We start from the raw sequence: 115,343 nt of genomic DNA, 5'->3' as shown, positions 1-115,343 counted from the left end.
GTAGAGTTTGATTATCCCATGTATTATCAAGATGCTCCTATGGCAAATATAGGATATACAGGTGGAGGCGCTCTTGTGTATGCTGCAAGCAGTAAGCCGGTTAAGGATTTCTATCTTGCAATCAAAAACTATTCCACCTATCAGATCGAAACGCCGTGGGCAAGTCAAGTCGATGCGAATAATCCTTTGCCGGATTATCCAAGACCACAGATGGTTCGAGAGCAGTGGCTAAACCTGAATGGAAAGTGGGAATTCCAAGCAGCCAAACAAGGGGATGCGCTGCCAACTGGACAAAAGCTTAAAGAGAACATCACAGTGCCGTTTGCCGTAGAGTCCAGGCTTTCAGGTATTCAGCGCCAAGAGCAGCTTATGTGGTATAAGCGGAGTTTCACGGTGCCCCAAAATTGGAATGGCCAACATGTGAAATTGAATTTTGGAGCAGTGGATTACGAAACGGACGTGTATGTGAACGGAACAAAGGTGGGAAGCCATAAAGGTGGATACACGTCCTTCAGCTTCGATATAACGGACCAATTGAAGCCCGGCGAAAATGAGTTGATCGTGCACGTCCTCGATTATACGGATACCCAAGGGGAGCAAATCAAAGGGAAGCAAACGGTTGTTCAACCGGGAGGTATTTGGTATACGTCGGTATCTGGTATCTGGCAAACCGTTTGGCTGGAGCCTGTCGATAATGCAAGCATTGACCGGATGAACATGGTGCCAGATATCTGGAATGGCCAGTTGAAGCTAACCGTTGATACAGTCAATGGAACTGGTAAAACGGTAGAGGCTGTGGCTCTGAAAAATGGCGTTGAAGTAGGTCGCATTAGCGGAAATGCCGATACTGAATTGCTGCTTCCAGTACCAGATGCGAGATGGTGGACACCGGACGACCCGTTCCTCTACGATCTAAAAGTATCCTTGAAAGATGGCGGAACGATCGTCGATAAAATAGACAGCTACTTCGGTATGAGAGAAGTGAAACTGGGAAAAGTCGATGGTATCCAGCGTCCTATGCTGAACGGGAAATTCGTCTTTCAGATGGGAACTTTGGATCAAGGATACTGGCCGGATGGCCTTTATACAGCGCCAACAGACGACGCATTGAAATTTGATATTGAAGCTGAGAAGCGGATGGATATGAATATGATCCGCAAACATATTAAGATTGAACCAGCTCGCTGGTATTACTGGGCAGATAAATTGGGACTTCTCGTTTGGCAGGACATGCCAAGCGGAACGAGCAGAGATGTATCGGCTCAACCGCAATACTATAAAGAATTTGATGAAATGATCAAGCAATTGCAGAACTCGCCTTCCATTATTGTCTATATTGTCTTTAATGAAGGCTGGGGTCAATTCGACAACGGTGGAAATTATACCAGAGAGGCCATCGCGCATGCGCTGAAGGCAGATCCGACTCGTCTCATCAATGGAGTTACTGGGTGGTATGATGCCGGAGGCGGGGAAAATGAGTCCAAGGCAGGCCATTTCCTGGATTGGCACAAGTATCCTGCACCCGAGTCGCCGACTCCTTCGGATTATCGGGCAGCAACGCTCGGTGAATACGGAGGTGTAGGCCTTCGCGTACCAGGGCATGAATTCAGTCCTTTGACCGTGTATGCGGGACTAGCCATGAATACGAAGGAAGAGTTAACGGATCAGTATATTAGTTATATCAATACGATCAAAAAACTGAAAGATAAGCCTGGACTTAGTGCGGCCGTATATACCCAAATCTCGGATGTTGAATACGAGATCAATGGATTAGTAAGTTATGACCGCAAAGTGGAGAAGGTTGATTTTGCTCGCGTTGCCGCAGCACATAGGGAATTAATCGGCAATAGCAATAAGTCCGATCTAATGACTAGTATCCAAGAAGCTAAGCAAATTCGTGATAACGCTGCTGTAGGAGATGGACCAGGACAGTACAAGCAGCAAGTCGTGAATATTTTCTCAGCAGCCATTGCAAGTGCTCAGGCAGTGTATGACAACGAACAAACCACCGCGGATGGCATTAAAGCAGCAATTGCTGCGCTAGATGCAGCCGTTAAGCAATTCCGCGATAAAGCGAACAATCCTCTGCCTTTTGTTGATACATTTGATGATCTGAATGCAGAAGGCTTCACGACATACGGTGGTGAGTGGAGCGCAGCTAGCGGTAAATACACCGTCATTAACGGTGAAGGTTACAAAGCTGTGGCTAAGGATACGAAATTCCAAGACTTCACTTACGAAACGGATATCTCCATGAGTACTAGTCCCAGTTTAGCGAACGCTGGCGTCATATTCAGAGTGAATAATCCTACTGTTGGTACGGATAACTTGCAAGGATATTATGCGGGTATTACAATCGCTGGTCGCGTTCAAGTGGGCAAGCTAAATAACAATTGGACAGAACTGGCGAATAAAGCTGCTCCTCCGATCAGCGTAGATACGGTTTATCGCTTAAAGGTTGTGGCCAATGGGCCCAATATTGACGTCTATGTTAACGACACGCTTGTGGCTAGTGTGGTTGACAGCACCTTTACCGAAGGGGCTATCGGACTTCGCACATACAAAGCTAATGCAACGTTTGATAACATTCGTGTAACGGAAATGGAAGATGCGGTACAGCCGAACATGACATTGGACGGAGCTAGTCTTGTCAATGAAGGTTCGACTTTTGCAGTAAATCTGGGTGTATCAAGTGTAACAAACACGGTGTACGGGTCTGATGTTACGCTACACTATCAAGCAGATTTGTTTGAGTTGCAGGATGTAGACTCAGCAGCAGACGGAATTGCCGTTGTTCACTATGTCGACGACCATAATGGCAGCGTTCGCATGGTGCTCGCAAACATTGGGGGAGATGATCAAAGCAAGCATGAAACACCGCTTGTTACACTCCAATTTAAAGCGAAGGGAACTCCTAATTCCTCTGGTAAAATCACGGTGCTCAAAGCAGTCTTGGCCGATGAGAAAGGCACAGAGACAGAAGCTGTACCGGCTGAACTTACGGTGCGGATTGAGGGCTACGTCCCTGACGGTGACTTGAACCATGACAGTAAGTACTCGATTGGCGATTTAGCGATTCTTGCCACCCATTATGGAAAAAATAGCAGCAGTCCGGATTGGAATGTGGCTAGAGCAGCAGACTTAACTGGCGATGGTAAAGTAGATATTGAAGATCTAGCGAAAATGGCACAGAAGGTTTTGAATCAATAAGAAGAATGGAATCATGGCTTTTACAGCATGATTCCTTTTCTTTTGCCCTAACTTTCTTTTGTTTAAGCCTACATCCAATAAATGGCAAGGGAACAATCAAAAAATTTGCTATAATGAATGTTATTTGAATGTTCATTGAACAGGATATTTTCGGATGGGAAGTGAAGCTTGATCATGGTGGTGCGATTTAAGGCCTATTGCCATGCTATTTTGAACAAATATCTGTCGGGGGAATCTATCGATTATCGTCAGGTCATCTCGTTGTTTCTCCCGATTCTCATCGACCAGGCCTTTCTTGTCGGCTTAAGCTTGGTGAACACCGCGATGATTAGTTCATCGGGCGTGGCGGCGATCAGTGCCGTAAGCATGGTCGATTCGCTCAACATGTTCTTGGTTAACGTATTTGTCGCCTTGGCGACCGGTGGTACAGTCGTGGTTGCGCAGTATAAGGGAAGCGGTAATGATAAAATGGTTTCCAAAGCGGCGGCAAGCTCGCTATCCGCGGTTACACTGGTTGCGGTAGCACTCAGCCTGCTGGTCCTGCTATTTTATCATCCAATCCTGAAGGTGTTATTCGGAACGGCGGAGCCGGAGGTGTTCTCCCATGCGGGTACCTATTTGGTGGGAAGCGTCATATCCTACACTGGGATCGCGATTAAGGAAGCGGTCAACGGAGCGCTTAGAGGGATTGGCAGGACGAGAGTAACTTTGGTGCTGTCTTTGATCATGAACCTCACCTACGTGCTGCTCAATGTTATATTTGTCCATTATCTGGACATGGGTGTTGTAGGGTTGAGCGTGGCCGTGAATATTTCCCGTTATTTGGCGGCGGGCTGCGCATTGTTCTACCTGCTGCGAATGGATGCCAGCCTGCGAATTCGGCTTAAGGATGTGCTCGACTGGAATTTCTCCATGTTTAAGAAAATCATGTTCATTGGGCTGCCGTTCGCAGCGGAGCAGTTATTTTTTAACGGGGGAAAAATGTTAACCCAAATCTATATTGTGAGCCTGGGCACCTATGCGATTGCGACTAACGCGATCAGCTCGGTAATCGCTATGCTGCTGCAAATCCCCTCGATCGCATTGTCTACTGCGTTAATCACGGTAGTAGGGCAATGTATCGGGAGGCGCAATATTCAGGATGCCCGCAAATTTACGAGGTCGTTTCTGTGGCTGTCGTCTGGCTCTCTCTTGTTGATGGGGCTGCTTTTGCTCCCGTTCTTCAATCCGCTAGTAGGACTGTTCAGCCCTCCGGCAGAAATTATGGACGATCTGTATCTCATTATGCTGGTCAATCTGTTAGCTCAAATCCCTCTATGGTCGATCAGTTTTCTGCTGCCTGGGGCATTGCGAGCTGCGGGGGATTCGCGCTTCACCTCGATCTCTTCGATGCTGACCATGTGGTTGTTCCGGGTCGTGCTCGGCTATGTGTTTGGGATCACCTTAGGCTTCGGAGTTATCGGGGTTTGGGCGGCTATGCAATTGGAATGGGGCGTCCGCGGAGCTGTTTTCCTCTGGCGGTACTATGGAGAAAAGTGGTATAAACACCGCTTGATTGAGCCTGTGGGCGGAAAGTAAGCCCCATTCATTTAGGTAAGTCATGTTTTCATTTTGAAGTGGACAGGCTCATTTGAGCACTTGCTTGTTTGCTTGTATAATACTTGGGCAGCACGCCTACCTTTTTCTTAAACATGCGCAGGAAACCTGTATAATCATTAAAACCTGAGCCCATGCAGGCCTCAGTAACGTTGTAACCATCTGTGAGCAATTTCTTGGCAAGCGCAATCCGTTTGTAGATGATGTATTCATGGATCGTGCTGCCCGTATGTTTTTTGAAAAGTCTGCTTAGATGATATTTGCTAATAAAAAACATTTTCTCTAGCCGTTCGAGTGTCAAATCTTCCGTAAGATGCTGATCGAGATAGGCTAGGATAGGACTCAATCTTTTCGGCAAATCCATGCCGCTTTCCTTTTCTTTGTTGGTATAAAAGAAGCGATGAACCAGAACAAGAATCTCGACCAAACACCCCAGTTTAATGAGGGAATCACCTGGGAATGGATGGTGGATGATGTCATTATATTTCGTAAACAAATCAAGCAAAGCGGATGATTGTTGTTCGCTGAGCTTGATTTTATTTTTTTCTCCAGCGGGCCGGTCGTAGAAGCATTGAAGCGGTTTCAAGTCGTCGGTTTGAAAGAGAGCAATCAGAGCCGGGTTAAATTCAATCGTAACACGCTCATATAAGTCATCGGTCGTGAGCGCAGGCTTATGAATTTCATGCTCATTGGTTATGATGAGATCACCCAATTCCAGTGGATACACGGTTTTGTCAACGAAATAGTTCACATCACCTCTGATTAAGAAGAAGATCTCACAGCCTTGATGCAAATGAAAATGAACATTAAAGGGAGCCGTTCGAATGGCATGGCGAAATTTCACATGTTCATCAAACTGTTCTAAGTAATCAGCAAGCAAGAAAATTCCTCCTCGCGATATGAGCAAGTTTATCCACTTTTGAGGCAATTTCGTCAAGGAAGTGGTAATTGTAATGATATAGGATGATAGTGTGATATTCAATAGATTTGGGAGGGAACAACAAATGAGTAAACAAAAAATCAAATTTGGTCTTGTCGGAATTGGAAATATTGGCAACACGCATTTGAAATATTTGAGTGCGATGGAGAATGTAACGATTGTTGGCGTTTGTGATGTAGATAAAGAAAAAGCCGATTTGAATGCTAAGACTTATGGGACTACAGCTTATTACAATGCCGTAGATTTATTGGATCAGTCTGGGCTGGATGTCGTCATTATCGCGGTTCCACATTATGATCATCCAATCATTGCGATAGAAGCCTTCCAGCGGGGCATTCATGTCATGTGCGAGAAACCGATAGCCGTTCATGTGAATGATGCCAAACGCATGATTGATGCCTATGAAACTTCCAAAAAGACATATCCTGGACTCCAGTTTGCTATCATGTTTCAAGAAAGAACGCTGCCTTTTTATGCAAAACTCAAAGAAATCGTGGACAGCGGAGAGCTGGGTCAATTAACTCGTGCTACCTGGATTCATACCAAATGGTTTCGTTCGCAGTCCTACTATAATAGTGGTGGATGGCGCGCGACATGGGCTGGTGAGGGTGGCGGCATCTTGACCAATCAGTGTCCGCATACACTGGATATGTACCAATGGTTGTTCGGACTGCCTTCGCTGATCTCTGGTCATGCGCATATTGGCAAATATCATGATATTGAAGTTGAGGATGAGGTAACCGCTTACTTTGAACATGCGAATGGGATGATCGGGCATCTGATCGTGACAACAGCCGAGCTGCCGGGAACGAATCGCCTAGAAATCGTGGGGGATACTGGCAAGCTCGTACTGGAGAACGGTAAGCTGCTTCACTATAAATATCCGCAGTCTATGCTTACGTTCACGAAAGAGACCGAGCAAAAATTTGCGACTTGGGAGATTGAGCCGGAGGAAGTTGAGGTGGACGTCGATGCTCCTAATGGCCATCATGTCGTAACTGGCCGCTTGGTCGACCGCCTCTTAGGCAAGGAAACAAACTTGATTGCTGAAGGTCCAGAGGGGCTTGGCTCTTTGACGCTGGCTAACGGCATTATGCTGTCTTCCTTCCAGAAGCGCCCTGTCCAGGTGCCGATTGACGGCGATGCTTTTCAAGCTCATTTGGACGAACTTATTCAATCGTCCACGTTTGTGAAACAAGTCGTTACGAATTCAACGGCTCACGAGGATATGTCAGCTTCTTTCGGCAGCAGTAAATAATAAAGGAGAGTTGGCCATGCTTAAAGCTAAAATCACTTGTTTCGCCGATGAAATCTCGCAGGATTTGGAAGAGCAGTTAGATGTGCTGCAGCAAGAGGGGATCTCGTTTATTGAACTTCGGAATGTATGGGGCAAAAATGTGCTGGCGCTGGATGATGAGGAGCTCGCTGCCATCCGTCAAACACTGAATCAACGTGGTTTCCAAGTGTCTTCCATTGCTTCACCAATCGGCAAATATCCGGTTGCGGATGACTTCGGTCCTCAATTGCAATCCATCCAGCGGGCGATTCAGGCTGCTCATGTGTTAGGAACCCCGTATATTCGTATATTTTCCTATCATCCGCCGGAGAATGCGAACCTGGATACATGCAGAGATGAAGTTCTGCGTAGAATGAAGCAATTGACGGAGATTGCTGAACAGAATAACGTCGTTCTCATTCTTGAGAATGATAATGATTTGTACGGAACTACGGATGAACGTTGTTTGGAAATTCTGCAGCATTGTGCATCCGATTCTCTGCGTCTGGCTTTCGACCCTGGTAATTTTGTTAAGAACGATATTAAACCGATGAAGGATGCCTATCCTAGATTAAAATCCTACACCGATTACATTCACATTAAGGATGCCACGTTCGAACCGAAACAATTTGTTCCTGCCGGAGCAGGAGACGGAGAAATTGATGCCTTACTGCTCATTTTAAAAGAAAGAGCGTATAACGGATTTCTGTCTGTAGAGCCGCATCTGCAGCATTACATGCCGCACGCCAGCAATCCTAAACGTGTTGTCACTGCGGTACGTGCGCTTAAGCAGTTGCTTGAACGAGCGGATTACCAGTGGGAGTAACGAATTAATAAGAGTGCTACAAATTAGAGCTTAATCCATTTGGATTGGCTCTTTTTTACGTATAATTTATAAGCGAAGCTTACCCCTTATTTAGATTTTGGTGTCTCTAAGATATTAAAACGAAGTTTTTTTGACAGCTTCGGGGAACTACACGCCGCTATTTCGATAAAAACCCAGATATTCCATGTTTAAGGGGAACTACGTTCCGCTATTTCGCCACCTGAAAAACGTGTCATGGAGGAGAAATAAGAGCCTGTAGTTCCGCTTAGAGAGGAAATCGCTTATTATTTTTCAAATAGAGGACTGTAGTTCCTCGCTTAAATCCTATGCGGGATTTCCGTTAGGTTATTGGGAGTTCTCATATGAAAATTGCGGTGGATGATAAGGACGTCAGGTAGTAGATATGGACTGTTTATAAATCCAGTGGAATAAAGTGAGATAGGTAACTGAAATCGAGAGGAGGCGAAAGCAGTGACTTATTTCATGTACCCCTACATGGGTTGGAAGCAGCAATGTACGAATGTTCCTGTCGTTTTTCCACCGCAGCATCAGAATAGGCAGCCAGGGTTCGAGTATTTGATGACCCCTCGCCCCTTATCACACAATCCTGCTTATGTGGGGAGCGGGAAGCTGAAGGATAAGGTGGCGATTATCACAGGCGGAGATAGTGGAATCGGCAGGGCCGTCGCGATCGCTTTTGCCAAGGAAGGCGCAGATCTGGCCATCGCCTATCTAGATGAACATCAAGATGCCGCCGAAGCGAAGCAAATGATTACCCAGTTGGGGCGCCGCTGCGTGTTAATACCTGGAGATCTAAGAGAAGAGGAAAACTGTCTTAACGTTGTGGATACAACGATTAAAACCTATGGAAAATTGGATATTCTAGTCAACAATCATGGCGTTCAGTACCATCAGAAGAGCATTTTGGATATTACCAAAGAGCAGCTCATGCATACCTTCCAAACCAATATCATCTCATTCTTTGATATGACGAAAGCCGCTTTGCCGCATCTGCGCGCGGGAAGCGCCATCATTAATACGACTTCAGATACCGCCTTCTCAGGGATGGGCTTCATGATTGACTATACAGCCGCCAAAGGGGCTATTGTCTCCTTTACCCGCTCGTTATCCCTCTCGCTTGCCGATCAAGGCATTCGCGTTAACGCGGTAGCGCCTGGTCCGACTTGGACACCGCTCATTCCATCTGCGTTTACGGCTGAAGAAGTAACGACATTCGGTACAGAGGTTCCGCTGAAACGTCCTGGGCAGCCTTATGAGTTGGCTCCTGCTTATGTCCTGTTAGCCTCAGATGATGCCTCCTATATATCGGGCCAAGTTATGTTCGTTAATGGGGGTTCGATTGTTACATGATTCAAGGCGAGAAAAAACGCCTTCTCGGTCATGCTGAAGAAGGCGTTTCTACACATTTATTTTTTGCCAAGGAATCCATCCTTGAAAATAGTCAATAAATATTCGAGGGTTATTGGATCGCTATATGTGGAAGCCTCCGTATCAATCTCGATGACGTGCTTGTTCTTGACTGCCGGAATGTTGTTCCATGTATCGGTTTTCATGAAGGAATTATTGGCTGCCGTGCTTCTGCTGAGGACAAGGTAGTCGCCGGCATAATTCGGGATAACCTCTTGTGAGAGTGCGTAGTAGCCTGGGCCAAGAGCATCCTTTTTGACTTTCTCAGGCATGTTTAAACCCATTGCTTGGTAAAGGACCTCTGTACCGCGAGCCCAGTTATTGCCGAAAACATAGAAGTCTTTCGAGTCTGTTTCGATGACGGATACCGTCGCTTGCTCACCGATTTTGGCTTTGACTTCTTTGCCTAGGTCTGCCGCACGCTTCTTGAAATCATCGTTCCATTTTTGCGCATCTTGTTCTTTGTTCAGCAATTTACCGATTTCTAGCTGTTGGGCTAGGTAATCCAGTTTACCCCACGTATAGACGACAGTAGGCGCAATTTGTTTTAATTTTTCAATGTTTTTGGACTCGGAACCAGCGATAATTAGATCCGGTTTCTGCTCAATGATTTTCTCAAGTTCATTCTCTGAAACAACGGGGACGCCTTTAAGTTTATCTTTGAAAAGAGGGTTCTTATTTGTCCATTCGTCTACTCCGACCAGTGTGCCGCCTAGCGATAACACGTTCGGCGCATTCGTCAGGGCAACGATACGTTTAGGATTCGCGGGCACCTGAACAGGTCCTGTCTCTGATGCATAGTTGATTGTGCCAGAAGCCTCTGTGGTAGCGGCTGGCGCACTCGAGCTTTGTGGGGATGCTGCAGGGCTATTGTTCGTCGCTTTGTTACCGCAAGCAGAGATAGCGAACATTAACGAAAGAATAAGGGGGATAAAAAGTTTGTTCTTCATCTTGGAGTCTCCTTATAGGTGGATCTAGACCACACTTTTATTGATAATGATAATCGATATCACCTAAACTAATATAGAATCTAGTTTCACGTTTGTCAACGAGAATCTCATCTTTTGTGATCTCTACGCGGATAATAAGGTATCCACGTATCGAGCAGCGGTTGCATATCTTCGACTATTTGCCGAAGAAAATGTTGCTTTTTGATAAACGAACGGAACCTTTGTCGAAAGCTAATTTAATAGCAGGGAATGTCGTGTTTTTGGTGAAATTGTTGCTAGGAGCTTACACGTTGTGTTCCTTTTGCGCGAAATAGAGAGATGGGGGTAGTTCGATGTATAGACTATTAATTGTTGATGATGAGCCAAGACATAGGGATGGGTTAGCAAATCTGATCGGGAAACTAAGGCCGGATTACCATGTGTTCAAGGCGAAAAATGGGAATGAAGCGCTTGGCATTATAGCTGACAATCCCATTGATATTGTTTTTAGCGATATCCGTATGCCACAGATGGATGGTTTGCAGCTGCTAGAACACTTGGATTCCTACGATAAACCGCCTATTCTTGTCGTATTAAGCGGTTATCGACAATTCGAATATGCACAAAAAGCAATCAGCTTAGGGGTATGTGAATATTTACTTAAACCAGTTGATGCAGCGACGATGAAACATACCTTAGAGAAAATTGAAAGAGAAATAACAGCCAATCATACGCAGCTGCAAGAAAATGAAAATGCGCTCATTAAACTCAATCAAACTCTCCCTATTTACAATGATCATTTGATGAATCAATGGATTGCGGGGCATATAGAGGGGAAAAGTCTATCTGAATTGCGCAAATTACTTCCGCCTATCGAGGCAGGCACGGTTCTGCTCACAGAGATCAATGCGTTTAGATCGGCTGATTTCATGGATGATTTCCAAGTCAAACAATTTCTAAAAGAACAAATAGAACAAACTTTGGGGCCTACAGCAGGCTCTGTTTCATTTTTCTTAGAGGACAGAAGAAGTATTCTCGTTACCGTCATCTCGACAAGTTCATTCGAAATTCGTTCGACAGAAACGCAGGATAAGCTGCGCGCGTGCATTCGAAAAATGAAGGAAGACGGTTTGGAGATCACAATAGCAATGGGTAGTAAAAGCGAGGATATCATCAGGCTAGCCAAACAATCTTTCGAAGATGCCAAGCGTGCTTTATCCTATCAATTTTTTCTTGGTAGCGCTATCATCCTCTCGTTAGAAGAGATTATGCCAGCAGCAAACGGGCAACTTCTTGCCAAATATCGCGAAGAAGAGGAGCTGCTTGATGCCGTTCGCGAGTCGGATAAAGAGAAAGCCGTTCGACTCATTCATGCCATTTTCGAAAAACAAATTAACCAGGGACTTCCTCTGCCGGAAGCCTTTAAAGAGTTTATTCTTCGTATTGTGCTGCACCTGATCCATCATTTTAAAGATGTCATGTTAGAAGATTATTACAAAGATTTATTACGAAGAACCGAGGAGTCTTTAAAACATAGCCCCTTTTATTCGATGCTGAAAAATTCAGTTATCGACATGTTGAGCGAGATGATCGACACGATTCTGAAGACAAGAAATTGGAAAAAGGAAATGATTATCAAAACCTGTTTGCAATATATCGAAGAGCATTATGCAGAGGATTTATTTCTGGAGTCAGTGGCCAGTAAATTTTATTTCAACACGAGCTATTTTAGTCACTATTTCAAAGTAAACACGGGCATTTCGTTCAGCCAATACTTACTTCGAACACGGCTCAGGAAAGGGAAAGAGCTTCTGGAAGAAACGGACTCCAAAATTTATGAGATATCTAAGTTGATCGGCTTTAAGGATACGAAATATTTCAATCGCGTATTTAAAAAGGAATTCGGTGTAACACCGGAAGAGTATAGAAGAATTACGGTGAACATATACAACGCGAATAAATAAGAAGTGAGTTGATGCGGCAGTGAAGAAATACCTGAAATTGCTAGGTCAAAAACTGAGTGAGCTGAGGTTCAGAGACAAATTAACGATTTCTTATATTCTCCTTATTACTGTCCCAGCTATCGTGATCGGAATTAAATACTACAACACTAGCTCTCAAATTATTCTGGAAAATGCCAGTAAACATATCTATGAAATCGTCAAAAAAGACAATCAAATTATTGACAACAGGCTTAATAAATTACAAGAAAGCACGTTATCAACGATTTCCAATGTCGAGTTATATACACTGTTAAATGCGATGAGGAACGATGATGAGATGCAATTAATTCAAATGGACAAGCGAATAAAAGAAATACTAAATCAGTATTTTATTGAAAATGGTGATATATTCTCCGCTAATCTGCTAACAAGTTATTACGCTTTTGGAAGCAACAATGTATCTATTTCTCAGGAAAAAGTGCTGGATTCAAGCGTATATAAGGATGCCAAGCAAGCGCAAGGAGGGCTTGTCTGGATTCCTAATTACGAAGTATCCGAAATTGTGAAGAGCGGAGAGATTCTGAATAACAATGTAAATAATTTCTTTGCGGCCGCCCGTACGATTAACAGCACCTATTTCCAAAACGGATCCATTCATTACATGAGTGAAGGGATCGAACGACCTGTTCTGTTAATTAATGTAAAAGTCGATATGTTTAATAGCGTGTTTGCAGATAGCCTGCCTGTTACGGGTGCCTATACATTTGTCCTATCCCAGGACGGAAGAGTGATTTCTCCCACGCAGTCCAATCATATCAAATCTTATGCGGATTCAAACTGGTTTCAGGATGCCCTGCTGCAGAAAAGCGGATCGTCGATCACCACGATTGCTGGTAAAAAATTGCTGGTCTGTTTTGACAGAATGCAAACCACGGGCTGGATCACGGCAGCATTCGTGCCGTATGATCAACTGATTGTCAACTTGTCGAACCTCCGAACGTATACACTCTATCTAAGCATATTTCTAATGATTCTGTCGGTTATTATTGCTTACCTCCTCTCTGGTTGGTTAACGAATCCAATTAAGAAATTGTTAGTTGCGACTCACTTAATTGGCATTGGTAAATTCACAACGAAAATCCCGGTCGTATCCGATAAGGAATTCAGCTTTCTTTTCACCAAATTTAACCAAATGAACGAAAAAATCCAACAATTAATTACCGAGAATTATGAGGTGAAATTAAGGGAGAAAGAAGCGGAGATTATGGCTTTAAATCTGCAGCTGAACCCTCATTTTCTCTATAATACGTTAAATATTATTAACTGGATGGCTATGGACAAAAATCAGGATGACATTAGTCGAATGATTATGAGCTTATCCACGATGCTCGAATATACCGTACATAATAAAAAAGAAGTTGTTCCTCTACGAGAAGATATGAAGTGGCTGAAGGGCTATCTGCATATCATGAGCACTCGTTATGAAGGCATTTTTGGTGTTCAAATCGAGATTGATCCCTCACTAGACAACTGTACGGTACCTAAACTATTCCTTCAGCCAATCATCGAAAACGCCATTATTCACGGATTTGAGTTGCTAGAGAATGGTGGGATGATTCAAATTGTTGGATGGAATAATGAATCGACGGTACATTTTACCGTACAGGATAACGGCAAGGGAATGGATGACATCCAACTGAAGAACATCATGAATAATGATTCGGAGCATGTTGGGATTAGCAATATAGATAAACGGATTAAACTGCTGTTCGGTCAGGAGTACGGAATCTCGATCGAATCCCAGGTCGGCGTTGGAACGAGTGTACATATCGTGTTTCCATTTCGCAAGTTCGAGAGTAGTGTGGACAATTTTTAGCACGGAGTCAATTTTATTGAAAATATAAGAATAGTCCACTAAACCAAAATCTTTCGAATATCAAGATGTAAGCGCATTCGTTATAGTGTAATTACATAAGTCAAACCTTATGAAGAACCTAGAGCGATAAGGGAGGAAAGCAAATTGTTACAGAAAAAAAGTATGATGAAACGATCTCTCGTTGTTTTGTTTGCATCCATGATAACTCTCACCGGGTGTACGTCTAGTCCCAAAGAGGCGGCGGTATCACCAGCGGGAACGACCGCACCTCAAGCAAGCAAAGAAGCCACTGCAGCTACTGCAGCACCAGAGGCCAAGAAAGAACCCGTCAAATTAAAGTATACCTATTGGGGCAGCCCTCAGGAAAAAACAGCGATAGAGAACGCAACGAAAAAATTCACCGAGAAATTTCCTTGGATTACCGTAGATCCCGTGTTCATTCCGGAATCGGATTATGATGCTAAAATTACAGCGATGGTGGCTGGTAATGAATCGCCGGATGCCGGCTATATGCACTCAGAGCTAGGCGAAGCATGGCAGAATGAAGAGAAATTCGTTAATATCAATGATTTGTTCGCAAACGATAAGGAAGTTAAAAAATCGGATTTCCTAGACTATATTTGGTTCAATGGTACAAAACCAAATTATACCTATGCGATAAGTTCAGCCGCAGAATCATTCGCCATTTTCTATAATAAAGATTTGTTTGCAGAGGCAAAAGTCGAAGCTCCCCCTGCGAAGGCTGAAAATGCATGGACGTGGGATCAATTCGTAGCCGCAGCGCAGAAATTAACACTTGATAAAAATGGTAAAAATGCGGCTGACCCGAATTTCGACCCTAATAACATCAAACAGTTCGGTGTATCGTTTGAAAGCTGGTGGGGGCCAATTATGGCTCAAGTCGTTAATAACGGCGGCGATATCATCTCAAAAGATGGGAAAACGTTTGCGCTTGACCAACCGGAAGCCATCGAAGCGATTCAAAGACTTGCTGATCTTATCAATAAATATCATGTAGCCCCATCTCCGACTCAAATGAAGTCGATTCCTTCTCAAGCTGTTGCGCTGCAATCCAAAATTGTAGCGATGAGTATGCATGGACAATGGATCAATCTTGATCTTGGAGCGGCAAAAGTAAACTATGGCATTGGTGCATTGCCGAAGATGAAGCAGAGTATCGCCATGGGCATTAGTGGTGCAAGCGTTATTTACAAGTCAACTAAGCATTTGGAAGAAACATGGATGCTGACCAAATTTCTAGCTGATCCTGCAGGTGCCATTGATTTGTACAAAGGCGGACTGTGGATGCCAACGATGAAAAAATGGTACACCGATCCTGCACTGGTTGCACAATGGGCAGAAAATAATCCTGCGCATCCGGAAGGCTTCAAAGATGCCTTTATGAATAACCTTTTGAATAATGGGGTGGCAAGTGCCGGTTACTATTTGATGAATTTCGGTAAAGTGACGGATATGACTTTCTCAGCACTTGATCCCGTTTGGCTCGGTAAATCAACAGCAGAAAAAGCCTTAAAAGAACTAGCTCCGAAAGTTCAACCGGAGATTAAAGGCAGATTTAGTACTAACTAATGACTGAAGAAGGACATCAGCAGTGGACATATCGATTAGTCGGCCTTCGTGCCGGCTAATCGAACAAATGATAGCAGGAGAGATAGCGATGGAGATTAGTACTGAGAATAAACTAGTTGTATCGACATCTAAGAAGATGCTGAAAAAAAGAGTCACTCGCGAGCTGTTAAATGGACTATTATTTGCTTCTCCTGTGCTTTTGGGGTTTCTCATTTTTGTCATTGGCCCTGTACTCTATACCGTATTTCTAAGTTTTACGAAATATAATATTGTCTCATCTCCTAAGTTTGTTGGACTTGATAATTATGTACACCTGCTTGCAGGCAAGGATGCTTTCTATTATCCAGCCGTCAGGGCTACCTTTTATTATGTGATGATCAGTGTGCCTGCAGGAATCATTTTCTCGTTTTTCATTGCCATATTATTGAATATGAAAATAAGAGGAAGAACCATCTTTCGTGCCATATTTTACTTGCCCGTTATCATTCCGCTGGCAGCGTCCTCCATGATCTGGCTTTGGTTGCTGCAGCCGAATTTCGGCGTCGTTAACTTCGTACTTGAAACGTTTCATTTGCCAACCTCCTTGTGGTTGTCATCCGACGTAACCGTTATCCCGACCTTAATTCTAATCAGTTTGTGGACGACTGGGAACATGATCGTGATCTTTCTGGCAGGGCTCCAGAATATACCTTCTCACTTGTATGAAGCACTTGAAGTCGATGGTGGGAACAGCTTTCAAAAGTTGGTTTATATTACGGTTCCGATGAGCTCTTCCATTATATTTTTCAATACGGTTATCGGCTTTATCAACGCTTTTCAAACGTTTGTTCAGCCTTATGTCATGACGCAAGGCGGTCCTAATAAAGCGAGTTACTTATATGTTCTCTATCTATTCAGAGAAGGTTTTCAATTCTCCAACTTTGGTACTTCAAGCGCGAGTGCCGTTCTGCTATTCTTGATTATTTTATTGTTCACATGGGTATTCTTTAAATTCTCAAAATCTCTTGTGTACTACGAAGGGCAGGAAGACCGCAAATGACAAATAGGAGTTCATTCAAGCTGCTGCTTGTGTATGTCATTTTAGTTATCGGCAGCATCATTTGCTTATTCCCTTTCTACTGGATGGTTCGGACAGCGATTGTAGATATGGGTGAAATTTTCAAAAGTCCTCCCGTATTCCTTCCAACGACCATTTATTGGGATAACTTTAAGACCGCACTTAGCAGCCATCCATTCCATAGATATTTTCTTAACAGCACGATCGTGACAGGGCTTTCCATTGTAGGCGTTTTATTAAGCAGCTCCCTGTGTGCTTATAGCTTTTCCAGGATTAACTGGGTGGGTAGAGACCGTGTGTTTGGCGTTATTCTGACCGGACTCATGCTCCCGTTTTTCGTTGTGATGATCCCTCATTTTATCGGTTGGAAGTTATTAAATCTGACAGATTCTTTCGTTCCGTTAATTGCTCCAGCATGGTTTGGCGGTGGTGTGTTTAACATTTTCTTGCTTCGCCAATTCTTTATGTCGATTCCCAAAGAGATGGACGAAGCAGCCAAAATCGATGGCGCAAATCATTTCCAGACGTATTGGAAAATCATTCTGCCAATCGGCAAGCAATCGATGATTGTTGTTGGGTTACTGACGTTTCTCGCCAGCTGGAACGATTATTTGGGGCCACTCGTGTTCATCACAAGTGAAAAGAACTATACGTTAATGCTTGGATTGACCTTGTTCCAAGGCACGTACTCCGCACAGTGGAATTACATGATGGCCGCAACAAGCGTTGTTGTACTGCCGTCCTTGGTCTTATTCCTCCTAGCGCAAAAGCACTTGGTAGAAGGTATCGCGATGACTGGTGTCAAGGGGTAGAGTCGTTACGACCGTATCGCAGAATCAGCTTATTTAACTACCTTAAGGGGGTGGTCATCATGAACGGAATGATCAGCATCTTAGATAAGCAAATGTTGGGCAGCAGGCTGTTCATTCCGCTAAGTCATTGTTTAGAAGGCAGACAGTAGCTACTAAGGGGCATGTCATGGCTAAAATTCAATAGGAGGTAACAAATGAGAAAGTTTAAAAAATCAATTGGCAGAAAAATTTTGACGACATCGCTAGTGTTCTCTTTAGCGTCAATTTTCAGCGCATCCGTTTTCGCTGCAGATCCTAATTTTGTGAATAATAATGATCCTGGAATGCCTGTGTTTACGAATGCGGCTGGCAATGTTGTCGTACCAGCTGAGCCTGCTCCATTCAATGCGAGCAGCAGCAGGATGATGGATATGTATCAAGCGGACATTGCCGCAGGAGGTACGTCCTACTGGATGGATCGCATTCTCACCAGGAAGGGAAATGATCCTACAGGAACCTATTTGATGTCACGGGGCAAGGCTTTGTACATGTACACGAACAGTGCCACCGTCATAGGTTTTGGCAACAATATCGCTTATTTTGATTTGCTGAATCAGAAAGGGTACTCTATTCAAATCCCTGGCGTAACCTTCACGCAGGATTCAAGCAAACGCGTACAGACGCCGAGTTATTGGTCTGCCTTTTATAATGCAACGGGATATACGCTGGAAGAAACTAAGTTCATCACGGATAATAACGTGGCTATCGACAATGTTACGATTACGAACACGGGTACGGCCTCCAAAACATTTGATCTTACGGCAGATTCCCCTTTTGCCAAAACCGTATCCAGTGATGGCACAGAGCTTTCTGGTACCTTTGATGTCAGGAATAATTTGACCAAAGTATACCCGAAATTCAGCGGCACAGGCATGACGGCAAGCAATGGTATTTTAACCAGATCCATAACTTTGGCACCTAATGAGAAAATAACACTTAAATTTCAGATGGGTTTCATCACGAATGAAATACCGGAATCGCTTGCCGATTACAATAGATTTAAAGACTATGATGCCAATACTGCTTATCTAACTCAACTTCGTGAATATAACAAATGGTGGGCAGACAACGTTCCTTATATGGATGTTGCGGATGATAATATTAAAAAGATTATTTATTACAGATGGTGGCTAAGCAGATTTAACTTCCTTGATGCCAACATCCCAGGGAATGACTATCAGTTCCCGATCTCTGTTGAAGGAGCTTTAGGCTACAATAACGCCATCGTATTAACTCAGCCGATGCATATGCAGGATCTTAAATATTTAAGAAATCCGATCTATTCCTATGGTGATTGGGTGTCAGCCGGCGAAACGTCCAGGGACAGTCTGTTTACAGATAATCCAGGAAAACCATCCAACTGGAATAACAGCTATTCCCAATACATTGGGGATTCCGCTTTCCAAACGTATGAAGTCCATGGCGGTCAACCGGAAATCTTAAATAATTTGGCCCGATATTCGGAAAAGGATGCGAAAGGTCAGCTAGATCGCTTCGACACGAACAAAGACGGCGTTATTAACTATGATTGGGGCTCACTAACAGGGAACGATGCCGATGGCAATGCTTTTCACTTTTTTGAAAAAAGAGGAAATATCGATCAAAACCGAACTGAGAGCGCTTTCGTATATGGAAATGCCATGGCTTCGGCCAAAGCTTACCAACTAGCCGGCAATTCGGCAAAGGCAACTGAAATGTTCGCTTTTGCAGATAAACTAAAGAACTCTTTCTTGTCGATCATGTGGGACGATGATTCAAAAATGTTTCTACAGAAGGATTTATTGACGAATACATTCATCCCTTGGAAAGAAGCAAACAATTACTACGCGTTCCAAATGGATGGACTCGTTCCTAAAGATGATCCTAAGTACTTGGAATCACTAAGATATTGGGGAGATAGCGCTGAATTCCCTGTATTCCCATTCTATACAGCAAACCAGAAGGACAAAGCCTTATCAGTTGCAGCCGGTGTTGGTGGCTCTAATAACTTTGCCAACCTGAATGCGTCAGGAAATATTAGACTCTTCACAGAAGTGCTTCGCAAATATCCGAACCAGCCTTACATAACAGCCGATATGTACAAGAAACTGATGTACTGGGTTGGATGGTCAACCGCTTATCAAGGGAATATCAATTATTTGGACAACAATGAATATTGGTATAACTGGAACCCAACAACGAAACAAATCGGCGGAAGATCCGGCATTCACCACAATATTCTTGGTAATTACAACTATTCAGTGATTGAAGATATTATGGGCCTTGTGCCACGTACCGACGCAACGGTTGAGTTATGGCCAATTGATATCGGTTGGGATCACTTTACGGTGAATAACCTGCGTTATCATGGCAGCGACGTTACGATTGTCTGGGATAAACCAGGAGATGGCACCTCCTATTATCCGAATGTTCAAGAAGGATATTCGATGTATGTGAATGGCACGCTAGCCATGAGAACAGATAAACTTGCTCATTTGGAATGGAATTCGGCGACAGGTGTCGTATTCATCTTAGACGGCAGCGGGGCGGTAGCAGCCGTACAGAACAGCAATGCACAAATGAAGAGCGCTACGCAAGTTGATTTGAATAGCTATGACAGGGCGGCTGATTTATTCCAGAAGGCCGGTGTGGATTTGACGCCGGAAACAGGAAATGCTGCAAACCTAGCCCTAGATTCAACAATGACAGCTTCTTACACGCATCCATTAACATCGGCAGCAAATGCCAAAACAGGATTTACGATCAGCGGTAACTTCTTTACCTCCGGTGCTTTTACGGCTAATCCGCCAATTTGGGGGTCAAGAGGATCGACCAACGCGCAAGATTGGTTAGAGTCTGATTTTGGTTCACCTAAGACTTTTGATGATATCAAAATCTACTACTATAACGATAAACCGCAAAACTTTTACAGAGAGCCATCCATGTATACCGTCCAATACTATGACGAAGCCACTTCTGCATGGGTTGCTGTTCCTAAACAGTACAAATCACCAACACTGGCAAACTATAATCACATTCAATTCCCAGAAATTACGGCACAAAAGGTAAGAGTTCTGATGACTCCTAAGCCAGGGTCAAATGTTGGTGTCAAAGAACTCCAAGTCTTCCGTACAGGAGTAAAAGCTCCGGAAGCTGTGAATACACCGCCAGTCGTCATTGTCCAACAAGACACGACTGCGAAAATTCCTTTAAAAGCGAAGATACTGGTTAATATGACAGATGACGGCTTACCTAGCGGTACGTTGGAGACCAGCTGGTCGCTGAAAAGCGGAGTCCCAGGCGGTCAGGCTATATTCACCAAAGATGCGGCTGGTAATACGATTGCTACTTTTAACAGACCAGGCGACTACGTAATAACCCTAACGGCTACAGATGGTGAATTGTCTACAAAAGTAGATGTTGCCGTTACAGTAGATCCTCTTCCGAATGCGGTGAACGTGGCATTAACAGCGACAGCTTCGACATCATTTATTTCAACATGGGAGAATCTGCTCGCGATCAATGACGGACGTGATCCAACTAGCTCAACGGATAAAACAGGTGGAGCGTACGGAAACTGGAACAATAGCGCGAGAACACAATGGGTGGAATACACGTGGGGAACACCAGTGAATATTTCCAAATCGGATGTTTATTGGTGGACGGATAACGGTGGAATTCTAGCACCTACAGACAGTAAGCTTCAATACTGGAATGGCACGCAATATGTGGATGTGCCGAATGCAGTGGGGAATGGCGTTGCACTCAACAAATATAATACAACGACGTTTTCTCCGATTACGACGACCAAATTGCGCATGACGGTCACGAGAGGCACGCAATGGACGGGAATTTTGGAATGGAAGGTTTACACGACGCCAACAGCAAGTGTTAAACCTGTTAAAGTAAGCACTCTTCATGATGTGCTGCCTGATCTTCCACCGACGGTCACGAAAGTTTTCGAGGATGGATCGACGGCTGCTGCAAGCGTAATCTGGGATGCTGTAACGTTAAGCCAAGTTGCAACACCAGGAAGTTTTACAGTAAAAGGTACGGTTGAAGGTACAAATATTGAAGCGGAAGCTACTGTCTATGTAAGGGTAACGAATGAAGTAACGATTAATAGCATACCGGATGAGAATATTTCCATTACGGCTGGAGAACCTCTGGTATTGCCAACGGTTATCGAAGCGTTCTATAACGATGGCTCGATTGATAATATCAACATCAAAGTAACATGGGATGCGTATGATCCGAATTTATTGAATGTACCTGGGACATTCACCATTCTTGGTACTGTACCAGGCACTACGGTACCGGCCAAAGCCAATGTGACCGTGTATCCGAGAGCGATTGCATCTCTTACAACGGCAACTGCTACAACGGCAGTTGGCATAGCACCGGTATTACCGCAAACGGTAACAGCGGTATTCGATAATGGCACAACTGGACCTGTCAATGTCGTCTGGACTATCGCTCCAGAACAATACGCAGCTCCGGGAACAGTTACGCTTAACGGTGCAGTCGATGGCACAACGATTGTAGCCCACCTGACGCTAACGGTAACTACGAAAGCCATTACGAGCATAGCTCCGGTAAATGTAACGACAACTCCGGGAACAGCTCCTGTATTGCCTACTGTTGTAACAGCGACGTATAGCGATGCAACAACGGCTACAGTGAACGTAGTTTGGTCTGCTATTGACCCTGCGCAATATGCTGCGGCTGGAACGTTTAGTGTCAACGGAACGATTGCTGGAACATCGATTAAGGCAGTCGCCAATGTGACGGTGCTTGCACCTAGTGTAACCTCGTCTACATTGATCGGTCCTGAAGCGGTGAATCAAGCGCAATTGTTTGACTTGACCGTGGGAGTAAGCAGCTTGAAATCAAGCTTTACGACGATGGATGTCATTGTGAAATACGACCCAGCTAAGCTGGAATTTGATACGGTTACTAGTGGTAATGCCGTCTCCTTGGCAGACAGTGCGATTAGTAACCTGAAAGACAAATTTAAAGTGCTGGGTACAGCCGTCAAAGCCCAAAAAGGTGAAATTCGAATTATCATGGCTAGTGAAGGCGCCAACAATGCGATTAGTAGTCCGGGTAATTTATTGACCCTTCATGCCAAAACAAAAGCAGCTGTTGAACCGGGTATTACGACGGTGTCGCTCTCTGACTTCAAAGTTTCTAATGAAGGTTCAGAAGTACAAGTGCCTGGTGCTTCCCTGCAAATTCAAATTAACGTTGTGGATAAAGCAGATTTGATTACGGCAATTGCTGCTGCGCAAAGTAAATATGACAGCGCAGTTGAAGGTACTCAGGTCGGTCAATATCCAAGCGGTTCCAAAGCAGCATTGCTGACAGCCATTAGTCAGGCATCAGCAGTCAGCGGTAACCCTTCATCCACGCAAGCTGAAGTAGCTGCTGCGCTGAATGAGCTGAACACAGCTGTGACTACATTTAATAACTCTGTGATTACTGAAACAGATCCAGAACCAGGTACAGTTGATAAATCTGTGTTAGCTGAAGCCATTACTACTGCGCAAAGCAAGTTCGATGCAGCTGTAGAAGGCGACAAACTCGGCAAATACGAAACTGGCTCGAAAGCGGTTCTGCAAGCAGCGATTACAAGCGCTCAAGCTGTTCTTGATAAGTCATCCTCGAGACAGCCGCAAGTGGACGCAGCAACTGCTGCATTGAATGAGGCCGTAGCAACATTCGCGACTAAGTTCATTACACTTGTCCCTGGTGCAACGAAAATTACGATTAATGACTTGTCCATCATTGCTAAGTACTACGGAACGATGTCTTCTGATACAAATTGGAACGAAATTGAAAAAGCAGATATTTACAACACAGGTAAAATCGACATTCAAGTCCTAGCAACCGTTGCCAGAATGATTATCGACGATTGGATGCTGGAAAACTAATCACTAGAATCGGGGAGGGAGGCGGCTTATAGCCCCTCCCCGATCCTTATAGAAAGGAAGAATCGGCTTAATGACACGTAAACTGTTTTCATTTAGCTTAGCTCTTCTGCTATTCACTACCTGGTTGCTGCCACAAACGCTGTTGGCGGCAGATTCTCCTTCTTTTTTCCTTGAGATGAGCGACAAAACGAACGCTGGCAAAGAGGTACAGGTTACCGTTAAGGGCAAAAATCTGACGGATGTATTTGCTTACGAATTCATCTTGCAGTTTGATTCCAAGCGACTGTTATTTAAGGACGGCAAGAGTGCGATATCTGGCTTTACCGTCAGTCCCATTGTAAAGGGTGATCAGCTAACTTTTGCACATACGAAGGTTGGTCTTTCACCAGGACAGAGTGGAGATATCACGTTCTTCACGCTTAATTTTGAGGCTATTGAAGAGGGAGATGCCCTTATTCAGATAAAAGACGTGAAATTAATCGACTCTGATTTGAAGATGACTTCGCAAAAAGCAGAAACGCTGGCAACCATACAGATCGGCCAGGTACTTCTGACTGACATTGACGGGCACTGGGCAGAAGCTTCCATTCGGAGAGCCGTCAGTCTTGGCATCGTCAAAGGGTATGATGACGGAACGTTCCGTCCGGAGCGTCCAGTAACTCGGAATGAGTTTGTCACGATGTTAATGCGTGCGCTCAAAGCACCTGCAAGTGATAGTAAAGAGCTGACTTTTGCCGATCTTGATAGGATCCCGCTGTGGGCATTAGATTCCTTATCAGCAGCCGTTAAACAGAATGTCATTAACGGTTATGAGGATAACACGTTCCGTGGTGATAACCAGATTACCCGTACGGAAATGGTAACGGCTATAATTCGTGTGCTCGGCTTGAAGACAGATCTAGAGGAGAATACGTCTTTTGCAGATTACGAGTCGATTCCAGCATATGCCAAAGGATTTGTTGCAACAGCAGCTAAGACTGGTTTAGTACAAGGGAAAGAAAACAATGCCTTCGCTCCTAACGATCCTACAACGCGGGCAGAAGCGGTAACTTTAATCCTTAGAATGCTGGATACGAAATGATCATTGTCAAATAGAAAGGTGATGTATCGTGAAACTTTTTACTAAAGTATGTTCGGCATTCATGTCTTTCGTGATTGCGGCTCCTTTACTTGCATCCACCGGAACCGTTCTAGCAGCCGATCCTGTCGATTACCAACTGGATGTGAACACGGCACAGCGTGGAGCTACCATAAGCCCAAACTTAAATGGGATTTTCCTGGAGGATATTAACTACGCTGGTGATGGAGGGCTATATGCCGAGCTTGTTGAGAACCGTTCGTTTGAATTTCTTTCCGCAACGGGAAGTACAGCCAATTCGACACCTGCGCCACTTTTTGCCTGGAAATTGATACAAACTGGAGCGGGTGCTGGCACGATTACTGCACAGAAAACAGCTCCATTAAATGCGAAGAATCCAACTTACCTGCAACTGACTGTCACTGCACCTGGTGATGGCGTTGGATTTTCGAATGATGGTTATGATGGCATGTCCATTAAAAGTGGCGACAATTACGATTTCTCCATGTACTTGCGCAGCAGTGATGCGTTAACTGAACCGCTGACAGTTAGTGTCATGGATCAGGCAGGGACACAATCCTATGGCGAAGCGCAGATTGCAGCTTCTGGGATCAAGGGCACATGGAATAAGGTCACGGCAACGATTCAGGCGACTGGATCTTCTGCGAATGCAAAGCTGTTCATAAAGACCAAAAATATCGGTCGAATCGATATCGATATGGTTTCTCTATTCCCTCAGAAAACATGGAAGAATCGTCCAGGCGGGCTGAGAGAAGATCTTGTGCAGATGCTTGCCGATATGAATCCCAAATTTCTAAGATTTCCAGGTGGAGCTATTGTTGGCGGTAAAAATATGGCCAATGCGTACAATTGGAAAAACACAATTGGGGATATAGCGGAGCGTCCTAATAACATCAATTTCTGGTCAACGGCAAACCGTGGCGAGAAAGGGGCTGCGCTAACTCAAAATCAATCGGGCGGCTTAGGTTTCTATGAATACTTCCAGTTGGCTGAGGATCTCGGTTCGGAGCCGCTGCCGGTTGTCAATGTCGGCATGGTAGAGCAATTCCTGGTGGGTGGTCCTAACACACCACTGAATCAAATTCAACCTTACATTCAGGATGCGCTTGATCTCATCGAGTATGCCAACGGAGATATTTCTACGGAATGGGGCGCTAAGCGCGCAGCTGCCGGACATCCAGCACCGTTCAATCTGAAGTATATGAGCCTTGGGAACGAACATTGGGGACAGGATTATTATGATCGATATCCCTTGTTCTACGATGCGATTAAAGCCAAATATCCGTATATGAATCTCATTTTTTCAACTGGCGGCAGTGCGGATGTAGCCGCAGGCTGGAATTGGATGAACGACCCAAGTAAAGGGAAGGGCAGAGCCGAAGTCATCGATGAGCATTATTACACGAATGCTTCCTTTATGCTGAACAACACCAACAGGTACGATAGTTACGACCGTAATTCCAAGCAGGTATTTGTAGGTGAATACGCGGTTAAAAATGATGCTGGCTCAGCCAATAATGGCGATGGCAATACAGGCAACTCCATGAAAGGCGCACTTGCTGAAGCGGCTTACATGACTGGTTTAGAGCGCAATGGGGACATTGTGAAGTTTGCTTCTTACGCGCCAACTTTTGCTAAGCTCGGAAGCGCAGGAGGAAATACGTACACACAATGGTGGCCAGATCTCATTTTCTTTAATAATTCACAAGTCTATGGAACGACGTCCTATCAAGTTCAGAAGTTATTCAGCAGTAACACGAGCAAAAGCTCTTATGTACTGCCAAGCACATTATCCAAACCTAACACGAGTGCCTTAGCGGGTGTTTACTCGGCAGTCAGCAAGGACCTTACTAACGGTGATATTGTTGTGAAGCTGGTAAACAATTCTAGTGCTGCGCAAAACACTCGTATTCATCTGGATGGGATCAGCGCAGCCAACCTATCAATGGAAGGAACGGCAACGGTACTTGCCGCTAACGCTTTGACGGACGAAAACTCGTTAGCAAATCCAACAAAAGTTGCCCCGCAAACAAAAGCTATCTCATCTGTAAGTCCATTATTCGACTATAGCTTGCCGAAATATTCGGTGACAGTTTTGCGTTTACACACAACAGGTGAGAATCCACTCGACATTCTTAGTATTCCGTGCATCACACTAGATGCTGTAGTAAACAAATCACCGAAATTACCGACTTCCGTAACAGCCATTCTCAAAAATGGCACGACGACAAAAGTAGCTGTTACCTGGGATCCTGTAGATGTTTCCAAGTTTGCTAAGGTAGGCAATGTATTTATCGTAAATGGTGTAGTTCCTAGTACATCTGAGAAAGCGATGGCGATCGTAACGGTTATTGGAACTCCGACGTTAACGAGCATAGATTCGGTTGCTGTCTCTACCAGAGCGGGGGTAGCACCGTTCTTACCAAGTACTGTGAAGGCTAACTATTCCGATCAGAGCAATGATTATGTTGCGGTCATATGGGAACAGCCGGATGCAACGAAGTATGCGCAAGCAGGAACTTTCACGGTGGAAGGAACGGTTGCGGGTACGACGCTGAAAGCCGTAGCGAACGTGACAGTAACACCAGGCCCGGCGGCAGGAACAGACTTAATGCTCTGGTACAAATTTGACGAGGGCAGCGGAACGACGCTAACGGATTCGTCAAATAAAGGGAATACCGGAACGTTGAAGACGACTACGGGAGGATCAGCTGCTTGGGTAGCAGGAGGCCATGACGGCGCAGGATTGAACCTGAACGGCGGCAAAATTGACGCCGGTACCAGCCGAGATTTGCAGCCAGCGGATATTACCGTTTCCTTCTGGTTCAAGCGCACAGCCAGCATTAGCGGCGAACAAGTTGTCGCATGGTTCAAGCCAAGTGGCAATTATGCAGGTCAAGGCTTTTTCATCACACTCAATGGCGCAATTGTCATGATGATTGACGGAACGAACTTATTCAAGGTCGCTCAAACACCGAATACCTTTTTCCCATTAAATGAATGGACGCATGTCGCGTTTACCTTTAACTCCGTTACCAAGCAAAGCGCTGTTTACAAAAATGGTGTGGCCCAGCAAGTTGTGGTTGAGGGAGCTCTGAATAGTATTACGCCAACTAACGACCCTAAACTACTTGGCGTTAGCGGTTATGCAGATGGTGCACCGTTAAAAGGCGGCGTTATGGATGATTTCCAAATTTATAATTTGGATAAGAGTCCACAAGAAGTTCAGACCATCTATCAAGGGAAACAAATTGCTAGCCTGAACGAGATCAACGTAACGACGGAAGCGGGAACAGCTCCAGTATTACCGTCAGTTGTTACAGCAGTGTATAGTGACTCCTCAACATCGCTTGTAAATGTCACATGGGATGCGGTTGATCCATCCAAGTATGCACAAGAGGGTTCATTTGTTGTCAATGGTGCAGTTCAAGGAACAGCTGTTAAAGCAAAAGCGAATGTGACTGTCGTTTCAGCAGGTATCACGGCAGCTTCGTTAACAGGCCCATCTTCCGTTGGCAGCTCTCAGAGTTTTGATTTAAGCATTGGGGTTAATAAACTACGTACCAGCTTCACTACGTTGAATTTGGTGCTGAATTACGACCCAAGCAAAGTACAATTTGAAACAAAAACGAATAGCAACGGCACGCTTTCCTTGGCAGACAATGTGCTCAGCGCTGTAAGATCTAATTTCCGAGTGCTGGATACGGGTGTAAAAGCGGATAAAGGCCAAATTATGATCCTTATGGCCGGTGAGGGATCCAATAACGAAGTCAGCGAGTCTGGTCCGCTGTTAACCGTTCACTCTCGTGCTCAAGCAGTTAGTGAGACGGTAACTACTAGTGTGTACATCTCCGACTTCGAAATATCGAAAGACGGTGTAGGTAGAACAGTAGAAGGCGCCACTCATGCCTTCCAAATAACAGTAGACACTCAAAACGTGGATACAGCGGCACTGAACGCTGCAATCACGCAAGCACAAGGCAAACTTGACACTACGAAGGAAGGTACAACAATCGGATCGTACCCGGTTGCAGCGAGAACCGCCTTGCAGGCAGCTATCAGCAGTGCTCAAGCGATTTCTAACAGCTCATCTTCTTCGCAAGGTCAAGTGGATGCAGCGGTAGTCAGCTTGCAAGCTGCCGTACAAACTTACATCTCCACATTCATTACATTAATACCGGGTGCAACAAGTATTACAATAAATGATTTGTCCTTAATTTCTAAGTATTACGGAACGAAGTCCACGGATGCCAATTGGCCTCTAATTGAGAAAGCAGACATCTATCATAGAGGTGTTATTGACGTTCAGGTACTGGCGGCAGTGGCAAAAATGATTTTGGATGACTGGTTAACTCAGGAATAATTTATTACAGCAGGGCAGACCTGTCATCCTAGGATGACGGGTCTACCTGTGATTTCTATTGATTCTATTATGAAACAAAGGGGAACCCATACATGACTTTGTCCACTGCAAGACCTGTTCCATTGAAACATATTCAGATTACAGATGATTTCTGGTCTGAGTATATCCGTTTGGTTCGTGAAGTTGTTGTTCCCTATCAGTGGGAAGCGTTGAATGACCGAATTGAAGGTGCAGAGCCAAGCCATGCGATGAAAAATTTTAAAATTGCAGCAGGATTGGAATCTGGCGAGTTCTATGGCATGGTATTTCAAGACAGCGATGTTTCGAAGTGGCTGGAAGCCGTAAGTTATTTATTGGAGACAAGTAAAGACGCAGAGTTGGAACAATTGACGGATGAGGTCATCGATATTATTGCCAGGGCGCAGCAGAAGGATGGTTACTTGAACACCTACTTTACGCTCAAAGAACCTGAGAACAGGTGGACGAATCTTGCCGAGTGCCATGAGTTGTACTGTGCAGGTCATTTTATTGAAGCAGCCGTTGCTTACTACAAGTCGACAGGGAAGGGAAAAGTTCTGGATGTGGCTTGCCGTCTAGCCGACTGCATTGACCAGGTATTCGGTATAGGGCCGGATAAATTGAATGGGTATGACGGGCATCAAGAAATTGAGTTAGCACTTGTAAAGCTGTACAATGTCACACAGAATGAGAGATATTTGCGATTAAGTCAGTTTTTTCTGGACGAAAGAGGAAAAGAGCCGAGCTTTTATGAAATGGAGTATCATCGCCGGAATGGAAAGGTCCATTTTCCAGCGTTAGATATTGTTCACGATCGTGCTTACAGTCAAGCCCATAAACCGATTCGAGATCAAGACACGGCAGAGGGGCATGCGGTTCGCGCCGTTTATATGTGTACGGGGATGGCCGATGTAGCGGCGGCAACAGGGGATGCAGAGCTTCTTGATGCTTGCCGTCGATTATGGAGGAATATTGTCAGCAAACGTATGTATATTACTGGCGCAATTGGTTCGATGGAATATGGTGAGGCATTCTCACTTGACTATGATCTGCCTAACAATACAGCTTATGCGGAGACTTGCGCTTCGATCGGCTTGATTTTTTTCGCTCAGCGCATGCTGCAAATTGAGGCAAGAAGCGAGTACGCGGATGTCATGGAGCAAGCCCTCTACAATACCGTTATCAGTGGAATGTCACGGGATGGGAAGCGATTTTTCTATGTGAACCCGTTAGAAGTATGGCCGGATGCCATCGGTAAGAATCACACGGTGAACCATGTGAAGGCAGAGCGGCAAGGATGGTTCGGATGTGCTTGCTGTCCACCGAATATTGCACGTTTGCTAGCTTCGTTAGGTCATTATGTATATAACATTCAAGGAAGAACGATCTATGCGAACTTGTATATTGGCAATCAAGCGACCGTGGATATCGAAGATCAGCAAGTCAAGATTAAGCAGCAGTCGCAATTTCCTTGGGACGGGCTTGTACGTTTTCATATTGATGTTGAGCAGGAGACCGAGTTCACCTTAGCGCTGCGCATACCGAAATGGTGCCGGGAGGCGAAGCTAATTGTTCAAAATGAATTGGTTTCACTTTCTGATGTTTGTGAGAATGGTTATGCCTACATCCAGAGGAAATGGCAGCCAGGCGATCATGTAGAACTAGATCTGTCGATGTCAGTTAACCGGATGACGGGCCATCCTCAGGTGCGTGAAACCATTGGCAAAGTAGCGCTTCAACGCGGACCATTGGTGTATTGCATGGAAGAAGCCGACAATGGCCCGAACCTGCATCAAGTTCTATTGCAGCGGCAACCGGACTATCGGATTCAATTTGAGTCAGAGGTTTTAGGTGGCATGCAGACCATCTCCGCACCTGCCAATCGGTTGGAATCAAGTGAGTGGGGAGACCAGTTGTACATGGCCAGCGCGGAAACCCAGCTGAAAGAGGTTGTTGTGAAGTTTATTCCGTATTATGCATGGGCCAACAGAGGGCGCGGCGAGATGTCCGTCTGGGTAAAAGAGAAGTGATTGCTCGCTAATCCGTCTGTTTTCCTGTGCAGCTCCCAACATGTTATAATGAACCCGATTAACAGCAGGAGATGATAGTCTGATGGGGTTCATGAAAATTTATCTAGCCTACCTGAAAAATAACTTGTTCATGAGACTGCTGCTCCTGTTCTCTCTGATTACGATTATTACGATTATTTCCTTTTCCTTTTTCATGTATCGCTCCATGTCGCAAGCCGCGATCAATCGTGAGCTGGATGTACAGAAGAAGGCCATGATGAATGTTAACAATTATTTAGGGCAGAAGTATGACTCGGCGCAGTCCATTCTATTTGGGTTATATCGGGATAGTTCGCTGGCTGCGGGCGTGTCCTTCATGCTGCAGCATCCCTTTCAAGAATATGTGCAGCATAGCCTTGAACAGAATAATTTAGGCGGAAACAGCACATGGAATGATGGTTTGGAGTATTTCAAAAACCACGTGGAAGATGACGAGGATATTCGCAATTTGATGTTGTACAGTGTGGACCAGCAGGTCTTATACGTTCTAAGTCACAATCGGCCGATGCGGATGATCACCACGAACGCAGCGCACTCCTATATTCCGGAAGTCATGGCGCTTGATAGCAAAAGTGTCTCACTTCCGAATATTTGGGTGCGCGAAGCCGCGGATCAGTGGGACAACCATCTATATGCCGTACGATCACCGATTAATGATAAGCAAACATTGAAAAACATCGGTCAGCAGCTCGTGTATTTCAGCTCTGACAGCATTTGGAAAGTGTTATCCGATGAGCAAAAAGATTTGAAGGGGGCGATTCTCGTCCTGTCGTCAGATGGAGGCGTGTTGTTCGACTCCTCTGATCAGTATTATGGACAGCCCTACCCGTATATGGATCAAGTAAATGCGATGTACGAGCGCAGCGATATGAATAAAACGAATTATGTGACGAAGCTTACGCAAGCCAAAGGGGATTTCATCGTCGTCGGCCTGATGCCCAGAGAAGAGCTTTCAGCTTCTTCGTGGCGAATTGGGAGCACGATTTTTTCAATTAGTGCCGTTTGTATTTTCTTCGCTATTTTGCTGCCATCGCTCGTCGTGCTGAATGTCGCGAAGCGAACTAACCTGATTATCCGCTTCACACGGAAGGTCAAACAAGGCGATTTGACCGCACGAATTCAGGACACTCGAGAGGACGAGCTAGGTCAGATTTCTCGCAGTTTCAACGAAATGATTGACGAATTGAACCAATATATCGACCGGGTATATAAAGCGGATATCAAGCAGAAACATACGGAATTAACGGCCCTGCAAGCCCGTGTTAATCCTCACTTTTTATACAACACGCTGGAAGTGATCCGCATGCGGGCGATTTCTCAAGGCGCGCATGACGTTGGCGAAATGATCTACAGCTTATCGGCGTTATTCCGAAGTTTTGTCCAGCAGAAGAAAATGTACACACTAAAGGACGAATTGGAAGCCTGCCGCTTATATTTAGAGCTGTTTCAGATTCGATATAAAGATAAATTTACGTATGCAATCGAGTGGGATCGGAAGCTGGCTCCCATTCGTATCATGAAAATGTCGCTGCAGCCTATTATTGAAAATTATATCGTGCATGGGCTGCGCAACGAGAGCACTGACAATGAGCTGCACATTCGTGTGAATCAAATAGAGGAATTCCTACACGTTCAAGTGGCAGACAACGGAAATGGGGTAAGTCCCGACCGTTTGAAAGAGATTGAGCAATTCCTCCGAGCGGAGGAGTCGGAAGAGGAATCTTTTGGTCTGCGAAGCATTAATCAACGACTGAAGCTTCTTTACGGAAGTAAATATGGCTTAGAGCTGCGAAGCACACCAGGGCATGGAACGACCGTAGATGTATGGTTGCCTGTAGACGGCGGAAAGGAGGATTACGATGTTTAGAGTTTTCATTGTTGATGACGAACCATTTATTGTTGAAGGCTTGTATGACATCATCGATTGGGCGGAAGCTGGGCTGGAAATCGTCGGCCATGCCAGCAACGGGCAGAAGGCATTGGAAGCTTTACAGGAAACGTCTGTGGACATCTTATTGACGGATATCTCCATGCCTGTGATGAATGGGCTTGATTTGATTCGTCATGCCAGGGTGCACCACCCGGATTTGAAAGTAATCGTGCTCAGCGGATTTGATGAATTTTCTTATTTAAAAGAAGGCATGATGCTCGGCATCGAAAATTATTTGCTGAAGCCTATTAATATCAAAGAACTCCAAGCAACCCTTCTCAATACCGTTGAGAAGCTGAACTCTTTTAAAGAGACATCTCTGGTTCAAGCCTATAGTAAGCAAATTTTGAAGGATAATACCTTACAGCGGTGGTTGACGCATCAGATTGCTCCGACGGAATTCTACGAACGAGCGGATCTACTGGGCATTAATCTGGATTGCACGTATATGACAGTCTCCGTATTACGGATAGAATCCGATGCCGCGGAGGTTTTTGAGACCCTCTCACAGCGAGTAGAAGCTTATGACTGGTTGACGTCCTTCTATGATATGGATGGAGATATCGTGCTGCTTGCTGCTATGAATGATGTTGATCGCGGCAGAATGGAGTTAAAAGATATACTGCGGCTTTTTCAAGTCGATCTACATGAACATTTGCTTCGGATTACGGTAGGCAGCGTAGAGGAGCTTCTTGACCAAACAGGAGAAAGTTACGCAAGCGCGAAGAAAGCACAGGAGTATTTCTGGGTTTACCCAGAGCTCTACATGATCGATGTTAGCGAATTAGAGTTCCACGAAGGTCATCCAAAGGTGGATTTCTCGATCATTGACTGGTCCTCCTATGCCAAACTTGTCGTGGGCAAAGATCAAGAAAACTTAAGGCTGCAAATTCAAAGTGATTTCAAGCGGATTCAGGCGCTGCCAGGAATTACGCCACAAGATTTTCAGGATATTGCTTTTGAGATGGTGATTCATTTTAAAATGGAACTGAAAGCGATCCGCCATACCGAAGATCAGGACGTGTACAATCAAGCCTTTCAACAAATCAGGAGCTCTGTGACGCTTGACGATCTGGAAAAAGCGATCCAAGACGTGGCGGAAATGACGGTTGGCTTATTAATATCCGACGTTCGAAGCCCGATTGTGCAGCAAGTATTGAAATATATCCACGAATCGTATGCGGATGAGCTTTCTCTCAAAATGTTAGGTGCGCACTATCATATTCACCCCGTCTATTTAGGACAGCTATTTCACAAAGAAATTAATGAGTCGTTTACGGAATATATCAATCGGTACCGAATCGAGAAAGCGAAGGAACTGCTCAAAACCACCCATTTGAAGGTTCATGTCATTGCCAAAGATGTGGGCTATTGGGAAGTCGGTTATTTCTATAAACAGTTCAAAAAGTATGTGGGGATATCCCCAACCGATTATAGAGGACTGCTCTAGGGAAAACTGGAGTGCAGTCCTTTTTTTGTTTTTTCTTTGATTTGTACATGCTTACATTTAATTTATCGTCTATTTGTAAATGCTTTCATGAGGTACTGTAAATATAGCCCCTCGGGCGTATACAATAGAGCACGAAATAGGGAGGATACACAAATGAGCAAGATCAAGAAACGATTGGTTGCGACACTTGGACTTACGCTTGCAGCTTCAATGGTGCTTAGTGCCTGTGGAAGCAAAGATGCTGGCGATACGAAAGGGGCAGGCACTCCAGATAAGCCAGTAGAGTTAATTTGGTACACAATTGGAACGCCGCAAAAAGACGTTGACCGCGTTATGGCTGAAGTTAGTAAATACACGGCAGAGAAAATTGGCGTAACCGTAAAAATGAACATGATTGATTGGGGCGATTATCCGCAAAAGATGCAGGTAATGACGGCTTCCGGTACACCTATGGACATTATGTTCACGTCTTCATGGGCATTCGATTATGTGCAAAACGCGCGTAAAGGCGCTTTCAAGTCGATTGATGAGCTTCTCCAAAAAAATGGACAAGGCATCGTCAAAGCATTGGACCCAGCTTTCTTGAACGGCTCTAAAGTAGATGGCCACAACTATGGTGTGCCTGCGAATAAAGAGCTTCCCGCACAAGATGTATGGCGTTTTAACAAAAACCTGGTTGATAAATACAACTTAAATATCGATAACGTAAACTCAATCGAAAGCTTGGAGCCACTCCTGAAAGCGATTAAAGAAAAAGAACCGAATGTTTATGGCTTAGCTGTGGACAAAACGTTCATGCCTTATGTGCCATACGACTATGTGATTGAAAAAATGCCTATGGCTGTGAAAGTAAACAACCCGGATTATAAAGTCATCAACATTTTGGATACACCAGAAATGAAACAGGCGCTTCAAGCGATGAACAAATACTACAAAGCAGGTTACATTCCAACAGAAGCTGCAACGCTTAGCTCTTTAAATGATGTTCAAGTGACTGGCAAATGGTTCGCGGACAAAGCGACAAATCAGCCTTTCGCAGACAACCTATGGTCAGCAAGCTATGGTTATCCTGTTGTTTCCAAGCAAGCAAGCCCAGCTTTGATCTACAACTGGTCCGTCATGGGTTCCATGCAAGCGATCTCAGCAAACTCCAAGTATCCTGAGAAAGCAATGGAATTCCTAAACTTGCTGAACACAGATCCAACTCTTCGCAATATGGTTGATTCCGGTATCGAAGGCGTTCATTACAAAAAACTTGATAACGATAAAATGGAAAACTTAGCCGATTCCAAAAACTATGATATGCCAACCTTCGCGCTTGGTAACGTTTTACTGACGTACAAAGACAAGAAAGATCCTGAGAACAAATGGGAAGAGTTCAAAAAGTTTAATGACACTGGCGTACCAGCACCGCTTCTTGGTTTCAACTTCGATCCTTCAAAAGTGACGGCTGAAATCGCTGCCGTTCAAAACGTAAAAGAAGAGTTCTGGGCAACATTGATGACAGGTACCGTTGATCCTGATAAATTCATTCCTCAAGCTAACGAGAAGTTCAAAGCGGCTGGTCTGGACAAAATCATCGCGGAAGCACAAAGTCAGATCGATGCTTGGAAAGCAGCAAACAAAAAATAGGATAGGATTCGGATTAGGCGAATGTCACGCATTCGCCTGATCTTTTTAATCTTATCGTGAGGGGTGATTTTATGAATAGAATAGGAGCATTTCTAAAAGATGTTAAACAGAGTAGAGTGCTGCTGCTGATGGCATTGCCAGCGACGCTTTGGTTCCTGTTCTTCTCTTATTTACCAATGGCCGGTATGGTGATTGCGTTTAAGCAATATCGCTATAGCAGAGACGGCTTTTGGGCAAGCATTGTAGAAAGCAAATGGGTAGGACTGCAAAATTTCAAATTTCTTTTCAGTACAAATGACGCTTATATTATTACGCGCAATACGCTGCTTTATAATATTGTTTTCATCGTTGCAGGGCTCGTGCTTTCGGTGGCGTTAGCCATTGTCTTATCGGAAATTGTCAACAAGAAGATGGCGAAACTGTACCAAACCGGGATGTTCTTGCCGTACTTTTTATCCTGGGTCATTGTAGGGTACTTCGTGTTTAGCTTTCTTAGCTTTGATAAAGGGATGCTCAATCATATTCTCTCGGCGTTCGGAGTCGATCCGATCCGGTGGTATAACGATAAAACGTACTGGCCTCTTATTATTATCTTCGTATATCTATGGAAGTCTGTAGGTTATAGCAGCGTTGTTTATTTGGCAGCCATTATGGGAATTGATAAGTCTCTTTATGAGGCTGCCATGATTGACGGTGCAAGCAAATGGCAGCAAATTAAGCACATCACTTTCCCTATGTTGAAGCCGCTGATGACTATTCTTACGCTGCTCGCGATCGGACGTATCTTCTATGCAGATTTCGGATTATTTCTACAAGTACCAAGAGATTCAGGAACACTGTACTCCGTAACGAATGTTATTGACACTTATGTCTACCGCGGCCTCAAATCGACCGGTGAAATTGGAATGAGCACAGCAGCAGGTCTCTATCAATCTGTTATTGGCTTCATTCTCGTTATGACTTCCAACTATATTGTTCGAAAATTTGATAAAGATAATGCATTGTTCTAACGAATGGCAAGGAAAGGAGGAACTTTAAAATGATGGCTAAACCGATGAAAAATCGTGATTTTCATAAATTACCGCCGGCGTTGAATATCCTATTTAACCTCGTTGCAGGAATCTTTGCTTTGGCGTGTGTGTTTCCATTTCTATTTGTGACGATTATTTCGTTCACGGATGAGAAGTCGCTAAGCAGCAATGGCTATCGGCTCATTCCTGAGAAGTGGAGTCTGGAAGCCTATCGTTATTTGTTCAAAGCAGGAGACCAATTGCTTATGTCTTATGGGGTCACGATTCTAGTGACGGTCGTTGGTACGCTTGTCAGCTTGATATTGACGGCTACATTTGCTTATGCAATTTCAAGAAAAAGCTTTAAATTCCGCAATTTTTTCGGTTTCTTCGCCTTTTTTACGATGTTGTTCAATGGTGGCCTCGTGCCAACCTATATTGTTGTTACGCAATTAATGGGACTTAAGGATTCCTTGTGGGCACTCGTCTTGCCGCTTGCCGGAAATGCCTTCTACATCATGATTATGCGAACTTTCTTCGTCACGTCCGTGCCTGATGCGATCATTGAATCCGGGAAAATCGACGGCGCCGGTGAGTTTGGTATTTTCGTCAAATTGGTGCTGCCGCTTTCGCTTCCGGGACTGGCTACGATCGGCTTGTTCAGTACATTAGGGTACTGGAATGATTGGTTTAATGCACTGCTCTATATCGATTCACCCAATCTTGTGCCTTTGCAATCAATGCTTATGCGGATCGAGAACAGTATGCAGTTCTTGCTGCAAAATACGAGCAATCCATCCATTGGTGTGGGCTTGCTGCAATCGCTGCCGCAGGACACTTCGCGAATGGCGATGGTTGTGCTTGCAACGGGACCGATTATCTTCGCGTATCCGTTTTTCCAACGATACTTTATTCAAGGTTTGACTATCGGAGCAGTGAAAGAGTAAGACAGACGAAATCATACAACATTTGTTAATCATAACTATTTTGGAGGACTTACCATGGAACAATTCAGACTGCCGAAAATTCCAATGCCAAAGCTGGAATTGCCACAGGCGATTCAAGAGGTATTAGCGGAAGCCGAAGAGAAGCTGGCGCATCGTCCTAAGCTTCTGCAATTATTTAAAAACTGTTTCCCTAACACGCTGGAGACGACAACGAAGCTGATGGAGGACGGAACGACTTTCGTCATTACGGGGGATATCCCTGCCTCATGGTTGCGCGATTCCGTTGAACAGGTGATGCACTATGTACCGTTTGCCAAAAACGACCCGGATCTTCAACGCATTCTTAGCGGCTTAATTAAAAGGCATATGCAATATATTCATATTGACCCTTACGCGAATGCTTTTAACGAATCGGCAAACGATTGGCATTGGAACAAAGCAGATAAGACTGAGATGTCGCCATGGGTGTGGGAACGGAAATTTGAACTCGATTCCCTGTGTTTCTCGATGCGTCTGGCCTATGCCTATTGGAAGGAAACAGAGCTAACGGATATCTTCGATGCTGGCTTTAAAGCTGCGATGATTAAAATTTATGAGCTTTTCAAGACGGAACAGCATCACTTCGAGCAATCACCTTATCGTTTTACGCGGAATAACGGAATTCCGACCGATTCGCTGCGCAATAACGGGCTGGGGATGCCTGTAAATTATACCGGTATGGTTTGGTCAGGTTTCCGGTCGAGTGATGATGCCTGCGATTTCCATTACAACGTACCTGCAAATATGTTCGCGGTTGTTGCTTTGCGTCATATGCAAGAATTCGCGGAGTGGGTGTTCCGAGATATCGACTTCCTGAATGAGTTGAAAGCGCTGGAAGCGGATATTGATCACGGGATTAAACTCTATGGCATCTATCGTCATCCGGAGTTTGGGCCCATCTATGCTTACGAGACCGACGGCTTCGGCAATTACTGTTTGATGGATGACGCAGGTACACCTGGACTCATGTCGATTCCATACCTGGGTTATGTATCTGCTGACGATCCGATCTATCAGAATACAAGACGATTCGCGCTTAGTAAGGAAAATCCGTTCTATTTCGAAGGTAAAGTGGCGAAAGGGATCGGCAGTCCGCATACACCGGATAATTATATTTGGCATATGGCTTTGTCCATGCAAGGAATTACGGCCTCCACAGCAGAAGAGAAGATAGCGATGATCGCTATGCTCGAAGCGACGGACGCAGACACTGGCTATATGCATGAAGGCTTTCATGTCGATGATCCAACCATTTTTACGCGCAAATGGTTCGCTTGGTCGAACAGTCTGTTCTCCCAGCTCGTGTATAAAGCGATGAAGGAAGGCTTGCTATGAGCCCAAGTCGCCCTATCGTCATTTTCTATGATTCGGATTTCCCGATCCGTGCATCACTTGAAGTTCCGACGTCAAAGCTGACAGCGCAAGGCGCAATTCTTGCAAATGCTGACTCACTTGCTGAAGTGCTTCGGCAAGCGGAGGGAGGATGCTTCGTTAATCTGCACGCTCCGTATTTCCCTAAATCCGCTTGGCAGGACATTCTAGCGTTCTTGAAGCGCGGCGGAGGATTACTCAGCGTCGGCGGAGCAGCCTTCAAGCGGCCAGTTCGCCGCGAGGGTGACGGCTGGCAGGTGGAAACGGAACAAACTGCTTATCATCAGCAGTTATTCATCCATGAGATGCTTCGGGTCGAGTCGAGTCCGATTCTCAGCTATGCGGCTTTAGATACTTTGCCGCTGCTGAAGGAGCAAGAATCGTTGTTCGCAGTCGCAGACACATGGAATATGGTGCCGCATACGACGCGCAACAGTGATTTACCTCATCAAATGGGTGCAGCTGGAACGATGAGCACGCAGATTTTTCCTCTCCTAAAGGGCATCTCCAAGGAAGGCCGCGAAGTTGCAGCACCTGTTGTTCTATGGGAGAACTCCCGCGGCGATTTTGTGGGTTCGCGTTGGTTATTTGTCAATGTTCCGCTCAGCGCTGGGTTCTGGCATGATGGCGGAGCTCAGGCCTTGATCGCGTGGGCTGCATTTTGCGCAAAAGGGGTAACGGAGCTGTCGATCAAGCCGAATTATGCCAGCTATGAGCCTGGCGAGCATGCGGTGCTGACGCTTCAAACGCAGCTTATGGGAAGGAACGGAACAGAAGTCAAAGCGCCTTCTCAAACATGGAAGTTTGATTTAACTGTAGAACGCGAAGATGGCGATAGGGCGACCTGGACGCATCATGTGACAGCTGCAGTGAACAAGGAATTCAATATTGTGCGAATTCCAGTGCTATTAACGATTGAGCGCGGCTTGTATCGTGTAACGTGTGTGGCCGTGGCTGAGGATGGAGAGAGACGTGAGCTTCGCCAGGGCTTTTGGGGCAACGACCCCATTCTCCTAGCCGAAGGCACTCCGATCACCTGTGATCGCGATTACTTCATCAAAGATGGGCGTCCGCTGCCTGTAGTCGGCATGACGTATATGACCTCCGACGTCGCTCGCAAATTTCTCTTCCTGCCGAACGCGGACGTATGGGACCGAGATATGGCTCAGATGGCGAAAGCGGGCATTAACTGGATTCGTACAGGTATTTGGACGGCGTACCGTAATGTTATGCAAGTAGACGGCCATGCTTCCGAGGAAGTGCTGAGAGCAATCGATGCCTTCTTCTTAACGGCGAAAAAGCATAATCTGCAGGTGACGTTTACCTTCTTCTCCTTTACACCGGAGACCTGGGAAGGCGTCAATCCGTACTTGGATCCGCAAAGCGTAGAAGCGCAGAAGCGGTTTATCCGCTCGATTGTATCGCGTCACCGTGAGTCTACGCACGTGGATTGGGACCTGATCAATGAGCCTTCCATGTTCGATCCGGCGCAAATTTTTGCGAATGGACCTCGTTCCAGTCGGGACGCTTTCGAGCAGGCAGCGTTCACAGCTTGGCTCAAGCAGCGTCATGAAAGCATTACGCTCCTTCAAGAGCGGTGGAATATGTCGCCGCAGCAGCTTCCGACATTCGAAGCGGCTGTTGTTCCTGAGGCGGATGAAATCAACTTTGACGTGCAGGATATGCACCGGGCCAAAAAGGGAACCCGCTGGCTCGATTACTGCTTATTCTCGATGGATATGCATAATCGTTGGGCGAAGGAGCTTTACGATACAATCAAGGAAATTTGTCCGAATCACCTTGTCGTGGTCGGTCAGGACGAGGCGCTTGGTGCGCAGCGGCCGTCGCCGTTCTTTTACCAGGAAGCCGTCGACTATACGACTGTTCATTCGTGGTGGTTGAACGACAACCTCGTTTGGGACGGAATTTTTGCCAAAACACATAACAAGCCTAATGTCATTCAAGAAACAGGCATCATGTACGTGGAGACGCCTGATGGACGCGCCAAACGTTCGGAGAACGAACTGCGGAGTATGCTGGAACGCAAGTATGCCTACGCATTCGCTACCGGCGGCGCTGGCGCCATTCACTGGATTTGGAATACGAACTTCTATATGGATAATGCGAACGAATCGCATATCGGTGCGCTTCGCGCGGACGGCACGGAGAAGCCGGAAGCCGATGTTTCCTATGATTTCGGACGTTTTATGGCCGAAATCAGAGACTTATTCAAGGATCGGCAACTAGAAGACATTGCGGCGATTTTCCCTTATTCGAACGATTTCTCGAATCGGAAATTGGCCTTCGATGCGACCACGCGAATGATTCGTGTGTTAACGTACCAGATGAATATGCCGCTGCGAGCAGCTTCGGAGTATCATCTGGATGTGCTCATGGACCAACCGCCGAAGCTGATTGTGCTTCCGAGCGCGCATAACATCGATGAGCAGGCTTGGCATAAGCTGCTAGATATCGTCAAGACTACGGGGGCGACGCTGCTTGCAACGGGTCCGATAAGCCTTGATGCCTACTGGAAGCAAACGTCGCGCTTAACGGATGTACTGGGAGAAGCGGAGCTTCAGAATGTGCGCCGGGAAGAAATGCTGCTGCTGCAAGGCGCTAAGCTGCCGGTATCCTTTGGCCAGCGCCGCATTGCCGAGGTGGCGAAGGAAGTACGCACATCGAGCGCGGGTTCACCCGCTGGGGACGGCCGGGGAGATGCGGTCGTCGAGATTCCGCTTGGAGAAGGCAAGCTGATCTGGAGTCCGCTGCCCGTTGAGCTGAACGAACGGACGGACACCGTGCTTGAGCTCTATCGCTACGCGATTCAAGCAGCAGGCTGCGACAGCGGCTTGCATTGGAAGCAAGGCGGCGAAATCGCTGGCGTATACGGAAGGAAGCTGCGTTATCAGGAAGGATTCCTGTACGTATTTGTATCCGAATTTGCCTGGGACGCGGACATTGAAGTGACAGATACAGATAGCGGGGCCACCTATACTTTTACCTTGGAGAAAGAGCGCTCGGTGCTCTTTGCAGCAAATTCCGAGGGCGAAATTATTTCCGTATATCGGCCTGATGAAGTTCAAATTGAGAGGAGCTAAGCCATGAGCACCAAAAGAACAGCTCATATCATTTCCCATACACACTGGGATCGGGAATGGTATTTACCTTACGAGAAACATCATGTTCGCCTTGTTAAATTGGTGGACACTTTGCTGGATAAATTAGATAACGATCCGAACTATCGCAGTTTTTATTTGGATGGTCAAACGATTATTATAGAGGATTACTTGCAAGTCAGACCCGATCAGAAGGGGAAACTGGAAAAATATGTCCAAGACGGCCGGATTATCATCGGTCCTTGGTATATTCTGCAGGATGCTTTCCTCACTAGCGGTGAAGCTAATGTACGCAACATGCAGATTGGACATCAAGATGCGAGAAAATACGGCTCTGTTGCCAAAATCGGCTACTTTCCGGATACGTTCGGACTTGTCGGTCAAACGCCGCAATTGATGCAGCAATCCGGGATTACAAACGCGCTATTCGGCCGTGGGGTCAAGCCTACAGGCTTTAACAACACCGTCTCTGATGGCGATTATGAATCATCGTTCTCTGAACTGATGTGGGAAGGACCGGATGGTTCCAAGGTCCTTGGCATTCTATTTGCCAACTGGTACTCGAACGGTAATGAAGTTCCTGTGGATCTCGAAGACGCGAAGGCATATTGGGAGCGGAAGCTGTCTGATGCTGAGAAATACGCTTCGACAAGTGACCTGCTCTTCATGAATGGCTGCGATCATCAACCGATCCAGCTTGACTTGCCGGAGGCGATTCAAACCGCACGTGAGCTGTATCCGGACACGGTATTTATTCATTCGAATTTTAACGATTATTTGCAGTCTGTTCAGCGTTCTTTGAACCACGAGCTTTCTACAGTAAAAGGGGAGCTTCGCAGCCAACGCACGGACGGCTGGTCGACGCTGGTGAACACCGCTTCAGCGCGTGTTTATTTGAAGCAGATGAATCAGCTAGGGCAAGCGATGTTGGAGAAAGTTGCCGAACCACTGGCTGCTTTCGCACATACCCTTGGTGTTGGGGAGAAATACCCGCATCATCTATTCACTTATGCTTGGAAAACGCTTATGCAGAACCATCCGCATGACAGTATTTGTGGGTGCAGTGTAGATGAAGTGCATCGTGAAATGGTCACTCGCTTCGAGAAAAGCCGGCACGTGGCTGAAGCGATTGTGGCAGATAGCACCCGCGCACTTGCTGACGCGGTTGATACTACGAACTTTGCGGATACAGACGCGGACGCATTACCAGTGGTTGTTTTCAATACGACAGGTTGGGAACGTACGGGCGTTGTCACAATCGAGATTGACGCGCTTCGTCTATATTTCCGTGATGGCTATAAGCTTGAAGAAGCAAGCCGAATTGCTAAGGAAGCGGATATGACTGGGCGAGTACTCGTGGACGAGCAGGGAACTGAGCTTTCCTGCACCGTGGAAGATCTCGGATTGCAGTTCGGCTACGATTTGCCGGATGACAAATTCCGTCAGCCGTATATGAGCCGCAAGGTGAAGCTGACTTTTGAGGCGGAGAAGGTTCCTGCCTTAGGTCTGAAAACGTATGCTTGGGTGAAAAGGGAGTCGACGGTTGAGGGGGCTTCGCTACTAACTGGAGAGCGTGTATTAGAAAATGCCGCGCTGAAAATCGCAATTGCGGATGACGGATCGTTCACACTTGTGGATAAAAAGAGTGGCCGTACGTATCGCGATTTGGGTGTATACGAGAATACCGGGGATATTGGTAACGAGTATATGTACAAACAACCCGACGGCGAAATGCCGCTTACGACGAAGGGGACTGCCGCGCAAATTCGCGTATTGCAAGATACGGCTTATCGGGCTGCTATCGAAATCATTCACGAATGGGCCATCCCTGCGTCAGCCGATGAGAAGCTGGATGAAGAGCAGCGCGATCTGGTCTACTTCCCGCATCGTAAAGCACAGCGTTCCACGCGTATGGTGCCTATGACGATCCGTACGGTTGTTTCTTTGAGCCGTGGCGGCAAAGGCGTAGAGATCGAAGCGACATTCAATAATCAGGCAAAAGACCATCGTCTGCGGATGCTTTTCCCTACGGACTTGAACACGAGTGTTCACCAGGTGGACTCTATGTTTGAAATCCCGCAGCGGGGCAATAAACCGGCAACGGAATGGGAAAATCCGAGCAATACCCAGCATCAACAGGCTTTTGTTGATGTCAGTGAAGCGGGAGATGGCCTTGTTGTTGCGAACCTTGGTCTGAATGAATACGAAGTTCTGCAGGATGGACGCAATACGATTGCTGTGACATTGCTTCGTGCGGTTGGCGAGCTTGGCGATTGGGGCCTGTTCCCAACACCGGAGGCGCAGTGTTTAGGAGAGCACACGGTTCGCATGGAGATCATTCCGTACAGTGGTGATCCAAACATGCAGTCTGCTGCTTATGCGGAGGCTTACCAGTTCCAAATCCCGTGGATGTTGAGTCAGACGGGTATTCACACGGGAAGCATTGCTCCAACGTATTCACCATTCGCGTGGGAAAGCGGAGATATGGCTTTCTCCTCGCTGAAGATGAATGAAGGCACAGGCGATCTGCTGCTGCGTTGGTACAACATGAGATCTCACCCCGCTGAATTGAAGCTTAATTCTAATACGCCGTATTACTATTTCTATAAAAGCACGATCTTGGAGGAGCACGGTGAGCGTCTGGATACGGATGCTGCAGGACGTTTGACTCTGCCGGTTGGCCCTAGTGAAATTGTGACGATTGGGGTTTCCAGCTGAGTAAAATAATGGACTGAAAAGGAGCTAAGCGGCTTTATGCGCTTAGCTCCTTTTTTAACGTTGCTGTGCGAGGGAGAAGTGGTCGATTAGGCGCTTTCACTTATTCATGCGCATATTTGTCACACGCTTCCTGGTCAGCAGGTGAGAAACTCGCATTGCTGGCCATCCGTTCTCCAGCAGTTGTCGACCAGTCGGCCGCCACTCAGTTCCCCAGTGGCAGTCATCCCTGCTCTGGACAAAAAAGCCGCTTTTTCTCATCGGAAGCATCATAAGCAGAAAGAATAGATGTAAGCAAGCCTGGGAATCGTATTTCTAAATCCTCGGTTCGCAGCGATACAAGCCGCTGAGTGCCTTGGACGCGAATATTCACAACACCGGCCTCTCTTAAAGTCCGAGCATGGTGAGACATGGTTGATTTAACAACAGGTACTTGGAAGTCGCCGCAAGCTTGCTCGTTCAAAGTGCTGAGTTCAGAGACAACATATAAACGTATTGGATCACTCAAAGCATATAAGACGGTGGACAAATGAATGTCTGCGATATCTGGATGATGTAAATGTTTCATTCTAGAGCCCCCTTATTTATTTCGGGTTAACGATTGTATTATAGCATAACTCATGTTATTATTCTATTGTTCGATAATTATCGAATTATAATATTGGATGGGGAGGCGAATTAACGCCATGCAAAAGATACAGGAGAGAAACAATGAACAAGAGAGCAGTGGCATCAAAAAAGAAGGAGTCGTTCTCTTTCTACTCGGCTTAACGATAGTACTCGTCATCATGAACACGATGATGTTTAACTTAGCATTACCAGATGTGGCCAAAGCGTTCCAACTCACAGCTGCATCCACTTCATGGATCGTAACGGGTTATTCCATCGTATTCGCGATCTCATCTATTACTTATAGTCGGTTGGCCGATTTCGTTCCTATACGACGACTTTTCGTTATCGGAATCTTGTCGCTAAGTATCGGGGCCATCATGGGATTGTTCAGTAACAGCTTTGCTGTTCTGCTCATTGTCCGCATTCTTCAAGCCTCCGGAGCGGGTTCAATTCCAGCCTTGTCATTAGTATTATTATCCCGTTACATTCCTTTGGAACGTCGAGGTAAGGCGATGGCCTTGATCATGTCTTCGGTCGCGTTTGGACTCGGCTTCGGACCTGTTGTAGGCGGATTTATCGTTGAATTTTTAGGCTGGCATCTCTTGTTTGTCGTGACGGCGGTAACTTTGGTGCTCGTGCCTTTTTATATGAAGTTGATTCCAAAAGAAGAACCACGCAAAGGTTCCTTCGATGCACTAGGCGCGTTATTTATTGGTATAGGTACGACTGGACTTCTTTTATTCTTAACGAACCATTCAATCATAGCGCTCTTAGCCGGGCTTGTATCGATAGTTCTCTTTATTATTCGCATTCGATCCGCAAAAGATCCTTTCGTACTTCCGTCGTTATTTGCGAATCGTTCGTTTCTTATTTTAGGAGCAGTAGGGGTGGCCGCGTATTTGTGCAGCTTCGCAACCTTGTTCCTCATGCCCCAAATTCTTGTTAAACAGTATCACTTAAGTGCGATTCAAGCAGGTTTGGTGATTTTCCCTGGATCAGCTCTTGCGATGATCATTTCCCGTAAAGTCGGTCGTATCATTGATTCACGCGGCAACAGCTCAATCATTCGTTATACGCCGCTGCTTCTTCTGGCCTCTGTGATCCTTTTCGCCTTGTTCGAGGGCATATCGTTCTATTCCATTATGATCATCTACATGTTAATGAGCGTAAGTTATACGATCTTAACGAGCAGCATCTCCAATGAAATGTCGAGATTGCTTCTTCCTTCCCAGATCGCATCTGGACTTGGGTTATTTCAGCTCCTGCAATTTTTTAGCGGCGCATTTGGAGTTGCAGCAACGGCTAGTGCCCTTGTTTGGCAGAAGGATCTTCCATTAGCGCATGCTTACAGCAATATTTACTGGGGCCTTACGCTGATTGTGATTCTCGCCATCGTGTGTGCGATTGCGTACCTTCGGTCTACTTGGAGAAAAGCAGCACAGCCTGCCTAACATTCTTTAGAAAAATAAGGTTGGTCCATTGGTCTACTAAGACTAAGGATCAACCTTATTTCTATGTAAATTGTATTTTCTAATCCCACTATTTGTTATAATGGCTGAGTCGTATAGATCAGTCATACTTGGAGGTCATCAAATGCTGCATGAAAAGGTTAAAAAGGTTCTTATAAGTACAATTGTTTTGGTCATTTGTATCGTTACAGGATGTTCGCAAGAAACAGCGATTCGTACCACAACCTCGCCATCACCTAGTCCTGCACCAGCGGTTACACCAGTATCAACGGTTACACCGGTACCAACGGGCAGTAAGATGATACCAGCGAAGATCGTGCGCGTAGTTGATGGGGATACTATGAAGGTGTCATTTAATGAATCGGGAAAAGTAAAAGAAGAGACAATCCGATTATTGCTGGTGGATACGCCTGAGAGTGTAGACCCGGAGAAACCTGTTCAACCGTTTGCTCTGGAAGCATCCAAGTTCGCCAAGGATACGTTAACGGATCAAGAGGTGCGTTTGGAATTAGACGTATCCGAGCGGGATAAGTACGGTAGGTTACTTTGTTATTTATACATAGGGGATAAAATGTTCAATGAAATGCTGCTCGAAAATGGGTACGCCAGAGTAGCCTATATCTACCCGCCGAATGTTAAATATGTCGATAAGTTTCGTGACATCCAGAAGGCAGCACAACTTAAAGGAGTCAACATTTGGAGTGTTGAGAATTACGCCCAAGAGGACGGGTATCACGAAAATGTTGTGAAAGCTAAAGAAAGTCCATCAGCAGCCCCAACCGCTGCAGCTACAGTTGCGCCTTCATCAACAGTGAAGCCAACAGCCACGACAGAATCGAACGTTTATTATAACAATTGCACGGAAGCCAAAGCCGCCGGCGCGTTTAATATCAAGAGAGGTCAACCAGGATATAGTTCTAAACTTGATAAAGATAACGATGGCGTTGCTTGTGAGAAGTGATGCGGTCAAGTGTCAGAACGGAAGAGGGGAGCAGCATGATGCTGCTCTTTTTTATTTCTATTAAATGTTGTAAACGAACATTTCGTGTTATAAAATAACAATAAAAGGAGTGAGTCATGAGGATGTCTTTTCTAAAACCAAGACTGAACCGTATGTTCAGCGAGCAGGGAAAATGTTTTGACGTTGCTATTGATCACGGATTTTTCAATGAAATTACGTTTTTATCCGGTATTGAAAATGTGAAGAAGGCTATTGAGACAATCGTAGAAGCAGGTCCGAATTGTATTCAGCTCAGCATCGGTCAGGCGCGGCATCTCCAATCAATACCAGGAAGCCAGAAACCTGGGCTCGTTTTGCGTGCTGATGCTGCTAATGTTTATGGAAACGTGCTACCTCATTTCTTATTCAGCGAACTCATACATAATGCGATTGAACAAGCCGTTCGGATGGATGCCGTATCCGTTTGTGTCAACTTACTGCTTTTACCCAATCAACCAGAACTTCATTACCAATGTGTGAAAAACATCTCCCTCCTCAAAACGGCGTGTGAGAAGTATGCGATGCCTTTGATGGTGGAACCGCTCGTCATGATGGCAAATGCGGAAAAGGGGGGTTATCTGGTAGATGGAGATATCAACAAAATTGTTCCTCTCGTCAGGCAGGCCGTTGAGCTGGGGGCGGATGTCATCAAAGCTGATCCATGTGACCATGTGGAGGAATACGCGCGGGTGATCGAGATTGCTTCCGGGATTCCTGTGCTTGTACGCGGAGGAGGCCGGGCAAGCGATGAAGAGATTATGACACGAACGGTTGAGCTGATGAAACAAGGAGCTTCAGGCATCGTATATGGCCGCAACGTCGTCCAACATCCGAATCCTGCAGGCATGACCCAAGCTTTGATGTCCATTGTTCACCATGGAGCAACCGCCGAACAAGCACTAGATCAGTTAAAACGCTAGATATTGTTGTCAAAGGAGAATGTCGGCATGGCCAAAACAATCATTCGTTTCGGTGTGATCGGCTGCGGACTTATGGGCAAAGAATTTGCAAGCGCCGCGGCTCGCTGGTGTCATTTGACTGAAGTTGATTTTGCCCCAAGTATCGTAGCCGTGTGTGATGCCAACCCTGCAGCAACGGCGTGGTTTCAAGAGCATGTACCCAGCGTGGAAGAAGCCTGCACGGATTATAAAGAACTACTTGCTAACCCAAGGGTAGATGCCATTTATTGCGCAGTTCCGCATAACCTGCATGCTCAAATTTATATCGATATTATCAAGTCCGGCAAACATTTATTAGGCGAAAAGCCGTTCGGCATCGATCAAGAAGCGAATGAGCGGATTCAGCAAGCCATTGCAGATAACCCGGATGTGATTGTGAGATGCTCTTCGGAATTTCCCTTTTTCCCGGGAGCTCAGCAGCTTGTGGCATGGGTAGAGACTCATAAGTTCGGTAAAATCATCGAAGTAGAGGCAGGATTTTGGCACTCCAGCGATCTGGACCCAGCGAAGCCGATTAACTGGAAGCGAAGAATCGCAACAAACGGGGAGTATGGTTGCATGGGCGATTTAGGCATGCATGTGCTGCATCTTCCGATGCGTTTTGGCTGGAAACCTCAAACCGTGAGGGCGCTGTTGTCCAACATCGTGCCTAACCGTCCAGACGGACAGGGAAATTTGGTGCCGTGCGAGACTTGGGACAATGCCATACTCGCTTGTGATGTGCGAACTGAGAGCCAGCAATTTCCAATGATGCTGTCGATGAAACGAATCGCGCCGGGCCACGCGAATACTTGGTTCATCCGCATAACAGGGACTGAATTCTCGGCCGAGTTTACGACGAAGAACCCGAAGCAGGTTGCTTATTTGCCCTATACACCTGGCGGAGTTCAAGCTTGGCATATCGTGGATGCGCCTTATAAGTCAGCGTATAGTACGATAACGGGAGGCATATTTGAATTCGGCTTCTCCGATTCTATTCTTCAGATGTGGGCTGCCTTTTGTGATGAGCTGGTACATCATCCGTCCTCCCGCCCATCTTTCCACTGCGTCACACCAGAGGAAGCGAACAGCAGTCATATTATTTTTACCGCAGCCTTGGAATCGAATCGAACAGGCCAAACGATGGCCATCGACTGGAGGAACTAATCGTGAGCGGGAGCCAAGCGGAAGTGATTGTAGCCGGACATATTTGTTTGGATATTATTCCCACGATTCATGGCAAACCTGCAAGAATGGAAACGTTGTTCGTTCCCGGCAAACTTGTGGATGTCGGCAAAGCCGTTGTCTCGACAGGAGGCGCTGTATCCAATACGGGAATTGCCCTGCATCAGCTTGGCTGCCAGGTAAGTTTGATGGGGAAAGTAGGCAAAGACTTATTTGGTGAGGCGATCCTCTCGATTCTGAACAAGTACAGTCCGACGTTAACGGAGGGCATGATTATAACTCCGGATGCAAGCAGCTCCTATACCATTGTGATTAGTCCTCCGCAGACGGATCGTATCTTTCTACATGCGACAGGGGCAAACGATTCCTATTCAGCCGATGATCTTAGGACCGAGCAGCTGCAGGGGGCTCGTTTATTTCATTTCGGTTATCCGCCGCTCATGCGCAGCATGTATAAGAACAACGGGGAAGAGCTGATCTTGTTATTAAAAAAGGTCAAGGAGCAAGGACTAACCGTATCTCTTGATTTGGCGAAACCCGACCCGGAGACGGAGGCTGGCTGTGCGGATTGGCGCACTATTTTAACCGGAGCATTGCCGTATGTGGATGTTTGTTTGCCCAGTTTTGAGGAAATTGTTTACATGCTGCATCGGGATCGGTACGAAACATGGATGAAAGTATCTAACTCGGGGGATTTGCTGACGTATGCGACAGGGGATTTCCTTTCTGAGCTTGCTGAAGAGCTGCTGGAAATGGGTGCCGCCATTGTTGGCTTGAAGTTGGGAGAACACGGCCTATACGTGCGTACCACCAAGGAAGTTAATCGTTTATCTACGATCGGACCATGTTTGCTTTCGAAGGAGCTACTAGCAAATTGGTTGGACAGCGAAATGATCGCAGCGTGTTTTCAAGTTGACGTTGTTGGTACTACAGGAGCCGGCGACTGTACAATTGCGGGTTTTATATATGGTCTATTACAAGGGTTTGAGCTTGAAAAGACGCTCCAGACGGCAGTAGGTGTCGGCGCGTTTAATGTGGAGCAGGCAGACGCTGTCAGCGGCATTCCCCATGGGAGTAAGGTATGGGAACGGATGGATAGCGGGTGGAAACAACATGAAATGAAGCTGGATCTGACAAATTGGTCAATGAACGGTCAGCAGATTTGGATTGGACCACATCATAAAATAGCCGAAGGGAGAATGTAAGCGATGAAAAAAAGTGAAATAAGTCAAGCGCAGTCGCGGGCAGCACATATTCTGAAAGAAAGCGGCATTGTGCTGACAGAGGAGGAAACTAGAAATATTGAAGTAGCTGGTTTCGGACTCGAGCAATTGGACATACAGGGGCTTGAATTAGTGACCTATATCAATACCGATCGTTATTGCGCCAAAGAACTCGTTCTTTTTCCACGGCAAACTTGTCCAGAGCATTTACATCCACCAGTAGGTGAGGATCCCGGCAAAATGGAGACGTTCCGCTGCCGCTCCGGACAGGTTTTTCTGTATGTGGAGGGCGATTCGGCGGCGGAGAGCCTGAAAGCGATAATCCCCGTAGGAAGTGAAGCTTATTATTCGGTTTTACACGAAATAGAATTGCATCCTGGTGAGCAGTACACGATAAACCCTGGGATCAAGCACTGGTTTCAAGCAGGAGATAATGGAGCGGTCATTTCGGAATTTTCCAGCACCAGTCGGGATGAGTATGATCTTTTTACAGATCCTCGCATTGTACGGACGCCGCTCATGGAAGAAGAGGAGTAGAGTAAGAATACGGAGGCTTTAACATGTACAACCAAATTAATCCGCGGCAGCAGCTTATTCTGGATCACATGGCTGTTCAAGGTGAAGTGAAAATTGCGGAATTGAAAGACATGTTCGACGTTACTGAGATGACCCTGCGCAGAGATATGGAGAAGCTAGAGCAGTGGGGGCACATCAAGCGAACGTTCGGTGGCGCGATATTCGTCGGCCATGATATTGCTTTGCATGAACGGACAGGCGTTAATCTAGAAGAGAAGAAGCGGATCGGACAGTTAGCCGCTCAGCTGATTCAGCCGGGAGACGCCATCTTCCTCGATGGAGGTTCGACAACGCTGCAGGTCGCTAGATATATACAGCCGAGATTGAATATTACGGTTGTTACGAATGCGCTCAATATAGCTGCAGAGCTGCAAGGCAAGCAGATTTCGACGATCGTTATCGGCGGCATGCTGGTGGACCAAACCTCCACATTGGTAGGACCTGTTGCCGTTGAAGCGTTGACCAAAATGGCATTCAACAAGGCTTTTATAGGAACGACCGGCGTAACAGCAAAACATGGGTATAGCAATTCCAATATGTACGAGGCAGAAATTAAGCGTCTTGTCATAAGCCAGGCAGCCGAAACTATGATGGTAATGGATCATTCGAAGTTCGGAAAACAGGATTTGTTTTCATTCGCGAGTCTGAATACCGTTAACCGTATTGTCACGGATCAGACCCCCGATCAGGAATTAAGCGAAGCGCTCAAGGAAGCAGCAGTAGAAGTAACAATAACTTAAAATTAATTAGTAACCGCAATTCTTGATAACTACTAGCCTAATGTGTGACAATGGTATTGTTACATAAATGAATGAACAGTATGGAAGCCTTGAAGGAGGATGTTTAGCACAATGAGAACGATGAAACTTGGTACAAGCAACTTAGAAGTTCCGGTTATTGCAGTAGGCTGTATGAGGATTAATTCATTGGAAAAAAATGAGGCGGAGCGCTTCGTCCAATCAGCGCTGGATGCAGGAGCCAATTTCTTTGACCATGCAGATATTTACGGTGGGGGCACTTGTGAAGAAATCTTCTCCGATGCCATTCATATGAACGATGATATTCGTGAGAAAATCATTCTGCAATCCAAATGCGGAATCCGGAAAGGTATGTTCGATTTCTCGAAAGAACATATTTTGGAATCCGTAGACAATATCCTGAAGCGCCTGAAAACCGATTATTTGGACATTCTGCTTTTGCATCGTCCAGATGCTTTAGTAGAACCGGAAGAGGTTGCCGAAGCGTTTGATCTTCTTGAAAGCTCAGGAAAAGTTAGACATTTCGGTGTTTCCAACCAAACTCCGATGCAAATTCAATTGTTGAAGAAATCGGTCAAGCAGCCGCTTGTAGCCAATCAATTGCAATTAAGCATCACGAACTCCACGATGATTTCCAATGGCATGAATGTGAATATGCTGAATGAATCCGCAGTGAACCGGGACGGCAACGTGCTTGATTATTGCAGACTGAACGACATCACCGTTCAGCCTTGGTCACCTTTCCAATACGGATTCTTCGAAGGCGTATTCCTTGGAAACGAGAAGTTCCCCGAGCTGAATCTGAAAATTGATGAGATCGCGGAAAAATACGAAGTGAGCAACACCACGATTGCCATCGCATGGCTATTACGCCACCCAGCGCGGATGCAGCCAGTTACTGGCACGATGAACATTAACCGCTTATTGGATTGCTGTAAAGCGGGCGATGTCCACTTGACACGTCAGGAATGGTATGAGATTTATCGTGCAGCAGGCAATGTGCTTCCATAAGGTTTGAAAGTTTAGACCCTCAGCTCGCTGCTGCGGGTCTTTTTTAAACTGTTTTGGCAGATTGGGGGAACTACACGCCGCTATTTCAATAAGCCTCAAATATTCCAAGTTTAAGGGGAACTACGTTCCGCTATTTTTTCAATTTCACCTGAAAAACGTGTCATGGAGGACAAATAAGAGCCTGTAGTTCCGCTTGGAGAGGAAATGGCTTATTTTATTTCAAATAGAGGACTGTAGTTCCGTAAATCCTATGCCGGATTTCTGCTAGATTTTTAGATAAGAATGGAGCTGCTTACATGAAAAGATTAGTGATAATAACGGTTGGAAAAACACATAGCGGCAAAACTACATTTGCCAAAAGTTTAGAACAACAGTTGCCCAACTCCCTAGTGATAGACCAGGATAATCATGCAGAGTTCATCAATACCTACTACAAGACCTTACTTCCCAAACAAGGACCAAACGCGATTAAGTACGCCATTACGCAAACAATCGTAAATTATGCAGTTAATCAGACAGATGTGCATCTCATTCTATGCAACTCAAACCGCTCTCGCAAAGGTCGATTGGATTTGCTTGCACATTTTCATAATCAAGGATTCGTGAGTGTCCTAGTTAATTTTGATATCCCAGATCATATCCTTCAGGCCCGAGTTGCGGATAGTCAGCGCAGTAAAGCTATATTCAGGAGTGCCTCATCTTTTGAGGAAGTACTGATTCGGCAACAGGCTGAATCTCATAAAGCTGGCATCGCTGACCCAAAAGAAGGTGAGGCAGATCATCTTTTTGTAATCAAAAATTCGGATGATGTGCAGTCCGTCATTCAGGCGATTCTCCAATTATGTTGATGTGCGAGAAATGTTACAATGTAGGAATGGACTAATTAGAGAAAGGTTATAGAAATGCTCAATAGAAAAAATGCTTATCTACTGATGTTGTTCGCCACAGTGGTATTAATTGTGTATGTTATTTACACCAACTTCGTTCTCGATACGCGAGCAACAGGATTCCTAAGCCGTAAAATTGAGCTTAAACGAGCTTTAAATGTCGCTGTCTGGCTGAAGGTGATGCACGTGCATGTCGCATTTGCTTGCTTGGCGATGATCGCGGGTGCGATGAATTTCTCATCTTTGAGCTTTAAGAAATACCGCAGGTTCCACCGCTTGAATGGCTATTTATACGTCGTATCCGTCATGATCGTTGACCTCACGTCTGGTTACATGGCGCCGTATGCAACGGGCGGGAAGACCAGCAGCGTGGCTTTTAATTTGTTAAATATCATATGGTTGTTCATGACTATCATGGCAATTGTGAAAATCAGGAAAAAGCAAGTAAACCAACATCGGAAATGGATGATCAGAAGTTACACATTCGTTTTTACGAATTTCTCCATTCATCTGCTGACTTCGTTCTTCCATAAGGGGTTAGGGTTGTCCTATGCGGACAGCTATACGATTAGTATATACAGTTCGATCATATTGCTGCTCCTGGTGGGTGAAATGGTTATTCGTACACGGCCGAAGGTGGCGGCTTGACACTTACTTACCTGTAAGTTACAATCCCTTCATGGAAAACAAAAGAACTCAAATCGTGAAGCTTGCCGTTAATCTAATTCGCGAAAAAGGTTACCTCGCGCTCGGATATGATGAAATCGCCCATCAGTTAGGAATATCTAGAGCAGCGATTCATTATCATTTTGAGAAGAAGGAGGATCTAGGAATCGCAGTAACAAGCTTGATCATGCAAGATTTAAACGAGTTAGATATGTTTTTGAAAAATTCAACATTGACAGTGACTCAGAAGATTAATCATTTCATTGTTAAGCAAGTAGAACCTTTTTCAGATAATGAAATTTGTGCGATATCATCTTTACAAGCTGATGTTGGATCTCTTCCGGATCAAATTCGTCATAAGTTACAAGAAGTAAGTCAGTTGGAACTAAATGTTATGATTCATATATTGTCAGAAGCACATACTGATAAGGCATCAGTAAACGGCGAAGAAGTTGAAGAATTAGCGGCAACTATCCTTTCTGCGATAAAAGGCGCATTGCAGTACAGACGTGTTTTAGACCGAGATCTTTACCCAAAGGTTGTTAGGCAAATCATGAAATTAATTAATAAGTAAACGTAAACACGATAATTTCCTTTTTTTTAATATATACTTACTTAAAGTAATAAGGTATTGTATGTATAGGTTCTTTGAGCCGACATAATGCCTTAATTTTTTGAATAATACTTACTTTCTTGTAAGTAAGTTGTGGGCGTCGTTGTCGGTTTCCCGATTGGAAAGAGGTGATGCTTAACAATTGATGCTGTGTTGAATTTATTGTGACTTTGTGGAAGGAAACTTACTTGCAAGTAAGTAGGAATAGGATAGATTTAGAGATAGATTTATTATCCATTAACGAGATTATTTAATAAAAAAGGAGGAGCTACAGTGGCTAAAATGATTATTATATACGAAAAGCCAAAGGATATCGCGGGATTTGAAAGGTATTATTTCGATGTCCATTTTCCACTTGGCCAAAGAATTCCTAACGTCAGAAGCGCCTCTGTTCAACGTGTCATTCATACACAAAATACGGATATGTCGTTATATTTAATTGTTGAACTAGAGTTTGACAATTTGGCTGCTCTGAATTTGGCTCTTGCAAGTCCTGAAGCACAGGCAGCAAACGAGGACGCTACAACGAACCTAATTAACTATTTGCATCATTTACCCGTAATCACGATTGTCGAGTAATACAACCTGTTTATTTTATACCTATAATTCAAATAATAAGGGAGTGTTTATCATATGAAAAAGCTTGAAGGGAAAGTTGCACTAGTTACTGGAGGAAACAGCGGGATTGGATTTGCAACTGCAAAACGCTTCGTTGAGGAAGGCGCGTATGTATACATCACGGGTCGCCGTCAGGAGCAACTCGATGCAGCAGTAAAAGAAATCGGTAAGAATGTAACAGGATTCTTAGGTGATGTATCCGACCTGGCTGAGCTTGATCGTTTGTATCAAATGATTGAGCAATCACACAGCCACATTGATGTTATCTTCGCAAATGCAGGTACTGCAGCATTCTTGCCATTGAGCGAAGTGACAGAGGAACACTACGACACAATGTTCCGTGTTAACGTAAAGGGTGTATTGTTCACCATTCAAAAGGCACTTCCACTGCTTCGCGATGGTGCCTCTATTGTATTGAATAGCTCTACATCCGGAACAACCGGAATGCCGGGTGCTAGTATATATAGCGGGACTAAGGCGGCTGTGCGAAACTTCGCAAGAAGTTGGATTCTTGACTTGAAAGACCGCAACATTCGCGTTAATGTCATTAGTCCAGGCCCCATAGAGACGAGCGGGCTGGCAGATATCGCAGGACCAGATGAGAAAGCTCGTGCAGGTTTCCTTGATTATCTAAAAACAACGGTACCAATGGGACGTATTGGTCAACCCGTTGAAATTGCTAAAGCCGCTGTATTCCTGGCATCTGACGATAGCAGCTTTGTGAATGGCATTGAGCTATTCGTAGATGGCGGTTCAGCTCAAATCTAAAGCAAGCAATTTCCACGAGAATATGACAATTGTCACCTCGAAGCGATGACTTGATTCACTTTTGAAACACCCCCTAAAAGGCGATAATGAAGACAATAAATCCTTTGAGGGAGTGTTCAAATAATGAATTCAACTGTATCGATGATGATTTCGGCTTTGATTTTCTTTTTCATCCTGCGTGGGCAATTAAGTGGTATGAGTAAACCGCTAAAAAAATCAGGAATCACTTTGCTGCTGCCAATCTTATATATTTCAACTTCATTCATGCAGTTGTTCGATCCATCGTTGCATATCCGCGAAGAGCAAGTCATTATTGCATTACTGATCGGCATGGTTGTTTCGATACCCCTGATCCTAACGACCAACTTTGAAGTGCGTGACAATGGCAACACGTTTATTAAGCGTAACAAAACGGTTTTCTTGCTGCTGATTGTGATATTTGCATTGCGTTTCCTTGTTGTAGCGACTATAAAATCAATCGATCCAAGCACACTTAGTTTTATGTGCAACCTTGTTACCTTTGGATACATCGCGACTTGGCGCATTACGAGTTACGTGAAGTTTCGAGGCGTAAGCTCTACCAAACATGCCATGATGAATGTTTAAATGTAAAGCAGCGCAACTCTTGCGCTGCTTTATTCTATTTATAAGAACGGCACTCTTTTAGATGATAATCACAGCTTTTATTTTGGATACAGCATCTTCGATTTCTGCCGGATCATAACGAAGAGCGTGTAAGAATCCGCTGATTTCTCGCAGCCCTTGATGCCTTTTGACACGATATTCGATGGTCGTATCTTCTGGAAAAGCGATTGCATATTCTCTGAGCAGCACCTTATAAAAGTCCTCTCCCATATAACTTTGTGTTGCCAAATCCTTGGCGGGATCTCCCATGTGCATCGCACTAAAGTCAATAATTCCAGTTATTTGCTCACATAATTCATCGGTTAAAATATTGGCATACCATAAATCTCCATGGCACAAAGCGATAGGATGAGTATAAAAAGCTTCATCTTCTAACGCCTCATCCCACCAAGAAGTCATTTTAAGCTGATCTTTTACTGATAAATGTTGGCTTAAAATATCTTGCGTATTTGCGCGTAACTCCCTCATATAGGCCTTGTTGTTTACTTCTTGCGGACAACTTGCCGGCAACGTAAGGACGGGTATTTGATGCAAATTGCAAATAAATTTCGCTAGCTGTTTGGCGATAACGGGCAGATTGTCTGACGAGAGTCGGTCTGGTTGAAGCGGGGTTCCCTTCATCTTTTTGTAACTCATAATTCCCGAAGGGATGATGGTCGGATCATACCTATTCGAAATAGGCAGCGGAATTTCAACATCCAGCGAAGCACGAATTTGAGGCAACAGCAGAAACTCTTTTGTATATTGATGAGCGCTTTCAACCGTTTTGGCAATCCGATAGATAGTTCCATCTTGCTGTTCAATAACGATACTCTCGAATCCTTCGCCTAGAACGGAGATGTCATTCTTGTCTATGTTCAATAGCAGCAATGCAGCATCCAGCAAGTCTTTCATACGAATTCACCCCTTTGAGCCATAGTTTAACATTCTCTGTACATCGCCTACTACCGCGTATCGCATTATGCAGGAAATCAATTTGCCGTAATCGAATGTACAGTGGACGTATATCCATGAACACTCGAGAAGGCGGCTGAAACGAATGCATATTAGTGGTCAAATGAAACGATTGCTGCTCATGAATGCAGCATCAACAGTTATTTTTAACTACATTGGTATTTTCGTCAATTTATTTATTTGGGAGAAGAACAACAATATTTCTGAGGTGGTCTGGTTCAATCTCATTATGTTTATCACCTGGACATTCGCCTTTGCGGTGGGATCCAGATTGTTAACCAGTTATACGACACGTGTGTTGATTCGTACGAATGCGGTCTGCGGTGGAGTCGTTTTTCTGCTTTTATCGGTGCTAGAGCTGGAAAATAGGCTTCTATGGATCACCATTATCGCCATTCCGATCGGCGTCATGTGGGGATTCTATGCCGCAGCGCAAAACATTACCTTGAGTGTGTACGGGAAAGGGAAGGATTTCGAGCAGTATTTTTCAATTGCCAACATCATCAATCAGGTCGTATCAATTATTAATCCGATTGCCTTTGCACTTATTATCAAATGGATCGGATACTCGGGCTCCTTTTTACTGATGTTCGTGTTTGTGGCCTTGCTACTAACGGTTTCGTTCTATATTCCTTCGATTACCCTGGCGGGTGAGTCCGAGCGATTATTTCGCGGGATTAAGTTTCGGCTCGTCTTTTCGACCAGTGCGCTACGATGGATGGTTCCGTCTCTGCTCGCGGCGGGCATATTTTTGCAATTTCAAGTGCTGTTTGCGTTGGTGTTTACCTTTTCGGTATCGGAAGATAAATTGGTCATCGCTATGCTTAATGTGCTGTATGCCTGCTTCGCCATCGGGGCTATGATGTTATATAGAAGGTTGAAGACACGTGAAGGGGTATGGCTCGCCATCGGGATGATTTTTGTGTCAGTCGGTATTCTTCTGCCGCTCTTGCCTAAGGCGCCTATCCTCATCATTTCCAATATTTTAACGACAATAGGGATGTTTTATTTTGGGACAGTTTGGAACACGAGGCAGTTCCGGATTATTGCTAAACAATCGGCCATCCAACAAGCTCGAATTTTCTTATGGCGGGAATGCTTTTTGAATGCGTCGAGAATACTTTTGCTGATACTGGCTTTATCGGTAAAAGATATTCGCGGAGGCGCGTTTATTGTATTAATTATGCTGGCGCTTGTCTGCGCGCTAATGGTCCCGTTCTTCTCAGGGAAGAGCACGGAAGCTTTCGAGCGGCAGACAGAGTTAGAGGACAATTAGCATGGATTTCTCGGCACACAATCGATGAAGTGCTCGCTGATCACAAGAACGGTTTGTTATAAGGGTTTTGACGGATCATCTGAATGAGATGGTTGGTGGAAGCAGATAAGGGTTCATTTTTACGTGTACAGATGGCGATCGTATTTGTGAGATGAATTCCTTCCACATAAACTCTGGACAGCTCTCCACGATTGACATATTCGCGTACAACCAAGGATGACACGAAGTTTGCGCCATATCCGGCAATAACGGCAGTAATAGCCTCATGCAGTCCGTTAAATTGCAAAGAAATGACGGGAATGGCTGAATGATAGGTGCGGCATAAAGACAGCAATCTCTCGCGAGTTGAGCTGCCTTCTTCGCGCATGACAAAAGGTTCTTTCATCATTTCGGACAGAGACACTTGCTGATTGGCATATTTGTGATTAGGGGCGACTACAAACCATAACTCGTCTTGAAACAATTCTTCTGTCAGAATGGTGTCCGGATATGACTCGGCTATTCCTCCATAAATCGCGATATCTACCTCTACATTTAAAAGCTGTTTCAAAGCCCCGTTGGAATTGGTCGTATTAATGATCATTTCGACTTGTTCATATTGCTGCTTAAACTTGGCTATCCAAGTGGGAATGAGGAAGTGAGCGGGTAAATAGGTCGCGGCTAACCGAATACTTCCGTTCGTGCCGTTACGATAATTGTGAGCGAATTGCTCAATTTGCTGTTCGACTGCGAAAAGTCTCTTGGCTAGTAAAGTAAGTTCTTCGCCCGCATCCGTTAGCGCAATGCCTCTTCCTTGAGGTTTAAGTAGGAGAAGCTGCAATTCCTTTTCGAACTTTTTTATCTGTGCGGTGATGGCGGGTTGGCTTATATTTAATAGTTCGGAAGCGCGTGTCACACTGCCAGTAGTCGCGACTGTATGAAATAAACGCAAGGCATGTAAATTCATTGGTAAGGCTCCCTTTACTTCAAATTTATATATTATAAGTATGATTCTATCATAAAGATATATTATTTATATGATTAGATTCGGTTTATAATGAAGCCAGAACGTAAGAAGCAAAGAGGAGTGATACCTATGAATGCAACCACCACATGGGAAAAAGTAGATCAGTATATCACAGAACGCTTGATTCCACACGACACTGTTTTGGAAAAAGCCTTGGTCGCGAACCAACAGGCCGGGCTGCCCGCTTATGATGTTTCACCTGCTCAAGGAAAGTTTTTGAACTTGTTAGCTCAAATGAAAGGTGCCAAACGGATCTTGGAGATCGGCACATTAGGCGGATATAGTACCATTTGGCTGGCGAGGGCATTGCCATCTGACGGAAAGTTAGTTACATTGGAACTAGACTCGGTTCATGCACAAGTAGCGGCGGCGAACATTTCCCACGCTCAATTGAGTGAGCTTGTCGAGCTTCGAGTAGGAGACGCTTTAGAACAATTAGCTCAGTTGGATGATGAGGGCGTAGAACCTTTTGATCTGATATTTATAGATGCCGACAAACCTAATAATCCTAATTATTTAAAATGGGCGCTGCATTTCTCTCATCCGGGGACCGTCATTATTGGAGATAATGTGATCCGTGATGGTGAGGTCATCAATGAGGGGAGTCAAGATCCCCGTGTTCAGGGAGTAAGGCAGTTTTATGATCTATTGGCAGATGAACCGAAGATTTCGGCTACGGCGATTCAGACGGTTGGCAGTAAAGGATATGATGGTTTTGTATTGGGTATTGTGAAGTGATGAAACTGGACATGGGATATCCCATGTCCGGTTTTCCTGTTCTCAGGAGGAATTAATGAAATTCGGGCGAATATCTTTGTAATGATTTGTTTGCATGATGCAACTATCAAATACGATTTAGAGTTTAAGGAGATTTTAGTGAGATGCTAGAACGCAATGTTTTATGGAAGCTTTGGGGAGTGTCGCTGTTATGGGGCTTTAATTATGTTGCAAGCGCCTATTTGCTGCGAGATTTCTCACCTATTTTTTTATCATTCGCACGGCTCGTTGTTATGTCACTTTTCTTAATATCTGTAGCAGTCATTAACAAGTCTATTAGACGTCCAACCTCACGGGAATGGGGACTTCTGCTGTTTGCCGGTATTTTTGGGACGTTATTCAACCAGTTGTTTTATTTTACTGGACTGCAGCATTCAACAGCGGGGAATGCAGCGCTCATTATTGCGCTTTCACCCATCGCTACGCTACTGTTGTCACGCCTTTTTCTGAAAGAAGAAGTCACATGGATAAAAATTTCAGGATCTGTCGTAGCTCTAGTTGGGGTTGTATGTATTGTCCTGTACGGCGGGAAGACGCTGGGAATTTCTAAAGGCGATGTGTATTTGCTGCTCGCTATGCTGGGCATGTCGATCAGTCTGTTGTTCATTCGCAAACTAACTAATGGCATGACCTCCTATGAAGTGACGATATATTCAACGGTCATTGGGACTATTCTAATGTCACCTGCCGTAGCAGTTGAAGCGCTTCAAGGACATCTTCATGCGAGCCATCATATGCTGACTTGGTTATTGCTGATCAGCGTAGCAGTCATTGGCCAAGGTTTGGCTGGCTTTTGGTGGAACCAAGGGATCGCCGTTGTCGGGCCGTCCACTAGCGCCATGTTTATGAATATCCCGCCATTTATCGCGATCATTGTAAGCTTCTTCCTGCTTGGCGACCCGATTCGATCGGCACAGATAGGCGGGGGCATTCTGATCCTGGCTGGTGTCATGATTGCCAATATGAAGCGCCGTCAGCCTCGAGAGATTGGGGCGAGGATTTAATAGTTTTCGATTTGTAAGCAAGGAAGTAGATGGGCAAACAAATGAGCAGGTAAACAAACAAGCAGGTGCCAATGCGGCATCTGCTTGTGTTTGTTTGGACCTTAATGCATCCTACGAGTGGTACTGGGAAGCAGGTTGGAAGGATTGCTTGTAATTAACGCCGATTCCTCCAGCTAATCCTTGGTATTCACCTGGTTTTTCCTATTTAACAGGAATTTCTGGCGCTAATTTGATCAAATCTAGCAGATTTCGTCCAGCAACCAACGATATAGATGGAGTTTCTACCGTTATTTCATTTCTTGCGACTGATCAGGGCAGAATAACGCCAGTTTTTCCATCTATTTCAGCTGATGGTCGTGGCTTTGGCCTTTGCTTGGCCGCGGCTGTGGCTGTGGCTTTAGCTCTGACCGTGAACGTGGGCAGGGGCATGGCTTTTGCCTTGGCTTCGGCCTTGGCTTTGGTTTTGCCGCTGCGATCCAAAGAAACTATTTCTTGGGAAATAATTCATAAATCTGTTCACGCGAAGGTAAACAGATTTCGACACTCCTATTTCGACTGTAATTGCAATTATATGAATCTAGAATACTAGTAGTAGTATTTTATCCTTGGAAATAGTGAGGAGATGGCGATATGGTAAATTTAGATTTAGAGTTGGTATACAGTCCAAAACAGGTGCATGAGCATCTCCGGGTAAGTGACTCAAGCTTACGCAAGTATGCAATGGCACTTGAAGCGAGAGGTTACAAATTTCGTAAAGAGGATAATGGCAATCGGATTTTCACACAGCATGATATCGATATCTTTGAAATCCTGAAACAACGACTAGATGCTGGTCAAAGCATGAAGACTGCGGCAAGCTCAACGATGAACCACGTTCGCAAGAACGTCCCAAGAACGCTACCCGTTCCTGTGGCGCCAGCGGCTCCTCTAGCGGGTCCTCCAGCGGTAACCGAGCGTTCTTCAGATGCTTTCAAACAGAAGTTTGAAGAGGGTTTTGCAGTACTGCTAGAAGAACGCATCAATACCGCGATGAAACCGCTCATAGATGGCGTTTCTCAGCTAAGTGGTCTTGTAGCGGATCTGACAAACCAAAATAAACAGCTGCTAAGCCAAAATCAAGAGCTAAGAACGATGCTGCCAGCTCCTCGGAACATCGAGGAAGAGAAGCGTCAACAGCGTGAGATTGTAGATGAAGTGAAGGTGCTTCATGAAAAGCAGAAGAAGCTTGAGCAGCAGCATTATGAAGAACTTAAGCGTCAAAATGAGGAAATCCAAAAACTCATTCCTCCAATGCCTGATCTCGATAAAGAGCGCAGTGAGAGAACCAATGAGTATCTCACAATTCGCAGAATCAACCTGGCATTAGAGAAGGAAGCGTACGAGCATTGGAGTCGAAAGCCGGAACATGAACGAATTAGAAAAATTGGCTTGTTCAAGAAAGAAGAAAATATTGAAGTGCGTAATCAGTTCATAAAATCCTACATGGATGAATATTTTGAAGAGCGGTTACGTCTTGAATTTGCGCAATAAGATGAGGAAGCAAGCTGATTCTGTGGGTGAGAAAGCTCATGGAATCAGCTTGCTTTCCTCTCTTTTCATCAATTTATTTTGATTTACAATTTGACCATCAAGGAAAATGATGCTAATTTAGAATTAGTAATTAATCAAAAAAAGTTGATTTTAAATAATTCCTTAAGCGGGGTGTTAATTAATGAAGAAAGAAATACCCGTAAATGAACATCTTCCAACTGCTAATGTTTCATTTAAAGCATACGAACAAAAATTCAAAGCATTAGCAGATGTAAAAAGACTGCAAATTTTATACGAACTATGTCAGCGAGGGAACACGTGTGTATGTGATTTAACCGATATCGTGGAAATGCCGCAGTCCAAACTATCCTACCATCTCAAAATATTGTTAGATGCAGGCTTAATTACAAAAGAAACCAAGGGCACTTGGAGTTATTACGAGCTGAATCCAACTGAAATAGACGCGTTACTTTCTGAGCAGCTATGCTGCATTTTTAGACCTGCAAACAAAGTTTCTGAGTGCTGTTAATGTGTGTTAAATTGGTGTAGCTATCATTTATTAAGCTTGAATTGGAGGTATCATGATTCGTGGAAGAAGATAATGTCGCAGTCCAGCAAATGCCCTTAAGCAAACCAAGGGTTCTTCTTGAAATATTGGCTGTGTCCGCGAAGCTAGGTGTAACTTCATTTGGCGGGCCGATTGCGCATCTGGGTTACTTTCATAACGAATACATACGTCGCCGCAAATGGATGGACGAGCAGGACTATGCGGATATCGTAGCCCTATGTCAGTTCTTGCCCGGTCCTGCCAGTAGTCAGGTTGGCATAGCGGTTGGGGTCATTCGCGCTGGAATGCTAGGCGGACTGACAGCATGGCTTGGTTTTACACTGCCATCGGTGATTGCTTTGATACTGTTTGCCCTATTGTTGCAAGGATTTGATATCAGCAGCGCAGGTTGGATTCATGGTCTCAAAATTGTCGCAGTAGCCATCGTCGTTCAAGCTATACTGGGCATGGGGCAGAAGCTTGCTCCAGACCGTAATAGAGCAACAATTGCTGTTCTTGTAGCAGCTGTCACCATCCTGTGGCAGACGGCTATTAGTCAAGTTTTGCTTATAGGAATTGCGGGAGTTGCAGGGATGTTGTTGTATAAAAATGCATCGCTTCCGAATACGATGAATCTCCACGTTCCCATTAGCCGAAGATTTGCTATTTTTTGTTTGGGTGTCTTCTTCGGACTTCTAATTCTGCTTCCCGTGCTTCGGCAAATCGTTCATTTAGAGTGGCTGTCCCTATTTGATAGTTTTTATCGCTCAGGGTCGCTCGTTTTTGGCGGGGGCCATGTTGTTCTCCCCATGCTGGAAAGGGAAGTCGTCCCGACAGGGTGGGTCAGCAAGTCAGACTTTCTAGCGGGATATGGTGCCGCGCAGGCTGTGCCGGGTCCGTTGTTCACCTTCGCAGCGTATTTGGGGGCCATGATTGGCGGAGTGAAAGGTGCTATTATCGCAACGACAGCTATTTTCCTTCCAGCGTATCTCTTAGTTGTAGGGGCGCTGCCCTTCTGGCATACTTTACGACAAAGTGCAAAAGTCCAAGGAGCATTAATCGGCATTAATGCAGCAGTTGTTGGTATTTTGCTTGCTGCGCTATATAATCCGCTTTGGATCACGGCTATACTAGCTCCTGTTGATTTTGTTCTGGCAGCGATTCTGCTTTTGATGCTTGTCTTTTGGAAGCTGCCGCCTTGGGTTGTCGTAATTTCGGGAGCCATAGGCGGAATTCTGATTGCCTGATTTTTGCTAGGTTATACAAAAGTAAGCCCTCTTCCCAACATGGAAAGAGGGCTTTTTGGTATTTTCAGAATTTTCTTAACAGTATCTTTATTTGATGTTAACACTGGCCTGATGTCGACAAGTTAAGTTTTAGTCGTAAGTTATTAAGGGAATGGAGGTGAAACCATGAGGCAGAAATCTGATCTTCAGGATGTGCCTGCCCGCTATCTTGAAATTGCAGATATCCTTCATCATGAGATTGTGAATGGAAGCTACACGTTACATGAGCGTCTACCCTCAGAAGCACAATTGTGCAGTCGTTTTCGTGAGAACCGTTACACGATTAGGCAAGCACTGGATGTACTCCTGCATAAAGGAGTGATTCGTTCGCATCAGGGGAAAGGCCATTATGTTTGTGAAAAGCCTCTAAATCTTCAATATACCATTACGCCGAATACGAGATTTTCGAATGAAATTACTTTAATGGGCTGCACGCCGAAAGCGAAGCTGCTGAAGCAGGAAAAGCTAATTCCGCCTGAGGAAATCGCAGCTGCCTTGAAGCTGGATCCCCTTGACGAGGTCTATCGATTAGAAATATTACGTTATGCAGACAGTATTCCACTTGCTTGGAATGTAACTTGGCTTCCAGATAAATTTTTCCCGGATCTATTGAATCACACGCGCTGTCTAGGTTCCTTATACGCCATGCTGGAAAATGTTTACGGGATGCAGCTTCACCGGATTTTGTCCACGTTTCAGGCAGCTTATCCTACAGCCTTAGAGGCGAGTTATTTGAGAATTCCTCCGAATGCGAATTTGCTGCATATCGAAAGTGTGATGAGAGATAGTGAGATGCGGCTGGTCGAGTTCACTTCAGCGAAATATCGCGGGGACCTATGCCGGGTATCGATTGAATTGGAACAAAAATGAGATGACATACAAAATTGATGGAGGAATCCAAGGATGATGAGCTCATTATTCAAAGCAAAGGTATGGAAGACAACTTCTATTTTAGCAACGATATCGGTGTTGACATTGATTACTGCAGGATGCGGCCAGAAAATGGGGGATCCAAGTCAAGCGAATGCCCAAGCAGCAGCCGTACAAACAGCCGAAGCAGCAAAAATGCCGGATGTCCTTCGTGTTGGCGTTCTGCCTGGCGAAGAAGAGGGCAAGCTGTCGCGCGGTAATAAGAAGTTTGTAGAAGATTTGGGTGCAGCCCTAGGCATGAAAACGGAGTTGTTTGTAGGAGATGACTACACGGCCGTAATTGAAGCTATGCGCACGAAGAAAATCGATATCGCCTCCTTTGGGCCCTTCGCTTATGTGATTGCTGCTGAACGCAGTGGAGCTATTCCTTTTGCCGTCAAAGCGACGAGTGCAGAAGCAGCTTTTTATTACAGCGAAATTGTCGTTCCAGCGAATTCACCCGCCCAAAGGATTGCTGATTTGAAAGGTAAAACGTTCTTGTTCGCCGACCCGGCGTCCACTTCTGGACATCTCTTCCCACGCAACATTTTCATTCATCAATTAGGTATCAAAAATGAAGATATCGAGACATTTTTCTCGAACGTTTCTTTCTCAGGCGGTCATGATAAATCGATTCTGGCTATCGCAAAAGGAAACGCTGACGGCGCAGGGGTCTGTGATACGTGTATTCAAAAAGTCATTGATGCCGGGCTGATCAAAGCTACAGACTTCCGTATCTTGGCCAAATCCGATCCGATTCCAACAAGTCCGTATACCTACCGGAAAGATCTCCCTGAGGAGCTTGTCCAAAAAATCAAAGATTTTGTGTTTAGCTATGATAAAAACAACAATAACCCGCCGTTTTTTGCAAATGGGACGCAGAAATTTTTCCCTGTTTCAGATAAAGATTTTCAAGTTGTTAAAGATACAGCCAAAGCCCTTAATATGAGTCCGGAACAATTATTGAAATAGCAGAAAGGCGCGGTGACGGAGAAATGGCTGCACTTTTGGAAATTCAGAATTTAAAAAAAGTATATAGCGACGGAACCACCGCTCTGCAGGGGGTGGATTTCAAGGTAAACGAGGGCGAATTCGTCGTCGTGATTGGCTCAAGTGGAGCAGGTAAGAGCACGCTGCTGCGCTGCATTAACCGCTTGGTCGAGCCGTCGGAAGGCTCCGTGATGTTTAATGCCATGGATACAACCAAAGCCAATCAAACGCAAGTTAGGAAGCTGCGCCGTGAGGTAGGGATGGTTTTCCAAAGTTTCAACTTGATTCAGCGGGTATCTGTCTTAAGAAACGTGCTGAATGGGCGTCTGGGCTACATGAATCCATTAACGGGCATGCTCGGCATGTATTCGAAATCAGATATTGAAGAAGCGAAGAAGATTTTATTCCGTCTTGGGCTCCACGAACAAATGTATAAGAGAGCGGATGAATTAAGCGGAGGGCAGCAGCAACGAGTTGGCATTGCTAGAGCGTTGTCGCAGCGGCCCAAATTAATTCTTGCCGACGAGCCCATCGCGAGTCTCGATCCCGTGACTTCGGAAACGATTATGAGTCACCTGCACACGATTTGCCAGGAGGACGGCATTACTTGTGTAGTAAATCTGCATCAAGTGGAGGTCGCTAAGAAATACGCCTCGCGGATTATCGGTATTCATAAGGGGACTGTTGCCTTTGATGGGAAACCGAATCAATTATCGGACAATGAAATTTCGCATATTTACCAGAAGTAGCGGGAAGGGGTCATTAGGGAATGGAAGATCGTTTAAAGGATTTGCAGCGGCAAAAGAAGCTGCAATCCATGATGATTGCCGTTGTGATTATGGCGATTACGATTTGGTCTGCCATACAAACTAATTTTTCAGTGGCAGAGTTGGTTGCCGGCGGGGGAGAAATATTTCGCTTCGTGTTGTTCGACTTTCTTCCTCCGGATTTCACGACGATTAGTAAATTAATCGGCCCTGCACTGGATACGATTTATATCAGCTTTGTTTCGATGGTTATTGGCGCCTGTTTATCCATGGTTTTGGCATTTTTTGCTGCAGCTACTACAGCGCCCAATAAAGTCATTCAGATCATCGTCAGAGCGTTCTCTTCCGTGATGCGTAATATTCCTACTTTGATTTGGGCGATTTTATTGGTATTCGCTTATGGGCTAGGAACAACGGTTGGTTGCTTGGCACTCATTATCACATCGATTGGGACGTTAACCAGAGCTTACGCGGAAATGTTGGAAGAGATCGATATGGGTCAAGTGGAAGCGCTCAAGGCCACAGGTGCAACCTATTTTCAAGTGCTCGGTCAAGCGGTGATGCCGCAGTTCATGCCAGGGTTCATTGGCTGGTCGCTTTATAAATTAGAACTGAATATTAGAGCTTCCACGATCATTGGGATGGTTGGCGGAGGCGGGTTGGGTTTTGCCATTCAAAAAGGCATTAAGCTATTCCAGTACCAAGAAGTTAGCTTGGCGATTCTGCTGGTCATTGTCATCGTGGTTATAACCGAATGGACCACTAGTAAAATAAGGGAGCGTATCCTATGAGTACAGAATGGACGCAAACAGCCGGTAAGATAGCCGAGCGATTACGACCTGGCTTTGGTGCTTATCCGCAGAAACCGAAGAAGGATCCTATTTTGGTTGGAGCAGCCATTTTTGGTGCGGTATTCTTCATCTTCTGCTTTGTGCAGTTACATTTTGATTTCTACAAAATCATGCAGGGTACTTGGAAGTTTATCGTTTCCTTTGCTCAAATGCTGCCACCTAATGTTACGGATTGGAAAGAAATCTTACTGGCGGGCCTACTTACTTTGCAGGTTGCGATTGTAGGAACTGTGCTTGCCGTTATTACTGCCTTTTTCTTATCTTTTCTGGCTGCTGAGAATGTATCGCCACGGACGGCATGGTTCGTGAAAGGCTTGGGATCGCTGCTTCGTGCGGTGCCAACGCTCGTATGGGCTTTGATTTTCATCGTTGCGGTTGGATTGGGACCCTTCCCGGGGATCTTGGCGATAGGTGTTCACGCCGTCGGGATGTTGATCAAAGTGTTCTCACAGTCGATTGAAGAAGTCGATGAAGGAGCATTGGAGGCGATTCGGGCCACGGGCGCTGGATGGCTGCAAATTATGGCGCAGGCCGTGATCCCGAATGTATTTACTTCGTTCATGGCGTGGAGTGTGTTTCGGTTGGAGATTGATATCGGGGAATCGGTCATCCTGGGAGCTGTCGGCGCAGGCGGGATCGGTTGGGAAATTTCCAATGCGATGCGTGCTTATGAATTTGATACGGTCGGTTTCGTGGCTCTGGTTATTTTTGTTATGGTGTTCAGCGTTGAGTTATGCAGCAACCGGATGAAGTTGAAAATTCGCAGGAGGGGGTAGATATCATGAAAAAGTCGCAAATTTCCCGTATTCTCATCGATGGTAATCCGCAGTTAGTGGAGTCGTTAAGTCATGAAATTGAACAAAACTATCTCGTCACGATGATTAAACCGCCAGAGAAGAGCCTAGTTATGACCAAAGCAAGAGATTCCGTCTCACAGCAGCCTTTCTACATCGGAGAAGTTCTGGTAACGGAATGTACCGTTTCTTTAAATGATGTTTACGGTTTTGGCGTTTTAATGGGAGAAGATGCGCAGAAATCGTATCAGCTTGCCGTTGTCGATGCGGCTTTTCAGGCGGATTTGCCTGAAACAAAGGCATGGAGCGAGCGGCTGCTCGAGGAAGAAGTGCAAATCGTAGTCAAGCATAGACTCGAATATTCGCAAGCCATGAAGACGAAAGTGAATTTCGACACGATGGAGGAATACAATGCCAAACGTTAATGAAGCGACTTTCGAGCGGGTTCATGACACGCAATTCATTTACCGTCAACTGCTGGATGCTTTCGCTAAACCCGGTCAAATCTACCGTATTGAACCAGCAGCGGCAAAACTGACCACTTTATCGCCGTTGCAAGCCATGATCACCTGTTTTGCGATGACGCTTTTCGATGGTGAAGTCAGCTTCTGTTTGGAAATGGAAGGGCAAGAGGGGCTGGATGCCTATTTGCGTCGCCAAACGTTTAGCAGAGTCATGCCGGCTTCCCAAGCCGATCATATCATTACGCAGGCCAGTATGGATGCTGAGCAGATACAACTTTTGCTATCGAAGCTGAGGAAAGGAACCTTGCTCCGGCCAGAAGACGGGGCAACGGTATTCCTTCATGTCCATGACTTGGAGACGGAAGCTAGAGGAGATAGTCAAGGATGGACGCTAACAGGGCCGGGGATTCAACATGCTCATCATTTATCTATTCCGGGGTTGCCCAAGACATGGTTCGAAGAGCGTGCCAAGCTAAATGTCGAATACCCTTTAGGCATCGATATGGTGTTGTTTACAGAAAGCGGCAAGATGATGGCTTTGCCCAGAACAACAATCGTTAGGGAGGATGACATATAGGATGGCATATGTGGCGATTACCGGAGGTCAGGAAGCTATTGGAGAGGCGAATCGCCTCGTTCAATTTTATCGTGTCAAGGATTCCAAACAAAGCATAGATATTGAGCTAATTGAAAAGCAATTGCGGCTGTTGATCGATCGCATCATGGGTGAAGGAGGGTTATACTCCCCGGAGTATGCAGCCATAGCGCTGAAGCAGGCCGAAGGAGATCCGGCAGAAGCCGCCTTTCTACTTAGGGCGTATCGTTCAACACTACCAAGAAATCACTATTCGCATACGGTGGAACCTGCGGACATGCGGGTCATTCGTCGAATTTCTTCCTCGTTCCGAGACGTTCCCGGCGGGCAGATTCTAGGTCCAACCTATGACTACACGCATCGGATGCTGAACTTTTCTCTTCGTGAGGAAGATGGCGAAGCGATTGCTGCTTTTGCGGAGGAGTATTTGGAAGAGGTAGACCTGACAGAAGGCGACTTTACCTTGAAGAAGGTAGCTGACATCCTGCGAGAACAAGGACTCATGATGAAACGCGAAGAGGCAGCTGCCGGTCTGCAAGATGAGGAGCCATTTGATATTACGAGGGAAAAAATGACGGTGCCCTCTACCCGTGCGGCTCGGTTACAGACGCTAGCGCGTGGTGAAACCGGTGCGATGACGGCTCTTGCTTACAGCAGCATGCGTGGATATGGCATCGTACATCCAACAATTGGTGAGCTTCGTGTTGGCTATTCAGCTGTACATATTCCGTATCCCTACAGTCAAGGTGATGAAGAGGATTCGGTTTATATTGGCGAAATGCTGCTAACCGAAGTGGAAACTATCAATTCCTTTAAGCAGAATGCGGATTCGGGAAATGTGCAATTTTTATTAGGGTATGGCCTGTGTTTTGGTCAAAATGAGATCAAAGGCATCTCGATGGCGATTCTCGAACGCAGCTTGGAGACAAAAGGCACAGCTCCTGCCCAGGATGAAGAATTCGTATTGACACATATTGATTCTGTGGAATCCAGCGGGTTCGTCTCCCATTTGAAACTACCGCATTATATCACGTTCCAATCATCGCTTGACCAAATAAGAAGAGTGCAAGTGGAGCAGCAGGAGAAAGCGAAGAAAAAGGAGGAAGATCAGGATGCACACGACAGAAGAGAAGCAAAACCCAGTAACCTTCAACACAGTGGCGTATAACTTTGCATTTCTGGACGAAGGCTCCAAGCGGGAAATTCGCCGTAAATCGTTAAAAGCTGTCGCTATACCTGGGTATCAAGTAGCCTTCGCTTCAAGGGAGATGCCGATTGGAAGAGGCTGGGGAACAGGCGGTCTGCAGCTAACCTTATCACTCTTGGGACTTCAGGATGTTCTGAAGGTTATTGACCAGGGGAATGACGACAGTGTGAATGCGGTTAGCATTCGTAGATTAGTCCAAGAAACGAGTGGTATTGCGATAACGGAACAAACTTCCGTCGCAACCATTATTCAATCAAGGCACCGTATACCCGAGGAAAAGCTGAATCAGACACAGATTCTCGTCCTGCAGGTACCACAGCCAGAGCCTTTGCGTAAAGTGGAGCGCCGGGAGGAAATGACGAGAATTCGACATGCCGAAATGGATTACAGCGCAATGTGGTTAACCCTGTATGAAAGCATTGTGAAGTGGGGCAGCATTACGCTTGGCGCGGATTATCCGGTTCTGGTCCATGACCGCTACATGATGGCCCCTAGTCCAATCCCACGCTTTGATACAGAGAAGCTGCATCAAAGCGAGCATCTCACCTTATTCGGAGCCGGACGGGAGAAAAAAATTTATGCGGTTCCACCCTATACCAATGTACAGCCGTTACAATTTGAGGATTACCCTTTCGAGGTGGAGACATTCGCTGATTCATCTTGCCGGCACTGTGCAAGTACGCATACGTTCCTCGATGAAGTGAAAGACGAAGCGACTGGCACTACGCTCTATCAATGCTCGGATACCGCCTACTGCAGACAGCAACAGGAAAGGGGAATGTAGACGATGCCAGCACAAGGTTTGAACATGTTTGATTACTCCTATGATCCCATACAATCCATTGAAACGCCTTTGCTTAGCGTCAAAGGGCTGCATAAACAATTCGGTAACGGGTGCGTACATTGCCGCAAGTCTTCTTCAGATGAACAACAAGGGAGCCGTTGTACCTATTGCGGCAGCATTTGGGCTTGCAGAGACTTAAGTTTCGACCTGTATCCCGGTGAAATTCTTGGGGTGGTAGGCGAAAGTGGATCAGGTAAGAGTACATTGGTGAAATGCCTGTATTTCGATGAAGAAGTGACATCGGGTTCCATGACAATGTCAAGTTTCGATGAGGGCAAAACCAATTTATTTGGTCTCTCTGCACAGCAAAAACGGTATATACGCAATCATGAAATGGGGATGGTGTACCAGAATCCTTTTCTAGGATTGCGGATGACATTCTCCAGCAGCGGTAATATCGCTGAAAAGCTGTTTGCCGCCGATCATTTTCATGTCGGCCGCATCCGCGAACGGGCAGCTGAGCTGTTGGATCAAGTAGAGATTCCACTTTCGCGGATGGATGAACCTCCCAAAAACTTCAGCGGTGGCATGCAGCAAAGGGTGCAAATATCCAAAGCATTGGCCAATAACCCCCCATTGCTGCTGCTTGATGAGGTAACGACTGGGCTTGATCTTTCCGTTCAAGCAAAGGTGCTTGATTTAATACGCAGTATTCAGCGCGAACTGCAAGTGGCCATGATTGTCGTTTCTCATGATTTGGGCGTCATTCGCATGCTGGCGAATCGGACAATGGTTCTGCGGCAGGGGCTCATTGTGGAGCAAGGTTTAACGGATCAGATCTTGGAAGACCCGCAGCATCCTTATACACAGCTGTTAGTTCATTCATTGCTATAGCTTAGATGTGAGCAAATAGAAGGTGGTGATTTCCATTTTAAAAGTAATCGGTCTCAGCAAAATGTTTGAATTGTCCCTCTCAGATGAAATGAAAGTGAATCCATTTGATAACCTATCGTTTGAGGTTGGAGAAGGAAAGTTTCTTGGTATTGCAGGTCCAAGCGGAATCGGCAAATCTTCCATTCTCAAATGTGTTTACCGCACGTATTTACCGACATCCGGTGAGATGTGGTATCAATCGTCGCTTTATGGAATGATCGATTTGGCCAAAGCGACGGAGCGTCAAATTACCCATTTGCGCGTCCATGAAATTAGTTATGTTTCTCAGTTTCTCAAAGTCATTCCGCGTATTTCTGCTGTAGATATCGTTGCGGAAAGACTGCGCCCGCTTGGTTATGACATCAAGAAAGCCAGGGTTCTAGCTGCTCGTTTATTAGAAAGACTGAATATACCTGAGCAGCTGTGGAATGCTTTCCCGGCTACATTTAGCGGCGGTGAGCAGCAAAGGGTGAATCTGGCCAGAGCGTTTATTGTGCGCCCCCGACTCTTAATTCTGGATGAACCGACAGCCTCGTTGGATCATGAAACGAAACAAAATGTGCTGGCCATTCTCAAAGAAATGAAGCAGGACGGCACGACAATGATTGGTGTCTTTCATGATTGGGATGTGATGGGCAAGGTAGCTGATCACATTCTGGATTTGCGTGAATTTCAGGAGGCCCAAATTCAGCGGTAAAGGAGACCCAAATGAAGCGAAACCTGACCATACACGGCGGTAACATCGTAACGCCAACGGGCATTATTGAGAATGGAACGATAGTCATTGAAGATGGTCTTATTGTAGATATACGTCCGACGTCCATATCCGGAATTGGCTCAAACGATTTTAACGCGACAGGGTGCTATGTGCTTCCAGGCATGATTGACATGCATAGTGATGCGATTGAACATGAGATGCAGCCGAGGCCAACGAGCCGATTTGACTTGGAATTCTCGTACCATGAGCTGGAACGCAAACTGGTCAGTCAAGGCATTACAACGATTTATCACTCTCTGAGCATGTGGGGAGAAAATTCAACGAATGATTTCCGTAAGAATCAAAGTGTGAAAGACATTGTGGACCGCATTTGGAATTTGCGCAAACAAGATCATCTGATTCATCACCGCATTCACGTCCGTGTTGAGATGACGAATGAAAGTGTCGTTCCTTTTATTGAACAATTTATAGATGATGGCATCATTGATTTAATTTCCTTTATGGATCATACCCCTGGCCAAGGGCAATATCGCAATACGGATGTACAAAAGAAATTCATCATGGAACGTCAAAAGAAAACAGAAGAAGAAGTAACGGCGATGCTGGAAGAACGTAAAAAAAGAGCTAAAATCCATGGCGACCAGCTGCAAAGCCTTGCGGATCTTGCCTATTTCAACGGAATTCCGTTAGCCTCCCATGATGACGATACGATTGCAAAGCTGGATATGGTTGAGAAATGGAAAGGAACGATCAGTGAATTTCCAGTTGATATGGAAGTAGCTGTAGAAGCAAAGCAGCGAGGACTATATGTAGTCATGGGAGCTCCGAACATTATGCTCGGACGTTCGCATAGCGGCAATCTTTCAGCCCAAGATGCAGTTAAAGTTGGCGTGGTAGATATCCTTTGTTCCGATTATTATCCTCCAGCTATGCTGCGAGCCGTATTCTTTCTTCATAAACAAGGAATTGAACTCGTTGATGCCGTGAATATGGTTTCATTAAATCCGGCAAAAGCGTTACATATCGACGATCGGACAGGGTCCATTGAAGTGGGCAAAGAGGCGGATTTGCTAATCGTGAGGGAGAATCGCGTACAATCGCCTGTGATTGAAAAAGTGCTCGTTCGTGGTCATGTAGTTTGTCAAATGGACTATTTATCCGCAATGACAGATGCGTCTACGAAAGGGGTAGAACGTATTGAAGCTTAAAGGTGTTGGTGTTAGCTTAATGTCCTATGCGGTTGTCAGCCAAATGGAAAAGTTGGAAGAAAAACTTCATGCTGTTCAGAACGCTGGGTTTCAAGCGGTTGAGATTCCCATCCAAGGCATGAATGTCATTGTTAATGGCGAGTTGGATTTGGAGAGGTTGGAGGCTTATAAGAGATTGCTTAACCGTCATCCTCTTACCTATACGATGCATGCTCCTTTCGATTTGAATCTATTTCGGCCGCATAACTACGATTTTGAGACAAATTTGTTTATGACTTCACTAGAAGTGGTTGGCGCTATTGGAGCGAAAATGATGGTTTATCACGTAGGTCGATTCGTGGGCGAAGAACAATTCCAATATCCCCATACATGGCTGAAATACCGTGATGAAGATAAGCAGCAGTTGATGCAGCAGGAAGTAGAGTTCATGCGTGTCGCTGGCGAGAGAGCCAAGTTACTGAATGTTAAGATCGGTATGGAGAACGTCCGACCTTATTTGGACTGTCCGGATTACTGTTACTCGGTTATTCCAGAAAAGCTTGCCCGTCAAGTTGCAGCCATTAATCATTCTCATGTAGGCATAGCGTTAGATGTCGGACATTTATATCTTTCTACGCAATTGTTCGGACTGAATCTGCTTGATGAGATGAAGGCCATGCTCCCGCATATTAATCATTTGCACGTCCATGACAATTTTGGCAAGCCATGCTTCTCCACTGAAAAAAATCAATTCGAGCTGCTGCCACTTGGACGTGGCGATATGCACATGCCAATTGGAAGAGGCCATGTTCCGATGGAACAAATAGCCGGATTGTTGGCATCTACGCCATTCAGCGGTTATTTGATTCACGAGATTAGAGAACAATACGAATCTAGTTGGAGCGATTTGGCCCAGAAATATCAAGTGAACGAAGAACTCTATCAATTTTGATCAAATCACAAGATCAAATCATACTGAAATTTAAGCCTGAGCAATCAGGCTTTTTGGCGTTTGCAAATATTCAGAGATTTAACTTGATTATGCATCACATTTAATCTAGATTTTACAAGCAACATGTAAACTAATTATTGTGAAGACTAAGAATGAGATGGACGAGCTATTCTAACATAATGGGGGCTGAACCTATGGGAATCCATGCCTATTTTAGGTCTTTAAATGATTTAGAAAGAATTATTCGCTGTCCGGGAAAGTTCAAATTTGAGGAACACAGTGTCGCAGCTCACTCATGGAAAGTCGTGCAGTACGCCAAAACCCTTGCAGATATTGAGGAGAAAAACGGCGCTAGCATTGACTGGAAAAAGCTTTACGAAATTACAAGCAGCCATGATTATGGTGAAATATTTATCGGGGATATCAAAACGCCTGTCAAACACGCATCCCGTGAACTTCGTTCATTGATTCAAAAGGTTGAAGAAGGCATGGTATATAACTTTATTGAAGAGCAGATTCCTGAGGAGTTTAAAGAAATTTTCCATCATCAGCTTCGCGAGGGCAAAGATCATTCAATCGAAGGTTTAATTCTGGAAGTTGCAGATAAAATGGATCAAGTATATGAAGCATTTGCTGAACTCCAAAGAGGTAACACGGAGAAAGAATTTATTAAAATGTACCGTGAGGCGTTAATAAAGATAAATACGATTCCGTTACATTGCGTTGACTATTTTTTGACAAACATCCTGCCGGATATGGTGAATGACGAGATTACTTCATCGGTTGATATCAAAAGAATCACAGAAGAAGCCTTGTCTTATCGTGAAAATACGTGAGAAAAAGCAATTGTCATTATCTGTGGAGTTGACGAAGACTGATGATTCATCATCCGTAATGGAAGAGGATAAGTCAACTCCATGCAAAAGTGTAGTTATAAAAGGCTAGAATTGTCATACCTATTATTCTCCACCCAACCCTCTTTCCATTCATCCCATTATTTAATTGTGAAAACGGATACAAATTATTCGGATTGATCCGCTGCTGCCGCATTTTTTGCTTGGCCTGCAGTAATGTAAAACATCGCTGCAGCTACCGCCGCGGAGCGAGCACGAGCTGTAACGATGGTTTGCATCGTTACAGGCAAGAAAAGGCTAAGCTTGCGCATAGCGCATGGTCTGTAGTGATGTAAAACATCGCTGAAGCTGTCGCCGCGGAGCGAGCAAGAGCTGTAACGATGTTTTGCATCGTTACAGGAGAGAAAAGGCCAAACTCGCACGCAGCGCATTTCCTCATGACTTAACCGCAGGCACCTACTCCAATTTTTTCATCTTTAAAGGTTTTTAACAGGTGAGGGGCGAACTAGTCGATGATTAGCCATTCTTATAATCATTGGAGGGAATACGTTGAAATTACATCTTTTTCACGCGCTATGGGGCATGCCAGGTTCGCTTAGCGAGCAGTTGAATCGCGCCAAGCAGCACGGCTACGAGGGAATCGAAGCGCCTATGCCAAGCCATGAGCAGCAAAATGAATTTATTGAGTTGTTAAGCGAGCTGCAACTGGCCTACATACCTCAGATTTTCACATTCAATAATCATGAAGAGTCTTTCCAAGAGCAAGTCGAGCGGGCGAAGCAATTCTCACCTGTGCTAATTAACTCTCACAGTGGAAAAGATTTTATGTCAGAAGATGAGCATAACCGCTTTTTTGAACATGCGCTGCGCGTGGAGAAAGCCGCTGGCATTCAAGTGGCGCACGAAACACACAGAGGGCGTATTATGTTCACTCCGAAAGCAACAGCAAGCGTACTGAAATTGTTTCCCGATCTAAAAATTACAGCTGATTTCAGCCACTTTACGTGTGTATGCGAATCGATGCTGTCCGATCAGCAAGAGGATCTTGCTCTGATTAAGAGCAGGGCTCTGCATGTTCACGGAAGAGTTGGCTTTGAGGAAGGTCCGCAAGTGCCGCACCCGGCAGCTCCTGAATATGCCCATTATCTGCAGCAATTCGAGACGTGGTGGGACGAAATGCTTCACAATGCGATTATTCCTACGCAGCCATTTGCAACGTTCACCCCTGAATTTGGCCCACCAGGCTATATGCCGACACTACCTTTCACACGTCAGCCTGTTGCAGATTTGTTTCAAGTGAACCACTGGATTGCTGAACGCATCAGGAAAACATACGAATAAGATGTAGGAGGGGAGTCGCGCTATGCGGCTCTTTTTTTGCTTTTCAATAACGAAGTTTTAAAAGTTAGGAAAACGATTTAGTGTATCGATTTCCTGTTGACAATAACGGAATATGTGGTTTAAAATAAATTAAGAAATCGATTTACTAAATCGATTAACCGACAAAGACCCCCCACAAAACTCAGCATGGAAACATTGAAATCCCGATTCATCCTCCATCCTCAGAATTCACACAAGCAAAAGCAATCTATGATGAAAGATCCAGACTACTTCACGAACCATGAATCGAATTGGTTAATGATAGTGTGTGGATAATGGTTAGCCAAAAAAGGAGGGCTTTAAATGAAGAAATTGAAAGCGCTTTTATTCATTCCTCTGATCGCATCTTTTGGATTGACAGCATGCAGTAGCAGCAGCTCCACTCCTGCCGGCACGAACACATCAGCAGCTCCGACAACGACGGCATCCATGGCAACTACAGCAGCTAAGAGTGAGGAGAAAATATCCATACGTTTCGCATGGTGGGGGGATGGAAAGCGACATGAGAAATACAATGCCATAGCGGACATGTACGAAAAACAGCACCCTAATGTCAAAGTCGTGAGAGAGTTCGGTGCGTTTAACGATTATTGGGATAAAATGGCGACTCAGACGGCAGGCGGGAATATGCCAGATGTCGTCGGCATGCATGCAACTTATGTTGCAGACTATGCACGTCGCAATACACTGCTCGATCTGGGAGCCTTCGTTCAAGACGGCACAATTAACTTGAAGGATTTTCCCGAAGCGGTTCAGGAGGCAGGCAAAGTGAATGGGAAAACCCTCATGGTCGCACAAGGCGTAACGATGACCGGATGGGAATATAATACCGCGATGTTTGACAAATTAGGTGTCAAATATCCGGATTATAACTGGACGTGGGATGATTTTACCGCTAAAGTGACCGAGATTCAGAAAGCAATTAAAGAACCCGGCGTCTGGGCTTCCGCCGATAACAGCAATGATATTACAGGACTTCAAGTATTTGCCCGTCAAAGAGGGAAGGATCTGTTCACGGCCGAGGGCAAATTAGGCGTAAACAAAGATGATATGGTAGCATGGTTCTCCATTTGGGATAAACTTCGCAAAATGAAAGCGATTCCGGACGCGGCTACAACAGAGCAATATATGACCGTATCCCTGGATCAAGGCTTGTTCGTCAAAGGAAAACTCGCACTAACGGTCTTCCCATTCAATCAAGTCCCTCTGTACCAAAACTACATCAAAGATGGCGAAGTTCGTGCGGTACGCAGACCTGTGGATCCGAATGGCAAAGAGGGAGAATTTGTTGAAGGCGCATACTTAGCTGTCTCTGCCAATTCCAAGCAAGCCAAAGAAGCGGCAAGCTTCATCAATTTCTTTGTCAATAATGAAGAAGCTGAGAAGGTATTCAAGCTGGAACAAGGTGCACTCGGCTCGACGAAGGGGAATGAAACAATAAAGCCGCTACTTTCTCCAGCAGAGCAAAGAACAACGGATGCGATTCAGACGAGCCTTAAGACGGCAGGTCAGCTTCCGCTTCCGCCGGCAGGTCAGGGCGCAGTTCGTACACTGCTTACGGAGACTGCACAATCTGTTGCCTTTGGAAAAAGCACGGTTGATCAAGGAGCTCAGGATTTTATCAATAAGGCAACAACCCTGCTAAACAAATAACGTATACCATTCATTCTTGTGGCCGGTTGTTAATGATTTATAGGCGCATCCGGCCGCAACTTTGGGAGTGAAATCATGACTGCCATTAAGACGTTCTTGAAAACCAACTGGACTGGTTATTTATTTTTGACGCCATGGCTGATTGGATTGATTGGTTTAAGCGCATTCCCTATGGGTTTTTCACTCTACCTAGCATTTACCAAATATGATTTGTTCACTCCGCCAGTTTGGATAGGTCTCAGCAATTTTACGGAAATGTTTCATGACACGAAATATATCGGAAGTATAAAAGTAACGGCCAGTTATGTATTGATGGCTGTTCCACTAGCGCTTTCATTTGCGCTCGCGGTAGCTCTTCTGCTCAACAAAGGAATAAGGGGAATCCGTATATACCGTGCTATTTATTATGTTCCTTCCTTATTTGGCGGCAGTGTAGCCATTGCTTTGTTATGGCGGCAAATTTTTGGCGGAGAAGGTTTGATTAACAAGATCCTGCACGTTTTCGGTGCAGAAGGCTTGAACTGGATCGCTACCCCGAGCACGGCACTGTACACCTTGATTGTCTTATCCACGTGGCAATTCGGTTCCGCGATGGTGATCTTCCTGGCCGGTTTGAAACAAATACCTGTGGATTTATATGAATCAGCCAAAATCGATGGGGCAGGTAACTTTAGGCAATTTCTGAGTATTACGTTTCCCATGCTCACACCAATCCTATTTTTCAATCTTGTCATGCAGATTATTCATGCTTTCCAGGCGTTCACACCTGCTTTTATCGTTAGCGGGGGTACGGGCGGTCCGCTGAACTCCACCTTATTTTATACCCTGTATCTGTATCAGAAAGGCTTTGCCCAGTTTGACATGGGTTATGCAGCAGCAATGGCGTGGATGTTACTGGTCACGATTGCGCTTGTTACATCGCTGCTTTTCGTTACATCGAAAAAATGGGTTTACTATCAAGAATAGGGGTGATCCTTTTGGTCAAGAGCAGAGCATCCCGTTATGTTCTTCATGCATGTATTATAGCTGGCTGTATCATCATGATTTATCCATTGTTATGGATGTTTGTGAGCTCGTTCAAAGAGAATACGGAAATTTTTACGAATACGTCTTTGATCCCGAATAAAATCACATTTGATAACTACAAGCAAGGATGGGCAGGTTTGTCTGGTGTAACGTTTGGTCAATTTTTTTTGAATACTTTTTTCCTGGTGGCTATGTGTATAATAGGGAATTTGATTTCCTGCTCGATGGCGGCTTATGCCTTTGGGAGGCTGAACTTTTTTCTGAAAAAAGTATTTTTCGCCATTATGCTCATGACGTTAATGCTGCCATTTCACGTAACGGTCATTCCGCAATATATCATGTTTAATAAGTTTGGTTGGATCGATACCTATCTGCCGTTAATTCTGCCGAAGTTTCTAGGTGTTGAAGCCTTCTTCATTTTTTTAATCGTACAGTTCATCCGGTCACTTCCACGGGAATTAGATCAGGCAGCTGAGATCGACGGTTGCGGCCCTATTAAAATGTACTGGTATATCATGATCCCGCTCACAGTTCCAGCTCTCATGACAACCTCGATCTTTACGTTCATTTGGACCTGGAATGATTTCTTCAGTCAACTGCTCTATATCAGCAATATTCAAAAATTTCCAATTGCTTTGGCGCTTCGCATGTTTACGGATTCCATGGGAGATAACTCCTGGGGGGCTTTGTTTGCAATGTCGATCCTATCCCTAGTGCCAGTGTTTGCTATGTTCATTTTCTTCCAGAGATATTTAATTGAAGGCATTTCTACAGGCGGATTAAAGGGTTAGAGGCTTGCGTTAGAACATAACGGCAGATTTTTATTCCTTAAAGATGCAGTTGCACACCATTTTTAGGGATGAAAATATAAATCTAGGCAATGGAGAGTGAGAGGAATGAGCAAGGACAAAATGTCCAAAGAGGAAAGACAGGAATTGTTGGCGCTGTACAAAGATTTGCGAGTCGCCGACGTGCGTGACGGCATGGATTGGAACATGATGCATCATTACGGTACGGTACATCATGAAATCCGACCACTTTACCGTACTAGAGCGGTTGGCATTGCGCAAACCTCCAGATACATTCCTTATCAAGGGGAAATTCCCAAAATGACCCCCGACGAATATACGGAGTGGGCCAAATGGTATTACGCCAATATCACGAATAACAAAGGGATGAAAGCATCCGAACCAGGCGATTTCGTCGTAGTTGATCAGAGCGGTGTCGATGTAGGGATTCTTGGGTCGAACAACTCGCTTCAATATTTCTCTCAGGGAGCCGTTGGGTTTATCACGAATGGCGGTGTGCGCGATACAGACGAGTTGATTATGCAGGAAGTTCCAGTCTGGTCCAAATTTATCTCTCAAAAGATGAATCAGGGGCGCATCCAATTTGATGCGAACGATGTGCCGGTTAATATCGGAGGTGTCGTTGTACATCCTGGCGATGTCATCGTAGCTGACGGAGACGGTGTCATTGTTGTACCGAGAAAAATCGCTGTCGAAGTAGGGAAATATGCTCATCAGGAATTAAAAGGAGATAAAGCAGGCAGACGCAGGATTTATGAAGCAATGAATCGTGAATTGGATCATACCGTTATTTAACTACTACCTAATATAGAAGGGATGAATGAACATGGACGATAGAGAGAAGATTTTGGAGCTTTATAAAGATCTAAGGGTTGCAGATGTGCGCGATGGTATGGATTGGAATATGATGCATCATTACGGTTCCGTACATTATGAAATTCGCCCGCTGTTCAGAACCCGTGTGGTTGGTATTGCCCGTACAGCCAAATATGTGCCATATGAAGAAGCTGTGCCGAACATGACACCTGAAGAATATACGCAGTGGGCGAAATGGTACTATAAGGAAGTATGCTACGATCCATGGCACAAAAGCATTACAAAAGGTGACTTCATGGTCATTGATCAAAGCGGTGTCGATGTGGGCATTTTGGGCTCCAATAATACACTAGGCGGTATCAAAGACGGGATCGTTGGGTATTTAACGAACGGCGGAGTTCGGGATACGGACGAGGTTATTTTGCAGGAGGTACCGGTCTGGTCCAAATTTATCTCGCAAAAAATGGATCAAGGACGTATTCGTTTCGACGCATTGGATGTACCGGTCAGTATTGGAGGCGTTGTCGTTCGCACGGGTGACGTTGTTGTAGCTGACGGGGACGGCGTTATCGTTGTGCCTAGAAAGCTCGCTTATGAGGTGGCAAAATATGCGCATCAAGAGCTGAAAGGTGATAAAGCAGGCCGGAAAAAAATCTATGAAGCTATGGGCAGAGCCCTGGATCATACGGTTATTTAGTAGGGAAGAATTAGGTTAACAGAAGCATTGCACAAACGGATATTTACCTGCCGACTGATCAAGGGCATGTAAATATCCGTCTTTCATTGTATTCCGCAATCTGGTATATTTGTTAGATGAAAACGTTGTTACGAGCAGCGTATACACGGTATGAAATGAGGAATTTCATTGAAAGTAACTATCGATGATGTGGCTAAAATGGCTGGTGTATCCAAAACAACGGTCTCACGAATCCTCAACGGGAACTATTCGCAAGCGACAGAGGAAACCAAAGAGAAGGTCTTAAAGATCATACGCGATGTGAACTATCGTCCGAATCCGATGGCACGGGGATTAAAGCAAATGAGGACAAACATTATCGGTATTGTTCTTTCCAATTTAAGCAATCCTTTCTGGTCCCGGGTATTGGAAGGTGTTGAGGATACTTGCCGTCAGTCAGGATATAGTCTCATGGTATGTAACTCCAATGAAGATTCCGACCGTGAAGCAGAACTGATTGAAGGTTTGCAAATGCGCCAGGTGGATGGCATTATTGTCAATCCAACTGTCAATAATAAAGAATTGTATACGGATATCGTACAGAAAAAGTATCCTCTACTTGTCATCAATCGCCGCATTTCAGATTTGGATGTTGACGATGTTGTCGTAGATAATATCCAAGGTGCCCGGTTGGCCGTCGAGCATTTTCTCCAGATGGGCAGACAGAAGCTGGTTTGCTTCGTCTATCAGCCCGAAGGTATCAGTACGTGGCAAGAACGTATTCTTGGCTTCAAAGAGGCGATGAAGGAGAACGGTCTTGAAGTCACGGATCAATCAATCATCCAGGTTGAAAATGCAAGTGGAAAGGCCAAAGCAGCCGTTATTGACTATTTTAGGAAAAAACCTGATGTGGATGCTGTTTTTTCAACGAATAATATGATGACACTGGAAATTCTGGAGGGCTTTAAGGAGCTTGGCATCCAGGTACCGGCTCAAATTGCGTTAATTGGCTATGATGAGACGGTTTGGGCTAAACATCTCAATCCGCCATTAACAACGATCGAGCAGCCAGCTTATGAGATGGGCAGGATTGCTGCCAAAAACCTGATCCAACGAATTGGTTCAAAAGTGGCCCGTAAACCAAAGCACGTTGTTTTGAAGCCGAACTTGATCGCCAGGGGCTCAAGCGGTGAAGGCAACGCAACACAATAATGAATGATGCGCAGTCATGATGACTGACGCATTTTTTATTTTGGGGGAATGGACATTCCCCATCCCTCCCCCATAAGGCCTGACGCTTTGCGTGACCTTTTAACAGGAAAAGTTCCCGTTACTGGTGTGTTGAAAGATAAGAATGGATAAATTTTCAGGGTGCACGAAATCGGTGGTTGTAAGATCTGACGGATTATTTTCTGTCAGGTCTTTTTTTTGAATTTTTTTACTGAAACCGCTTGCTGAATTGAAATAAACATGTTAAATTTTACTTGTAAATCGATTTCCTAAATCGATAAACCAACTCGCGCAGCAATCGTACTTCCAATTATCCAGAGAACTTATTCTTCTTCCAAATTTTCTAAGGAGTGTGCCAACATGTCTAATTTAGGTTTTCGAATTCTTCAGCGGTCACAACGCCCAAGCTCAACTTTGCTTCATCAGTTTCATGATGTGGTTACCCCGCACATTAGTGATAATTTAAATCGCATGCACGCCATTTGCTCAGGGCTGCGTCCGTACCACCAAGCAGGCAGCAAACTAGTAGGTGTGGCATTAACCGTCAAGACAAGACCCGGTGACAATCTGATGGTACACAAAGCGATCGACTTGGCAGAACCTGGAGATGTCATTGTAGTTGATGCCGGCGGTGATACGACCAATTCGATCGTCGGTGAAATTATGCTTAGGCTGGCTCAGAAAAAGCAAATCGCCGGATTCATTATTGACGGAGCAATTCGTGATACCGCTGCTTTCGCGAATGACACCTTCCCGGTTTATGCCAGAGCCATTACGCATCGGGGACCTTATAAGGACGGACCTGGAGAAATCAACGTACCTGTTTCAGTTGGAGGGATGATTGTCGAGCCAGGTGATATCATCGTCGGCGACGAGGATGGTTTGGCCATCGTGCCACTGAGAGAGGCGGAAGGTTTGCTAAAGCTGATTCGTGAGCAGCAGGTGCGTGAGCAGCAAATTTTACAGTCCATTGAGAATGGTACGGTGAACCGCGATTGGGTGGATCTAACTTTAAAGCAGAAGGGCTGTGAAGGGGTATGAGTTTGCCTCTTACTTATCAATGGGAGAAACTGCAATCCTTCTGCCGAGATGTGTTTATCCGTGCTGGCGTACCTGCGGATCGTGCGTCCATTGTGGCGGAGTCGCTAATTCAAGCAGATCTTCGCGGAGTTGAATCTCACGGCGTCGTGCGTACAGGCATCTATTTGAAACGTGTAGAAAAGGGAATGATGGACCCGCAAGCTGAGCCAGTGGTTGTGTCGGAGCATGGAAGCACGCTGCTAATTGATGGGAGCAACAACTTCGGAGCCGTGGTGGGAAGCTATGCGCTGGATATGGCGATGAAGCGGGCTAAGCAATATGGTGCAGCGGTCGTTGGAGTGAAAGGTTCCAATCATTTTGGCACCGGGGCTTACTATGCACAGAGAGCGATTGAGCAGAACCTGATTCTTCTCGTCATGTCGAACGCATCCCAGACCATGCCGCCAACGGGGGGCGTTCGCCCTTTTATCGGTACCAACCCATTGTGTGTGGGGGTTCCGGCAGGTGAGGAAAACTCTTTTATCTTAGACATGGCAACGAGTGTTGTCGCGAGAGGCAAGATCATCGTGGCTGCACAAAAGGGGGAAGCGATTCCTCTAGGCTGGGGGATCGATAAAGAAGGGAACCCTACAACGGATGCGGAGGCAGCATTGGAGGGTTCTGTTCTTCCGGTTGGAGGTCCAAAAGGCTATGCCATATCCATGTTTATTGATATTTTGTCTGGCGTGTTAACCGGAGCGGGCTATGGGCAGTATGTAAACAACATGTATGACAATTGGAATGAACCGCAAAATGTTGGTCATTTTTTCATAGCAATAGATATTAACCGATTTATTCCGCTGGACTTATTTAAACAAAGGGTCGATCAGTACATCCGGCAAATTAAAAACGAGCCGAAAGCGCCAGGTGTGAAAGAAATTATGGTGCCTGGGGAAATTGAACAAAGACAAACGGAATCTCGTAAGCGAGATGGCATTGAACTTCCTCTTAAGGTAGCAGCTGAACTTAATGAGATTGGCCTGAAATACGGATTACAGTTAAGTGAAGCTGCGGTCCACCAAGTTTCAGTCCAAGAAGGCTCCCAAATAAAGTCCACATAATCCAAACAAGGCCGCCTAACAATTATGTCCAGGCTCCGCTACAATAAGGATGTAAGCGGTACCGCACATAAGAGAAACAGGGAGGCCGAATCATGAAACACAAGTGGCTTACGTTATCAATGGCAGTAATGCTCCTAGCAACTTCAGCAGGCTGCAGCAGCGGAGAGAGCGAGAATACAGCGCAAGGCGGAAGCGCAGCAGGAGAGGCAGCAGGGAAGTCTACTTCTCCGATTAAGGCAAAGCCTGAGTTGAAAGGGAAAATCCGGATCGGTTATGTTGGCTTAAATGATCAAACAGCGCCTGACCCGCTCACAGGGGAAATGGTCTACGGGGCCGACGAGTTGAAGAAGCGACTCAAGCAAGATTACCCGAACATTGACTTCGAGGTTGTGACCTATCCGTATAAGGATCATCAAGCGAAAGCGAAAGCACTCGTGGAATCGCGCCAAATCGATGTATCGATCGAATCGGACAGCAAATTCATGTGGAACCAGGGCTTGAGCGAAGATTTGACGCCTTTCCTCGAAAAAGATAAAGAATGGAGCAAAGATTTATACTTATCACCCACATTACTGACGGGTCCACTAGAAGTCGATAAAGACGGGAAAACGGTCAATAACGCGCTGCCAATCGCTGTAGACGGCTCCGGTATTTATTTTGACAAAACAATTTTTGCCGATTATGGTGTACAGCCGCTATCTGAAAATCCAACCTGGGACGAAGTTCTCGATAAGGCAAAAAAACTGACCGGCAAAAATCCGAAAACAGGTGAGCAAACTTACGGAATCTACACTCGAATTCCCGCTGATCAAGCGGGCTACGCAGTCACCATGATCGCCAATACATTCGGCGCCGATATGGGCAAAATGGGATATAAAGAATATCTGAATCAGGTAACCTTGAACAGCGAGGGCATGGTAAAGGCAGCTGATTTCTACAAATCACTGATGCCATTTACACCTTCGGGAATGATGCAAGGCCAAGGAGCCGAGAAGTGGTCTACACCAAAAAACAACATTGCGATGTACATTAATTTGCCTGCCATTCAGCTTCAAAAATTTAAATCGCTCAAAATGCTGGATAGGTACGATGTGGCAATGATTCCGAAAGGTCCTCAAGGAACAGGCGGTTTCTTAGGTGGAATTCGCGTACAAATGGTCAAGAACACGCAGGACAAAGATCTTGCTTGGGAAATCGTCAAGTGGATGTCTGTCGGTAATGGACAGCGATTCCTTTGGGAAACGAAGAACACGATGCCGGTTTCGACGAAATCGCTGGGGCCTGACTATAAACCGGATGCCAATGACGAGAAGATGTTTAAAATGGTGAGCCAAGCGCAATACATGTCACCGATCTGGTTCACGACAGCCAAATTTGCCTTAACACGCGGTATGGAAAAAGTGCTGTTGAAGAATACGCCAGCTAAAGATGCACTGGATACCGCCCAAAAAGAGGTACTGGATGAGTTCGCCAAGAACAATGCTGCTGACCAAAAGTAACCCGCACACAAACCGTATAGCCGCTCAAAGGAGGGTTCACTCATGAAACCGACGACATACGCGAGTGCGGTTACAGATGCAAAGCAAGCTCTTCCGGGTATTAAGCGGAACTCTCCGGCCAAGGGCAGACTCCTCAAAGAGTTTACCTGGTATCTTTATCTGCTTCCGACGGTAGGCGTACTAGCATTGATCAGCTACTACCCGATGGTCAAAACATTACTCCTTAGCTTCTACGTATCGAGCGACGGCAGTTTGGAGAATTTCGCAGGATGGTTTAATTATAGACATCTGCTAACAGATCCGAATTTCTTCCTTGCCATTTATAACACCTTGTACATGGGTTTATTCGGCTTACTGCTTGGGCTGCCGCTCTCGTTTCTATTGGCAGCGCTGATTAACCGGGCTGTGTACGGTAAAGGGCTGCTTAAGGTGATTTACTTTCTGCCAAATGTGACGTCGGCGGTCGCAGTCGTGATCGTGTTCAAGGTCTTGTTTTTCCCCGACCAATCAGGATCAGTCAATTACGTGCTCTCCTGGTTCGGCATCGGGCCGAAAGCGTGGATGAATGACCCGACGCTGATCAAATGGGTCGTCATTGCTTTGGCACTGTGGCAATCAGTCGGCTTTAACATCCTCATCTGGATGGCAGGACTGCAGTCGATTTCCAAAGATTATTACGAAGCAGCTCGTGTAGACGGCGCATCGCGCTGGGAGGAAATGCGTTATATCACGATACCGGGCATCAAGCCCATCCTGTGGTTCCTAATCATAACTGGAGTCATCGGTGCCTTCCAGCGATTTGATGATGTTTATACCCTTGGAGGTGCCGCCGGAAGTCCGCTCCGTTCGCTGCAAACGATTGTTCTCTTTTTCTATGAAGAAACGATGGAGAAGTCCCAATACGGTTACGGTTCAGCGGCTTCGATTGCGCTGTTTCTGATGATTCTGATTATTACTGTGATAAATCTCAAGATCTCCCGGAGAACGGAACGATGAAAGGAGGCAGGTTCGAATGACAAGACGCAATCAAGCGCTTGAGGTATTCCGGCTACTTCTACTGTCAGCGCTGGCCGTGGTCTTTCTATATCCCTTTGTGCTAATGATTGGAATTTCTCTGGATGTTAATGCAAATTTCGGGCTCAGCTTTCCGCCTCGCATCGTTCCTGAAGAGTTCGGGTGGAAAAACTTTTCCTTGATATTCAAGTCACTGCCGATTGGTACGTACTATATAAATTCAATTATTATTGTCGCCGGCTCGGTGGTATGTCACATCTTAGGAGCTACACTGGCCGGTTATGCCCTATCCAAAGGGGAGTTTCGAGGTAAAAAAGTCTGGCTTCTCATCATCCTTACCGCCATGATGGTGCCTGACCAAGTTATCGTGTTTACTCGCTTCCTGGTGTTTAACCAACTGAACCTGATTAATTCATTTGTTGGGGTCATACTTCCGACACTCGCTTATCCGTTCGGGGTATTCCTAGTTAAGCAGTTCATGGATTCGCTGCCGAATGAGTTAGGGGAAGCAGCTAAAATGGATGGAGCCCATCATTTTACCATATTTATGAAAATATATTTACCGCTTACTTCACCGATAATTGCTACCTTGTCCATTATTACGGTGATGCATAAATGGAACGAGCTGCTTTGGCCGCTCCTCATCTTATCGAAAAGCAGCATGTTCACCGTGTCCATCGGTGTAGCTAATTTCACACTTGGACCGAATGGCACCTATATAGGAAGCAGCCTTGCCCTTGCTACACTAACCATCATCCCGATGGTCGTCTTATTCCTATTCCTGCAACGATATGTGATTGAAAGTGTGGCATCGAGCGGTTTGAAGCTTTAATTGAATCGCTCTTCGTATACAGCCTACAAATGATTTAACCAAATCCAATGAAGAGGTGACTGAAAATGATCGAATTGACAAAAGAGGAAAAACAAAAACTAATGGATGTTTACCGCAAGCTGCGCGTTGCCGATGTGCGCGACGGCATGGACTGGAATATGATGCATTTCGTGGGCAGTATCCATACAGATACGATCAAGCCTCTGTTCCGCACTAACTTCTGTGGTTTTGCCAAAACCGTTCAATTTGTACCGACGAATCGCACGATTCCTACGATGGATCCGGAATCATATACGAAATTCTCCAATCATTGGTACGGGAATATCGCAACGTATCACTGGGGGAAAGAAATTGGCGAAGACGATGTGCTTGTACTTGACGCCAGTGACACGAACGTTGGTATCATCGGCTCTAATAACGGTTTGGAATATAAAATCCAGGGCTGCCGTGGCATCATCACGAATGGCGGTGCGAGGGATACGGATGAGCTGATCTTGAATCAGGTACCGGTTTTCTCCCGTCACGTATCACAAACGATGGTACAAGGACGCGTAGAATTCCAGGCCAAGGATGTCCCTGTTAACATTAACGGCCAACTTGTACGTCCGAACGATATTATCGTGGCAGATGGCGATGGCATCGTGGTTGTACCTCTTGAAAAAGCATGGGATGTAGCGAAGTATGCGCTTCAAGAAATGGAAGCGGATAAGAAAAGCCGCCGCAAGCTTTATGATAAAATGGGCCTGTCCGTCGATGCGTCCGTTGCAGGCTACTAAGAAGGGAAATCCCGGTCACACCGGGGTTTTTCCATATTCTATCATTTCATTTACGCAAAAGGGGGAAATCACGATGAGTGGTGTAGAGTTGCGACATATCGCCTTTTTTGGATTGGGTGCGATGGGATTGCCAATGGCCAGAAACTTGGCGAAGGCAGGGTTTCAGCTGCACGTGACTGTTCACCGGGATCCGGCGCCGGCTGATGAGCTTCGGAAGCTCGGAGCCGAAGTGCACGCTTCACCGGCAGGGGCGATTGCAGCTAGCGGTGCGATCATCAGTATTTTGCCGGAGGACCGCCAAATGAGGGAGGTGCTTCTTAGCAGTGAGGTGCTGGCTGAAGTGAGGGAAAGCCAACTTCTGTTGGAGATGACATCCGGCTCCCCAGGCGCAATGAAGGAGATTGCGGAGGCATTTGCTGCCAAAGGAGTTCTGGTTTTGGACGCTCCAGTTAGCGGAGGGACGATTGGTGCGGAGAAAGGGACGCTGACGGTCATGGCTGGCGGCAGTGAAGAGGTACTCGAACTTGCGCAGCCAATACTTGGAACAATTGCTCAAACGGTGCATCCGGTTGGCGGGATTGGCGCAGGCAAGTCGGTTAAGGCAATCAATCAGATGCTCGCCGCCGTGCATATGCTGGCTGCTTCTGAGGCTATCGCTTTGGCCGAGAAACTTGACGTGGATTTGGATGCCTTGCAGAAAGTAATTGGCAGCAGCTCCGGTGGGTCATGGATGTTCGCAAACAAAGCACAGGCAATTGCAGGTCGTCATTTCGAGCCGGGCTTTAAGCTTAATCTCATGAAAAAGGACATCGGTATTGCGCTTCAGGAAGCTTTAGGTCAACCAATGCCCATCACCTCGCACGCTTTTCAGCTGTACGAGATGGCGGCAAGAGAAAGCGGTGAGCTTGATTTTGCGGCGGTTAGCCGTGTAACTAGAAGATAATCCTGAATTTTCCTAATCTGGAATCTGGTCTATCTATACGGAAATGAAGAGGGAAAGGGGCAGTTTCGTTGAATTTTATAGGTATCAAAGAGATCGTCCGAGAACAAGTATCCATTGCAGGGGGGAACAATAGCATGTTGACAGCATTGATTGTAGATGATGAACCGTTGATGCGGATGGGTATCCAAAAGGCGATTAATTGGAGCAACTATGGAATAGGCGAAATTCATACGGCCCCTAATGGAAGAGTAGCACTTCAAATGGTCGAGGAACGGCAGCCAGATGTGCTGCTGACCGATGTTCGGATGCCGGGATTGGATGGTTTGGAGCTTTCGAGAATCGTTAAAGAACGGTGGCCTTCCATCAAAATTATTATTATTTCCGGCTACGATGATTTTAGCTATGCCAAGAAGTCTATTGCCTGCGGTGTAACCGACTATCTGCTCAAGCCGATCGACAGTAAATCCCTAGGACAGGCAATTGATAAAGTGACACAGGAAATCACGGAAGAACGGGGCCGAATTCGGGAACAGGATCAAATGTCACATCTTCTGCAGCAGTCGGTCGGTCTTGCCAGACAAAAAGTGCTTAAGGAGCTGCTCTTTGGCGTGACAGGAGAGAAGGAGCTTAAGCGCTATGAGCATGTGCTCGGCTTAAATGACTCCATTTACGGCAAAAATGCGGTTGCACTTGTAAAAATTAATGCTTTTAAAGAAAAAAGTACGTTATTCCGTGATGGGGGATTGCTGCATTTTGCTGTGCAGAACATTCTGGAAGAACTGCTGCGGACAGAAGGCAGCGGAGAGCTTATTGATCTTCGTCCGGGAAGCCTCGTCTTGGTTTTAAGGGAGAATGAGAACGGTTTCAATTCAATGGAAAAATTTGTAACTAAAGGGCAGGCAGCAGTGCTGGATTACCTGCGTGTGCCGACCACTTGGGGACTCGGCAGTATGGCTTCAGGCCTTCAAGGGCTGCGCCAGTCTTATCGCGACGCGGACCGGGCGCTGAAATTACGCTGGATGAGTCCAACCAAGCGGATCTTTACTTTCAATCCCGAGACGGTGGGAAAGATATTTTCGGCTAATGAAACGATTCTTACGATAACGCAAGCTCTGCAGCTAGGCAGCACGAAACCGCTGGTGGATGAATTGGACAAATTGAAGGAGCGTTTCGCCAAAGAAGCTTCGTACGATCCGGAAAGCATTGAAGCCTTTTATTTGAAGCTTGCGGAATCGCTGGAACTGCTGCATAAGGAACGCAGCCGTGATAGTCAGCTAGATTTGCGGGAGCGAGTTCGTGAAGTGCTGTATTTATCGGATACATTGAATGATGCAATGGTTAGCTTAGATGTTCTATTTCAGGAAATTGTACAGACCCTGCATCAGCACCTGCCAAAACCGTACAGTAAAGTCATTCGCGATGTGATTGATTATTTGAATCAGCACTATGGAGAAGAAATTTCACTCGCTGATGCAGCGAACCGTGTATTCCTTAACCGCAGCTATCTTAGCTACTTATTTGTTCAGGAAACGGGAAGCAACTTCTCGGATTTTCTTGCGGACCTGCGGTTTGAGAAGGCCAAAGAATTGCTCGCTTCAGGTGGCATGAAAAACTATGAGGTTGCAGATGCGGTAGGCTACAAAGATTTCCGTCACTTTGGACAGATGTTTAAAAAGCATACGGGGATGACGCCGAGCGAATACAGGAAGCTTGCACCATGAAAAGGGTTCGTTTTAATTTATTCACCAAACTGATGCTCTCGTTTCTGAGTCTAGTCGTGCTGCCTCTGACGATCGTCAGTTACTTCGCATACAGCGTAGCAACGCATATTATCAACAATAACTTGAGCCGTTCGCTCCAGCAAACCGTACATCAGCTTTCACTTAACTCGGAAGTCATTTTGGAGGATGCCGAGAAAACGGCCAATACCGCATTTTATGACTCTTTTAACCTACCTAATCCGATCAAAAAACAAATAGAAGCCTATCCATTTGCTTCCGATTATGAAAAAAGCCAGATCAGCCGAAGCGTTGAAGATGAGATGAATAAATATACGATTTACCGCAACGATATTAACGGTATGTACTTCATTGATTCGAATGGAAGCTACTTCTCGTCGGCTAACCAGTTAAGGGAAAAACCCAATTTCACTGACTATCCATGGTTTCAGGCATTTAATCAATCGGACACGGAAGATGCAAAATGGTCGCCTTCTCACAAAGTTGGCGGATATACCATTAGTTCTAATGCGAATGTCGTTTCTTTTTTGAAAAAAATTCGTAACTCTTATGGGAAACCAATGGGAATTCTATGGATGGACGTCAATGAACGCACCTTAGAAAACATCTATACGACCGGCCGTGTAGCTCCAAACGGCTATTCAATGATTCTGGATGATGCGAACAATATCATCTCTATCAGTGACAAGAAGCTTGTTACCCAGAAGCTGGAGGCATCGAAAAGTTCGCTGTTCGAGCCCGTTTTTTCTGAGGATAACGGTTATTATTTTACCGAAGAACCCGATGCTCGTAAGCTGGTTGCGTTTGCAACTATCCATACGACAGGATGGAAAATAGTAACAGTCGTTCCTGCAAACGCCTTGTTCGTCGACGCATCCAGAGTCAAAAATATTATCATGATCTCCGTCCTCATCATGATGGTGATGAGTACCATTATTGCCTACTTTTTAAGCAGGCGTATCACACGACCGATTTCCAACTTGATTCGGTTGATGGAAAAAGTGGCGGAAGGCAACATGTCGGTTCGAGCGAGAGTGGACAATTCAGATGAAATTGGAAAGCTTAATGAGCATTTTAATATCATGATCGGAGACATTCAGAATTTAATTTCCACGGTATTCGTCTCTAATTTGAAGCAAAAGGAAGCGGAGCTCGCCTCGCTTGAAGCGCAAATTAATCCTCACTTTCTGTATAATACGCTGCAGTCCATCAAATGGCTGTCTGATATTCATCAAGCTCCGGACATCGGAGAGATGGCGATCAGTCTGGCCAAAATTTTTCGCTTCAGCATTAAAGGTGCGCCCATTGTCAGCCTTTATGAGGAGCTACAGCATGTCAACGATTACATCAGCATACAGAAATTCCGGTATGGAGACCGCATAGAGCTCGAAACCCGAATTCCTGAAGATACACTGAGTTGTCAGATTCCCAAACTGATTATTCAGCCGTTGGTGGAGAACGCGATCTTTCATGGTATCGAGACAAAGGAAGAGCAGGGGAGAATTACGATCTGGGCAGCTGTAGATGAGCAATCGCTTCATATCGGCGTGGAAGATGATGGAGCAGAGATCAGTGAAGAGAAATTGGTTGCCATTCGCAGCGCATTGTATACGAGCGCGGGCGCGGGACAGTATGCTGAGCCGAAAAAGAGTCTTGGCTTAAGAAATATTCATGAGCGTTTACAAATGCTGTACGGAAACGAATATGGTCTTCATGTGGACCGTAGGCCTGATCGAGGTTTTAGCGTGGTAGCATCATTGCCCAAAAATAGCGATTGAACATAGAGGGAGGAACAAAGATGATAAACCGGATTTTTCGATATGAACTGCCGACAGTCATTGAGTTTGGAAATGGGGCTGCATCAACACTGCCAAATCATGTTCGCGATCTTGGAGGTAGCAAGGTGCTTATCGTCTGCGATCCCGGCGTTCTCAAAGCGGGAGGCGTTGACCGATTAACGTTACCTTTAAAGGAAACAGAAATACCGTACGTCATTTATTCAGACATCGAACCCGATCCGAATATTGAATCTGTCGCAACGGCAACAGAGCTGGCTAAGTCGGAAGGGTGCGACCTGGTCGTGGGCATCGGAGGTGGCAGCTCGCTTGACACGGCAAAGGCTGTTGGTTTGATGCTAGGCAATGAAGGCAACATTCGCGATTACGTCGGGATAAACAAAGTGCCGCGTAAAGGAGCGCACGTCATTGCAGTTCCAACAACTGCGGGGACTGGCAGTGAACTTACAATTTGGTCCGTGCTCTCGGACAAAAAAGCAAAGGTCAAGCTCAGCGTGGGCAGTCCGTATAATTGCCCGTCGCTGGCATTATGCGATCCTGAGCTAACGGTATCTTTGCCTGCATCACTAACAGCGTCTACGGGAATGGACGCTTTGACGCACGCATTGGAATCTTTCGTCAATAAAGCGACGCAGCCGATCTCTGAAGGCATGTCGATTCAGGCTATGAAAATGATTGCACGCAGTCTGCGGACTGCGGTTGTTCAGGGAGAGAACTTGCAGGCGCGTCACGATATGCTGCTTGCCAGTCTGATCGCAGCAATGGCCTTCAATCCGACGCGTCTCGGACTTTCGCACGCGCTCGCCATTCCATTAGGTGCGCATTTTAAGATTCCACACGGTATCGTAAACGCAATCCTTTTACCTGAGGTTATGGCGTTCAACGTCATTGGGAATTTGGAGAAGTTCAAGGAAATTGCCGTTATTTTCGGAGAGAAAACCGATCATCTTTCTTTGCGGGAGGCAGCCGAGAGGTCCGTATCCGCGATTCGCCGCCTCAAAGAGGATATCGGCATAACACAGACACTATCGGATTACGGCGTGACGGATGAGTCGCTCGATATGATCGCCGAGGAAGCGATGCAATCGGGCAATGTGCCAGTGAATCCTGTAAAACCAACACACGAAGATCTCAAACAACTATGCCGCGCTGCAATGTTCAAAACCAATGCCATTACGGCAGGGGAAAGAAAGGAGTGAATGCGTGATGTCAGACCATGAAATGCTTCATTGGCTGCAAGAAGCCGGCGGTCAGAATTACGGCAACTACATAGGCGGAGAGTGGATGCCTGCAGAGGGGGGAGGTACATTCCAGATCGCTCACGCTGCCGAGCATGATAGGATACTCGGTCATTTTGCTGATTCCGATGCCACAGATGTGAACAAGGCAGTTGAGGCTGCTGATGCTGCTTTTCCAAGCTGGTCTGCTGTTCCTGGACCGGAACGGGGAGCAATACTGCTGCGATTCGCAGACCTGCTGGAGCTTGATCGCGACGAGCTAGCCTTCCGTTTGTCTGCCGAGCAGGGCAAGACGATTGGCGAATCTCGTGGCGAAGTGGCCCGGGCAGCCAAAGAAGCACGTTTTGCTGCTGGAGAAGCGTCACGTATCGTAGGAGAAACGGCTCCGAGCGAACGCCGAAACGTACGAAATACGGTTGTACGTTATCCTATTGGCGTTGTTGCGGCGATTGCTCCATGGAATTTCCCGGTTGTTACGCCGGTTCGCAAGATCGCGCCTGCGCTTGCCTATGGCTGTACAGTCGTATTCAAGCCTGCATCCGCAACACCATGGGCATCAGCAAGGCTTATGGAGTTATTCACAGAAGCTGGAGTGCCTACCGGAGTTGTGAACATGGTGACAGGCGGAGGTGCAAGAGTCGGGGATCCTCTGACGAAACATCCGCGTGTGAAAGGAATCAGCTTCACGGGATCAACGGATCTCGGCTTGAGGATTCAACAAACAGCTGCCGGGCGCTTGGCGCGAACTCAGCTGGAGCTAGGCGGAAAAAATGCTGCAGTGGTTTTGAATTACGCAGATCTGGCGGGAGCAGCGAAGCAGATTGTGTCTGCGGCCTTTGCTTGCTCGGGTCAGCGCTGTACATCTATTAGCCGAGTAGTTGTGCTCAAATCGCAAGCAAAGAAACTAACAGAGGCTTTACTGCAAGAGGTGAAACAATTGCGGGTAGGTCCTGCTTGGGAACCGGGAGTTCATATGGGCCCGCTCGTCAATAAAGAACAGCTGGAGTCCGTACAGCGATATGTCTCTCTGGGCAAAGAAGAGGGAGCAGAGCTATTATACGGAGGCAAAGTGCTGCGTAGTGGTGATTATCAAAAAGGGGCTTACATGGAGCCAACGCTATTCGTGAAGGTAACCGAGGAGATGACCATTGCACGCGAGGAAATTTTCGGACCGGTGCTTACGGTTATTGAAGCAGATACGAAAGAAGATGCAATACGCATCGCCAATGCGACCGAGTATGGCCTAGCGGCATCGGTATTCACTGACGAATTGCGTGATGCGAACGAGTTTGCTGCACGCCTAGAAGCTGGTATGGTGCACATTAATCATGGCACAGCCAGTGAAGCACATATGCCATTCGGGGGTATCAAGCGTTCAGGTTTTGGCGCTTTTTCCATTGGCAGTACGAATCAGCAATTTTATACGGAAAATAAAGTCATTTATACGCTGTATTAATCAAGAGGTGAAAGAATGCAAATTGTCGTACTCGACGGTTATACGCTAAATCCGGGTGACCTGAATTGGGGTGAGCTGGAGAAGTTAGGGACAGTCAGGGTCTATGACCGAACGCCGCCTCACCTTATTGAGGAACGCATACAGGAGTCGGACATCGTGCTGACGAATAAAACGCCGCTTACGAAGGAGACGCTTAGTCGCTTAAAACGATTGAAATATATCGGGGTTTTGGCAACAGGCTATAATGTCGTTGATGTTAAGGCTGCTTCAAAACATGGAATTGTTGTAACCAATGTGCCAACCTATGGGACGGATTCTGTGGCTCAGTTCGTTTTTGCTCTGATTTTGGAGCTTTGCCACCGAGTAGGCCAACATGGGGAAAGTGTTCGTGCCGGCGAGTGGGCGGAATCGTCAGACTTCTGTTATACCGTTAGCAGACAAATTGCGCTCGGGGGGAAAACGTTGGGGATTGTCGGCTATGGGCGCATAGGCAAGCAGGTTAACCGATTGGCCCAGGCTTTCGGCATGCGCGTGCTGGTCGCAAGCAGAGAAGGCAGGGCGCCGGATGCAGGTGAGGAATCCGTGGAACGTGTTCCACTGGAGCAGCTGCTTGCCGCTTCCGACTTCGTAAGTTTGCACTGCCCGCTTACACCGGAAACGGAAGGTCTCTTCAACGCGGAGAGGGTTGCCCTTATGAAACCGACCGCTTTTCTCATCAATACGTCGCGGGGAGGGCTCCTAGTTGAACAGCATGTGGCTGATGCTCTAAATGAGGGGGAAATTGCGGGAGCGGCATTGGATGTGCTTTCTATTGAACCGCATGGTAAGGACAATCCGCTCGTACTTGCTAGAAACTGTATTGTAACACCGCATATGGCATGGGCAACCTTGGAGGCTCGGAGCTTGTTGATGGACATTGCCATAGGGAATGTGGCTGCTTTTTTACAGGGGAAATCGGTAAATAGGGTTAATCCTGCTTAGATAGATGCTATTCAAAAAGGCATAAAGTGCATGACACTTGAGGAGGCCATGGCTCATACTTTCGATAAGTATTAGACCTAAAGAAGATCACTGATCTATCTTTAGGTTCTTTTTATTTACATTCCCATTAATAATATGCTATTGTGTTTATCAAACTTGGCTTTATAACGTAAAAGCGTTTAAGCGCGTAATTAAACGTGGAGGTATAGCAGATGACAAAACTAGATGAACTAAGAAACGGCATTGACGAAGTCGACCAGAAAATCATTGCTTTACTTGCTCAAAGATTTCAATTTACTGAAGAAGTTGGGATCTATAAAGCGGAGAATCACCTAGACTCGCAAGATGTTAGCCGTGAAAATCAACAGTTTCAGAAGATCGCGAAGCTATCCGCACAACATGGATTGAACCCTGAATATGCTTCGGAAATATACAGATGTATTATCGATATCGTCATTTCTCGGCATGAAGAATTACTCAAAACGACATGTTAATAGAGATAAAAGGTAGCCGGACGTGGGAAGTTAATTCCTATGTTCGGCTTTTTTCTGCTTTTCCTGTAGGGCAGGTTGGCTTCAAACTCCTTGGTCAAAATATCCGAAAATAGCAAATTTACACCAGATAGTCTAAATACATGGATGCTAGATTTTTTTATATTGGAGTTAATGAAATGAAAGGGGCACTCCAACGTGAAAGTAAAAAAATTAATGACAGGAAGTTTAATGACCGTTTTCGCTGCAACGATGATAGTAGGGGGTTCAGCATCAGCTTCAGCAGAGGACTCACCCTCGTATACGCTGACTGTTCTTACAGAAAAGCCGTCCAAAGGAGAAAATGTGGAAGTACTAATAAAGGGGCATCAGCTAAAGGATGTCTACGCGTACGAAATCAATTTGGACTTCAATCCGAAGCAGCTTAAATTAAAAGAAGCGACTACGGAGATTCCTGGCTTTTCAGTTTCCCCCATTGTGAAAGATAACCATATTCAGCTCGCGCACACACGCATAGGCCGAACGAAGGGGGACGACGGCGAGCAGATTTTGTACAAACTTAAATTTGAAGCGATCGATGAAGGGAAGGCTGAACTGGCGATCGGCAAGGTTAAATTGGTCGATTCCATTCTAGCTAGTACAGATCAGCAGTCGAATGCCACGGTTGCTGTTGAGATTAACGATTTGTTCCCATTCGACGATCTTGGCGATTTCACGTGGGCCAAAACGGCGATTGCCTTCCTAGCTGAGAAGGGGATTGTGAATGGCACAGCTGAGCGCACTTTCAGTCCAGGGCAGCCTGTTACTCGTGCCGATTTTGTGGTTCTTCTGATGAGAGCCTTGGAGGTAAAAGGCGGGTCAGGTGAGCGCTTTGACGATGTGCAGCAGAGTGATTACTTCGATGAGCACTTATCCGCTGCGAGAAGCTTAGGCATCGTAGAGGGAGACGAGTATAATAACTTCAACCCGAGAGCGTCTGTGACCAGAGAGGACATGATGACTCTTACGGCTCGTACCTTAAAAGCGCTGAATAAGCTCCCAGCAAGTAAAGGGACTTCTTTAGCTGATTCGTTTAAAGATACATCAGACATTTCAGATTATGCGCTACAAAGTGTTACAGCACTAGTAGAGATGGGCTTAGTAGATGGTTATGGTGAGGGCATTCATCCGAAGGAATCTACGAATCGTGCCCAAGCGGCCATGCTGATTTATAAACTGTTGAATACGAAATAAATCAATCTTAAGTAACTAGGTTAGAAATGACATCAGGAGGGGCTTGATCGGCAGAAAATGCCTAAGAGCAGCCTCCTTTTTTTGTCTCTATACTTGTTTTACACCCGACGAATGAAATGGCAAGAAAACGTAAAAAAAGGCGGAATAACCTAAATACTTCCTGATCACATTGTTACATAATGTATCTGTAATCTTCCAATGAATAGGATGAAAGGAGTTCATGTGCAGAAAAAGGAGAGGCTTATAAAAGCTCTCGCCCATTCATCATTTATGTTATCAGGAGGCTAGAATAGGATGAAGTTAAAGAAGACGTTTAATAAGCTGCTTATTGCCGCTTGTGCATTCGGTACGATTTCAACGGCTCCGCTCATGACCCTTCAAGCACAAGCTGCGGAAGTGGCGAACGAACCTGTCGTTCATGGCTTAAAAGGTGAGTACTTTACAGGTTTGGGTTCTCCGCAGTTTAACTTTGGCACGTTAAAATCAACGGTACTTGATCCCAATTTGGACTTCGGCAATTTGGAACCAGCGTTTGGGATATTAACCGGTCAGCAGGATAATGTGAATGTACGTTGGAGCGGGTTCATTGAACCCCAGTTTTCCGAAGATTACACGTTCTCAATCAGTGGGGACAATGGCTTCCGGCTCTGGATTGACAACAAACTGGTCATTGATCATTGGGTCAACGATTGGGATAAGGAGCAGGTAGCAGCGCCAATTCCGCTGGTTGCCGGACAGAAATATGCGATTAAGGTTGAGTATTTCGAAAATAATGGCGGGTCTAACTTCCACATGCGATGGTCGAGTCCTTCTGTACCGAAATCAGCCATTCCGACGGATGCCTTTACTCCGCCAAGCGGTTTCTCTTACGGGGGAAGTGTAGCTGTTGATGGTGCCACGGCTGAGGTTAAACTGGATAAACCTTTGCAATCGCTTCCAGAAGGTTTCGTTAATCATTTTAACGTGAATGTAATGGGCACCAACTGGCCGATCGCTTCGGCAGCGCTCAAACAAGGCGACAGCAGCACTATCGTGGTTACTTTCCAGTATCCGGTATATTCGAAAGATGTTTGGTTAGTTAAAGCGAGCTATGACGGGCAAGGCGGTCTTGAGGATCAGGATGGAAGAGTGGTCCAGGCATTCGATAAAATGCTGAAAAACGACTCTACCTATCAAATCACGACGCCATGGGCCAGCCAAGTAGATAAGGAGCATGTACTTCCTGAATATCCTAGGCCGCAGCTTGTTCGCGATAAATGGCAGAATTTGAACGGGGAATGGCAGTTCCAATCGGCTAAGGTCGGTGAGGCGCTTCCTACCGGGCAAACGTTGAAGGAGAAAATCGTTGTTCCTTTTGCTGCTGAGTCGGTACTTTCGGGCATCAAACGTGTAGAAAATCTGATGTGGTATAAGCGATCATTTACGGTTCCGAGTGATTGGAATGGCCAGCGTGTGATGTTGAACTTCGGTGCCTCCGATTATTTGACCACTGTTTATGTCAATGGCGCAAAGGTCGGCGAGCATAAAGGTGGTTACACATCGTTTAGCTTCGATATCACCGATCAATTAAAAGCAGGCGACAATGAACTGATCGTTCATGTGCTGGATAATACGGATAATGGGGAAGATCAAGCTGTCGGTAAGCAAACGGTGAAAAAGCTTGGAGGCATTTGGTACACATCCGTCTCCGGTATTTGGCAAACGGTTTGGATGGAGCCTGTCGCTCAGGCTCATATCGAAAAGCTGGATATGACCCCTGATCTTACGAATCAAACGCTGAAATTAACCGTTCCTGCAGGAGCAGCTAACAATCTGACCGTTGAAGCCATTGCTATGAAGGACGGTCAGGAAGTAGGAAGAATCAGCGGTCCGGCTGGCACAGAGCTGCAGGTTCCTGTTCCGAATCCAAGGCTTTGGACGCCGGATGATCCTTTTCTGTACGATTTACAAGTCCGTTTGAAAAACGGGGATCAAGTTGTCGATCAGGCTAACAGTTATTTTGGGATGAGGGAGATCAAGCTAGGGAAAGTAGACGGTATTACTAGACCGCTGCTGAACGGCAAATTTGTGTTCCAGATGGGGCCGCTCGATCAGGGCTTTTATCCGGATGGCATTTATACAGCGCCGACCGAAGATGCTTTGAAATTTGATATTCAAGCCGTGAAACGAATCGGTATGAATATGATCCGTAAGCATATTAAAGTAGAGCCGGCCCGCTGGTATTATTGGGCGGATAAGTTAGGAGTCCTGGTTTGGCAGGATATGCCGAGCTTGGAGGATCGTCAAAACAACCATGGTGCCGATATTACACAAGCTGCGAAAACTCAATGGCTTAAGGAATATAAGGAAATGGTTGATCAGCTTCGCAGTGTACCGTCCATCATTGAATGGACAGTCTTCAATGAAGGCTGGGGCGAATTCGATTGGGGCGGACAGCAGACGAAGGATGCGACCAATTATGTGAAAAGCCTCGACCCAACGCGCCTAATTAATAACGCAAGCGGTTGGCAGGATTCCGGCGCAGGCGACTTGGTCGATATGCACGCGTATCCGTCCCCGAACTCACCCAAGCCATCAGATACACGTGCTGCTGTGCTCGGGGAGTACGGAGGCCTTGGTCTACATACGCCAGGACATGAATGGAGTCCGCTCGTGTTCTCGTATCAAGAGATGAAAAGTAAAAAAGAGATTACCGATAAATACATCGATTACATCAACCAATTGAAAAATCTCAAAGGAAATCCTGGCTTGAGCGCAGCGATCTATACACAAATCACTGACGTCGAGTATGAGATTAACGGCTTGCTTTCTTATGACCGCAAGGTGGAAAAGCTCGATTTCGATCGGATCGCCAAAGCACACCGCGAGTTAATCGGTACGGTAACAGCAGGCGATTTGTCCAGCGGCATTCAAGAGGCTGAGCAGCTTTTCAGTAAGCTTAGCGCAGGTACGAAGCCTGGCCAATATCCGCAAGCTGTGGTGGATCAGTTCCAAGCTGTCATTCAATTTGCTAAGCAGGTACTTGCAGACAGTCAGGCTACCGCTAGTAATTACCAACAAGCACTTACTGACCTAACGGCTGAGAAGGAAAAAGTTTACGCTGGTGTGAACGATCCGCTTCCAAAAGGTTCCACGGTGGATAACTTCGACAGCACCACGTTAAACAGTAATTGGAGCATTTATCGTCAAAATAACGCCAATTGGAGTCTGACTACCATTCCTGGCAAGCTAACAATTCAGACTCTCGCGGGCGATAGCTTTGGCAACTCAAATACGCTGAAAAATGCCTTTTTGCAAAACGCGCCTAGCGGTGATTTTGTTATCACTACGAAGGTAGATGCGCAAGTAAGGAAAAACTTCCAGCAAGCCGGGCTGCTCGTTTGGCAGGACGAAGATAATTATGTGAAGTTTGGGCATGTGTGGGATACAGATGGCGCCACGGGTAAATCGCTGGAATCCGCTTTTGAGAAAAATGCCACATACACCAAAGCGGGTCATATGGCAGCACATCCAGGCTACGATACATCGTACCTACAAATCCGTAAGGTTGGTAATGTGTACACGACCTATTATTGGGACGGCTCTAGCTGGAAGCAGGCTGCTGACCCTGTTACGGTACAATTAACGAATCCCAAAGTTGGATTCTACGCTTTCTCGGCAACTGATGGAACGTCCATCCCGGCTAAGTTCGATTACTTCTCGGTCGGCCCGATTGTGAATGATCCGGCAGCGTCGTTAACCGGACCTGCATCGGTCTCAAGCGGGGAATCGTTTGATTCGACAATTGGCTTGAACAGTGTCACGCAAAGTGTGTATGCAGAAGATTTGAGCGTTACGTATGATGCGAATCAGCTCGAATTTGTATCCGCTGAAAGCGTGAAAAGAGGTTTAGACATCGTCGATAAGAAAGTAGAACCAGGTACAGTCCGTCTTATTACAGTGAATCTGGACGGTACGAGCATGAATGGCGATTTGCTGAAGCTTCATTGGAAAGCAAAGGCTACTGGAGAGGATATGACCAGCACCATTACACTTTCCAATCTTGTTTTGGCAAACGGAGAGGGTGTAGAAACAGCCGTGGATGGTGCGACTCAAAGCATTCGCATTCTTGCTAATGTGGACAAAGCGGAGCTGAACACGCTCATCGCTGGCGCACAAAGCAAGCATGACGGTGCGACAGAAGGTACAGCCGTTGGTCAGTATCCTGCTGGTGCCAAAGCGCTGCTACAAGCAGCTATCGACAAAGCTGCTTTTGTTGCTAATGATGGGAATGCGACGAATGCGCAAGTTGCACTAGCGGTTGCTGAACTGAAAGAAGCGCTGCAAACCTTTATCCAGTCGGTCGTTTCAGGAAATTCCGGGGACACGAATGGTGACGGTAAATACTCAATCGGTGATCTGGCTATTGTTGCAGCCGCTTATGGTAAAACATCGAAAGACACAGATTGGGAGAAATACAAACAAGCAGATATCAACAACGATGGTCGCGTAGACCTTGTCGATTTGGCAGCGTTGGCAATGAAAATTTTGCAATAAACGTTTAGTAAAGTTCGCCTGACCTCAGGATTTATTGTGGTTAGGCGGCTTTTTTTATGAGGAACAGTGCCTTGCCCTGAACTTTTGTCAGAATCGCGCAAAGTTTCGCCTAATCGCGTAAAGACGCTCTTTTTTCACGCGGATATAATCAGAGTAAACAACGTTCAGGGAGAGGTTCACATGAAGAAGATGATCAGTGTGCTAGTTGGCATTATATTGCTAAGCTGCCTGCCATTTTACCTGCATCTCGCAAACAAGAGCACGGAACCTAGTCCAGGCGGAGATGGGCAACGATTGGATGTCCACAAGCTGGAGAGCATCGTAAATTTGGCAAGCTCGGGGGAGAAACCAGGAACGGGTGATGTTGAGGCGCCTTCTTTTACATTAAAAGCACTCGACGGATCGTATCATACGATCGGGGGTAAACGGGAGAAGCCGGTTGTCATTCATTTCTGGGCCAGCTGGTGTGAAGCCTGCTCGGTTGAAGTAGCTACACTGCGTAAACTGTATGGGCAGTATAAAAATCAGGTTGATTTTCTTGGCATTAACGTGTTCACCGAAGAAAAACCGGAAAATATCGAGAAATTCGTCAAACAGAACAATCTCAAGTATCCAATCCTACTGGATGAGCACAAACATGCCGCTGATCTGTATCAGCTTCATGCGCTGCCGACTGTTTTTCTAATCGATAAAAATGGCTTTGTGTTGGACACGTTTCATATGGTAGATCCGCTAGAACTGGAAGAAAAGATTAAACATCTTGCGGAGCCTTAAACGCTTTCTACTATTTAGAAAGGAGGAGACAGCTTGACGGCTGACGACCTACATAACAAAAGTGGCTGATGTGAGCATGAGGTAAGGTTTGATTTATTTTAGGAAAAGAGGTGTCCTGTGTTTAAAGGAAAAACGGTAATCGTCCAACTACTTATTTTTGCTTTATATATGACCATGTTATCTCCCTATCCGGTACAAGCAGCGGAAGCGGAGAAAATACCGGGTTATTTTGCAGATCATTTTGATAAAATGAAGATTAATGATACATGGAATGCCATTGAAGGCCCATGGTCCATTGATGCTGGCCGACTGTCAGTAGCGAAAGGACAAGGTTATAAGGCGATTTCTAACAAGGATGACATGAACGACTTTACGATAGAGTCTGACATTCGTGTGGCTGATCGTAACGGTGACGCTGGCCTGTTATTCCGAACCGTGAGTGCAACACCAGGCGCTGATAATGTGCGAGGGTATTATGCAGGGCTTAGCGCAACTGGAACTGGGGCCGTCATGCTCGGACGTATGAGCAACAATTGGACGGAATTAAAGCGTTCGGCAGTAACGATTAATCCGAATACGGATTATCATCTGAAAGTTTCTGCTGTAGGCAGTCAAATCAATGTATATGTCAATGATGTGTTAGTTTTGCAGCAAACGGATAGTACGTACACGCAAGGTAGTGTTGGCGTACGGATGTACAATTCGATCCCTTCGTACGATAATATAGTGGTGAAATCCGTGGGAGGTGATACGTTGTTATCAGATAACTTCAATACACCGGCAGAACAAACGATTGAACACTGGAATCTGGTGGATGGAAGCTGGAAATTGCAATCCGGAGCCATAACGGTTAATAAAGGTGACGGTTACAAAATGCTTGCTCAAGACGCCGAATTCCAGGATATGACGATGGAAAGCGATATTAAACTGCCGAGTGACACAGGTACAGGAGATGCAGGACTTCTCTTTAAAACACAAAGCGCAACACCTGGGGCCGATAATGTGCAGGGCTACTATGCCGGTTTAAGCGGTGATGGCAAGGTTACCCTTGGACGAATGAACAATAACTGGACCCCTCTGAAGCAAGTAAAAGTATTCGACACCATCGATCCGAATCGTTACTATCACATGAAGGTCATCACTTATCAGAATGATATTAAAGTGTATGTCAACGATTCACAGAAGCCAGTCCTCGTCTATACGGACGACAGCCCGCAGAAATATACCAAAGGCGGAATTGGTTTGAGAAGTTACCGTGCACAGCCGAGCTTCGATAATGTAATCGCAAGCGAATATGTGGTGCCGGACAAAGAATTCACCTCACCTGTAGCGAATAAAGATCCGCTGGTGCAAACACCTTTTATCCCGCTGCCGCTAGGTTCAGTTGAGGCCAAAGGCTGGCTGCTGAAGCAGCTTGAACTTCAGCGTGACGGGGCAACCGGATATGCCGAGGATTTATACGGAGAACTTAGTACCAACGCTGCTTGGCTGGGCGGCACAGCGCCAGACTCGGACTGGGAACGTCCAGTCTATTATTTGAAGGGGTTAGTCCCTTTAGCTTACACATTGAAAGATCAGAATTTAATTGCAAAATCCCAGAAATGGATTGAAGCTATCTTGGCGAGCCAGCAAGCGGACGGTTCTTTTGGCCCCAAAAGCAGCGATGACTGGTGGCCTCGCATGGTCGCGCTTTATGTCATGAAGGACTACTACGAAGCTACGAATGATGCTCGTGTGCTTACGTTCATGACCAACTATTTCCATTATCAAGCCGCACAATTACCAGCACGACCACTCAGAGATTGGGGCAAAGTGCGTGTCGGCGACAACATTGATACGGTACTTTGGTTATACAACCGGACAGATGACGCATTCTTGTTACAATTGGCAGATACACTTGCTGAACAAGGTTATCCGATTATAGATACGTTTACAAATGATGGTTTCCAGAATTTCGGCAATGACTTCCAACCGACCCATTCTGTCAACGTGAATGAAGCGATTAAGATGCCGGCTGTTTATTATCAAAGATCACACGACAACGTGGATCGTGATGCGTTCCAAGCGGGCGTTACGAATTTGAACAAGCACACACAAATTACGGGAATGCCTTCCGGGACAGAGATGCTGGCTGGTATCGCATCAACGCAGGGAGTAGAGCTCTGCGCGATTACTGAGCGGATGCAAAGTAATGAAGAGGCGGCTATGATTCTTGGAGATCCGCACATTGGTGATGCGCTTGAGAAAATTGCCTTCAATTCATTGCCTGGGGCAATGGATAAGGACTTGAAGCTTCATCAGTATTATTCATTGCCTAATCAGGTGGAGAGCAATATAGCGGATCATGGTTTCAAACAAAACTATGATAACGGGATGATGCCATCACCTACTTCCGGCTTCCCTTGCTGTCGTTTTAATATGCATATGGGTTGGCCGTATTTTGTGAAAAATATGTGGGCAGCTACGAATGATGGCGGACTTGGCGTCATTGCTTATGGCCCAAGCCGCGTATCGACCAAAATTAAGAACGCTAATGTAACGGTAGAAGAAACAACGAATTATCCGTTTGAAGATCAAATTGGGTTTGAGGTAAACACTTCAGAATCCGTAAGTTTTCCACTCAAATTAAGAATCCCGGCATGGGCGGATCAACCGACGGTTACGGTGAATGGTCAAGTTCAACCAGCTGTGAAAGCTGGAGAATACCTAACGATCGACAGAACATGGGCGACAGGTGATCATGTCGTTCTAACGGTGCCTATGAAGCTGAAAACTTCGACGTGGGTGAACAATTCTGTCGGGATTGAACGCGGTCCACTCGTGTTCTCTCTCCAAGTGGAGGAAGATTGGCAAGTACAATCGAATCCAATTGCGGCAGCGCCAGGATTTAATGCCGCAGCGCTTGGGTTCAGCCAGTTCCGTGTGCTTTCCAAAACACCATGGAACTACGGGCTATTGATTGACCGTGAACATCCGGAAGAATCCATTGAGGTTGTGCAGGGACCTATGCCTGAGAACCCGTTCATCCAGGCGACAAGTCCAGTCAAGCTGATTGCCAAAGCGAAGAAAATTCCTGCATGGGGCAAGTCAGCCAATAATGTAGAAGCATCCGAACCGCCAACTGGGCCGTTGCTTTCGGCCGAGCCAACGGAGAACATTACGCTGGTTCCATTCGGAGCGGAGAACTTGCGAGTCAGTTATTTCCCGGAAGTGACCGAGAACCCGGATGCCGTAGCATCCATCAAATATGAGGCTGAACATGCCGAGCTGTTCAAAGCGAAAGTGAATACAAACAACAATTATGCTTCCGGTAAAAGCTATGTGGGTGAAATTGACTACGCGGATAGTTATGTGAAGTTTGGTGATATTCAAGTTGCTGCAGCCGGCACCTATAATGTTGATATATGGTTTGCCAATGGAAGTGATTTTACGGCTGCGACAGGTAAAATACTAGTAAACGGCAAAGAACAGTCACTCAAGCTCCAAGGCACTCAAAATTGGGGAAGGTTCATGGCGATCCCCGTGGAAGTCGAATTGAACGAGGGCTCCAACGTGATCACGTTCATGAAAGGCACCGGTTTCTACGAGCTGGACTATATTGTCGTTAGACCGCTGCAAGCCGCTGTGACAGAACCAACGACTCCAGCTTCTGCGACTTTGACGGGTCCTGCCGAAGTTCAGGCGACTGAATCGTTTGATGTTGAACTAGGATTCACAAGCGTTACTGAGCGTGTGTACGCTGAGGATTTGAACTTTACCTACGACCCTAATTTAGTGGAATATGTAGGTGTGGATGAATTGAAGGAAGGATTTAAGGTTGTAGATCAATTGCAAACGCCTGGTCACATTCGCATCATTATGGTCAATTTGGGAGCAGATAATATCAATGATCACTTGCTGAAGCTGAAATGGAAGGCACAATCCATTGCACAACCGAGCCGCACAAACATCACTTTGACGAAAGCTGTTATAGCTGATGCGTCAGGGGTAGAAACACAACTCGAAAGTGTTGCTCACAGCTTGCAAATCGCTACCGTCGTTGACAAAGCGGCCTTGAACAATTTGATTGCTCAGGCACAAGATAAGCATCAAACCGCAACGGAAGGCACAAGCCCAGGCCAGTACCCTGTTGGCTCGAAAGCTGATTTCTGGTCAGCGATTAGTCAAGCGAAAGCAGTGGCTGATCATGCTTCATCGACACAAGGTGAAGTTGAGCAAGCAATCTTGGCATTGCGCGAGGCATTAAACAAATTCTTAGAGGCTGTCATACCTGCTAGCCCTGGAGATACGAATGGCGACGGCAAATATTCCATCGCGGATCTAGGCATTTTAGCTGCAGCCTATGGGAAGTCTTCTGCAGATGCTGACTGGGAGAAGTATAAACAACTAGATTTGTATGACGATAATAAAATTGACATTAAAGATTTAGCTATCATGGCGCAAAAAATTCTGCAATAGACGTACGATGGGGCGTTCTGGACGGATCGCAAGGTGGATCTGTCCAGAACGTCTTTTTATTTGTAATAACTTGAAGCCTTCTGGAACTGTGGGCCGCTATTTTCCTGAAAAGTCACATTTTCTACGTGTAAGGGAACAGCGTTCCGCTATTTTGCCGATTTCACCTGAAAAAGGCGCTCTGGAGGACAAATAAGACCCTGTAGTTCCGCTCAGAGAGGAAACAGCTCTTTTTTTTCTAAATAAAGGACTCTAGTTCCCTCGGGTAAAGCCTTAGCCAGATTTCTGCTAGATTCTTAGGATTCTTGTCTGAAAAGTATAAAGGAATGCCAAATAATCTAAATACAAAAAGTGCTTTGTCCTTCATGATTAAGATAACCACAGCTTGGTTACATAGGTGATTTAAGGGGGAGGATTTCGTTTGAACAGAGTATTTGCTTTTCAAAACAAACAGATTCGACAAGTATGGGCGTATATGCTGCTCTTGTGTATGGCCGTTTCGTATCTGCCTGTTGCTTCGGTTTCGGCGGCGGCAGCAGGAGATCCATTGCCTGTATTTAGAGAGGATTTTAACGATGGCAATGCAGATGGCTGGACAACTTATGGGTCAGCGGATGCGGGGAATAGAGGCACTTGGACTGTCAACGCAGCTAAGCAGTATAAATCGACTGGCGCACCGGGTTTAAAGACGGTAGTGGGAAGCACAAGCTTTAAAAATTTGGTCTATGAAGCGGATCTCCAAGTTGCAGGGAGCAATGATGATCAATCGGGGCTTTTGTTCCGGGTCACAACGCCAACGGGTAACGTGCCGGATGGCTACAATGGCTACTTCGCTGCTTTGCGTGTTGACAAGACTATTATGCTTTCCAGAGTAACTGGGGCAGGCGGCAATGAATATAAGGAATTACAGAAAGTACCGTATCCTTATTCGAGCGGTCATATGAAAGTTGTCGCGGTAGGTAATCACATTCAAATCTTTGTTGAGGATATGCATACACCGAAGATTGACTTTATCGATAACGACGGTAAGCAGATTACGTCTTCCGGTTCGATTGGTCTTAGAACTTGGTGGGGCGGAGCAATCTTCGATAATCTTGAAGCAAAAGAGTATAGTGCTATAGCGACGGCTGCACCTGAATTCAGTGTAACGTCTGGAGTTTATGACAGTGCGCAGCACGTTACAATCACTTCGGCGACAGAAGGAGCGACGATTCGGTACACGCTTGATGGTACGCTGCCGAATACTACTTCACCTGTCTATACGTCACCTATCGGGGTAACATCCGACACGATCCTTAAAGCCTATGCTGAAAAAGCTGGGGAAATGGTTTCGGATGTGGTTACGTCCTCGTATATCATCGCAGAGAGCGAGCAAGTGTTCACGGATGATTTTAACGATGGTGCTGCGGATGGCTGGACGAATTATATGGGAGCGGCAGCTGGCACTCCGACGTCTTGGTCGGTAACACAAGGTGTCTACAGCTACTTGGCTGTGAATCCAAGAGGTGCGAAGTCCGTCGTAGATGCGGTTTATCAAGATTTTGTGTTTGAAGTAGATGTAAACCCGCAGGATGCGGTCGCTAATAATAGCGGAGTCATTTTCCGAGCAACGGCGCCTGCTGATGGGGTAGATAAAGTAAATGCGTACTACGTAGGTATGAACGCTGCCGGGAAGCTTGAAGTCGGCAAAATGAGTACAGCAGGTGCATCTGGCACTTGGACGGCAATCGCTTCAACGGTTGTGAGCGGTGTCAACCCGAATGCTTATAACCATCTGAAAGTGATCGGGATCGGGACACATTTTTACATTTATGTGAATGACAAGCTTGCTTACGATTTTACAGACGCAACGTATACATCAGGTACTGTTGGGCTGAGAGCATGGAACGACGATAAAGCGGTTACCTATGACAATGTCTCTTTGAAGCGGTTGGCGACTGTTGTGCTGCCAGTTGCAGCGCCGGTCATTAGTCCAGCATCGGGCACTTTTCCCAATACACAAATCGTCACGTTGACGAGCTCGACAACAGGTGCTGATATACACTTCACTTTGGATGGCAGTTTGCCTACAGCTGCATCACCTATCTACAGTGGACCTATTACTTTGACGGATACAACGACGGTGAAAGCTTACGCTGCCAAAAGCGGTATGCTCGATTCAGCGGTGCAAAGCGCTACGTTTACGTTAGTCAGCCGTACTTTCTCGGATGATTTTGACGATGATAATGCCAGCGGCTGGAAGACTTACCAAGGCACGTGGAATGTATCCGGCAAGGCCTATCAAGTAACGGATAAAGGCCCTGGGTACAAATCCGTAGCGGATGGCACTTCGTTCAGCAATTTTGAATACGAAGCTGACATAACCATGAAAGACGGCGTGAATAACGATAATGCCGGTTTAATCTTCCGCGTTACAGATCCTAGTAATGGCGGAGATAATTTAAAGGGCTATTTTGCAGGAATCACCTCTAATGGACACATTCAATTGGGCAAATTCAACAACAACTGGAAAGAACTTGCCTCCATTCTGTACCCGATCCAGCAAAATAGAGCCTATCATATGAAGGTGACGGCAGTAGGCAGCCATATCGATATTTATATCGATGGTGAGCATATCGTTAGTGCGGTAGATACCTCCTACACGACGGGTGCTATCGGTGTCAGAGCGCACTATGTTGCAACCAGCTATGACAATCTGTTTGTCAAAGACTTGGGCGAGGTTCAACAGCCGACCTATGATTGGTCTTGGGTAAAAGGTGCGGTTTTCGTGCCAACAAATGTTGTGAATCAGATTCAGCAATGGAATGAGTATGACCATGATATCAACGATCGTGAATTAGGATATGCGGAAATGTATGGCATCAATTTTGTGCGGGTATTCGTGCATAACTTGTTGTGGAAAGATAACAGCGCCAAGCTGCTTGCTAATCTGGAGGATTTCCTGGCCCTTGCCGACAAACACGGCATCAAGGTTGAGCTTGCCTTTTTCGACGATTGCTGGGATGACTTTCCGGTCATGGGACCTCAACCGGCACCTAGATACGGCGCGCATAACAGTCGTTGGGTGGAAGGCCCGGGTGATGCTGTGAAAGCCGACTATGCGGCTAATAAACAAGATTTGAAAGCCTACGTGCAAGGCATCGTGACTGCCCATAAGAACGATCCGAGAATCTCCTTCTGGAACATTTATAATGAACCAAGTAATGGCGAGAGCGGCCTCATGGATCAAATGACGAAGCAGATTATGAACGATGCGCGGATTTGGATCAAAGAAATCGATACGGCACACCCGGTGTCTT

Annotated in this window: 87 protein-coding genes (2 of these 87 running past the window's edge); 81 read left to right on the top strand and 6 right to left on the bottom strand. The window is 45.7% G+C overall.

Annotation, left to right across the window (positions count from 1 at the left end):
• A protein-coding gene (locus AC58VC_RS27255) for a PA14 domain-containing protein (protein WP_497373270.1) crosses the window boundary here: on the top strand, nt 1-3,210 show its 3' portion. It extends 747 nt beyond the left edge of the window; 3,210 of the gene's 3,957 nt are visible here — the last part of the coding sequence; its start codon lies off the left edge, out of view; its stop codon occupies nt 3,208-3,210.
• Between the two features lie 174 nt (nt 3,211-3,384).
• Complete coding sequence (locus AC58VC_RS27250) at nt 3,385-4,788, top strand: MATE family efflux transporter (protein WP_497373320.1); 1,404 nt, start codon at nt 3,385-3,387, stop codon at nt 4,786-4,788.
• A gap of 28 nt (nt 4,789-4,816) precedes the next feature.
• On the opposite strand, the gene AC58VC_RS27245 is transcribed toward AC58VC_RS27250, so the two are convergent.
• Complete coding sequence (locus tag AC58VC_RS27245; RefSeq protein WP_497373268.1) at nt 4,817-5,686, bottom strand: AraC family transcriptional regulator; 870 nt, start codon at nt 5,684-5,686, stop codon at nt 4,817-4,819.
• A gap of 124 nt (nt 5,687-5,810) precedes the next feature.
• On the opposite strand from AC58VC_RS27245, the gene AC58VC_RS27240 reads away from it, so the two are divergent.
• From AC58VC_RS27240 to AC58VC_RS27230, 3 genes are all read left to right on the top strand, one after another.
• Nucleotides 5,811-7,004 (top strand): Gfo/Idh/MocA family protein, encoded by a 1,194-nt coding sequence (locus AC58VC_RS27240; protein ID WP_497373266.1) that lies wholly within the window; start codon nt 5,811-5,813, stop codon nt 7,002-7,004.
• 16 nt (nt 7,005-7,020) lie between these two features.
• Complete coding sequence (locus AC58VC_RS27235) at nt 7,021-7,848, top strand: sugar phosphate isomerase/epimerase family protein (protein WP_497373264.1); 828 nt, start codon at nt 7,021-7,023, stop codon at nt 7,846-7,848.
• Nucleotides 7,849-8,331: 483 nt separating this feature from the next.
• Nucleotides 8,332-9,219, top strand: coding sequence for an SDR family oxidoreductase (locus AC58VC_RS27230; protein WP_497373318.1), 888 nt, complete (start codon nt 8,332-8,334; stop codon nt 9,217-9,219).
• Nucleotides 9,220-9,275: 56 nt separating this feature from the next.
• On the opposite strand, the gene AC58VC_RS27225 is transcribed toward AC58VC_RS27230, so the two are convergent.
• Nucleotides 9,276-10,226: an iron-hydroxamate ABC transporter substrate-binding protein gene (locus AC58VC_RS27225; protein ID WP_497373262.1), complete on the bottom strand. Its 951-nt coding sequence runs from the start codon at nt 10,224-10,226 to the stop codon at nt 9,276-9,278.
• 332 nt (nt 10,227-10,558) lie between these two features.
• Between AC58VC_RS27225 and AC58VC_RS27220 the strand changes: the two genes are divergently transcribed.
• The 17 genes from AC58VC_RS27220 to AC58VC_RS27140 all read left to right on the top strand — a co-directional run bounded on the left by AC58VC_RS27220 (nt 10,559) and on the right by AC58VC_RS27140 (nt 45,199).
• The gene (locus tag AC58VC_RS27220) at nt 10,559-12,169 is read left to right on the top strand and encodes a response regulator transcription factor (RefSeq protein WP_497373260.1); all 1,611 of its coding nucleotides are present in this window, start codon (nt 10,559-10,561) and stop codon (nt 12,167-12,169) included.
• 19 nt (nt 12,170-12,188) lie between these two features.
• Entirely contained in the window at nt 12,189-14,024 is a 1,836-nt protein-coding gene (locus AC58VC_RS27215; protein WP_497373258.1) for a cache domain-containing sensor histidine kinase, read from the top strand.
• Nucleotides 14,025-14,168: 144 nt separating this feature from the next.
• Nucleotides 14,169-15,614, top strand: a complete 1,446-nt coding sequence (locus AC58VC_RS27210) for an ABC transporter substrate-binding protein (protein WP_497373257.1) — start codon at nt 14,169-14,171, stop codon at nt 15,612-15,614.
• An 88-nt stretch (nt 15,615-15,702) separates the two neighbouring features.
• Nucleotides 15,703-16,653, top strand: coding sequence for a carbohydrate ABC transporter permease (locus AC58VC_RS27205; protein WP_497373255.1), 951 nt, complete (start codon nt 15,703-15,705; stop codon nt 16,651-16,653).
• A complete protein-coding gene (locus AC58VC_RS27200) occupies nt 16,650-17,483 on the top strand; it encodes a carbohydrate ABC transporter permease (protein ID WP_497373253.1) in 834 nt (277 codons plus the stop codon). Before AC58VC_RS27205 ends, AC58VC_RS27200 begins: the two co-directional genes overlap by 4 nt.
• Nucleotides 17,484-17,677: 194 nt before the next feature.
• Nucleotides 17,678-23,434, top strand: a complete 5,757-nt coding sequence (locus AC58VC_RS27195) for an Ig-like domain-containing protein (protein ID WP_497373251.1) — start codon at nt 17,678-17,680, stop codon at nt 23,432-23,434.
• A 70-nt stretch (nt 23,435-23,504) separates the two neighbouring features.
• On the top strand, nt 23,505-24,515 hold the full coding sequence (locus AC58VC_RS27190; RefSeq protein WP_497373249.1) for an S-layer homology domain-containing protein: 1,011 nt from the start codon (nt 23,505-23,507) through the stop codon (nt 24,513-24,515).
• A 28-nt stretch (nt 24,516-24,543) separates the two neighbouring features.
• A complete protein-coding gene (locus AC58VC_RS27185; protein WP_497373247.1) occupies nt 24,544-28,896 on the top strand; it encodes an alpha-L-arabinofuranosidase family protein in 4,353 nt (1,450 codons plus the stop codon).
• 92 nt (nt 28,897-28,988) lie between these two features.
• Nucleotides 28,989-30,944 (top strand): glycoside hydrolase family 127 protein, encoded by a 1,956-nt coding sequence (locus tag AC58VC_RS27180; protein ID WP_497373245.1) that lies wholly within the window; start codon nt 28,989-28,991, stop codon nt 30,942-30,944.
• 82 nt (nt 30,945-31,026) lie between these two features.
• The gene (locus tag AC58VC_RS27175) at nt 31,027-32,850 is read left to right on the top strand and encodes a sensor histidine kinase (RefSeq protein WP_497373243.1); all 1,824 of its coding nucleotides are present in this window, start codon (nt 31,027-31,029) and stop codon (nt 32,848-32,850) included.
• A complete protein-coding gene (locus AC58VC_RS27170; protein ID WP_497373241.1) occupies nt 32,843-34,363 on the top strand; it encodes a response regulator in 1,521 nt (506 codons plus the stop codon). Before AC58VC_RS27175 ends, AC58VC_RS27170 begins: the two co-directional genes overlap by 8 nt.
• Before the next feature lie 153 nt (nt 34,364-34,516).
• Complete coding sequence (locus AC58VC_RS27165) at nt 34,517-35,995, top strand: ABC transporter substrate-binding protein (protein ID WP_497373239.1); 1,479 nt, start codon at nt 34,517-34,519, stop codon at nt 35,993-35,995.
• A gap of 71 nt (nt 35,996-36,066) precedes the next feature.
• A complete protein-coding gene (locus AC58VC_RS27160; protein WP_161410176.1) occupies nt 36,067-37,005 on the top strand; it encodes an ABC transporter permease in 939 nt (312 codons plus the stop codon).
• 29 nt (nt 37,006-37,034) lie between these two features.
• Nucleotides 37,035-37,952: a carbohydrate ABC transporter permease gene (locus tag AC58VC_RS27155; protein ID WP_497373237.1), complete on the top strand. Its 918-nt coding sequence runs from the start codon at nt 37,035-37,037 to the stop codon at nt 37,950-37,952.
• A 54-nt stretch (nt 37,953-38,006) separates the two neighbouring features.
• Complete coding sequence (locus tag AC58VC_RS27150; RefSeq protein WP_497373235.1) at nt 38,007-39,326, top strand: glycoside hydrolase family 125 protein; 1,320 nt, start codon at nt 38,007-38,009, stop codon at nt 39,324-39,326.
• The gene (locus AC58VC_RS27145) at nt 39,323-42,463 is read left to right on the top strand and encodes a beta-galactosidase (RefSeq protein WP_497373233.1); all 3,141 of its coding nucleotides are present in this window, start codon (nt 39,323-39,325) and stop codon (nt 42,461-42,463) included. The genes AC58VC_RS27150 and AC58VC_RS27145 overlap by 4 nt, the downstream gene beginning before the upstream one ends.
• 3 nt (nt 42,464-42,466) lie before the next feature.
• Nucleotides 42,467-45,199: an alpha-mannosidase gene (locus AC58VC_RS27140; RefSeq protein ID WP_497373231.1), complete on the top strand. Its 2,733-nt coding sequence runs from the start codon at nt 42,467-42,469 to the stop codon at nt 45,197-45,199.
• A gap of 220 nt (nt 45,200-45,419) precedes the next feature.
• Here AC58VC_RS27140 and AC58VC_RS27135 read toward each other — a convergent pair whose 3' ends face one another.
• On the bottom strand, nt 45,420-45,764 hold the full coding sequence (locus AC58VC_RS27135) for an ArsR/SmtB family transcription factor (RefSeq protein WP_497373229.1): 345 nt from the start codon (nt 45,762-45,764) through the stop codon (nt 45,420-45,422).
• 118 nt (nt 45,765-45,882) lie between these two features.
• On the opposite strand from AC58VC_RS27135, the gene AC58VC_RS27130 reads away from it, so the two are divergent.
• The 14 genes from AC58VC_RS27130 (at nt 45,883) to AC58VC_RS27065 (ending at nt 58,126) form a co-directional block, all read left to right on the top strand.
• Nucleotides 45,883-47,259 carry an MFS transporter gene (locus AC58VC_RS27130; protein ID WP_497373227.1) on the top strand — a complete coding sequence of 459 codons (1,377 nt, stop codon included), beginning with the start codon at nt 45,883-45,885 and terminating at the stop codon, nt 47,257-47,259.
• A gap of 142 nt (nt 47,260-47,401) precedes the next feature.
• Entirely contained in the window at nt 47,402-48,238 is an 837-nt protein-coding gene (locus AC58VC_RS27125) for a thermonuclease family protein (protein ID WP_497373225.1), read from the top strand.
• Between the two features lie 122 nt (nt 48,239-48,360).
• Nucleotides 48,361-49,197, top strand: coding sequence for a class I fructose-bisphosphate aldolase (locus AC58VC_RS27120; RefSeq protein WP_497373223.1), 837 nt, complete (start codon nt 48,361-48,363; stop codon nt 49,195-49,197).
• A gap of 27 nt (nt 49,198-49,224) precedes the next feature.
• Nucleotides 49,225-50,382 (top strand): Gfo/Idh/MocA family protein, encoded by a 1,158-nt coding sequence (locus tag AC58VC_RS27115; protein WP_497373221.1) that lies wholly within the window; start codon nt 49,225-49,227, stop codon nt 50,380-50,382.
• Between the two features lie 2 nt (nt 50,383-50,384).
• Nucleotides 50,385-51,605: a carbohydrate kinase family protein gene (locus AC58VC_RS27110; protein ID WP_497373219.1), complete on the top strand. Its 1,221-nt coding sequence runs from the start codon at nt 50,385-50,387 to the stop codon at nt 51,603-51,605.
• Nucleotides 51,606-51,608: 3 nt separating this feature from the next.
• Entirely contained in the window at nt 51,609-52,160 is a 552-nt protein-coding gene (locus AC58VC_RS27105; protein ID WP_497373217.1) for a D-lyxose/D-mannose family sugar isomerase, read from the top strand.
• A gap of 23 nt (nt 52,161-52,183) precedes the next feature.
• Entirely contained in the window at nt 52,184-52,939 is a 756-nt protein-coding gene (locus tag AC58VC_RS27100; RefSeq protein WP_497373215.1) for a DeoR/GlpR family DNA-binding transcription regulator, read from the top strand.
• A 111-nt stretch (nt 52,940-53,050) separates the two neighbouring features.
• Nucleotides 53,051-53,968, top strand: a complete 918-nt coding sequence (locus AC58VC_RS27095; protein ID WP_497373213.1) for an aldo/keto reductase — start codon at nt 53,051-53,053, stop codon at nt 53,966-53,968.
• A 296-nt stretch (nt 53,969-54,264) separates the two neighbouring features.
• Entirely contained in the window at nt 54,265-54,816 is a 552-nt protein-coding gene (locus AC58VC_RS27090; RefSeq protein WP_497373211.1) for an ATP-binding protein, read from the top strand.
• Between the two features lie 54 nt (nt 54,817-54,870).
• On the top strand, nt 54,871-55,503 hold the full coding sequence (locus AC58VC_RS27085) for a DUF2306 domain-containing protein (RefSeq protein WP_497373209.1): 633 nt from the start codon (nt 54,871-54,873) through the stop codon (nt 55,501-55,503).
• A gap of 31 nt (nt 55,504-55,534) precedes the next feature.
• Nucleotides 55,535-56,095: a TetR/AcrR family transcriptional regulator gene (locus AC58VC_RS27080; RefSeq protein ID WP_497373207.1), complete on the top strand. Its 561-nt coding sequence runs from the start codon at nt 55,535-55,537 to the stop codon at nt 56,093-56,095.
• 321 nt (nt 56,096-56,416) lie between these two features.
• The gene (locus tag AC58VC_RS27075; protein ID WP_497373316.1) at nt 56,417-56,713 is read left to right on the top strand and encodes an EthD family reductase; all 297 of its coding nucleotides are present in this window, start codon (nt 56,417-56,419) and stop codon (nt 56,711-56,713) included.
• A 54-nt stretch (nt 56,714-56,767) separates the two neighbouring features.
• Nucleotides 56,768-57,520 (top strand): SDR family NAD(P)-dependent oxidoreductase, encoded by a 753-nt coding sequence (locus tag AC58VC_RS27070; protein ID WP_497373205.1) that lies wholly within the window; start codon nt 56,768-56,770, stop codon nt 57,518-57,520.
• Between the two features lie 123 nt (nt 57,521-57,643).
• Nucleotides 57,644-58,126 (top strand): CcdC protein domain-containing protein, encoded by a 483-nt coding sequence (locus AC58VC_RS27065; protein WP_497373203.1) that lies wholly within the window; start codon nt 57,644-57,646, stop codon nt 58,124-58,126.
• A 57-nt stretch (nt 58,127-58,183) separates the two neighbouring features.
• Here the strand turns inward: AC58VC_RS27065 and AC58VC_RS27060 are convergent, their stop codons facing one another.
• On the bottom strand, nt 58,184-59,059 hold the full coding sequence (locus tag AC58VC_RS27060; RefSeq protein ID WP_497373201.1) for a phosphotransferase family protein: 876 nt from the start codon (nt 59,057-59,059) through the stop codon (nt 58,184-58,186).
• A 145-nt stretch (nt 59,060-59,204) separates the two neighbouring features.
• Here AC58VC_RS27060 and AC58VC_RS27055 point away from each other — a divergent pair, with 145 nt between their 5' ends.
• Nucleotides 59,205-60,395, top strand: coding sequence for an MFS transporter (locus tag AC58VC_RS27055; RefSeq protein WP_497373199.1), 1,191 nt, complete (start codon nt 59,205-59,207; stop codon nt 60,393-60,395).
• A 40-nt stretch (nt 60,396-60,435) separates the two neighbouring features.
• Here the strand turns inward: AC58VC_RS27055 and AC58VC_RS27050 are convergent, their stop codons facing one another.
• Nucleotides 60,436-61,341, bottom strand: a complete 906-nt coding sequence (locus AC58VC_RS27050) for a LysR substrate-binding domain-containing protein (protein ID WP_497373197.1) — start codon at nt 61,339-61,341, stop codon at nt 60,436-60,438.
• 129 nt (nt 61,342-61,470) lie between these two features.
• Between AC58VC_RS27050 and AC58VC_RS27045 the strand changes: the two genes are divergently transcribed.
• The 19 genes from AC58VC_RS27045 (at nt 61,471) to AC58VC_RS26955 (ending at nt 78,532) form a co-directional block, all read left to right on the top strand.
• On the top strand, nt 61,471-62,139 hold the full coding sequence (locus AC58VC_RS27045) for an O-methyltransferase (RefSeq protein WP_497373195.1): 669 nt from the start codon (nt 61,471-61,473) through the stop codon (nt 62,137-62,139).
• A 143-nt stretch (nt 62,140-62,282) separates the two neighbouring features.
• Nucleotides 62,283-63,182: a DMT family transporter gene (locus tag AC58VC_RS27040; RefSeq protein WP_497373193.1), complete on the top strand. Its 900-nt coding sequence runs from the start codon at nt 62,283-62,285 to the stop codon at nt 63,180-63,182.
• A gap of 630 nt (nt 63,183-63,812) precedes the next feature.
• Entirely contained in the window at nt 63,813-64,712 is a 900-nt protein-coding gene (locus AC58VC_RS27035) for a hypothetical protein (protein ID WP_497373191.1), read from the top strand.
• Between the two features lie 181 nt (nt 64,713-64,893).
• Nucleotides 64,894-65,241, top strand: a complete 348-nt coding sequence (locus AC58VC_RS27030; protein ID WP_497373186.1) for an ArsR/SmtB family transcription factor — start codon at nt 64,894-64,896, stop codon at nt 65,239-65,241.
• 89 nt (nt 65,242-65,330) lie between these two features.
• Nucleotides 65,331-66,506 carry a chromate transporter gene (locus AC58VC_RS27025; protein ID WP_497373314.1) on the top strand — a complete coding sequence of 392 codons (1,176 nt, stop codon included), beginning with the start codon at nt 65,331-65,333 and terminating at the stop codon, nt 66,504-66,506.
• A gap of 165 nt (nt 66,507-66,671) precedes the next feature.
• Nucleotides 66,672-67,415 carry a phosphonate metabolism transcriptional regulator PhnF gene (gene phnF / locus AC58VC_RS27020; protein ID WP_497373184.1) on the top strand — a complete coding sequence of 248 codons (744 nt, stop codon included), beginning with the start codon at nt 66,672-66,674 and terminating at the stop codon, nt 67,413-67,415.
• A 33-nt stretch (nt 67,416-67,448) separates the two neighbouring features.
• A complete protein-coding gene (locus AC58VC_RS27015; protein WP_497373182.1) occupies nt 67,449-68,426 on the top strand; it encodes a phosphate/phosphite/phosphonate ABC transporter substrate-binding protein in 978 nt (325 codons plus the stop codon).
• A gap of 23 nt (nt 68,427-68,449) precedes the next feature.
• The gene (gene phnC / locus AC58VC_RS27010) at nt 68,450-69,193 is read left to right on the top strand and encodes a phosphonate ABC transporter ATP-binding protein (RefSeq protein WP_497373181.1); all 744 of its coding nucleotides are present in this window, start codon (nt 68,450-68,452) and stop codon (nt 69,191-69,193) included.
• Between the two features lie 20 nt (nt 69,194-69,213).
• Complete coding sequence (gene phnE / locus AC58VC_RS27005) at nt 69,214-70,002, top strand: phosphonate ABC transporter, permease protein PhnE (protein WP_497373179.1); 789 nt, start codon at nt 69,214-69,216, stop codon at nt 70,000-70,002.
• On the top strand, nt 69,999-70,838 hold the full coding sequence (phnE, locus tag AC58VC_RS27000; protein WP_497373177.1) for a phosphonate ABC transporter, permease protein PhnE: 840 nt from the start codon (nt 69,999-70,001) through the stop codon (nt 70,836-70,838). The genes phnE (AC58VC_RS27005) and phnE (AC58VC_RS27000) overlap by 4 nt, the downstream gene beginning before the upstream one ends.
• Nucleotides 70,839-70,843: 5 nt before the next feature.
• Nucleotides 70,844-71,281, top strand: a complete 438-nt coding sequence (gene phnG / locus AC58VC_RS26995) for a phosphonate C-P lyase system protein PhnG (protein ID WP_497373175.1) — start codon at nt 70,844-70,846, stop codon at nt 71,279-71,281.
• Complete coding sequence (gene phnH, locus AC58VC_RS26990) at nt 71,268-71,897, top strand: phosphonate C-P lyase system protein PhnH (protein ID WP_497373173.1); 630 nt, start codon at nt 71,268-71,270, stop codon at nt 71,895-71,897. Before phnG ends, phnH begins: the two co-directional genes overlap by 14 nt.
• Nucleotide 71,898: 1 nt before the next feature.
• Nucleotides 71,899-73,083, top strand: a complete 1,185-nt coding sequence (locus AC58VC_RS26985; RefSeq protein WP_497373171.1) for a carbon-phosphorus lyase complex subunit PhnI — start codon at nt 71,899-71,901, stop codon at nt 73,081-73,083.
• A complete protein-coding gene (locus AC58VC_RS26980; protein ID WP_497373169.1) occupies nt 73,028-73,906 on the top strand; it encodes an alpha-D-ribose 1-methylphosphonate 5-phosphate C-P-lyase PhnJ in 879 nt (292 codons plus the stop codon). The genes AC58VC_RS26985 and AC58VC_RS26980 overlap by 56 nt, the downstream gene beginning before the upstream one ends.
• Before the next feature lie 48 nt (nt 73,907-73,954).
• Nucleotides 73,955-74,800, top strand: a complete 846-nt coding sequence (locus AC58VC_RS26975; protein WP_497373312.1) for an ATP-binding cassette domain-containing protein — start codon at nt 73,955-73,957, stop codon at nt 74,798-74,800.
• 22 nt (nt 74,801-74,822) lie between these two features.
• Nucleotides 74,823-75,536 carry a phosphonate C-P lyase system protein PhnL gene (phnL, locus tag AC58VC_RS26970; protein ID WP_497373167.1) on the top strand — a complete coding sequence of 238 codons (714 nt, stop codon included), beginning with the start codon at nt 74,823-74,825 and terminating at the stop codon, nt 75,534-75,536.
• 11 nt (nt 75,537-75,547) lie between these two features.
• Nucleotides 75,548-76,765, top strand: coding sequence for a phosphonate metabolism protein PhnM (gene phnM, locus AC58VC_RS26965; RefSeq protein ID WP_497373165.1), 1,218 nt, complete (start codon nt 75,548-75,550; stop codon nt 76,763-76,765).
• The gene (locus tag AC58VC_RS26960) at nt 76,755-77,696 is read left to right on the top strand and encodes a sugar phosphate isomerase/epimerase family protein (RefSeq protein ID WP_497373163.1); all 942 of its coding nucleotides are present in this window, start codon (nt 76,755-76,757) and stop codon (nt 77,694-77,696) included. The genes phnM and AC58VC_RS26960 overlap by 11 nt, the downstream gene beginning before the upstream one ends.
• 194 nt (nt 77,697-77,890) lie before the next feature.
• Nucleotides 77,891-78,532: a YfbR-like 5'-deoxynucleotidase gene (locus AC58VC_RS26955; protein ID WP_497373161.1), complete on the top strand. Its 642-nt coding sequence runs from the start codon at nt 77,891-77,893 to the stop codon at nt 78,530-78,532.
• A 185-nt stretch (nt 78,533-78,717) separates the two neighbouring features.
• Here the strand turns inward: AC58VC_RS26955 and AC58VC_RS26950 are convergent, their stop codons facing one another.
• The gene (locus tag AC58VC_RS26950; RefSeq protein ID WP_497373159.1) at nt 78,718-78,972 is read right to left on the bottom strand and encodes a hypothetical protein; all 255 of its coding nucleotides are present in this window, start codon (nt 78,970-78,972) and stop codon (nt 78,718-78,720) included.
• Between the two features lie 127 nt (nt 78,973-79,099).
• Between AC58VC_RS26950 and AC58VC_RS26945 the strand changes: the two genes are divergently transcribed.
• The 25 genes from AC58VC_RS26945 to AC58VC_RS26825 form a co-directional block, all read left to right on the top strand.
• On the top strand, nt 79,100-79,891 hold the full coding sequence (locus AC58VC_RS26945) for a sugar phosphate isomerase/epimerase family protein (protein WP_497373157.1): 792 nt from the start codon (nt 79,100-79,102) through the stop codon (nt 79,889-79,891).
• A 342-nt stretch (nt 79,892-80,233) separates the two neighbouring features.
• Nucleotides 80,234-81,583, top strand: a complete 1,350-nt coding sequence (locus tag AC58VC_RS26940) for an ABC transporter substrate-binding protein (protein ID WP_497373155.1) — start codon at nt 80,234-80,236, stop codon at nt 81,581-81,583.
• A 75-nt stretch (nt 81,584-81,658) separates the two neighbouring features.
• Entirely contained in the window at nt 81,659-82,549 is an 891-nt protein-coding gene (locus tag AC58VC_RS26935) for a carbohydrate ABC transporter permease (protein ID WP_497373153.1), read from the top strand.
• 11 nt (nt 82,550-82,560) lie between these two features.
• The gene (locus AC58VC_RS26930; RefSeq protein WP_497373151.1) at nt 82,561-83,400 is read left to right on the top strand and encodes a carbohydrate ABC transporter permease; all 840 of its coding nucleotides are present in this window, start codon (nt 82,561-82,563) and stop codon (nt 83,398-83,400) included.
• Between the two features lie 105 nt (nt 83,401-83,505).
• A complete protein-coding gene (locus AC58VC_RS26925) occupies nt 83,506-84,213 on the top strand; it encodes an RraA family protein (RefSeq protein WP_497373149.1) in 708 nt (235 codons plus the stop codon).
• Between the two features lie 31 nt (nt 84,214-84,244).
• Nucleotides 84,245-84,931 carry an RraA family protein gene (locus tag AC58VC_RS26920; protein ID WP_497373147.1) on the top strand — a complete coding sequence of 229 codons (687 nt, stop codon included), beginning with the start codon at nt 84,245-84,247 and terminating at the stop codon, nt 84,929-84,931.
• A gap of 168 nt (nt 84,932-85,099) precedes the next feature.
• A complete protein-coding gene (locus AC58VC_RS26915; protein ID WP_497373145.1) occupies nt 85,100-86,122 on the top strand; it encodes a LacI family DNA-binding transcriptional regulator in 1,023 nt (340 codons plus the stop codon).
• 378 nt (nt 86,123-86,500) lie between these two features.
• Nucleotides 86,501-87,181, top strand: coding sequence for an RraA family protein (locus AC58VC_RS26910; RefSeq protein WP_497373143.1), 681 nt, complete (start codon nt 86,501-86,503; stop codon nt 87,179-87,181).
• On the top strand, nt 87,178-88,281 hold the full coding sequence (locus AC58VC_RS26905; RefSeq protein WP_497373141.1) for an Ldh family oxidoreductase: 1,104 nt from the start codon (nt 87,178-87,180) through the stop codon (nt 88,279-88,281). The genes AC58VC_RS26910 and AC58VC_RS26905 overlap by 4 nt, the downstream gene beginning before the upstream one ends.
• 92 nt (nt 88,282-88,373) lie before the next feature.
• On the top strand, nt 88,374-89,780 hold the full coding sequence (locus AC58VC_RS26900; protein ID WP_497373139.1) for an extracellular solute-binding protein: 1,407 nt from the start codon (nt 88,374-88,376) through the stop codon (nt 89,778-89,780).
• 42 nt (nt 89,781-89,822) lie between these two features.
• On the top strand, nt 89,823-90,776 hold the full coding sequence (locus tag AC58VC_RS26895; protein WP_497373137.1) for a carbohydrate ABC transporter permease: 954 nt from the start codon (nt 89,823-89,825) through the stop codon (nt 90,774-90,776).
• A gap of 16 nt (nt 90,777-90,792) precedes the next feature.
• Nucleotides 90,793-91,626: a carbohydrate ABC transporter permease gene (locus tag AC58VC_RS26890; protein ID WP_497373135.1), complete on the top strand. Its 834-nt coding sequence runs from the start codon at nt 90,793-90,795 to the stop codon at nt 91,624-91,626.
• Between the two features lie 65 nt (nt 91,627-91,691).
• On the top strand, nt 91,692-92,402 hold the full coding sequence (locus AC58VC_RS26885) for an RraA family protein (RefSeq protein WP_497373133.1): 711 nt from the start codon (nt 91,692-91,694) through the stop codon (nt 92,400-92,402).
• Nucleotides 92,403-92,475: 73 nt separating this feature from the next.
• Nucleotides 92,476-93,345: an NAD(P)-dependent oxidoreductase gene (locus AC58VC_RS26880; RefSeq protein ID WP_497373131.1), complete on the top strand. Its 870-nt coding sequence runs from the start codon at nt 92,476-92,478 to the stop codon at nt 93,343-93,345.
• Nucleotides 93,346-93,479: 134 nt separating this feature from the next.
• Nucleotides 93,480-95,066, top strand: coding sequence for a response regulator (locus AC58VC_RS26875; RefSeq protein WP_497373129.1), 1,587 nt, complete (start codon nt 93,480-93,482; stop codon nt 95,064-95,066).
• Nucleotides 95,063-96,862 (top strand): cache domain-containing sensor histidine kinase, encoded by a 1,800-nt coding sequence (locus tag AC58VC_RS26870; RefSeq protein WP_497373127.1) that lies wholly within the window; start codon nt 95,063-95,065, stop codon nt 96,860-96,862. Before AC58VC_RS26875 ends, AC58VC_RS26870 begins: the two co-directional genes overlap by 4 nt.
• Nucleotides 96,863-96,882: 20 nt before the next feature.
• Nucleotides 96,883-98,079, top strand: a complete 1,197-nt coding sequence (locus tag AC58VC_RS26865; RefSeq protein ID WP_497373125.1) for an iron-containing alcohol dehydrogenase — start codon at nt 96,883-96,885, stop codon at nt 98,077-98,079.
• A gap of 7 nt (nt 98,080-98,086) precedes the next feature.
• Nucleotides 98,087-99,574, top strand: coding sequence for an aldehyde dehydrogenase family protein (locus AC58VC_RS26860; protein WP_497373123.1), 1,488 nt, complete (start codon nt 98,087-98,089; stop codon nt 99,572-99,574).
• A 15-nt stretch (nt 99,575-99,589) separates the two neighbouring features.
• On the top strand, nt 99,590-100,555 hold the full coding sequence (locus AC58VC_RS26855) for a D-2-hydroxyacid dehydrogenase (protein WP_497373121.1): 966 nt from the start codon (nt 99,590-99,592) through the stop codon (nt 100,553-100,555).
• A gap of 212 nt (nt 100,556-100,767) precedes the next feature.
• Nucleotides 100,768-101,049: a chorismate mutase gene (locus tag AC58VC_RS26850; protein WP_497373119.1), complete on the top strand. Its 282-nt coding sequence runs from the start codon at nt 100,768-100,770 to the stop codon at nt 101,047-101,049.
• Nucleotides 101,050-101,244: 195 nt separating this feature from the next.
• A complete protein-coding gene (locus tag AC58VC_RS26845) occupies nt 101,245-102,279 on the top strand; it encodes an S-layer homology domain-containing protein (RefSeq protein ID WP_497373117.1) in 1,035 nt (344 codons plus the stop codon).
• Nucleotides 102,280-102,573: 294 nt separating this feature from the next.
• Nucleotides 102,574-106,815, top strand: a complete 4,242-nt coding sequence (locus tag AC58VC_RS26840) for a PA14 domain-containing protein (protein WP_497373115.1) — start codon at nt 102,574-102,576, stop codon at nt 106,813-106,815.
• Nucleotides 106,816-106,995: 180 nt separating this feature from the next.
• Nucleotides 106,996-107,589 (top strand): TlpA family protein disulfide reductase, encoded by a 594-nt coding sequence (locus AC58VC_RS26835; RefSeq protein ID WP_497373113.1) that lies wholly within the window; start codon nt 106,996-106,998, stop codon nt 107,587-107,589.
• Between the two features lie 117 nt (nt 107,590-107,706).
• Entirely contained in the window at nt 107,707-112,047 is a 4,341-nt protein-coding gene (locus AC58VC_RS26830) for a 3-keto-alpha-glucoside-1,2-lyase-like domain-containing protein (protein WP_497373111.1), read from the top strand.
• 418 nt (nt 112,048-112,465) lie between these two features.
• On the top strand, nt 112,466-115,343 hold the 5' portion of the coding sequence (locus tag AC58VC_RS26825; protein WP_497373109.1) for a family 43 glycosylhydrolase. Its footprint extends 2,804 nt past the window's final position; 2,878 of the gene's 5,682 nt are visible here — the first part of the coding sequence; its start codon is at nt 112,466-112,468; the stop codon falls past the right edge of the window.

The organism is Paenibacillus sp. J22R67, from assembly GCF_059692175.1.
The sequence above is the reverse complement of the archived record's forward strand: the minus strand, read 5'-3'. Positions and strand labels throughout refer to the sequence as shown.

Coding starts and splice junctions, on each gene's coding strand:
- AC58VC_RS26935 (WP_497373153.1), top strand. CDS start 81,659: ATGACTGCCATTAAGACGTTCTTGAAAACCAACTGGACTGGTTATTTA.
- AC58VC_RS27195 (WP_497373251.1), top strand. CDS start 17,678: ATGAGAAAGTTTAAAAAATCAATTGGCAGAAAAATTTTGACGACATCG.
- AC58VC_RS27220 (WP_497373260.1), top strand. CDS start 10,559: ATGTATAGACTATTAATTGTTGATGATGAGCCAAGACATAGGGATGGG.
- AC58VC_RS27035 (WP_497373191.1), top strand. CDS start 63,813: ATGGTAAATTTAGATTTAGAGTTGGTATACAGTCCAAAACAGGTGCAT.
- AC58VC_RS27125 (WP_497373225.1), top strand. CDS start 47,402: ATGCTGCATGAAAAGGTTAAAAAGGTTCTTATAAGTACAATTGTTTTG.
- phnE (WP_497373177.1), top strand. CDS start 69,999: ATGAGTACAGAATGGACGCAAACAGCCGGTAAGATAGCCGAGCGATTA.
- phnC (WP_497373181.1), top strand. CDS start 68,450: ATGGCTGCACTTTTGGAAATTCAGAATTTAAAAAAAGTATATAGCGAC.
- AC58VC_RS27175 (WP_497373243.1), top strand. CDS start 31,027: ATGGGGTTCATGAAAATTTATCTAGCCTACCTGAAAAATAACTTGTTC.
- AC58VC_RS27230 (WP_497373318.1), top strand. CDS start 8,332: ATGTACCCCTACATGGGTTGGAAGCAGCAATGTACGAATGTTCCTGTC.
- AC58VC_RS26955 (WP_497373161.1), top strand. CDS start 77,891: ATGGGAATCCATGCCTATTTTAGGTCTTTAAATGATTTAGAAAGAATT.
- AC58VC_RS26905 (WP_497373141.1), top strand. CDS start 87,178: ATGAGTTTGCCTCTTACTTATCAATGGGAGAAACTGCAATCCTTCTGC.
- phnG (WP_497373175.1), top strand. CDS start 70,844: ATGAAAAAGTCGCAAATTTCCCGTATTCTCATCGATGGTAATCCGCAG.
- AC58VC_RS27160 (WP_161410176.1), top strand. CDS start 36,067: ATGAATAGAATAGGAGCATTTCTAAAAGATGTTAAACAGAGTAGAGTG.
- AC58VC_RS27120 (WP_497373223.1), top strand. CDS start 48,361: ATGTCTTTTCTAAAACCAAGACTGAACCGTATGTTCAGCGAGCAGGGA.
- AC58VC_RS27040 (WP_497373193.1), top strand. CDS start 62,283: ATGCTAGAACGCAATGTTTTATGGAAGCTTTGGGGAGTGTCGCTGTTA.
- AC58VC_RS27205 (WP_497373255.1), top strand. CDS start 15,703: ATGGAGATTAGTACTGAGAATAAACTAGTTGTATCGACATCTAAGAAG.
- AC58VC_RS27190 (WP_497373249.1), top strand. CDS start 23,505: ATGACACGTAAACTGTTTTCATTTAGCTTAGCTCTTCTGCTATTCACT.
- AC58VC_RS27015 (WP_497373182.1), top strand. CDS start 67,449: ATGATGAGCTCATTATTCAAAGCAAAGGTATGGAAGACAACTTCTATT.
- phnM (WP_497373165.1), top strand. CDS start 75,548: ATGAAGCGAAACCTGACCATACACGGCGGTAACATCGTAACGCCAACG.
- AC58VC_RS27170 (WP_497373241.1), top strand. CDS start 32,843: ATGTTTAGAGTTTTCATTGTTGATGACGAACCATTTATTGTTGAAGGC.
- AC58VC_RS27080 (WP_497373207.1), top strand. CDS start 55,535: ATGGAAAACAAAAGAACTCAAATCGTGAAGCTTGCCGTTAATCTAATT.
- AC58VC_RS27145 (WP_497373233.1), top strand. CDS start 39,323: ATGAGCCCAAGTCGCCCTATCGTCATTTTCTATGATTCGGATTTCCCG.
- AC58VC_RS26840 (WP_497373115.1), top strand. CDS start 102,574: ATGAAGTTAAAGAAGACGTTTAATAAGCTGCTTATTGCCGCTTGTGCA.
- AC58VC_RS26895 (WP_497373137.1), top strand. CDS start 89,823: ATGAAACCGACGACATACGCGAGTGCGGTTACAGATGCAAAGCAAGCT.
- AC58VC_RS27075 (WP_497373316.1), top strand. CDS start 56,417: ATGATTATTATATACGAAAAGCCAAAGGATATCGCGGGATTTGAAAGG.
- AC58VC_RS27100 (WP_497373215.1), top strand. CDS start 52,184: ATGTACAACCAAATTAATCCGCGGCAGCAGCTTATTCTGGATCACATG.
- AC58VC_RS27135 (WP_497373229.1), bottom strand. CDS start 45,764: ATGAAACATTTACATCATCCAGATATCGCAGACATTCATTTGTCCACC.
- AC58VC_RS26890 (WP_497373135.1), top strand. CDS start 90,793: ATGACAAGACGCAATCAAGCGCTTGAGGTATTCCGGCTACTTCTACTG.
- AC58VC_RS26910 (WP_497373143.1), top strand. CDS start 86,501: ATGTCTAATTTAGGTTTTCGAATTCTTCAGCGGTCACAACGCCCAAGC.
- AC58VC_RS26835 (WP_497373113.1), top strand. CDS start 106,996: ATGAAGAAGATGATCAGTGTGCTAGTTGGCATTATATTGCTAAGCTGC.
- AC58VC_RS27250 (WP_497373320.1), top strand. CDS start 3,385: ATGGTGGTGCGATTTAAGGCCTATTGCCATGCTATTTTGAACAAATAT.
- AC58VC_RS27150 (WP_497373235.1), top strand. CDS start 38,007: ATGGAACAATTCAGACTGCCGAAAATTCCAATGCCAAAGCTGGAATTG.
- AC58VC_RS26940 (WP_497373155.1), top strand. CDS start 80,234: ATGAAGAAATTGAAAGCGCTTTTATTCATTCCTCTGATCGCATCTTTT.
- AC58VC_RS27155 (WP_497373237.1), top strand. CDS start 37,035: ATGATGGCTAAACCGATGAAAAATCGTGATTTTCATAAATTACCGCCG.
- phnE (WP_497373179.1), top strand. CDS start 69,214: ATGGAAGATCGTTTAAAGGATTTGCAGCGGCAAAAGAAGCTGCAATCC.
- AC58VC_RS26900 (WP_497373139.1), top strand. CDS start 88,374: ATGAAACACAAGTGGCTTACGTTATCAATGGCAGTAATGCTCCTAGCA.
- AC58VC_RS26885 (WP_497373133.1), top strand. CDS start 91,692: ATGATCGAATTGACAAAAGAGGAAAAACAAAAACTAATGGATGTTTAC.
- AC58VC_RS27180 (WP_497373245.1), top strand. CDS start 28,989: ATGACTTTGTCCACTGCAAGACCTGTTCCATTGAAACATATTCAGATT.
- AC58VC_RS27030 (WP_497373186.1), top strand. CDS start 64,894: ATGAAGAAAGAAATACCCGTAAATGAACATCTTCCAACTGCTAATGTT.
- AC58VC_RS27065 (WP_497373203.1), top strand. CDS start 57,644: ATGAATTCAACTGTATCGATGATGATTTCGGCTTTGATTTTCTTTTTC.
- AC58VC_RS27130 (WP_497373227.1), top strand. CDS start 45,883: ATGCAAAAGATACAGGAGAGAAACAATGAACAAGAGAGCAGTGGCATC.
- AC58VC_RS27200 (WP_497373253.1), top strand. CDS start 16,650: ATGACAAATAGGAGTTCATTCAAGCTGCTGCTTGTGTATGTCATTTTA.
- AC58VC_RS27105 (WP_497373217.1), top strand. CDS start 51,609: ATGAAAAAAAGTGAAATAAGTCAAGCGCAGTCGCGGGCAGCACATATT.
- AC58VC_RS27235 (WP_497373264.1), top strand. CDS start 7,021: ATGCTTAAAGCTAAAATCACTTGTTTCGCCGATGAAATCTCGCAGGAT.
- AC58VC_RS26920 (WP_497373147.1), top strand. CDS start 84,245: ATGGACGATAGAGAGAAGATTTTGGAGCTTTATAAAGATCTAAGGGTT.
- phnH (WP_497373173.1), top strand. CDS start 71,268: ATGCCAAACGTTAATGAAGCGACTTTCGAGCGGGTTCATGACACGCAA.
- AC58VC_RS27070 (WP_497373205.1), top strand. CDS start 56,768: ATGAAAAAGCTTGAAGGGAAAGTTGCACTAGTTACTGGAGGAAACAGC.
- AC58VC_RS27140 (WP_497373231.1), top strand. CDS start 42,467: ATGAGCACCAAAAGAACAGCTCATATCATTTCCCATACACACTGGGAT.
- AC58VC_RS26860 (WP_497373123.1), top strand. CDS start 98,087: ATGTCAGACCATGAAATGCTTCATTGGCTGCAAGAAGCCGGCGGTCAG.
- phnF (WP_497373184.1), top strand. CDS start 66,672: ATGAGGCAGAAATCTGATCTTCAGGATGTGCCTGCCCGCTATCTTGAA.
- AC58VC_RS26880 (WP_497373131.1), top strand. CDS start 92,476: ATGAGTGGTGTAGAGTTGCGACATATCGCCTTTTTTGGATTGGGTGCG.
- AC58VC_RS27225 (WP_497373262.1), bottom strand. CDS start 10,226: ATGAAGAACAAACTTTTTATCCCCCTTATTCTTTCGTTAATGTTCGCT.
- AC58VC_RS27090 (WP_497373211.1), top strand. CDS start 54,265: ATGAAAAGATTAGTGATAATAACGGTTGGAAAAACACATAGCGGCAAA.
- AC58VC_RS27115 (WP_497373221.1), top strand. CDS start 49,225: ATGGCCAAAACAATCATTCGTTTCGGTGTGATCGGCTGCGGACTTATG.
- AC58VC_RS26980 (WP_497373169.1), top strand. CDS start 73,028: ATGCACACGACAGAAGAGAAGCAAAACCCAGTAACCTTCAACACAGTG.
- AC58VC_RS26925 (WP_497373149.1), top strand. CDS start 83,506: ATGAGCAAGGACAAAATGTCCAAAGAGGAAAGACAGGAATTGTTGGCG.
- AC58VC_RS26850 (WP_497373119.1), top strand. CDS start 100,768: ATGACAAAACTAGATGAACTAAGAAACGGCATTGACGAAGTCGACCAG.
- AC58VC_RS26875 (WP_497373129.1), top strand. CDS start 93,480: ATGTTGACAGCATTGATTGTAGATGATGAACCGTTGATGCGGATGGGT.
- AC58VC_RS27240 (WP_497373266.1), top strand. CDS start 5,811: ATGAGTAAACAAAAAATCAAATTTGGTCTTGTCGGAATTGGAAATATT.
- AC58VC_RS26865 (WP_497373125.1), top strand. CDS start 96,883: ATGATAAACCGGATTTTTCGATATGAACTGCCGACAGTCATTGAGTTT.
- AC58VC_RS26855 (WP_497373121.1), top strand. CDS start 99,590: ATGCAAATTGTCGTACTCGACGGTTATACGCTAAATCCGGGTGACCTG.
- AC58VC_RS27050 (WP_497373197.1), bottom strand. CDS start 61,341: ATGAATTTACATGCCTTGCGTTTATTTCATACAGTCGCGACTACTGGC.
- AC58VC_RS26870 (WP_497373127.1), top strand. CDS start 95,063: ATGAAAAGGGTTCGTTTTAATTTATTCACCAAACTGATGCTCTCGTTT.
- AC58VC_RS26985 (WP_497373171.1), top strand. CDS start 71,899: ATGGCATATGTGGCGATTACCGGAGGTCAGGAAGCTATTGGAGAGGCG.
- AC58VC_RS27085 (WP_497373209.1), top strand. CDS start 54,871: ATGCTCAATAGAAAAAATGCTTATCTACTGATGTTGTTCGCCACAGTG.
- AC58VC_RS27025 (WP_497373314.1), top strand. CDS start 65,331: ATGCCCTTAAGCAAACCAAGGGTTCTTCTTGAAATATTGGCTGTGTCC.
- AC58VC_RS27055 (WP_497373199.1), top strand. CDS start 59,205: ATGCATATTAGTGGTCAAATGAAACGATTGCTGCTCATGAATGCAGCA.
- AC58VC_RS27095 (WP_497373213.1), top strand. CDS start 53,051: ATGAGAACGATGAAACTTGGTACAAGCAACTTAGAAGTTCCGGTTATT.
- AC58VC_RS27045 (WP_497373195.1), top strand. CDS start 61,471: ATGAATGCAACCACCACATGGGAAAAAGTAGATCAGTATATCACAGAA.
- AC58VC_RS27060 (WP_497373201.1), bottom strand. CDS start 59,059: ATGAAAGACTTGCTGGATGCTGCATTGCTGCTATTGAACATAGACAAG.
- AC58VC_RS27165 (WP_497373239.1), top strand. CDS start 34,517: ATGAGCAAGATCAAGAAACGATTGGTTGCGACACTTGGACTTACGCTT.